The following is a 108,179-nucleotide window of genomic DNA, read 5'->3' as shown; positions in this document are numbered from 1 at the left end:
AGAACCTGCTGATGGGCGCCACGCCGTCGCGCAAGGGGCCGTGGAACCTGCAGCGGCTGTATGCGCTCTTTCCCATCCTCGCCGAGAAGCGCAACCAGCCGGGCACCTCGCTTTCGGGCGGGCAGCAGCAGATGGTCGCGCTCGGCCGTGCGCTCATGAGCAACCCCGAGGTGCTGCTGTGCGACGAGCTCTCGCTGGGGCTCGCGCCCATCGTCATCCGCGAGATCTACGCCGCCATGCCGGCGATCACCGCGGAGGGCATGACGGTTGTCATCGTCGAGCAGGACGTGACCATGGCGCGGCAGGTCTCGCAGCGCGTCTACTGCTTCCAGGAAGGCCGCGTGTCGCTCGAAGGGCGTTCGGCCGAGCTCACGCGCGAGCAGATCTCGCAGGCCTACTTCGGCCTCTCCGAGGACTCGGAGGCGGCCCATGCTTGAGACGCTCGTCCAGGGCCTGCTGCTGGGCGGCCTCTACACGCTCTTCGCGCTGGGCCAGTCGCTGATGTTCGGCGTGATGCGGCTGACCAACACGGCGCAGGGCGACTTCATCGTTCTCGGTGCATTCGCGGTCATCGCGGGCATGTCGCTGACGGGCGGCGAGTCGCCGTGGCTCGTGGCGCTGGCGGTGCTGCCGGTGGCCTTCGGCTTCGGCTACGTGCTGCAGCGCTTCGTGCTCAACGGCACGCTCGGCAAGGACCCGCTGCCCTCGCTGGTCGTCACCTTCGGCCTGTCGATCGTCATCCAGAACCTGCTGCTCGAGCTGTTCTCGGCCGATCCGCGCGCCATCGAGACCGGCGGGCTCAGCACGCAGGGCATCGCGCTGGGCGACGCGATGTCGCTGGGTGTGCTGCCGCTGGTCGTGCTGGCCGTCGCGCTCGCTGCGACGGGCGCTCTGCAGTGGCTCTTCGCACGCACGGCGCTGGGGCGGTCGTTCCGCGCCGTGTCGGACGACCGCGAGATCGCCGAGCTGATGGGGCTGAACGCGAAGAAGGTCTACGCGCTCGCGACGGCCATCGCCTTCGTGCTGATCGCCGTCGCGGGCGCACTGCAGGGCATGCGCACGACGGTGTCGCCTTCGGACGGGCCGCTGCTGCTGCTCTTCGCCTTCGAGGCCGTGATCATCGGCGGCATGGGCTCCTTCTGGGGCACGCTGGCGGGCGCGATGATCCTCGGCGTCACGCAGCAGATCGGCTTCAGGCTGGACCCGGGCTGGGGTATCTGGTTCGGGCACATCGTGTTCCTCGCCGTGCTGGTGCTGCGGCCGCAGGGGCTTTTTCCCAGGACGCGCGGATGACCAACATGCCTCCTTCCATCGTCGCGGTCGAACGCGCAACGGCCGCGAGCCGCGCGGCGCTGTTCGCCGGCATCGCCATCGTTCTCGTCGCGGCCAGCCTGCCGTTGTGGGGCGAATCGAGCTGGATGCGCGAGTTCGTCGAGATCGCCTGCTACTTCATCTTCGCGATGATGTGGAACCTGCTCGCCGGCTACGGCGGCATGGTGAGCATCGGACAGCAGGCCTTCTTCGGCTTCGGCGGCTACGTGATGCTGATGCTCGGCAACTTCGCGGGCGTGAACCCCTTCGTGGCGATACCGCTGGGCGCGTTGGCCGCGGGGCTGGTGGCGGTGCCCGTGTCCTTCGTCGCGTTCCGGCTGTCGGGCGGCTACTTCGCCATCGGCACATGGGTCATCGCGGAGGTGTTCAGGCTGAGCTTCGCCAACGTGTCGGCCGTGGGCGGCGGCTCGGGCACCACGCTGACCGCGCTGCGCGGCATCGACAAGGCGACGCGCGAGAGCACCACCTACTGGATGGCGCTGGCCTGCGTGGTCGCGGCGATCGTGCTGGTGTACCTGTTCCTGCGCAGCAAGCGAGGCCTGGCGCTGCTGGCGATACGCGACAACGAGGTGGCCGCAGAGTCGCAGGGCATTCCGGTGGCGCGCATGAAGCTCGCGGTGTACGTGGTCGCGGCCTTCGGCGCGGGGCTCGCGGGGGCGCTTTACTTCGTGGGCAACCTGCGCATCAGCCCCGACGCGGCCTTCAGCGTCAACTGGACGGCCTTCGCCATCTTCATGGTGGTCATCGGCGGCATCGGGCGCATCGAGGGGCCGCTGGTGGGCGCGCTCATCTTCTGGGCGCTGAACAAGTTCCTGAGCGACTACGGCACCTGGTACCTGCTGGGTCTGGGGCTGCTCGCGATCCTCGTCACGCTGTTCTTCAAGCAGGGGTTGTGGGGATTCGCGCAGCAGCGCTGGGGCTGGTCGCTGTTCCCCACGCAGCGCAAGCTGCTTCGCACCTTGCCACAAGGGAGTGCGCTTGTACGTGATCGACCCTGACTGGAAGCCACTTCGGACTTGCTAAAAACATCGTCGTCCTGTAACGTGTTGTAAACGCCATGTAATCATCCCTTCCAGTCCCCTTCATCCTTCTGGAGTCATCTTGACGATCACCAAACGCCGCCTGCTCGAAGGCGGCGCGGCAGCCATTGCCGCTTCGCTGCTTGCGAAGACTTCGTGGGCTCAACAGCAACGCAACAGCGGCACCGCCGACGCGGCTTGGCCAACCAAGCCCGTGCACATCCTCGTGGGATTTCCTGCAGGCGCATCGCCCGACCTCGCGGCGCGCGCCATCGCCGAGCCGCTGTCGAAGATCCTGCGCCAGCCGGTGGTCGTCGAGAACAAGCCAGGCGCCAGCGGCAACACCGTGGCCGACCAGGTGGCGAAGGCCACCGACGACCACACCATCGGCGCGCTGATCAACGGCAACCTGACGATCGCGAAGCTGCTCAATCCCTCGCTGCCCTTCGATCCCGAGAAGGACTTCGCGCCGGTCGGCCTGATCGGCACCGCGCCGCTGGTGCTGGCCGTCTCGGGCAGCGCAACCGGCAAGACCGCGGCCGAGCAGCTGCTGTGGGTGCGCAACCTCGGCAGCGGCGCCAAGTACGGCACGCCGGGCGTGGGCACCGTGGGCCACCTGGGCATGGAGCTCATCAAGAGCCGCGCGGCCATCACCGCGCAGCACAAGCCCTACACCGGCAATCCGCAGGTCATCGCGGGCCTGCTGGCCAACGAGATCCAGCTGGCGCTGCTGCCGCCGGGCCTCGCGATGCCGCACATCAAGTCGGGAAAGATCAAGGCCATCGGCGTGACCTCGCCCGAGCGCAGCCCGCTGGCGGGCGAGCTGCCCACCATCCGCGACGCGGACGTGCGCGGCGCCGACCTCGAGATCTGGACCGCGCTGGCCGCGCCCGCGAACATGAAGCCCGCGGCCGTCGCCAGGCTCAATGCCGCGCTGGTCGAAGTCATCAGCTCGCCCGACGTGAGCCAGGCGCTGCTGAAGACCGGCTGGCAGGCCCAGCCCGGCTCGCCCGACACGCTGGCCAAGCGCATGCGCGCCGACACCACGCGCCTGGGCGGCGTGATCATCATGAAGGGCATCCACTCGGAAGGCTGATGCCTTCCGGGGTGTCGTTCGCTGCTTCGCTCGCCCGCGCTCAGGTCTTCGATGCGGTGCGCTTGAACAGCGGCTGCTCGAAGCGGATCGTGATGATCTCCGTGTCGTCCGGCTTGCCGGGCACGCGGCTGTCTTCCGTCGGGTAGTTGGTGTCGATCGCGACGGCGAGCGTGTAGTCGTCCACCACCTCGACGCTTTCGATCGAGTCGAAGGGCATGCTGAACTTGCCGTTCGCAACGTTGGCCAGCGGGCCGCCGATGTCGTCCGGGTCGGAGATGTTCAGCAGGTCGACCAGCAGCGTCTTCTTGAGCACGCCGTCGGCGTCCTTCACGTCGAGGTCGACCATGTAGAGGCGCTTGACCACGGCCTTGGAGCCATAGAGGCTGTCGCGCTCGATCAGCACGAACCTGTTGCCGCCGATGTTGGTCATGTCGCCGATGACGATCTGGTTGTCCTTGGCGGGGCCGTCCTTCCTGTAGACCGGATTCTTGCCGGTGTAGAGCATCGAGGCGGGATCGAACTCGAAGAAGTTCAGGTAGCGCTCGTCGTCGGCCACCGGGCGCAGCGAGGCCAGCGAAGGCGCCGCTTCGGGCACCGCGTAGAGGCGGGTCTTGTCGGCGTTGAAGGCGAGGCTCTCGAAGCCGCGGCTGGAGAGCGAAGTCGCGGTGGCGCCCTCGTTCATCACCAGCGGGTTGGACGGGCTGCGCAGGAAGGGATGCGGCACCGGGTCGCTCATCAGCGTGCCGTCCTTGTCGAAGTGCAGGATGTAGGGGCCGAACTCCTCGCCCACGAAGTACGTGCCGTCCTTCGCGCGGGCGATCGACTCGACGTCGAGATCGAAGCCCGTCAGCAGCCGGCCGCTGACGATGCTCGGATCGACCGGCTTGCCGCTGTCGACGAGGTTGTTGCCCGAGACCGTCTGGTAGTTGGCGAAGTCGGCGGTGATCTTCAAATCGACGCCCTTGCCGTCCTTCAGGAAGCCCTTCGCATCGTTGAATGCGACATGGCTGTTGACCTTCACGGTGCCGGGCACCGTCGTGCCGTTGGACGCGGTGCGGAAATCGATGCTCACGTTGTAGAAGCCGACCACGAAGTCGCCGGAGTTGCCCTTGCTGCCGTAGCCGTTGTCGGGCATGGCGGTCCAGGTGCCGTCGTCGTTCTTCAGCAGCGCCGAAAAGCCGGGCAGCGGCTGGCCGTCGACGAAGGGCGGCGTCACGCCGAGCGCGGCGGTGATGAACTGGCCGGTGGTCGGCCCGGGCTGGCGGAACGAGGCGGGCAGCGAGGCCCAGCCGGTGAGCTTGTGCGGCAGGCCCGCGTAAGCATCCTGCGGCGGCTGGGCAGCGGGAGCGGGTGCCGGCGCGGGCGCAGGCGCCGGTGCTGGAGCGGGCGTGCCCGCCACGGGCGGAAGGACGATGCCGTTTCCGTTGCCGCCACCCCCGCATGCGGCGAGGACTGCGGATGCAATGGCCGCAATTGCGATATGGCGCGGCAGGCTGAGCGGGACGAGGCGACTGGACACGATTGGATCCTCCGGTGTTGTTGTGAGGGGAGCAATCTAGGAAGCCGATGTGACCTGTCCGTGAATGTCCTTTCGCCTTTCGTCCTTCGCTGTTTGCCTTTCGCTTTCGTTCAGTGCGGATCGGCCGCGATCAGAGCATCCGAGAGACCCGGTCCGCCGCTTCGCGCAGCGCGGGCAGCATGGTCTCCTGCATCGCCTTCGCGCTGGTGCGGTTCGCCTGGCCGCTGATGTTGAGCGCGGCCACCATGCGGCCCTGCCTGTCGACGACTGGCGCGGCCACCGAGATCAGGCCCTCCTCGAGTTCCTGGTTCACCAGGCACCACTGCTGCTTGCGCGCCTGCGCGACCTTGGCCATGAGCGCGTCGATATCGGTGATCGTGTGCCGGGTCAGCGCCTCGATGTTCGAGGCTTCGAGCCGCGCGCGCACCTCGTCGTCGTCGAGGTCCGCCAGCAGCAGCCGGCCCAGCGAGGTGCAGTAGGCCGGCAGGCGCGAGCCCACGCCCAGGTTGATGTGCATGATCTTCTTGGTCGGCACCCGCAGCACGTAGACGATGTCGGTGGCATCGAGCACGGCGGCGGAGCACGACTCCTGCACCTGCTGCACCAGCGCCTCCATCACCGGCTCGGCGCGGTTCCAGATCGGCATCGATGAGAGATACGCGAAGCCCAGGTCGAGGATGCGCGGCGTGAGCGTGAAGAGCTTGCCGTCGGTCACCACGTAGCCCAGCGTCTGCAGCGTGAGCAGGATGCGCCGTGCGCCCGCGCGCGTCAGCCCGCTGCCGGCGGCCACCTCGCTGAGCGTCTGGTGCGGCGCATTGGCGCTGAACGAGCGAATCACCTGCAGCCCGCGCGCGAAGGACTGCACGTAGCTGTCGCCGGGGGCCGGTGTCTCGGGTTGTGACGCGTGGGTTGCCATGGTTCGCCTTCCTCTCTAGAATTCATTATACGAACAAATGTTCTTTAGACGAACAAATCGGCGGTTTGCAGAATCGGTCGGCGCGTTCAGGCGGATTCGTTTCTTCGTTCCCTTCCCTCACTTCCGGAGACAGGCTTCATGATCAACAAGATCGCGCGCTCGGTCGCCGATGCCCTCGCTGGCATCCCCGACGGCGCCACGGTTCTCATCGGTGGTTTCGGCACCGCCGGCATTCCCAACGAGCTCATCGACGGCCTCGTCGAGCAGGGCGCCAAGGACCTCACGGTCGTCAACAACAACGCGGGCAACGGCGAGACCGGCCTCGCGGCGCTGCTGAAGGCCGGCCGCGTGCGCAAGATCATCTGCAGCTTCCCGCGCCAGGCCGACAGCCAGGTGTTCGACGGGCTCTACCGCAGCGGCAAGATCGAGCTCGAACTCGTGCCCCAGGGCAACCTGGCCGAGCGCATCCGCGCCGCGGGCGCCGGCATCGGCGCCTTCTTCTGCCCCACGGGCTACGGCACGCAGCTGGCCGGCAACCGCGAGACCCGCGAGATCGACGGCAAGCAGTACGTGCTCGAGTACCCCATCCACGGCGACGTGGCGCTCATCAAGGCGGAGCGCGGCGACCGCTGGGGCAACCTGGTCTACCGCAAGGCGGCACGCAACTTCGGCCCGGTGATGGCCATGGCCGCGAAGAAGACCATCGCCACCGTGCACGACATCGCCGAGCTCGGCACCCTCGACCCCGAGACCATCGTCACCCCGGGCATCTTCGTGCACCAGGTGGTGCGCATCGAACGCGTGGCCACCCAGGCCGGCGGCTTCAAGAAGGCAGCATGACCATGAGCACGAACTACACACGCCGCACCAAGGACCAGCTCGCCGCACGCGTGGCGCAGGACATCTTCGACGGCGCCGTCGTCAACCTCGGCATCGGCCAGCCCACGCTGGTGGCCAACCACCTGCCCAAGGGCCGCGAAGTCATCCTGCAGAGCGAGAACGGCATCCTCGGCATGGGCCCCGCACCCGAGGCCGGCGAGGAGGACTACGACCTCATCAACGCAGGCAAGCAGCCCGTCACGCTGCTGCCGGGCGGCTCCTTCTTCCACCACGCCGACAGCTTCGCGATGATGCGCGGCGGCCACCTCGACATCTGCGTGCTCGGCGCCTTCCAGGTGTCGGCCACCGGCGACCTCGCCAACTGGCACACCGGCGAGAAGGACGCGATTCCCGCCGTCGGCGGCGCGATGGACCTCGCCATCGGTGCCAAGCAGACCTGGGTCATGATGGACCTGCTCACCAAGCAGGGCGTGAGCAAGCTGGTGAAGGAGTGCACCTATCCGCTGACCGGCATCGGCTGCGTCAAGCGCGTGTACTCCGACCTCGCCACGCTCGAATGCACGCCGCAGGGCCTGAAGCTCGTCGACCTCGTCGACGGCCTGAGCCGCGAAGAGCTCGAGAAGCTCGTGGGTCTGCCCATCGCCGCCTGAGGCGAACTTCCGGGCGGGGCGCGAAGGAGCTTCGGAAAATGGTCCGGGTTTTCTTTTGCGCCTTTCGCGAGACCTTCGCGTTCTCTGCGTCCGGTATCCGAATTCGATTCACTTCCAAGCGAGACACACCATGACCAACCAAGCCTTCATCTGCGACGCCGTTCGCACCCCCTTCGGCCGCTACGGCGGCTCGCTCAGCAGCGTTCGCACCGACGACCTCGGCGCCGTGCCGCTGAAGGCGCTGATGGAGCGCAACAAGAACGTCGACTGGCAGGCAGTGAGCGACGTGCTCTACGGATGTGCCAACCAGGCCGGCGAGGACAACCGCAACGTCGCGCGCATGTCGGCGCTGCTGGCGGGCCTGCCGATCGAACTCGGCGGCGCCACCATCAACCGCCTGTGCGGCTCGGGCCTCGATGCCGTGGGCACCGCGGCGCGTGCCATCCGTGCCGGTGAAGCCGGCCTCATGATCGCCGGCGGCGTGGAGAGCATGAGCCGCGCGCCCTTCGTCATGCCCAAGGCCGAGAGCGCCTTCAGCCGCAACAACGCGGTGTACGACACCACCATCGGCTGGCGCTTCGTCAACAAGCTCATGAAGGCGCAGTACGGTGTCGACTCGATGCCCGAGACGGCCGAGAACGTGGCCACCGACTACAAGATCGAGCGCGAGGCGCAGGACCTGATGGCGCTGAACTCGCAGCTGCGCGCCGTGGCTTCGCAGAAGTCGGGCTTCTTCGACGCCGAGATCGTGCCCGTGACCGTGCCGCAGAAGAAGGGCGACCCCATCGTCGTCAACAAGGACGAGCATCCGCGCGAGACCAGCCTCGAATCGCTGGCCAAGCTCAAGGGCGTGGTGCGTCCCGACGGCACCGTCACCGCGGGCAATGCCAGCGGCGTGAACGACGGCGCCTGCGCGCTGCTGCTGGCCGACGAAGCCAGCGCCGCCAAGCACGGCCTTACGCCGCGTGCCCGCGTGGTCGGCATGGCCACCGCCGGCGTCGCGCCGCGCGTGATGGGCATCGGCCCCGCGCCCGCCACGCAGAAGGTGCTGGCGCTCACCGGCCTGAAGCTCGACCAGATCGACGTGATCGAACTCAACGAAGCCTTCGCCGCGCAGGGCCTCGCCGTGCTGCGCCTGCTGGGCCTGAAGGACGACGACGCGCGCGTCAACATCAACGGCGGCGCCATTGCGCTGGGCCATCCGCTGGGCGCCAGCGGCGCGCGCCTTGCCACCACCGCCGTGAACCAGCTGCACAAGGGCGGCGGCCGCTATGCGCTCTGCACGATGTGCGTCGGCGTGGGGCAGGGCATCGCGGTGATCCTCGAACGCGTCTGACGACCGGACCGCGGCGAAACGAAAAAACAACCAGAGAAGCAAGAAGACAAGCCATCGGCAGCCGCGGCAACAGCGGCCCGATGGCATTTTTTTAACCAAAGAGGATGAAAGAGAAGGATCAGAGGATGAACCACACGTCGAAGAAGACTACGCGCCGCGGCGCCGGCATTGCCGCGCTCGCGCTGGCCGCCGCAGCCCTGTTGCCCGCGACCGCGTCCGCGCAGCAGGCCTTTCCCACCAAGCCCGTGCGCATCATCACACCGTTCCCCGTGGGCGGCGGCCCCGATGGCGTGGCCCGCCTGGTGGCCGACAAGCTCTCTCGCGCCTGGGGCCAGCCCGTGGTGGTCGAGAACCGCCCCGGCGGCAACGGCTTCATCGCCATCGATGCCTTCAAGCGCGGCGCGAAGGACGGCCACGACATCATCGTGCTCGACAACGTGCACCTTGCGGCATACCCGGCGCTCTTCAAGAAGCTGCCCTACGACACGAGCAAGGACTTCGACGCGCTGCTGCCGCTGTTCAAGACCTACTTCTTCTTCACCGTCGCGACCAACAGCAAGTACAAGACCATCGGCGACCTGATCGCCGACGCCAAGGCCAACCCCGGCAAGCTGGACTACGGCTCGTGGTCAGTGGGCAACCCGGTGCACCTGGGCTCGGAGCTCTTCGAATCGGCCACCGGCACGCAGATGGAGCACATCGTCTACAAGGAAACCACGCAGCTCTACACCTCGGTGGCCACGGGCGAACTGGCCTTCGCGCTGGGCAGCAGCGCCACCGCCGGCCCGCTGCAGCGCGCGAACAAGCTGCGCTTCCTGGCAGCCGCCGCGCCGCAGCGCGTGGCAGCCTTCCCCGACGTGCCGACGGTCGGCGAATCGGGCGGCCCGAAGGGCTTCGAGGTCATCGGCTGGAACGCCATCGCCGTGCCCAAGGGCCTGAGCGCATCGGTCACCGAGAAGATCAAGCGCGACATCGAGAAGGGCCTGGCCGAGCCCGACGTGCTGGAGAAGTTCAAGAGCTTCGGCTACGAGCCCTTCCCGACCACGCGCCCGCAGTTCGACGAGTTCGTGGCGAGCGAGACCAGGCGCTTCACCGACGTGATCCGCAAGGCGAACGTGTCGCTGGACTGACGCGGCGGGCGCAGTCGCCTCATCGCGCCGCCGCGCGCAGCGTGTGTACCTTGGCGGCCGGCCGTTGTTCAGGCAGCGGCCTGCCCCAGCCCTCGGGCAGCTCGTGCAGCACCGCCTTCGCGTCGAGCGAGCGGATCGCCACCGAGTTGTCCGCCGGAATGCGCCCCTGCGCCAGCAGCGCCTCGTAGCGCAGGGCGCTCACCCGAAGGAACGAGGCGAAGTTGCCGACCTCGCCGCGCGCGGCCACCAACTCGTCGTACAGCCGCTCGATGAGCTGCACCACGACCATGCCGTCGCGCCGCGCGATTTCTTCCAGCACCTGCCAGAACAGGTTCTCCAGCCGGATGCTGGTGACCACGCCGTGCAGCCGCACCGAGCGCGTGCGCGCGTCGTAGCTCTGCGGATCGGCGCTGATGAAGACCTCGCACATGGTGGTTGTCTCCTTTGCTCGAAGGAAGGTGGGCGACGCCGCACTGTAGCGCCGTCCGCCCGTCCCGGAGCTCAATGCGCGATGCGCGTACCCAGCACCGCGAGGAACTGCGCGAGCCATGCCGGATGCGCCGGCCATGCGGGCGCGGTGACCAGGTTGCGGTCGGTCACCGCCTGGTCGACCGGGATGCCCATGTATTCGGCACCCGCGAGTTCCACCTCCACCTGGCAGGCCGGGTAGGCCGACACCTTGCGGCCCTTGAGCAGCCCCGTGGCTGCGAGCAGCTGTGCGCCATGGCACACGGCCGCCAGCGGCTTGTCGGTGGCAAGGAAGTGCCGCGCGATCTCGACCACGCGGCTGTTCATGCGCAGGTACTCGGGTGCGCGGCCCCCCGGGATGACGAGCGCGTCATAGGCCTCGGGACGGACGTCGGCGAAGTTGGCGTTGAGCGTGAAGCGGTGCCCTGGCTTCTCGCTGTAGGTCTGCGCACCCTCGAAGTCGTGGACGGCGGTGTGGATCCAGTCGCCGGCCTTCTTGTCCGGCGCCACCGCATGGACCGTGTGGCCCACGGCCAGCAGGGCTTGGAAGGGCACCATGGTTTCGTAGTCTTCGGCGTAGTCGCCGCACAGCATCAGGATCTTGCGCGCCATGTGGTTTGTCTCCTTCGGATGAGGTTGGAATGCGGCCCAGCCCGGCCCGGCCCGGCCCGGCCCGGCCCCGCCCGGCGCGGTGGACCTGGGCGCGGGCCGTTTCCGGATTATTCGAAGGAGCAAGGTGCGGCGGGTAGCAGCCGGCTGTGACCGGTCTGCCGGCCCGGCGTCTTCAGATGAGCGTCACCGCCACGCCACGGCGCGCCGCGCCGTGCTTCACCGCGGGCGCGATGCCGGCGTAGAAGAAGCCCAGGTCGTCTTCCGGGCCGTTGGTGGCGCGCCCGCGCACCTTGCCCATCACGCACACGCCGATCTGCGCGTCGCCCTGGCCGATGACGAGCACGAAGGGGTTGTCCCCGTCGCCGCGTGTGGGAGGGGAGAGTGCGCGGCTGCAGTGGCTAACAGAAGTTCGTAGAAGTTGCAGGGCATGCGCAAGAGCCGTGGGCCGCAGCGGGGGCGTCACCGATCTGCCTTTTGCGCTGAATAGCCTCGCTCAGGGTTTTCCCGCATCCACGGGCAAGCCTCTCACGGACCGACAGACAACCCACAGAAAAGACCAGCCATGAAGACCTCACAGATCACCCTCGCTGCCGCGCTCGCCCTGCTTGCCTTCGCTTCCTTGCCTGCCCAGGCCCAGCAGCGCACCCGCGAAGCCGTCGAAGCCGAAGCCATCGCCGCCGCCCACGCCAAGGATCAGAACGTCACCCGCGGCTCACGCGGTGCCGATCCGTTCACCTCCACGGCCGACCCCGAGGCCGTGTACAAGCAGGCCGTCGACACCGCCCACGCGCCCAACCAGAACGTGACGCGTGGTTCGCGCGGCCCGGACCCGTTCACCTCCAGCCGCGACCCGGAGCAGGTCTACCGCGAAGCCATGGCCACCGCCGCCGCGCCCGACCAGAACGTGACCAGCGGCTCGCGCGTCAACAGCAAGGTCATCTCGACCATGCAGAACCCGGTGCTGCAGTCGGCACAGGGCAAGTAAGCGCTTCGCCGGAAGACGCCGCCGCTACGCGTTGCGTGCGCGGCGCGCGGGTTCGGCCTGATGCAGGAATCCGGTGAAGGTGTCCGGCGGCGACGAGCCGGTCAGTCGGGTCAGGATCCGGCCGACCTCGCCCCGGTGATAGCCCGCGTGCGTCGCCACGTGGGCCAGCATCTCCTCGCGCGACATCCGGCCCGCTGCGCCGTCGGTGAAGCTGAAGTCGATGCGCTCCTCGAGCTCGCGCGGGCCCAGGCGTGCGACGTAGTCGATGTACCAGCGGTCGGTTTCCCGCACCGCCTCGGCCAGCGTCTCCAGTGGCGGCGGCTCGGGTGCGCCCGTCGCGGTGTGGCCGTGCGGCAGCCGCTGCACGTTGGCGACGAAGATCCGGTCGACGATGCAGGCGTGGTTGAACACCCGTGCGGCCGTGCGGTATTCGTCGGCAGGCCCGCTGGCCGCAAGATCGGCCAGGCCCGCCAGCAGGCCTTCGTCGGCCCAGGCCTTGTAGCTGAACAGCGAAGCCAGAAGCGTCTGCGTACTCATCACAATCTCCCCTCGGCAGTTGAACGTTGAACGCACGCCTTTTGCGTGCGCTCCCATTCTTGAGTGGAGCCTCGAACTTGGGTACTCGCATTCCCCCACAGCGCAGGACCATGCGCAAAGCGCCCCGGCAGCAGCGTTCGCGCGTCACGGTGGACGCGATCGTCGAGGCCGCAACTCGCGTTCTGGCGCGCCGCGGATGGGCGCGCTTCACCACCAACGAGATCGCGGCGGTGGCGGGCGTCAGCGTCGGCTCGCTCTACCAGTACTTCCCGGACAAGCTGGCCATCGCCGAAGCGATACGCCAGCGCCACCTCGACGAGGTGCTCGCGGCGCTGGGCCGTTGCGACGAAGAGGGCGATCCCGCGGCCACGTTCCCGCGCCGCGTGGAGCGCTTCGTCGATGGCGTCATCGCGGCCCATTCGGTCGATCAGGCCCTGCATCGCGTGCTCGTCGACGAAGTGCCGCTGGCCGCGCGTTCGAGCTATCCCGAGTTCGAGGCGGAATACCAGCGGCGTTACCGCGCCCTGGTCGCGGAAAGCCGAGAGCCGGCAGAAAGAGAAAGCGCCGACGCCGACATCGCCGCCCGCATGCTCTCGTCGGCGGTCGAGGGGGCCGTCCACTCGGCGGCGCGTCGCGGCGACCTGGATGCTCCCGCGATGCGGTCCGAGCTCGTCAGGCTGGTCCTGGCCTACCTGAGCGACCGCCGGCGCACGGACTGAACTCCATCGGCATTCGGGTTGCCCGCGTGGACACTGCCCCCGCACCCTGACCACAATGCCCCCGCCCCGTGCCTTTGCGGGTGCTGAAAGGTCATCGCAATGAAAAAAATGCTCGTGCCGGCTTGCCTGGCCCTGGCTCAGATGATGGTCGTGCAGGTGGCGTCCGCCCAGTCCTCGGGCGAAGCGGATCCCTCCCAGGGCAAGGCCCGGCCCACCGCGCCCACCACCAAGGCGGAGCGCGCCGAGGCTCGCAAGGAACGCCGCGCCGAAGGCGCCGCCGCGGCGCGCGGACCGCAGATGCAGGAGGGTGAGGTCCGGGCGACGACCGCGCCCCGGATGTCGAGGGAAGAACGCCGCGCCGCGACGGCCAAGCGCCGGGCGGCCAATCGGGAGGCGATGAAGGCAGGCCAGCTGTCGCGCGGCGGCAGCAACGACGCGCCCGAGAAGCAGAAGAAACCCTGAAGCCGAGCGGCGCGCCGTGCCGGCGCTGACCGGGTTGGAACAGGCCTGAGCTTCAGGCCAGGGCCCTGGCCGAGCGCATCTGCAGCAGGGCCAGCATCCGGGCTTCCTCCGCGTCGCGCAGGCTCTTGGCGGCGCGGCTCGCGGCGTACGTCACGTAGAGCGTCTCGATCGCCTTGGCCCAGCACTGGACCGTCTGGTAGGGGCTGCTGGCGCTCCCGGGGACCGCGGGCACGGCGTACCCGGCCTTGCGCAGGATGTTGGCTTTATGTTCAGTGCTCAGCATGGCGTGCTCCCCGGTTCGATGGTGGGAGCGCCTCAAGCCCCCGGGTTCGATGATGGGAGCACATTAACTGCGATGCGCCATGTTCGCTATTAGCTACATGACGTATCCAGATGTAGGAGAAGACAACCTGGGCTAAGCCGTAAGGCTTAGCCGGCGTTGCCTGCCTGCCACACGAGTGTGGCGGCGGTGAGATCCTCGAGTGCGCTGCCGACGGCCTTGAATACGGTTCGTTCGGCGTCGTCCGAGCGGCCCGGGCGCTCCCCGCGGCACAGCGCGGCCAGCGTGCCGCGCACTTCCTCCTTGCGCAGCGTTCCGGCGGTCATCGCGTCCAGCAGGTCGCCGGCCTTCTGCAGCGCCTCGTCGGTGTCGACCCAGGTCAGGGCGCCGTCGAAGCACCTCGCGTCGGCTTCGCGCATCGCGGGGGTGAAGCTGCCGATCAGGTCGAGGTGCGAGCCCGGAGCCAGCCACTCGCCGCGCACGAGGGGCGAGGTGGCCAGGGTCGCGCAGCTCACGATGTCGGCCTGCCGCACCGCGGCTTCGAGGTCTGGTGCCGCGCGCGCGTTCCAGCCTTCGGCGCGCCACTGCGCGGCCAGCGCTTGCGCGCCTTCGGGCCGGTGGTTCCATACCCACAGTTCGTCGATGGGCCGCACGCTCGCATGCGCGGCCGGCAGCATGCGCGCGATGCGGCCTGTGCCCAGCACCAGCAGCCGGCGAGCGTCGGTCCGCGCCAGGAACGACGCACCCAGCGCCGAGGCGGCGGCCGTGCGCCGGGCGGTGATCTCGTTGCCGTCCATCATCGCCAGCGGCACGCCGGTGCGCGCGTCGTAGAGCACATAGGTCGCGTGCAGGCCGGGCAGGCCGTGCTCGCTGTTGGCCGGGAAGATGTTGATCGTCTTGATGCCCAGGAAGCCGGCGTCGTTCCACGCCGGCATGATGAGCACGGTGCCCTTGCGCGTGCCGCCGTTGCCGTTGGCCGCCTCGGTCTCGATGGCGTGCACGTGGCGCGGCGGCACCTGCGCCCCGGCGGCGAAGGCCGCGCGCAGCGCAGGAACCAGCCGGTCGAAGGACAGTGGCGCGCGGGTGGCGGCTTCGTCGAAATGCCTCATGGCCGTCGTCTCATTGCTGCAGCGGATGGAGTGCCGACTCGAAGAACTCGGTCAGCGCCTTGCGGTAGGCCGAGCCGTAGCGCAGGGCCGTCATCGGTTCGAGATGCGCGGCGCTCGGCACCTCGATCAGCCGCTTGGGCTCGCGCGCGTCGGCCAGCAGCCGCCTGGAGTGCGAGATCGGGATCACCTGGTCCGCCGTGCCGTGGATCAGCAGCAGCGGAATCGGCGATATGGCCGCCACGTACTTCGATGCCGCGTAGTCGTCGTTGACCAGCAGGCCTGCGCCGCTGAGTTTCTCGTTGGCGATCGCCGAATAGGAATAGAAGGTCGACTCGATGGCTGCGGCCTTCACGCCCGCGCGGTTGCCCGAGCCCACCACCGCGATCGCGTTGGTGCCGCCCAGGCTCTGGCCGAAGACGAAAAGCCGCTCGGGGTCGACGTCCTTGCGCGAGCGCACGTAGTTCAGCGCCGCGTTGGAGTCCTCGAACACCCCCTTGGGCTCGGGCTTGCCTTCCGACTGGCCGTAGCCGCGGTAGTCGAACACGAACACGTTGTAGTCCCGCTTGGGCAGCCAGGCCACGAAGCGCCAGTGCGTGCTCATGTTCTGCGCGTTGCCGTGGAAATGCACCACCGTGCCCTTGGCTTCCCTCGGGTCCTGGCGGTTCTCCGCGGGCAGGAACCAGCCGCTCAGGCGCGTGCCGTCGGCGCTGGTGAACTGCACGTTCTCGTAGCGCATGCCCAGCGCCTCGGGCGTCTCGTAGCGAACGCTGTCGGGGTAGTAGAACAACGACTGTACGCAGCCGCCCAGCAAGAGCGGCAAGGCGCAAAACGCCAGCCTTCCGAACCAGCGACGCATCGCGCCGCCCTTCATGCGGGCTTCCCGCCGGCGACAGCCGCGCGGCTTTCCGCAAGCATGTTGCAGAACAGCGCCCCCTGCTCGATGGCATCGTCGAGCGCCACGTGCGTGTGCGGCAGCCCGGCGTCGAACCAGCGGCGCGGCATGGCGCGCTTGGTGCTGTCGCGGTAGTCGAGCTTCAGCATCGCCATCGCGAACGACTTCACGTCGAGTGCCGAGTGGCTGAACGGGCTCTCGCCCGCGAAGCGCATCAGGTACCAGTAGACGAAGAGAAAGTCGAAGCCCGCCGGGTACGCGACGAACACCGGCCGCGCATTCAGGCCCTTGAGCCAGCTCACGTAGTTCTTCATGGCGTTGGCCGGGTCCTGCAGGTCGGCGCGGCACGCGGCCCAGGCCTCGGGCTGGGTCTTCCACCATGCGGCGGTCTTGGGGTCGGCCTGAGCGCCGGGCAGCGTGTGCAGGTTGGCGCTGAAGGTGGAGACGAGTTGCTTGTCGGCCGTGTAGGCGGCCGAGCCGAAGCTGAGCATCGAGTTCGGGCCCGGGATGGGGCCGTCGGATTCGACGTCGGTGCTTATGTAGATTTCTGGCATGTGTTGTTCTTATTGGATGGAGGGCAAGAACGAGGCTGCACGCCGCAGATGAAAGACGTGCATGTCGCGCCACTTGCCTGTCGAGTTCTCGATCAGCGCGATCTCGGTGCAGGCCGCATGCACAGCTCCCGATGCGGCCAGGCGCGCTCGGAGTTCGTCCGCCGCCGCATCTGCATCGAGCGCCTTGCCGTGCGCCACAGACAGATGCGGAACGACGCTGTCGTGCTCGCCACCGTACGGCGGAAATTCGGGAAACGCTTCCACGAGCGCCAGCGTCATCTCGATGAATGGTGCCGCCGGCTCAGGTGCGAGATACGCGGTCTCCGGAAAACGCCCGACCTCGTTCAGTGCGAAGGAGAACGATGGTGTTCGGCTCAGGGCCTGTCGGGCACGCTCCAGGACTTCCGGCGTGATGCGCGCCGGGTCCATGAATGGAACGAGCACCGTGATGTGTGCGGGCACGCCAAGGGCCGAGGTGGCGTCGTAGAGCCGGCGCAGGTCGCCCACCATGGGCTCGGCGGCGGGAACCTTCACGGCGAATGCGGAGATGGCCATGGCGGCGGAGGATAGCTCAGGCGTTGGCGATCCGGCCCCATTCCAGGCCGTGCTTGGCGAGGTACTTGCGAAGCCGGTCGGCGTCGTTCACCACGCTGCGCTGCGCGCGCGAAGCCTGGAAGAGCTGGCGGCCCGCGTCCGACAGGCTGCGCGACTGACGGCAGACGCGCACCACCGCCTCGAGCTGCAGGCGGTCGAACAGGTCGAGCGCTGCGCTGCGTTCCTCGCCGAGCAGGGCATCGAGATCCACTCCTTCGGTTGTGGCCGGCGCGGTGCCCGCGTGCTTCCACAGCCAACGCAGCCGCGCGATCTCGGCTTCCACCAGCGCGACCGGGATGCGCCCGCCGTCGGCCAGCGTGGCCAGCCGCGTCACGCTGGCCGAGAGGTCGCGGAAGTTGCCGCTCCAGATCGCCTCGCCGCTTTGCGCGAAGCGCAGGTAGGCGGCGCGCGCCTCGGCGTTGAAGCGCACCACGCGGTTGTTCTCAGCGGCATGGAGGGCCAGCAGATGGTCGACGTTGGGTTCGATGTCCTCCGGCCGTTTCGCGAGGCCGGGCAGGTCGTAGGTCCAGAGGTTGATGCGCGCGAACAGGTCTTCGCGGAAGCGACCCTCGGCGACGTCGCTGCGCAGGTCGCGGTTGGTGCCGGCGATTAGCTGGAAGTCGCTTTCCACCTCCTTGTCGGCGCCCACGGGGAAGAAGCGTTTCTCCTCGATGGCCTTCAGCAGCATCGCCTGCTCGTCGAGGCCGAGCTCGCCGATCTCGTCGAGGAAGAGTGCGCCCTGGTGCGCGGTGCGCAGCAGGCCCGCGCGGTCGGCGGCGGCGCCGGTGAAGGAGCCCTTCTTGTGGCCGAAGAGCGTGGAGGCCGCGCCGTCGCCGCGCAGCGTCGCGCAGTTCACTTCGACGAACGGGCCCGTCATCTGGTGGCGCGACTGCTTCAGCTCGAACATGCGCCGCGCCAGGAACGACTTGCCCGCGCCCGTCGGCCCCACCAGCAGGATGGGAGCGCGCGAGCGCACGGCGACGCGCTCGATCTCGTCGATCAGCGCGTTGAAGCGCGCGTTGCGCGTGGCGATGCCGCTCTTGAGGAAGGCGACCGCGTCGCGCTGCTCCGCGTCGAAGCGCCGCGCGATCACGTCGTAGCGCGAGAGGTCGAGGTCGATCAGCGTGCACTTGCCGGCCTCGCGCTCGCGCTGCTTCTTCGGCGGCGATGTCTGCGCGAGCACGCCGGGCACCACGCGCGATTCGGACAGCAGGAACATGCAGATCTGCGCGACGTGCGTGCCGGTGGTGATGTGGGTCCAGTACTGCTCGCGCTCGGTATCGAAGCTGTAGCCGCGCGCCCAGTCGTAAAGGCGCGTGTAGACCTCGCCGAAGTCCCACGGGTCGGCGAGGTCGAGCGGCACGAGGTTGACCGTGGTCTCGGGCGACACGGTGGCGATGTCGGCCTTCACCACCTCGGCCAGCGCCTTGTGCCGCAGCGTGTAGAGCAGCTCCATGCGCGAGACGACCATGTCTTCGTGCTGCGCGAGCGAGACGGTGGGTCGCCACTTGTTCCAGCGGCCCGCGCCCTGACCGGCGTCGAGCTGGGTGCCGAGGAAGCCGATGACGACGATGGGTTTCTTCTTCATTTGGATAAATGGCTATCCAAAATTATAGGAAATGATCAGTTGAGAAAGATGGGTAAGAGGCGATTGATCGTGTCTGATTAGAAAAAACTCAATCAAATCAATGGCTTGGAAAGATCAATCACCAGGAGGCTGAACGCTGGCACACCCGTTGCAATAAGGATCGCAACTCAAGAAAACAACCGACAAAAAAGAACCGAACAAGGAGAAGTCGCATGGCCAACCTTCAACTCTTCCAGACGCTGCGCGGTGCCCTGCAACCCGCTGCCGATGCCCGCAACGAAGCCGGCGCCGCCGCCTATGCGCTGTCCCCCAAGCATCGTCTGGCGCAGCTCGCTGCCACCGGCTGCCTGAACAACACGTTCCACGCACAGGCCCAGGACCAACTGGACGCCGTGCTGGCCCTCGCCCGCGAGATCGATCCGGTGTTCGTGGCGAAGACCGCCGTGTATGCCCGCCGCGCAGGCCACATGAAGGACATGCCGGCGCTGCTGGCCGCCACGCTGGCGGTGCGCGACGTGTCGCTGCTCGCTAAGGTGTTCGGCCGCGTGGTCGACAACGGCAAGATGCTGCGCAACTTCGTGCAGATGCTGCGATCCGGTGCGGTGGGCCGCAAGTCCCTGGGTACGCGTCCGAAGAAGCTGGTGCAGCAATGGCTGCTCGAGGCGACCGAGGCTCAGCTGCTGAACGCTGCCGTGGGCAACACGCCGTCGCTGGCGGATGTGGTGAAGATGGTTCACCCCAAGCCCGTCGAAGCCTGGCGCGCCGCATGGTTCGCATGGCTGATCGATCGTCCGTATGCGCTGGAGGCGCTGCCTCCGGTGACGCAGGCCTTCGAGCGCTTCAAGCGTGACCGTGCGCAAGAGGTTCCGGATGTGCCGTTCCAGATGCTGACCGCACTGGAGCTGGACACGCAGGCGTGGGCGCAGATTGCGCAGCGCGGTTCGTGGCAGATGGTGCGTCAGAACCTGAACACCTTCGCCCGCCACGGCGTGTTCGCACTGCCCGGCCTTGCCGAAGCAGTGGCTGCCAAGCTGCGCGATCCGCAGGCGGTGGCCAAGGCTCGTGTATTGCCGTACCAGCTGATGGCGGCCTGGAAGGCTGCCGGTGCCGATGTGCCGCATGTGGTGAAGGAAGCGCTGCAGGACGCGATGGAACTCGCGCTGGCCAACGTGCCGGAGTTCGAGGGCCGCGTGGTGGTGTGTCCGGACGTGTCGGGCTCGATGAGCTCGTCGGTGACGGGGCACCGCGGTTCGGCGACCTCGACGGTGCGATGCATCGACGTGGCTGCGCTGGTGGCTGCCGCCATGCTGCGCCGCAATGCCGATGCGCGCGTGCTGCCCTTCGAGACGAAGGTGGTTTCGCTGCAACTGAATCCTCGCGATTCGGTGATGACCAACGCGGCCAAGCTGGCGGCGGTAGGCGGCGGCGGTACCTCGTGCAGCGCGCCGCTGGCATTGCTGAACCGCGAGAAGGCGCAAGCCGACCTGGTGGTGCTGGTATCGGACAACGAGTCGTGGGCAGACCCCGCACGCGGCCGCGGTACCGCCACCATGCAGGAATGGGCGGCGTTCAAGAAGCGCAACCCGAAGGCGCGGATGGTGTGCATCGACATCCAGCCTTATGCGACGACCCAGGCGCAGGAGCGCGACGATGTGCTGAACATCGGCGGCTTCAGCGACGAAGTGTTCAAGCTGCTGGCGGTGTATGCCGCGGGTGGCCTGGGCGCCGACCACTGGGTGGGTGTGATCGAGGAAACCTCGATCTGAAGGACAGGAGAGTGCCGCGGGCTCGGCTCGTGGTACTCCTCCCACGAATTGATAGATGTCGTCGTCCGGCGAATGCAGATGTGAGTACATCCAACCATGTTCTCCTCACATCGAACGTTAGTCGCCGGACGGGGACGCCAAGTTGAAGTGCGAATGCAGGCAGGACTACATCTGGACGCCCGGGGGTCGAGCCCCGACACCAGTTCACTGGTGGGCATGTCTTGCCATCCTTGTCGCACTGTTTTTTTGCAGCGAATGCTGGCGGAACTACAGACTCTTAATCTCGTGGTCGCGGGTTCGACTCCCGTCGGTCGGAAGACCGTAGCTCAGTGGTCAGAGCACGCCGTTTCGTCGATTCTTGTCGCTGCTTTTTTTGTTTTGGGGTGAATGCAGGCGGGTTTACAGGTAAGAGCGTCATGGTCTTGGCCATGAAGGTCCCGGGTCCGAGTCCCGGTCTGCCCAGGCAGATAGCTCAGTTCAGAACCCGTCGCTCCTGGTCACCTCTTTTTTTGTTTTCGGGCACGCAGGCACAGAAGGGAGCGCCACTGCCAAAAATGTTGATGTTGCCGGCAGTCCGGGTAGCACCGGATGCGGCGGGCAAGTCGGTCGACGAGCAAGGTTGAGGATGCAGGTGCTGGCTCCGATGACGGGTCTGTCACTGGCGCGCGTTTCCAATCGTCGACTGGGCCGCTGGATTCAAACACCGCGGTCGCCGTATTGATGCGGGTTCGAATCCCGCCGTGTCCACCAGTCGTTCGTGAAGAATGGACAGACAGGTACAGAGAGAGAAGGAAAGAGAAATATGGAACAGATCGAGAACTACAACCTGCACGAAGTCGCCAACGGCGTTCCCGTGAAGATGTGGACCCGCGGCGTGCCCGTGGAAGACGAGGCGCAGAAGCAGCTCGAGAACGCGGCGCGCCTGCCCATCGTCTTCAAGCACATCGCGGCCATGCCCGACGTGCACTACGGCATCGGTGCGACGGTGGGGTCGGTGATACCGACCTTCAAGGCCATCATCCCGGCCGCGGTGGGCGTGGACATCGGTTGCGGAATGATGGCGTGCAAGACCACGCTGCATGCCAACGACCTGCCCGACAACCTGGGGCCGCTGCGCTCTGCGATCGAGAAGGCCGTGCCGCACGGATCCAACCCCAAGCGCATGGGCCGCGACAAGGGCTCGTGGGAGACGCCTCCCAACGAGACCGACGTGGCCTGGGCCGGGCTGGTGGACGAGTTCGACGCGATCTGCGAAGACTACCCGCGCCTGAAGAACACCAACAACCACAAGCACCTGGGAACGCTGGGTACGGGCAACCACTTCATCGAGGTGTGCCTGGACGAGGCGGGATCGGTGTGGTTCATGCTGCACTCGGGTTCGCGTGGCGTGGGCAACGCCATCGGCACGCACTTCATCGAACTCGCGAAGAAGGATGCCGAACAGCACCAGCGCAACCTGCCCGACCAGGACCTGGCGTACTTCGAGGAGGGCGCCAAGTACTTCGGCGACTACGTGCGTGCGGTGGGCTGGGCTCAGAAGTTCGCGCGAGCGAACCGCGAAGTGATGATGCAGCGCGTGGTCGCGGCCGCGCGCAAGGTCATCACCAAGCCTTTCGAGGCGCACGTGGAAGCGGTGAACTGCCATCACAACTACGTGAGCCGCGAGACGCACTTCGGCGAAGACGTGCTCGTGACCCGCAAGGGTGCGGTGAGCGCCAAGGCCGGCGAGCTGGGGATCATCCCGGGGAGCATGGGGGCCAAGAGCTACATCGTGCGCGGAAAGGGAAACCCCGAGAGCTTCATGAGCTGCAGCCACGGCGCCGGTCGAAAGATGAGCCGTACCAAGGCCAAGAAGCTCTACACGGTGGCCGACCAGATCGCCGCGACCGAAGGCGTGGAATGCCGGAAGGACGCCGACGTGATCGACGAGATCCCGATGGCCTACAAGGACATCGACGCGGTGATGGATGCGCAGAAGGACCTGGTGGAGGTGGTCTACACGCTCAAGCAGGTCGTATGCGTGAAGGGATGAAGGCGAGGCCGGTGCACGGCCTTGTGGCGGGGATGCCGTAGAAGCGAAGGGCTCGGGCCCTCCTTCGCGGCAACTCGCGCATTGGAAAGGTCCGAGAGATGAAGAAGAGCAACAAGCAACGGCGCGCTGAGATCAAGACGCGTCGCCTCGAGCGCGCCGCCGCATCGGCCGCACGTCTGCGAGAGAAAGATGTCCGTCTGCCGCAGACCGACTACGCGTTCGCCCTCGGCTGCGAGCCGGCGGATCGGTCTGTTCTCGAGCGATACAACAACACCTATGGCGTGCTGCCCGCCTTCTACGAGGACCGCCCCTTCACCTGCCGCGATTGCGGCGCTGAGGAAGTGTGGACGGCCAAGCAGCAGAAGTGGTGGTACGAGGTCGTGCACGGGCATATCGATAGCCGCGCCGCACGATGCCTCGAGTGCCGGCGCGCACGCCGCGAGCGACTGCGCAACGCGCCGCCGGGCGCGAACCTGCTGCGCGAGCAGACGGATCGCCTTCGTGCGCTGGGCGATGCAAAACCGACCGCGAGCGCCGTCGCCGAGGTCGAGGCCGCGCTTGAAAGCAAGTGGTGGAGCCTGCGCGTCGTGGCGATCCAGACCATGGCGCGATGGGGCGGCGAAGCGAACCTCGCGAAGCTGCATGAGCTGATGGCGGCCCGCCCAGAAGGCGGTCGCCGATACTTTGCCTGGGAGCGCGTTGCCGCCGATGCGGCGAGGCGTGCGCTGATGAACACGGAGCGATGGCCTTGACGACGATGATGAAACTGACTTTCCTGGGGACCTCTTCCGGCACCCCCACGCGCCATCGCAACGTCTCCGGACTTGCCGTGCAGACGGTGCTCGGCGCCGACTGGTTCCTGGTCGACTGCGGCGAGGGTACGCAGCATCGCGTGCTGCAGACGCCGCTCTCTCTGAACGACCTGGCCGCCGTGTGCATCACGCATGTGCACGGCGACCATTGCTATGGGCTGCCGGGGCTGCTCGCGAGCGCAGGCATGGGCAAGCGGACGAAGCCGCTGAAGCTGATCGCGCCGCTGCCGGTGTGGCAGTGGTTCGAGGCCACGCGCATGCTGACGGACCTGCATCTGCCCTACGAAGTCGAGCATGTGGATGTCGAGGCGCAGCAACTGGTGTACGAGGCGCCCGGCGTGCGCATCGAGCGCCACGCGCTGCTGCATCGCGTGCCCAGCCATGCGTACCGCGTGCAGGCCCAAACGCGGCGCGTGCGGCTGAAGGCGGATGCGCTGCGTGCCGTCGGCCTTCCGCCCGGCCCTGCGTGGCGTGCATTGCAGAGCGGTGAGGACGTGCCCTTCAACGGCGAGTTGCTGCGCAGCGCTGATTTCGTCGACACGCAGGTCGACACTGCCAGCGTGCTTGTCGGCGGCGACAACGCCGAACCTTCGTTGCTGCGAGATGCCTGCCAGGGAGTGCAGTTGCTGGTGCATGAAGCCACCTTCACGCAGGACGCGCTCGACAAGATCGGGCCCGGCCCGATGCACAGCTCGGCACGCCTGCTGGCCGAGTTCGCGCAGTCGGTCGAGGTACCGAACCTGATCCTCACGCACTTCAGCGCGCGCCACCAGAACGAGGAGGGCATGGCGGCGCTGATGGCCGAGACGCAGGCGCACTACCGCGGCCATGCGTTCCTGGCCAGCGACCTGGATGTCTACGAGCTCGACAGTGCCGGCGAGGTGGCCGCCACGCGAGCCCGATGAGAAGAGAGAAAAAAGAAAGAAAAAGAAGGAAGAACCGAAGATGAGTACCGAAGAAGAATTCCTGCGTTCCGCCCATTCGATCGAACCCGCCATGCGCGCGCAGATCATGGAGGCGCTGAGCGACATCGAGGCGAAGCACGACGTGACCGTGCTCTTCGCCTGCGAATCCGGCAGCCGCGGCTGGGGCTTCGCCTCGCCCGACAGCGACTACGACGTGCGCTTCATCTACGTGAACCGCCTGCCGTGGTACCTCACGGTGATGCCGCGCCGGGACGTGATCGAGGTGCCGATCAGCGGCGACCTCGACATCAACGGCTGGGATCTGCGCAAGGCCCTGGGCCTGATGCGCGAGTCGAACCCGACGCTGCTCGAATGGCTGCGCTCGCCCGTCGTGTACCGCGACGACGCGACGGCGATGCCACGCTTTCGCGAACTGTCGGAGGCGGTGTTCTCGAACGCACGCGCCTGGCATCACTACGCCTCGATGGCGAAGAAGAACTTCCGCGAGCACCTGCAGGCCGACGAGGTTCGCTACAAGAAGTACCTCTACGTGCTGCGTCCGCTGCTGGCTGCGCGCTGGATCCGCACGCAGCCCGGCGTGCCTCCGATGCGCTTCGCCGACCTCGCGCAGCGCACGCTCGACCCGGTGCGCGACGCCGCGCTGATCGCCGAGATCAACGCGCTGCTCGAAGTGAAGATGCGCGCCGGCGAGGCCGCGACCAGCCCGCGCTGGAGCGGCATCCATGCGTTCATCGAAGCCGAGCTGGCGGCCAACGCGGTGGAGTCGGTGTCGCCACTGCCGCGTGCCGAGGAGGCAGGACTCGATGATTTCCTGCACGAGACCGTGCTGCGGTTCGAGCAGCAGAAGAAGCAGGAGGAGGCACCGCATGGTTGAACTCGACGGTTCCCAGGGCGAGGGCGGCGGCCAGATCCTGCGCACCAGCCTCGCGCTGTCGATGGTCACGGGCCAGCCGATGGCCATCGAGAAGATCCGCGCCGGTCGCGCCAAGCCGGGCCTGATGCGACAGCACCTCGCCTGCGTGAATGCGGCCGCTGCCATCAGCGGCGCGCAAGTCGATGGCGCCGAGCTTGGTTCGCAGTCGCTGCGTTTCGCGCCCGGCCCGGTGCGCGCTGGCGAGCACCGCTTCGCGATTTCTGGCGCGGGCAGCTGCATGCTTGTGCTGCAGACGGTGCTTCCGCCTCTGCTGCTCGCCGGTTCGCAGAGCCGCGTGCACCTGAGCGGCGGCACGCACAATCCGATGGCGCCGCCGTTCCATTTCCTGGAGCGTGCGTTTGCCCCGCTGGTGCGCCGACTGGGTGCGGACCTGCAACTGACGCTGCGCCGCTGCGGCTTCTATCCGGCCGGCGGTGGGGAGGTCGAGGCGGTCATCGTGCCCGCAGCCGGTGCGCTGCGGCCCTTCGACCTGATGGCGCGTGGTGCGCACCAGTCGAACTACGCCGAATGCCTGGCGCCCGGCATCCCGCGCCACGTGCCGACGCGCGAGCTCGAAACGCTCGGCGGCGCGATGGGCTGGTCGGGCGAGCAACTGCGCTTCGGCTCGGTGCGCCAGAACGAAGGTCCGGGCAATGCGCTGCTTGCCACGCTGGCCTACGAGCACGTGACCGAGGTTTTCACCGCCTTCGGCGAGAAGTCGCTGAGCGCCGAGCAGGTCGCGCACGGGCTGGTGAAGGAGCTGCGCTCGTTCCAGAAGAGCGAGGCGGCCGTGGGCCCGCACCTGGCGGACCAGCTGGCGCTGCTGCTGGCGCTCGCGGCGTGGCAGGGCAAGAAGGAATGCGCCTTCACCTGCAGCGAGGTGACCGAGCACACGCGCACCAACTGCGCGGTGATCGAGCGCTTCCTGCCGATACGCTTCGCGATCGCCGAGAGCCGCCCGGCCTGCACGGTGCAGGTCGCGCCGGCCTGAGGTGGGCGCACGGCCGGTGTCTGCGGCTGGCGGAAAACTCCTTTTCGTTTTCCGCCATTGAACTGCGGGCGAGCCGGCGTATCGTGGTGGCCCGGCACGGGCCGGGGGGCGGACGGATTCGTCCAGGCAGACATTAATCGGAGACACCGGAGACAGGGCACCAGGCCATGACCACACCCTCGTTCATCTACACCAGCGCACCCCAGCGGGTGGTTTTCGGCGCAGGTTCGCTGCAGCACCTGGCCCGCGAGATCGATGCGCTCGGCGCGCGCCGGGCGTTGGTGCTCTCGACGCCCGAGCAGCGCCCGCAGGCCGAGCGCGTGGCCGACATGCTCGGTGCCCATGCGGCGGGGGTGTTCGACCGCGCCGTGATGCACGTGCCCATCGAGACCGCACGCGAGGCGAGGGAGGTGGCCGGCAAGCTCGGCGCCGACTGCGCCGTCGCCATCGGAGGCGGCTCCACCACCGGGCTGGGCAAGGCCATCGCGCTCGATTCGGGCCTGCCGATCCTTGCCATCCCGACCACCTACGCGGGCTCCGAGATGACGCCGATCTACGGCATCACCGAAGCCGGCATGAAGAAGACGGGCAAGGACTTCCGGGTGCTGCCGCGCACCGTGATCTACGACCCCGAGCTCTCGCTCGGACTGCCCGTGGGCATGAGCGTGACCAGCGGCATCAACGCCATCGCGCACGCGGCCGAAGGACTCTATGCGGTCGACTCGAACCCGATCATGGACCTGATGGCGCAGGAGGGCATCGCCGCGCTGGGCCGCGCGCTGCCGGCCATCCGCGCCACGCCCAAGGACCCGGCCGCCCGCAGCGACGCGCTCTACGGCGCATGGCTGTGCGGCACGGTGCTGGGCAATGTCGGCATGGCGCTTCACCACAAGCTGTGCCACACGCTGGGCGGCAGCTTCAACCTGCCGCATGCCGAGACGCACACCATCGTGCTGCCGCATGCGCTGGCCTACAACGACGCGGCGGCGCCCGAAGCCATGGCGAAGATCGTGAAGGCGCTGGCTGGAAGCGGCAGCGCCGCGCAGGCCGTGTACGACCTGGCCCGCGACAACGGCGCGCCGGTCGCGCTGCGCGACATCGGCATGAAGGAGGCCGATCTCGACCTGGCCTGCGAGCACGCGCTCAAGAACCAGTACCCCAACCCGCGCCCGCTGGAGCGCGCGGCGATCCGCGCGCTTCTGCAGAACGCCTGGGAAGGCGTGCGGCCCTGAGCCCGCGCGTCAGGGGCGTGCCGTGCTCGGCAGGCTGGCCTGCCGCGTGAACGAGACGCTGGGCTTCCTGTAGGCCGCGGGCACTTCGTCGCGGTAGAAGGCGCGGCGGTCCAGGCTCTGCAGCGGGTTGTTGGCAGCGGCCACGGCCTGCTCGCGCACGGTGGCGCGGTCGAGCGTGGAACTGAAGGCCACGGCGCCTTCGGCGGCGGCGTCCGAATAGCGGTTGCCTTCGCGCGTCGCGGCCACGGCTTCGGCCTTCACGTCGCTGCGGCTGGCGGAAGAGGTGAGGGGCTGCACGCCTTCATAGGCTTCGGCGTGGGCGCCGGCCGCGCCCAGCATGGTGAAGGCTGCGGCGAGGGCGGATGCGGCGATGCGTGGCTTGTTGTTCATTGCGAGATTCCTTTCGAGTGGTTCGGGCCGATCAGAGCGGCAGTGCGTCGCCACGGGCGGCAGCTCGGGCTGCGGCACGCACGGCGGCGCGGTCGACGGTGCTGGCCACGATCGGGGCCACGCCCGACGAAGCGGCTTCGGCGTAGGGGTTGTCGGCATGCGCTGCGGCGACGGCTTCGGCGCGCACGGCGGCGCGGCTGGTCGACGAGGCGATCACCGGGGCGGGGCCGGCGCTGGCGCCGTCGGCATAGGGGTTGTCGGTGCGCGCGGCGGCCACGGCTTGGACACGCACGTCGGCGCGGCTGGCGGCGGAGGTGATCGGATGCACGCCTTCATAGGTTTCGGCGTGGACCGCGCCCGCTGCGCCGAGCATGGCGAATGCGATGGCGGAGAGAGCGGCGATGCGTTGCTTGGTGTTCATGATGCGAGTCCCTTTGCTGACTGTGTGGGCGGCGGACATTCGTCGTTGCCACGGGATGCAGTGTGAAACCGCATCGTGGTTCGCGATGTGCGTTTGCGCACCGCTTTCGCCAACTGGCAGCTAGAGGGAAGCCGTTGTCGCCGTAGTCGCGGTCGCCGTCACCTGCGGCGCGTACAGCACCGCCAGGGGCTCCGAGCGGCCCCGCACCTTCAGCACTTCGGCCTCGCCCATGGCGTGTGCCATGCCGGCCTGCTCGGCCGCGAAGAGCGACACCACGAGGCGCGAGGCGGCGGTCTTCGAATGGTCCTGCAGCCGGCTCGCGGTGTTGACCACCTCGCCGATGGCGGTGAAGGTGGTGGTCTCCAGGTAGCCCACTTCGCCCACCGCCGCACGGCCCGCGTGCAGGCCCATGCCGAACTCCAGCCGCTGGCCGAACTGCGCCTCGAAGCCTTCGCTCCACGCGTCCATGCGCTGGCCGATCAGCTCGGTCGCGCGCATCGCCTGCCTGCAGGCGGTGGGCAGGTCGCAGTCGAGGCCGAAGATCGCCATCACGCTGTCGCCGATGAACTGGTTGGGCACGCCGCCGCTTTCGCGCACGGCCGCGCCCACGGTGGCGAAGTAGCGGTCGAGCACGTAGGCCAGGTCGAAGGGCCACTGCCGCTCCGACAGGCCCGACCACCGCCGCAGGTCGACGAAGAGGATCGCCACGTCGCGCTCGCGCCCGAAGCTGCCCACCGGCGCGGGTCGGCCCTCGTTGGGCAGCGGCGCGAACAGCGGCGTGACCTCGATGTCGCCGCGCGGGCGCAGCTGGCAGGCCAGCCGCACGTCGGCCGGCGCGCGCACCCTGTCGAGCGTGCGCCGCTCGTCGCGGCCCGGCTCGCCGATGTGTTCGGCTGGGCCGGCCACGCGCACGCGGCAGGTGGAGCAGCGCGCCCGTCCGCCGCAGATCGAGACGTGGTCGATGCCGTGGGAGCGGCTCGCTTCCAGCACGCTCCACCCGCGCGGAACCTGCACCGTGCGGCCGGGGTAGCGCAGCGCCACCTGCGGCTGGCGCGACCAGCGCGAGAAGCTGTTGCGGCCCCAGCGCGCCGCCAGCAGCGCCGCCAGCGCCAGGCCGTAGCCCCACTTGATCGCGTTCTCGGCGGTGCCCAGGGCCTTGGACTGCTCGGCCGTGGGCAGGGCGGCCGGCGGCACGCCGGTCCACTGGAACTCGCGCCCCATCGAAACGAAGCCCATCGCGGCGGACAGCGGCAGCACCACGGCCACCGCCAGCAGCAGGTGCGAGAAGCGCCGCCATGCCGGCTTGGCCCGCAGCGCGAAGTGCAGGCCCAGGCAGCCGTGGGTCCAGGCCGCGAGCAGCATCAGCAGCTGCGCGGCGGCGCCCTGCCAGTCCCACAGCCCCCAGACCACGCGCACGTACGAGCCCTCGATGCCGTAGGCCTGGTAGGCGCCGCGCATGGCCGTGAGGTGCGTGGCCAGCAGCAGCGGAAGCGCGAAACCCAGCGCCACGCGCAGGCCCTCGAGCGGGGGCATGCGCAGGGTGCGCCGCTCCCACAGGGCGACCACGGCCAGCGCGAGGTGCGTGGCGGCCGCGCCATAGAGCAGGGCGGTGCCCGCGATGGTGTGCCAGAAGGCCTGTACGCCGCGCAGCATGGTCTCGGCGGCGGCGAACGAATAGATGCCCAGCGAATGGTTCAGCAGGTGCAGCGTGACGTAGGCCATCAGCACCAGCCCGCTCGCCCAGCGCAGATTGCGCCGCGTGGGCGGTCTCAGCGAAAACGCGGCGGCGGGGGAGGCGTCGGAGGGGGCTTCAGGGGAACGTCTGGCCATGAACGGGTTCGAAGCGGCACCCGAGCATAATCCGCGCGCCCATCCCCGTTGACCACCGACCCCCCCGGCATGGCCAGACCCGAACCTACCCCCCGTTCCAGCCTTGCGCTTCGCCAGATCGCGCTGCTCGAAGGCCTTTCAGACCAGCGGCTGGACCTGCTGGCCCAGCAATGCCTGTGGCACAGCGTGGAGGCCGGCAAGCCCCTGCTGCTGCGCGCCGAGCAGCAGGGCGAGGTGTTCCTGCTGGTCTCCGGCCGGGTGAGGGTGACGACCTACTCGGCCAACGGCCGGCAGGTGACCTTCCGCGATTCCGAAGCCGGCGAGCACTTCGGAGACATCTCCGCCATCGACGGCGGCCCGCGCTCCGCCGACGTGGTCACGCTGGAACCCAGCGTGGTAGCCAGCCTCGACCGGGCCTCCTTCATGGCCCTTCTGCGCGACGAGCCCCTGGTGGCCGGCCGGGTGATGCTGCGGCTGGCGACGCTGGTGCGGCAGCTGTCGGAGCGGGTGATCGACCTGAGCACCCTGGGCGTGCAGAACCGGCTGCATGCCGAGCTGCTGCGCCTGGCCCGCGCCGCCGGCGTCGAGGGCAACCGGGCCCGGCTGGACCCGGCGCCCAAGCACGCGGCGCTGGCCAGCCAGATCAGCACCAACCGCGAGCAGGTGACCCGCGAGCTCAACGCGCTGGCGCGCAGCGGCGTCCTGAGCAAGGACGACAAGGCCCTTCTGGTCGCCGACGTGGCCCGCCTGGAGCAGATGGTCTCCCAGGTACGCGGCGATTGAGGCTTTCCCCGGGCTTCGCGCGCTTCGGGTCGCTGCGCCAAAGCCTCTTTTGGAGACAACACTGCGGGCCGGCAAAGCCGGTTGCGCAGTGTTCCACGAATGATTCGCCGGCTCGCTCAGTTCCAGCGGCCCTTGGTGCCGCCCAGCGAGAAGCGGCCGGCGCCCAGCAGCACCACGGTCAGCGCGCCGAACAGGTACAGGCCCTGCAGTTCCAGCGCCCAGCCGCCCTGCTTGGTCAGCGCGAAGAAGTCGGCCATGTGCACCAGGCCGAAGGCCACAAGCATGTTGATGACCACCACGCCTGCGGCGGCGCGGGTGTAGAGGCCCGCGATCATCAGCAGCGGCGCGACGATCTCGCCGACGTAGACCAGGTAGGCGATGCCGCCCGGCAGGCCGGCCTTGGCCAGCATGCCGGCGATGAAGCCCACGCCGGCCGAGAGCTTGAAGATGCCGTGCAGCAGCACCAGGAAGCCGACCGTCACGCGGATCAGCAGCTTGCCGGAATCGTCCAGCGATGAGGGGGAGAGGGCGGACAGCGGCGACGCGATCGGCGCACGCGGGGTGTTGGCGGCGGTGGCCTGGGTGTTCATGGCAGATCCTTGCAGGGTGGAAACAGACGGTGGGCCCGCCGCGGGATGCGACGGTTGCGGTTCCAGTGTGCGGGGCTGCGAAAGGCGGGGATGTGCGTTTACGCACATGTTTCAAGCATTGGCTGCGGCGCGTTCCCTTTCGTGGAACGCGGCGCAACCGGTTTGCGGGGCCAAAGGTGTCGCCGCGGCCGACGGCGGCACAGCGGCACGAATTGCGCGCAGCCTGGGGGCGAGCCTAGAACCTCCCGGTCCACTTGCGCTCGTATTCCATCTTCTGGAAGTGCGCCGCCATGAAGTCGATGAAGCTGCGCACCTTGGCCGACAGGTGCTTGCGGCTCGGGTAGGCCAGGTTGATGGTCAGGTGCGGCAGGTCCCAGTCGTCCAGCGTGGGCACCAGCCGGCCGGCCACGATGTCGTCGTAGACGATGTAGGTGGGCTGCACCAGGATGCCCATGCCGTCGAGCGCCGCGGCGCGCAGCACCTGCCCGTCGTTCGATTCGAGCAGGCCGGTGACCGACACCGTGTGCGTCTCGTTCCCGCGGCGAAAGCGCAGCTCGTTCGGGTTGTTGGCGTGGGTGTAGATCAGCAGCTTGTGCTGCTTCAGCTCTTCCAGCGTCTTCGGGAAGCCGTGCTGCGCGAAGTAGCGCGGCGAGGCGGCCAGGATGCGCCGCGTCTCGCCGAGCCGGCGGATGGTCACGTTCGAATCGGGCTCGAACTCGCGGGTGCGGATCGCCACGTCGATGTTGTTGTCGATCAGGTCGAAGTAGCGGTTGGCCGCCTCCACGTGCACCGTCACGCCGGGGTAGCGGTTGGTGTACTCGCGCAGCAGCGGCGCGATGTGGTGGATCGAGAACGACAGCGAGGCCGTCACGCGCAGCGTGCCCGTGGGATTGAGCGCGGTGGCGTTCACCGCCGATTCGGCGTCCGACAGGTCGGCCAGGATGGTGCGGGCGCGGCCGCAGAACTCGCGGCCGGTATCGGTGAGGTAGAGCCGGCGCGTGTTGCGCTCGACCAGCCGCGCGCCCAGCCGTTCCTCGAGCGCGCTCAGGTGGCGGCTCGCGGCCGCGTTCGAGAGGCCCAGCGCCTCGGCGGCGCGGCTCAGGCTGCCGGCATCGGCGATCTGCACGAGCAGGGCGATTTCGGTCCAGCGGTCCATGGGCGTTCTTTGTCTCCGGGCTTGCCTGCCGTGCGCGGTTCTCGCCGGACCGATCGCGGGGCTGAACCGGGCCCCGGACGCCTGCGGGCGGGCAGGCTGGGGATTCTATGTGGCGCGCCCTGGGCGGGGCGCGCGCGGGTGCCAGGCGAAAGCCGGCTCCAGTCAGGTCCCGTTAGGCCGGAAGCTTTACAAAGGGAGGCAATGAATTCCTGGCCCTTCCTTCCCGGCGCCCGTCCGGCGCCCGCTCCCGCTCGGCATCTTTCCCTGAACGGCGCCGTCGTCATCGCGCTGCTGGCGCTGGTCGTGCTCTGGACGCTGCCCATGGCCGGCTTCTACGAGACCCCGCCCTGGGACAACGTCGAGGAGCTCTTCTGGGGCGGCAGCATGCAATGGGGCTACTACAAGCACCCGCCGCTGCCGAGCTGGCTGATGGGCCTGCCGGTCCTGCTGGCCGGCCGCCAGCCCTGGCTGACCTATGCAGCGGGCGTGGGCTGCGGCGTGGGCGCGCTCTACATCATGTGGCGCTGGTCGCTGGGCATGATGCCGCCGATGCGGGCGGCGCTGGCGGTGCTGCTTGGCTCGCTCGTGACCTACCACGTGCAGCGCGCCACCATCTTCAACCACAACACGGTGCAGCTGCTGCCGATGGCGGGCTACTGGTGGATGCTGTGGCGGGTGCTGCGCACGCCGTCGGCAGGCGGCCGCTTCGACTGGCTCTGGCTCGGCGCGTTCGCGGCGCTGTCGATGCTCACCAAGTACAGCGCCCTGGTGCAGCTCGCGGTGGGTGCGGGCTTCATCGCCTGGGAGGGCTCGTGGCGCGATGCGCGCGTGCGCCGCGACCTGCTGCGCGCTGCCGGCGTGGCGCTGCTGCTGATGGCGCCGCACCTCGCATGGCTGCTGCAGCACGGCGACCAGACCATCGGCTACGCGCGGCACTCGATGCACCCCTCGGGGCCGCTGCTCAAGCACGTGCATCCGCGGCCGCTTCGCATCCTGCTGGTGCAGGTCGCCCGGCTGTCGCCGATGCTCCTTTTCGTGGCCTGGGCCTGGTTCATGCGGGAAAGAGGCGCCGTGCAGGATCAGAAGACGGCACGCGGCGGCTTCGACCGGCGCTTCCTCGCCTGGGCGACCTTCGGGCCGGTGTGCCTGGTGCTGGCGATGTCGGTGCTCTTCAACATGCGCCTCGTGGCTTCGTGGCTCAGCACCTTCTTCCTGCCGGTCGCCGTATGGGCGGTGATGGTGGTGCCGGGCCTGGAGGCCGAGCGCTGGACGCGCCGCCGATGGATCGGCACGCTCGTCGCGGCCGCCGTCCTGCACGTTGCCGGATCGTTCGGCCAGGCCTGGGTCGACGGCGTCTGGAGCGCGCGCCACGGCTACATCACGCGCGCCAACCTGCCTTCCGGCCGGATCGCCGAGGCCATCGAGGCCGTATGGCGCGAGCGCGCGGGCGACCGCCCGCTGCGGCTCATGGTGGGCGACACCTGGTTCGCCGGCGCGGTGGTGCTGCACATGGACCCGGACGTGCAGCTGCTGATCGACGGCGACCCGCGCACCTCGCCATGGCTGCCGCCCGATGCACTGGCGCGCGAGGGCGGCATGGTGCTGATCCTCGACACGCCCGAATTCCGCTCCGAAGGCGCCCTGCTGGAGCCGCTGCTGGCCACCGCCAGCTGCACCGGCAGCCTGCGCATGCCCTGGGCGGGCGAGGACGACGCGCGCAGCGTGCGGGTGCGCTGGGGCATCCTGCCGGGCAGCGACGTGCGGGAAGAGCTGCGAAGCTGCCTGCCGCCGGCTTCGCCCTGACCCGGGCCCGGCGCCCGGCGACCTTTCCGCTGCACGGAAAAATCATTTGCACCGTGGCGCTTCAAGCGCCGTGTCGCCCGCCCTACAGTTCCTTGCGGTCGATCGACGACCGGACAACACGGAGACAGCCACGATGCGCAACCTCAACCAGGACAACATCACCCAGGCCGTGCTCGCGCGCTTCGCCGACACGCCCGACCCGCGCCTGCGCGAGATCCTGACCAGCCTGGTGCAGCACCTTCACGCCTTCGCGCGCGAGGTGAAGCTCACCGAGGAAGAATGGTTCCAGGGCATCCAGTACCTCACGGCCACCGGGCAGAAGTGCGACGACAAGCGGCAGGAGTTCATCCTGCTGTCGGACGTGCTGGGGCTGTCGATGCTCACCATCGCGATGAACAACGACAAGCCGGCCGGCTGTACCGAGGCCACCGTGTTCGGCCCCTTCTACTTCGAGGGCGCGCCGGAGTACGAGCACGGCGACGACGTGGCCAACGGCGCCGAGGGCGAGCCCTGCGACGTGTTCGCCACGGTGCGCGGCCTCGACGGCGAGCCGGTGGCGAACGCTGTCGTCGACGTGTGGCAGGCCGACGCGGGCGGCCACTACGACGTGCAGCACGCCGGCCTCGACCATGCGGAGAACCGCGGCACGCTGCGCACCGGGCCCGACGGTTCGCTGCACTTCCGCAGCGTAGTGGCGGTGGCGTACCCGATCCCCGTCGACGGGCCGGTGGGCGACCTGCTGCGCGCGACCAGGCGACACCCGTGGCGGCCCGCGCACCTGCACTTCAAGATCGAGGCGCCGGGCTACGAGCGGCTCATCACGCACGTGTTCCGCGACGGCGACGAGTACCTGGATTCGGATGCGGTGTTCGCGGTGCGCCAGTCGCTGGTCGCGCCATGGAAGAAGCAGGACAACGGCCGCTGGCGCCTGGACTTCGACTTCGTGCTCAATCCGCTGAAGCAGACGGCTCGGCGGTAGCCCGCAGCCGGCACGCGCGGTGCCATGCTGCTACGCTCGGAAGGCAAGCCCGCCCCCAGGCGGGTTTTCTCTTGTCTTCCTTCCCCATGGCTTTTCCCCTGATCACCGACCCGTACTTCTACGCGGTCGCCATTCCCGCCGTGCTGCTGCTCGGCATCAGCAAGAGCGGCTTCGGCGCGGGCTTCGGCTCGCTCGCGGTGCCGATGATGGCGCTGGCCGTCACGGTGCCGCAGGCGGCCGCCATCCTGATGCCGCTGCTGCTGCTGATGGACCTGCTGGGCCTCGCGGCGTTCCGGCGCGACTTCGACCGCACGCTGCTGAAGTTCCTGATTCCGTTCGGGCTGCTGGGCACGGCGATCGGCACGCTGCTGTTCCGCGTGCTCTCGGCGCACACGGTGGCGGGCATCGTCGGCGTGTTCACGCTGCTCTTCCTGGCGCAGCGCCTGCTCTTTCCGCCCAAGCCCGACGATCCATTGCCCTCGCGCGGCGTCGGCGCGGTGCTGACGACGGTGTCGGGCTTCACCAGCTTCATCGCGCATGCGGGCGGGCCGCCGATCAACGCCTACGTCATTCCGCTGCGGCTCTCGCCGGTGATCTTCACGGCCACCATGGCCTACTTCTTCTTCGTGGTGAACCTGAGCAAGTGGATTCCCTACGCATGGCTCGGCCTGCTCGACTTCCGCACGCTGGCCACCTCGCTGGTGCTGATGCCGATCGCGCCCTTGGGCGTGTGGGTCGGCATCCGCATCGCGCGGCGCATCGATGCGACGTGGTTCTATCGCTTCGTGTATCTGGGCATGTTCCTGACAGGGCTCAAGCTCGTCTATGACGGCTTTCTGGCCTGAGGCCGGCGAAGCGACACGAAGTGCGCGAAGCCTGGGGGCGAGCCTAGAACTCAACGATGGATTTGAAGCCGCCGAAGATCATCCGCTTGCTGTCGAAGGGCATGGTCTTGGGGTCCATCCCCGTGATGCGAGGGTCGGCCATGACCTTCGCGTTGACGGCGTCGCGGTGCTTGCGCGACTTGTAGACGATCCACGAGAAGGCGACGGTCTCGTCGGGCTTCTGCTTCACGCTCTGCGGAAAGGACGTGAGCTTGCCCGGCTTCACGTCGTCGGCGATGCACTCCACGTATTCGAGTGCGCCGTACTCCATCCACACCTTGCCGGCCTTGCGCGCCAGCTTGCGGTAGGCCTCGACGTTGGCCGAGGGAATGGCGAGGACGAAGCCGTCTACATAGCGAGCCATGGTTGTTCTCCTGAAGAGTCTGTGGAACCGTTGAAGAAAGAAGACCGGCGGTTGCATGGCAGGTTGCCGCTCATTGCGAGGCCGCCGTTTCGTGGGGTGCTGCTGTTTCTTCGTTGTTCTGCGTCTGCCCCGGCATGGCGGAGCGAAGCAGCAAGGCACCGAGCAGACCCGCCACCGCCGCGAACACGGCGCCGACGAGGAACGCGAGGTTGTAGCCGCCGGTGAGTGCCAGCGGCAGCTGCGCACCGGCAGCTTCCATCGATGCGGAGCGCGCGGCGGCGGCGCTGGCCAGCACGGCCAGGCCCAGCGCGCCGCCCATCATGAAGGAGGTGTTGACCACGCCCGAGGCCAGGCCCGAGTCGGAGGGGCTCACCTCGCTCATCGCGGCCAGCAGCACAGGGTTGAAGGCCATGCCCGCGCCCAGGCCCAGCAGCATCATGCCGGGCAGCACGTCGAGCGCGAAGCTGCCGTTGACCGGCGCGCGCGCGAACAGCGCCAGCCCGATGGCCGCGAGCCACAGTCCCGCTGCCAGCGGCTTGCGGATGCCGAAGCGCATCACGATCCTGGCCGACAGGCCCAGCGAGAACACCGCCATGATGATGTTGGCCGGCAGGAAGGCCAGGCCGATCTGCATCGGCGTGTAGTTCAGCACCAACTGCATGTAGAGCGCCGAGATGAAGAACCACGCGAACATGGCCGCCGCCCACAGCACGCCGACCACGTTGGCCACCGACACGCTGCGCAGCTTGAAGAGACCCAGCGGCATCAGCGGATGCTGCACGCGCGCTTCGATGGCGATGAAGATCGCCAGCAGCACCACCGCGGCGCCGAGCAGGCCCAGGGTCTGCGTGGAGCCCCAGCCGGCCTCGTTGCCGTTGACCACGCCGTACACCGCGAGCATGAGCGACAGCGTCACGGTGATGGCGCCCGCCACGTCGAGCTTCTCGCCGTGCGCATGGCCGCGCGCGCTGGGCAGAAGCGCCACGCACAGCGCATACACCGCCACGCCGATCGGCAGGTTCACCAGGAAGATCCAGTGCCAGCTCAGCGTGCTCGTGAGCAGGCCGCCCAGCAGCACGCCGATGCTGCCGCCGCCGGCGCACACGAAGCCGTACACACCCATCGCCTTGGCGCGGTCGGCCGGTTCGGTGAAGAGATTCATGATGAGCGAGAGCGACACGGCCGACACCACCGCGCCGCCCAGGCCCTGCACCGCGCGCGCCGCCACCAGCAGGCCCTGCGAGGTCGAGACCCCGCAGGCCAGCGATGCCAGCGTGAACAGCACCAGGCCCGCGAGGAACACGCGGCGATGGCCGTACAGGTCGCCCAGCCGGCCTCCGAGCAGCAGGAAGCCGCCGAAGGTCAGCATGTAGGCGTTCACCACCCAGACCAGCGAGGTCTCGGTGAAGCCCAGGTCGGTACGGATCGAGGGCAGCGCCACGTTCACGATGGTGGTGTCGAGCACGATCATCAGGACGCCCAGGCACAGCACCATCAATGCGAGCCAGCGCTTGCGGCTGTCGAGTTGGTTGGTCATGGGAAGCGGATTTCTTGGAGTGGAGGGTGAGGGGCTCAGACCAGCGGCTTGCCGCCGTTGATGAGCCACGGGGTGCCGAAGCGGTCGGTCACCATGCCGAAGCCTTCGACCCAGAAGGTCTTCTCGAAGGGCATGCCCACATGGCCGCCCTCGGCGAAGGCGTCGAAGACGCGCCGGGCCTCGGCCACGGTCTCGATGGTCAGCGCGACGCCGAAGCCCTTCATGCCCTGGTACGGCTGGCCGGGCATGGAGTCGGAGGCCATCAGGATGCCGCCGCCGTAGGAGAGCGAGGCATGCATGAGGCGCTTTTTCGCCTCGGGCGGGAACTGCTCGGTGTCGGGCGCGTCGCCGACGGTCATCATCATCTGCATGGTGCCGCCGAGCGTCTTCTCGTAGAAGCGCATGGCCTCGGCTGCGTTGCCGTCGAAGGTGAGGTAGGCGTGGATGTTGGGCATGGTGTTTCCTTTCGCGGTTACTTTTCGGTGGCGGCCTTCAGGTTGGCAAGACCCGTCTCGAAGTCCTTGCCGATCATCTGGTCCATGTTGAAGAAGATGCCCATGAGCCTGGCGATGTAGGGGCTCGGGCCGTACATGGCCCAGGTGACCTGCGTCGCGCCGCCCTGGGGCTGAAGCGTGAATTCGGCGGTGTTGTGGCCCTCGAAGGGCTTGATGAAGTCGAGCTTGATCGCGACCTTCGACGAAGGCGCGGACTCCACGATCTCCATGCGGCCCGCGCCCGCCTTTTCGTTGCCTTCCCACGCATAGGTCGCGCCCTTGCCGCTCGCGCTGCCGCCGAAGCTGCGCTTCATGGCGGGGTCGAGCTTCTCGTAGGGCGACCAGGTGCCCCAGCGGTGGAAGTCGTCGATCAGCGGAAAGATCTTCTCGGCCGGAGCCTCGATGCGCGCGGTGCGTTCGACGCGGAATGTGTCGGGCCGGGTGGCAGCATAGATCAGCAGCGCGGCGATCGCGAGCACGACGACGAGGGCGATTTTCTTGAGCATGGGTGGAGCTTTCTCTGGGATCCTGATGCGAGGGAAAGGCCGGTCAGCCCGGCTGCGCGACCACCAGCAGCCAGCCCACACCGAAGCGGTCGGTCAGCATGCCGAACTTGGAAGTGAAGAAGGTCGGGATCAGCGGCTGCATGACCTGGCCGCCTTCGGCCAGCGCGTCGAACCACTTGACGGCTTCGGCGTCGGTGCTGGCGGTGAGCGCGAGCATGATGCCCTCGAACTTCGGCTGGCCCGAGCAGCGGCCGTCGGAGGCCATCAGCTCGGTCTCGCCGATGCGGAACACCGCGTGCATCACCTTCTCGGCATCGGGCATGCCGCCGGCGCAGCCGGTTTCTTCGGCTTCCGACGGAGCGCCCGCGGGCGCTTCCTTGTAGCGCATGAGCTGCGTGACCTCGGCGCCGAGCGCCTTCCCGTAGAAGCCGAGCGCTTCGTCGCAGCGGCCTTCGAACGAGAGATACGACTGGACTTTCATGACGATTCCTTTGGACTGGTGAGGTGACTCGGAGGCCCGCCGGTGTCATGGGCCGCAAACAATCGGATTACTTTGTGTACACCGTCCACAAAGAATAACAGAGATAATGGACAGTGTCCACATGGAGAAGCGATGAAGCTCAACAACGTCCCCGAAAGCCTGCCGCCCGCGCGCAGCACGTATCGCCACGGCGATCTGCGCCGGGCGCTGCTGGAAGCAGGCATCGAGCTGGCCCGCGACGGCGGTCCCGACGCGGTCGTGTTGCGCGAGGCCACCCGGCGCGTCGGCGTGGTGCCCAACGCGGCCTACCGGCATTTCGGCAGCCGGCAGGAGCTGCTGCTCGCGGTGCGCGAGGCAGCGCTGGCCGCGGCGGCGCAGGCCATGGAAAAGGAACTGGCGGCCCAGCCCTGCGACCAGCCCCCCGCCGACTTCGCGCGCGGCCAGGTGCGCGCCGTCGGCACCGCCTACCTGCGCTTCGCCCAGGCCGAGCCGGGCCTGTTCCGCACCGCCTTCGTGATCTCCGACGAGGGCCGCGGCGAACTCGGCCCTGGCAAGGCCGGCGAGAGCGGGCTCGATCCGTTCCAGCTGCTGGGGAAGGCCATCGACCGGCTGGTGGACGCCGGCGTGCTCGACCCGGCGCGGCGCCCGAACGCGGAGTACTGCGCCTGGAGCGCGGTGCATGGGCTGGCGCTGCTCATCATCGACGGGCCGCTGCGCGAGATACCGCCCGAGGCGGCCTACAAGCTGGGCCAGCAGCTCATCGACATGGTCGAGCGGGGCCTCTGAGGCCGGCGCTTCGACAGACCGTTTCTACAGATAGATCTTCTGCAGCAGCCGTATCAGCGTCTCGCGCTCCCGCGCCGTGAGCTTGGCGCTGGCATCGGCCTCGAGCTGGATCACGGTCTGCTCCGCCTCGCGGATCAATGTTTCTCCGGCGGCGGTGAGATGCAGGCCGACGGCGCGCCCGTCGTGCGGATGAGGGCGGCGCTCGATCAACCCGCGGCTGTCGAGCGTGGCCACCAGGCTCACCAGGTTGGGCGGCAGGATGTCGAGCGCATTGCACAGCTGCCGCGAGGTGGCGCCCGGGTTGTGGGCCAGCAGCGAGAGCACCGAGAAGTCGATCTGCTTGAGCCCGTAGGGCGCCATGCGCTCCGCGAAGAAGGCGCTGACGATCAGCCAGGCCCGGCGGGCGTTGTAGCCGACCAGGGTTTCGAGCATGCGCGCGTCGAGCCGGTCGGGCTTGCTGCCTTGCGGCGCCGCGGCCTGTTCGCCTTTGGCGGAAGCGGATTTCGGGTTGGAGGCCATGGCCCGAGCGTAACCCCGCGCCGACTGCCGCGAATGCCCGGAGTGGCTAGTTGGAGACACCGGCACCGGGCGCGGCCGCCTGGGCCGCATGTGTCAGCGCCACCGTCTCGCAGGAGCGCTTGATGATGCCCATGCGCATCTCGAACTCCGGCAGCACCCAGCGCCGGAAGGCGGCGCCCGCGCGGGCTCTGGCCGCATCCTGCGGCGCCGCAGCCTCGATGCGCGCCCAGGCCCACGCCATCAGCGCGAGCATGGTCACGCGCAGGTAGTCGTCGGCCACCTCGTACGGCAGCACCGGGTTGGCATGCGCCGCCATCGCGATGGTGGTGCCCATGTAGCGCAGCTGCGCCAGCCGGCGCTGCACGTCGGCGTCGGCCTCGCGAGAGGCGTCCAGCGTGTCGCGCAGTTCCAGCAGCACGGCCGACATGGCGGCGCCGGCGTCCGGCAGCACCTTGCGCACGAGCAGGTCGATGGCCTGGATCTCGTTGGTGCCCTCGTAGATCATGGTCACCCGCGAGTCGCGCACGATCTGCTCGATGCCCCACTCGCGCACGTAGCCGTGGCCGCCGAAAACCTGCAGGCACTCGCTCGCGCCGTGGAAGGCCTGGTGCGTGCACGCGGCCTTGAGCACCGGCGTGACCAGCGAGCACCAGCGCTGTGCGCGCTCGCGGGCCTTGGGGTCGGCGTCGTGTTCGGCCACGTCGAGCATCAGCGCGCTGCGATAGGCGATGGCGCGCGCGCCGTCGATCCAGGCGCGCTGCGTGTCGAGGATGCGGCGCACCGCCGGGTGCTCCGCTATCAGGTCGGCGCTCTCGCCGCCGCGGCTGGCGGGCACGGGGCCCGGCGCGCGCATCTGGCGGCGCTCGGCGGCATAGGCGTCGGCCTTCTGCCAGGCCGCGTCGAGCAGGCCGATGCCCTGCAGCGCGACGTGCAGCCGCGCCGAATTCATCATCACGAACATCGCGGCCAGCCCACGGCCCGGTTCGCCGACCAGCCAGCCGGTGGCCTCGTCGAAGCGCATGCTGCAGGTGGGGCTGCCGTGCAGGCCCATCTTTTCCTCGATGCGCTCGCAGTGCACCGCATTGCGCGTGCCGTCGGGCAGCACCTTGGGCACCAGTGCGAGGGACAGCCCCTTGGGCCCGGCCGGCGCATCGGGCAGGCGGCACAGCACGAGGTGGACGATGTTCGGCGTCAGGTCGTGCTCGCCGCCGGAGATGAAGATCTTGCTGCCGCTCACCCGCAGGCTGCCGTCGGCTTGCGGGACCGCGCGCGTGCGCACCTGTCCCAGGTCGCTGCCCGCGTGGGCCTCGGTGAGGCACATGGTCGCGAGCCATTCGCCGGTCGCGATCTTCTGCAGGTAGCGCTGCTTCAGCTCCTCGCTGCCGTGGTGCTTGAGGCAGGCGTACGCGCCATGCAGCAGGCCCGGCGCCATCGTGAGCCCATGGTTGGCCGCGGCCAGCCATTCGTAGAGCACTGCTTCCAGCACCGCCGGCAGGCCCTGGCCGCCGTCTTCCTGCGCGGCCGAGAGAGCGGGCCAACCGCCGTCGACGAAGGCCTGATACGCCTCGCGGAAGCCCGGCGGCGAGACGACTTCGCCGTCCGAGAAGCGACAGCCGATCTCGTCGCCTTCGCGGTTGATCGGCGCGACCACTTCGCCGACGAATCGACCCGCCTCCTCGAGCACCTGCGACTGCAGCGCCTCGTCGACTTCGGCAAAGGGCGCGAGCGCGGCAAGGCGCGCGGGGGCGTCGAGCACCGCGTTCAGCAGGAAGCGGATGTCGTCGGGGCGGGGCTGGTAATCCATCGGAGGCTCGTTAGCTAACTAGATATCAGGGTGTCGGCAGCTTGCACGCGAAGCTGCCCGCGCGCTCGGTGTCGCCGCCGGTGTAGGTGGCGACCTGGGGGTAGGGGCACAGCGGCCGCGTGCGTTGCGCGGCCCAGCCTGCGGGCACTTCGGCGTTGGGCACCGGCGTGCCCGCGCCGCGCGCCGCGGCGGTGACGGACGCGGGCGCCTTGCCCTGCTCGACCCAGTCGACCAGCGCGCTCAGCATGTCGAACTGGTCGGTGGCCGGGCCGCCTGCGCAATGGTTCATGCCGGGCACGGGGAAGTAGCGCGCGAACGAGGAGGCATCGCCGCCGTTCGCCGCCTGCACGCGCTCGTACCAGGCCTGCGTGTCGTCGGAGGAGAACACCGGGTCGCTGGTGCCGTGGTAGACGATCATGCGGCCGCCGCGCTCGCGCAGTGCGCCCAGGTTGGCTGCGTCGGGCGGCGTCATGAACGACAGCGCCGATTCGCGGAACACGCCGTCGGTGGCGGCGATGCGCGGGGCGTCGCGGTCCATGTCGAAGCCCAGCGCGAAGGGCAGGCCCTGCGGCCGGTCGGCCAATGGCGGCGTGCTGAAGATGAAGCCGACCGCGCCCGCGTCGCGCGTCGGCGGGCTCGCGAACTTCCACTCGCGCCAGTTGGCGCCGCTCACGCCCGCATCGAACGGGAAGCTGCTGTAGATCGGCTGGCCCGCGCCGTTGCGCGCGCCCTTGAACACGTTGGCGAGCGCGTTCTTCTGCGGCGCGCTCAGGCACATGCCGTCGCGCGTGCCCGCGGCGCAGGTCGGCACGTCGCGCTGGATGTCGAAGCGCGTGCGGCAGGCGTTGACGTTCGACACGATGCCGTCGGCGATGCCGTCGAGCGCGTCGCAGCGCTGCAGCACCTTGTCGGCCACCAGCTTCAGCTCGGCGGGCGTGAAGGCGCTCTGCAGGTCGGGCTGTCCGGCGGGCGTCTTCGCACTGGCCACCGCCGCGTACTGCTGCGCGCCGTAGAGCTGCGCCACCGCCGCCTTCGGCAGGTTGAAGCCGGGGTCGCCCGCGAGCACGCCGTCGTACTGGCCGGCCGAGCGCACGGCGGCCACCATCGCGTGCCGGCCGCCGTTGGAGCAGCCGCCGATGTACGAGCGGTCGGGGCCGCGGCCGTAGGCCTTGGCGATCAGGTTCTTGGCCATCGGCGTGAGCTGCGCGACGGCGTTGTAGCCGTAGTCCAGCCGCGCCTGCGGATCGAGCCCGAAGCGCGGGCCCATCGAGCCTGCGTGGCCGGCGTCGGAACTGATGACGGCGAAGCCCATCTGCAGCGCGCTGCTGCGCGGTCCGCCGCCGCCGATGCCGCCGAGCGCGGGCACCACCACGCCGTCGAGCCCGCCGTTGGCCTGGTAGAAGAAGCGGCCGTTCCAGGCGACCGGCAGCCGCATCTCGAAGCCGATGGCATAGCGCTGGCCGTCGACGGGGCTTGTGCGCTCGTTCATGCGGCCCTGCACGAGGCAGTGCGCGGGCGCCGCCATCGCGACGCCGCCGACCGTGACGGTGCCGGCCGGCACCTCGGTGGCCGATGTGTAGACGGTGCCGGGCAGCACCGCGCGGGCGGCGAGGTCGGTGCAGGACTGCAGCGTGCCCGGCCGTGCGGCCGCCAGCGGCGCATGCGCGGCCGGCGGCGCGGTGGACCGGCTCGCGCAGGCCGCGAGCAGCGCGGCGGCGCCGAGCGCGGTCGCGCACAGGGCAGGGTGGAAGCGGCGCTGGGGCTTCTTCATGCGGTGGTCTCCTTGCCGCGCCAATCGCGGCGTTGTCGTTCGTTCAGGCGGCCTTCTTCGCGGCGCCCAGGTAGGTGTCGATCACGCGCGAGTCGACGGCCAGCTTCCTGGCCTCGCCTTCGAGGCTGACGCTGCCCATCTCGAGCACGTAGCCGTGGTCCGCCACCTCGAGCGCGGCGCGCGCGTTCTGCTCCACCAGCAGGATGGTCACGCCGGTGGCGCGCAGGGCCTCCACGGTGCGGAAGATCTCCTGCACCACCAGCGGAGCCAGCCCGAGGCTGGGCTCGTCGAGCATCAGCAGCGTGGGACGCGACATCAGCGCGCGGCCCACCGCCAGCATCTGCCGCTCGCCGCCCGAGAGCGTGCCGGCCAGCTGCGCGCGGCGCTCCTTCAGGCGCGGGAACAGCGTGTAGACCTCGTCGATGCGGTCGCGCCACTGGCGGTTGCGCATCCGCACCTGGCGGAAGGCGCCGAGCACGAGGTTGTCTTCCACCGGCATGGTGCCGAACAGCTCGCGCTTCTCTGGCACCAGCGCGATGCCGAGCATCACGCGCTCCTCGAGCGACAGCCCGTTGACCGGCTGGCCCTTGAACTCGATCACGCCCTTGGAAGGCAGAACGCCCATCAGCGCATTGAGCAGCGTGGACTTGCCCGCGCCGTTCGGCCCGATCACCGTGACCACGCTGCCCTGGCCGGCCTGCAGGTCGATGCCGTGCAGCACCTCGGCGCGGCCGTAGCCTACGTGCAGGTCGCGGATGCGAAGCAGGGGTGTCGTCATGTCAATGTTCCGTTCCCAGGTACGCCGCGCGCACCTTGTCGCTCGCCTGCACCTCGGCGGGCGTGCCCTCCATCAGGTGCGTGCCGAATTCCATCACCACGATGTGGTCGCAGATGTCCATCACCAGTCCCATGTCGTGCTCGACCAGCAGGATGCTCATGCCCTCGCCGCGCAGCTGGCGCAGCACCTTGCCGAGCGCTTCCTTCTCCTTGTGGCGCAGGCCGGCGGCGGGCTCGTCGAGCAGCAGCAGGGCCGGGTCGGCGCACAGGGCGCGCGCGATCTCCAGCAGGCGCTGCTGGCCCATCGCGAGATTGCCCGCGAGCTCGTGCAGCAAGGCGCCCATGCCCACGCGCTGCAGCTGGCGCTCGGCCTCGCGGAACAGCGCGCGCTCCTCGGCGCGGTCGATGCGCAGCATGGCGGCGACGGCGCCCCTGCGACCGCGCAGGTGCGCGCCCAGCGCCACGTTCTCCAGCACCGTCATGTCCGCCACCATCTTCACGTGCTGGAAGGTGCGCGACACGCCGCGCTGCGCGATCTGCCGCGCGCCCAGCCCGCCGATGGCCTCGCCGCGGAAGCTCACCGCGCCGCCCGAGAGCCCGAGCACGCCGGTGATCAGGTTGAAGGTGGTCGACTTGCCCGCGCCGTTCGGCCCGATCAGGCCGACGATCTGGCCGGCGCGCGTCTGGAAGCTGATGTCGTTCACGGCCACCAGGCCGCCGAAGGTCTTGCGGATCGCGCGCACGTCGAGCACCACCTCGCCGGCCGCCGGCCTGGCGCGTGCCGGCAGGTCGCCGGCATCGTGCCAGTCGACCGCGCGGCGCGGACGCGGCAGGCGGCGGTCGACGAAGGCCCAGAGCCCGTCGGGCAGGTACTTGAGCACCAGCACGATCATGATGCCGAAGACGATCAGCTCGTAGCTGCCGGCCGTGCCGATCAGCTTGGGCAGCAGCACCTGCAGCTGGTCTTCGAGCTGCTTGACCACGCCCGCGCCGGCGATCGCGCCCCACACGTGCGCCGCTCCGCCGAGCACCGCCATGAACAGGTACTCGATGCCCATCTTCAGTCCGAATGGCGACGGATTCACCGTGCGCTGGAAGTGCGCGAACAGCCAGCCCGAGACCGATGCGAAGAGCGCCGCCAGCACGAAGATGCCGATCTTGAAGCGCAGCGTGTTCACGCCCATGGCCTCGGCCATCTGCGAGCCGCCGGCCAGCGCGCGGATGGCGCGGCCGCTGCGCGAGTCGAGCAGGCGGATCACGGCAAAGGCCGCGAGCAGCGCGAAGATCCAGACCACCGCATAGAACATGCGCTGCTGGCCGATCTCGAAGCCGAACACCGTGAGACCCTTCACGCCGAGGATGCCGTCGTACTTGCCCAGCGCCTCCAGGTTGCCCATGAGGTAGTACAGCGACAGCGCCCAGGCGATGGTGGCCAGCGGCAGGTAGTGGCCCGACATGCGCAGCGTGATCGCGCCGATGATCGCCGCGCTGACGCCCGTGAGCGCCAGCCCGATGAAGAGCGTGACCCAGGGCGACAGCCCGGTGTTCACCGTGAGATAGGCGGTGGTGTAGGCGCCGATGCCCACGAAGGCCGCCTGCCCGAACGAGGTGAGGCCGCCCACGCCGGTGAGCAGCACCAGGCCCAGCACAGGCAGCGTGTAGATGCCGACGTAGTTGAGCTGGATGATCCAGAAGTCGGGCAGCGGCAGCAGCGGCAGCGCGATGAGCACCAGCACCAGCGCCAGCGGGCCCCAGGTGCGCAGCGCGCTCTTGTCGGGTGCACTGGCCGTCGAGGAATTGAGGAGCGCTTCCATGTTCAGATGCCCCTCACGGTGCGCATCGCACACGATCCACTCACGCGGCATGGCCGATGCGGGGAACACCGCGGAACCGGCTTTGCCGGGCCGCAGGTGTCGCCCCCAGCAAGGGGGTTGGCGAAGCGACACGAAGTGCGCGAAGCCTGGGGGAGTTTCATTTCAATGTTCCTCGTCCGAATGGCCGCTCTTCAGCGAGCGCCACAGCAGCACCGGCAGGATGATGGTGAACACGATCACTTCCTTGAACGAACTGGCCCAGAAGGAGCCGAAGGCCTCGATCACTCCCACGGCCAGCGCGCCGACCAGCGCGCCGGGGTAGCTCGCCAGGCCCGCGATCACGCCGGCCACGAAGCCCTTCAGGCCGATGAGGAAACCCGAGTCGTAGAACACCGTGGTGGTCGGCCCGATCAGCAGCCCCGAGAGCGCGCCGATCAGCGCCGCCATCGCGAAGGTGAGCTGTCCGGCCACCTGGGTCGAGATGCCCATGAGCCGCGCGCCCAGCCGGTTCACCGCCGTGGCGCGCAGCGCCTTGCCGTACAGGCTGCGCTCGAAGAACAAATACAGCAGCACGATCAGCGCGGCCGACATGCCGAAGATGATGAGCGCCTGCCCGCTCACGTTGAGCGGCCCGAGCGCCATGCGCTCGTCCCAGAACGGCGGGTTGCGGAAACCCTCCGCGCCGAAGAAGAGCAGGCCCAGGCCGGTCATCGCGAAGTGCACGCCCACCGAGACGATCAGCAGCACCAGCGAGCTCGCGCCCGCCAGCGACTGGTAGGCCACGCGGTACACCAGCGGCCCGAAGGCCGTGACGATGAACACCGTGAGCAGCGCCTGCACGCCGATGGGCAGGTTGCGCGGGCCGGCCCAGGCCGAGATCGCGCAGATGACGGCCGGCGCCGCGAAGGTGCGCAGCGCGGCCTTCAGCCCGGCGGCCGCGCTGCCGGCGTGGCGCCAGGTGACGACCAGGTCCATCAGCGCCGCGACGCCGGCCAGGATGAGCAGCAGCCACACCGTGCCCGGCGTCTTGCCGGTCTGGAAGATCGCCAGCGTCAGCGCGCCGTACGCCACGAATTCGCCCTGCGGGATGAAGATGACACGGGTCACCGTGAAGACGAGCACGATGCCCATGCCCAGCAGGGCATAGATCGCGCCATTGGTGAGGCCGTCCAGCGCCAGGATGCTGGCGATCGAGAAATCCATGGCGTATGCGCGATGTTGGCGGTGCGGATGTGAAGAAGAGGGGATTACTGCTCGACCTTGAACGCGCCGTTCACCACCTTGAGCATCACGCCGGTCTCGGTCGTGTAGCCCCAGTGGTCCTGGGCGGTCCAGTTCAGCACGCCGTGCGCGAGCACGGTGCGGCCCATGCCTTCGAGCGCGTCGCGCAGCGCGGCGCGGAACTCCGGCGTGCCGGGCTTGGCCTTCTTGAGCGCAACCGGCACGGCCTTCTCGAGCACCGTGAGCGCGTCGGCCGCATGGCCGGCGAACTGGTTGCGCGAGCCGGGGCCGTAGGCCTTCTCGTAGCCCTGCACGAAGGCGACGGCGGCGGCCTTCGAGGGATGGCTGTCGGGCAACTGCTCGGCCACGGTGGCGGGGCCCGAGACCACGAAGGTTCCCTCGGCATCCTTGCCGGCGGTGCGCATCAGGTCCTGCGTGGCGGCGGCGTGCGTCTGGTAGACCTTGCCCTTGTAGCCGCGCTCCATCACCGCCTTCTGCGGCATGCCCGCGCCGCTGCCCGAGGCCACGATCAGGATCGCGTCGGGGTTGGCCGAGGTGAGCTTGAGCACCTGCCCGGTCACGCTGGTGTCGGCGCGCGCGAAGCGCTCGGTGGCGACGATCTTGATGCCGTTCTTGGCGGCTTCGGCGGTGAGCGCCTTGAGCCACAGCTCGCCGTAGGCGTCGGTGTAGCCGAGGAAGCCGACCGTCTTCACGTTCTGCTTCTTCATGTGGGCGATCACCGCGTAGGCCATCACGTCGTTCGACTGCGGCAGGCGGAAGAACCACTTGTCCTTGCCCGGCGGCAGCCCGGCCGGCGCAGTCGACAGCTGCGGCGTGCCCGACTCGGCAGTCACGTCGGCCATCGGGATCGCGACGGGCGTGGCGCTGGAGCCGATGATGATGTCGGCCTTGTCCTCGGTGACCAGGCGCTGCGCGTCCTTCACGCCGGTGGTCGGGTCGGTGGCGTCGTCGAGCACCACCACCTTGAGCGTTTCGCCCGCGATGGTCTTCGGCCAGATGGCGATGCCGTTCTTCACTGGAATGCCCAGGCCCGAGGCCGGGCCGGTGAGCGGCTGCACCACGCCCACGGTGATGTCGGCATGGGCGAGGCCCATGGCCATGAGCGCCAGCACGGCGGCGAGGGTGGTCTTCTTGAAGGTCATCGGTGTCTCCTGGGTACGTTGTGAAGCGGGCGGAACGAACGCGAAAAGGGAAAGGGCCTCAGCGCGGCGCCATGCGCAGCGCGCCGTCGAGGCGGATCACCTCGCCGTTGAGGTGGCCGTTGGTGACGATGTGGCAGGCCAGCTCGGCGAACTCCGAGGGCTTGCCCAGCCGCGGCGGGAAGGGGATGGACGCGGCCAGCGAGTGCTGCACCGCCTCGGGAAGCTCCAGCAGCAGCGGGGTGGCGAAGAGGCCCGGCGCCACGGTGCACACGCGGATGGCGTGTTGCGCGAGGTCGCGCGCCATCGGCAGCGTCATGCCCACCAGGCCGCCCTTGGAAGCGCTGTAGGCCTGCTGGCCCACCTGGCCGTCGAAGGCGGCGACCGAGGCGGTGAAGAGCATCACGCCCTTCTCGCCTTTTTCATCGCCGTTGTCGAGCGCCGGCAGCTTCGCGCAGCGCGCGGCGAACAGGCGCGCCATGTTGTAGCCGCCGATCAGGTTGATGTTGACCACGCGCACGAAGTCTTCGAGCGGCGCGGGATTGCCGTCCTTGCCTACGATGCGCTTGGCACTGCCGATGCCGGCCACGTTCATCAGGATGCGGGCGGTGCCGTGGGCGGCCTCGGCCTTGTCGAGCGCGGCGTTCACGCTGTCGGTGTCGGTGATGTCGCAGACGCACGCGACGCCGCCGATCTCGGAGGCCACCTTCGCGGCGAGTTCGGCATTGCGGTCGAGCACGGCGACCTTCGCGCCCAGCCGCGCGAGCTCGCGCGCGGTGGCTTCGCCCAGGCCCGATGCGCCGCCCGTAACCAGTGCTGCTTGTCCTTCGATCTTCATTTGTCTCGTCTCCAGGAATGTCCAGAAAGGTGGGGAAAAGGCTCAGCGGGGCTTCAGGGTGAAGGGCAGGCTGCCGTCGTGCATCGCCTCGGCCAGCGCGGCGCGGTGCTTGAGCACGGAACGCTGGTTGATGGAGCCCTTGTCGGTGACCTCGCCCTTGTCGATGGACGGCGGCTCGGCCATCAGGTGCAGCCGCGCGATGCGGTTGGCGCTGCCGGTGGCGCCGGCGGCCAGCGTGTCGACCACCTGCTGGAAGTGCGCCTGCACGGGCACGCTCTCGAGCACCTCGCGCATGGTGGCGTCGGCCGGCAGGCCGGCGAGCTCGCGCACCTTCTGCGTCGGGAAGATGAGCGCGCCCACTTCCTTCAGGTTGATGCCGGTCAGCACCGCGTCCTGCACATAGGGCGCGCCGGCCGCGATGATCTTCGCGCGCATCGGGCCCACGCTCACGAAGGTGCCGGTCGCGAGCTTGAAGTCTTCGGCGATGCGGCCGTCGAAGCGCAGGCCGCGGTGGATGTTGCCCTCGTCGATCCACTTCACCGCGTCGCCGGTGGAGAAGAAGCCTTCCTCGTCGAAGGCCTCGGCCGTGGCCTCGGGCGCGCGCCAGTAGCCCGGCGTGATGTTGGGGCCGCGGTAGCGCACCTCGGTCTTGCCGTCGACCTCGATCAGCTTGAGCTCGATGCCCGGCGCAGGCAGGCCCACGTCGCCCGACTTCACGTCGGGCCCGGTCACGTACAGCGCGAAGGGGCCCGATTCGGTCATGCCCAGGCCGGTGCCCATGACGATGCGCTCGCCCACTTCGGCCTCCTGCGTGCGGTGCAGGCTGTCCCACACCGGCTGCGAGAGCGCCGCACCCGAATAGAAGAACATCTTCACGCGCGACAGCAGGTTGCCGCGCAGCACCGGGTCGGTCTCCATGGCCTGCGCGATGGCCTCGAAGCCGGTGGGTACGTTGAAGTAGATGGTGGGCGCGATCTCGCGCAGGTTGCGCAGCGTCTCGGCCATGCCGGCGGGCGTGGGCTTGCCGTCGTCGATGTAGAGCGTGCCGCCGTTGTCCAGCACGATGCCCACGTTGTGGTTGCCGCCGAAGGTGTGGTTCCAGGGCAGCCAGTCGACCAGCACGGGCGGCTCGTCGCCCAGTGCGGGGATCGACTGGCGCAGCTGCTGCTGGTTGGCGCACCACATGCGGTGCGTGTTGATCACGGCCTTGGGCATCTTGGTCGAGCCCGAGGTGAAGAGGAACTTGGTGATGGTGTCGGGGCCGGTGGCGCGCATCGCCGCGTCGATGGCGGGCGTGGCAGGCGTCGAGGCGAGGGCGCTGAACGGCGTGACCGGCCGGTCGTCGAGCCGGCCGTCGGCCAGCACGACCTCGGTGCCGGCGGGCACGACCGCCGCGATGGCCTTGGCGAAACGCGCCGCGTCGCTCGCGAACACGAGGCCGGGCGTGAGCGTGTCGAAGACGTGGCGCAGCTTCTCGAAATCCTGGCTCACCAGGGAGTAGGGCGGCGACACGGGGCAGTAGGGCACGCCGGCGTAGAGGCAGCCCAGCGCCATCAGCGCATGCTCGATGCCGTTCTCGCTGAGGATCGCGACCGGGCGGTCGGCGCTCAGGCCGCGGTCCAGCAGGGCCTGTCCGATGCCGCGTGCTTCTTCGAGCGCCTGCGCGTAGCTCACGCGCAGCCATTCGCCGGTGCTGCCGTCGGCCAGCCGTTCGCGGCGGGCGATGAAGGTGCGATCGGGCTCGCGCTCGGCCCAGTAGGCGAGGCGGTCGGTCATGCGCTCGCGATAGGGGGCGAGCGGCGTCTCGGCGCTCAGGTATTGCGTGCCCGGCGCGCCGTCGCGCAGCACCGCGCGGGTGACGCCGAAGACCAGCGGGCGGTAGCGGACGGCGGGGTTGCTCATCCCTTGCTCACTTTCGCGCCGCGTCCTTCGAGGAAGTCGCGCACGCGCTGCTTGGCTTCGGGCGCGGCCTGCGTGATGCCGGAGATCAGCGCCTCGGTGAAGAAGCCGTGATCGGCCGACTGCTCGGCGATGCGCGGCAGGGCGTGCATCAGCGCGTAGTTGGTCAGCGGCGCGTTGGTGGCCACGCGCTTGGCGAGCTCGAAGGCCTTGTCGAAGGCCTGGCCCTCGTCGACGAGGTACTGCGCGAAGTTGGCGCGCTCGCCGTCCTCGGCGTTGTAGACGCGGCCGGTCATCATCATGTCGGTCATGCGGGCCACGCCGATCAGCTTGGGGATGCGCACCGAGCCGCCGCCGCCCACGAAGATGCCGCGCGAGCCTTCGGGCAGCGCGTAGAAGGTGGTGCGGTCGGCCACGCGGATGTGGCAGGCGCTGGCCAGCTCGAGCCCGCCGCCGACCACCGCGCCGTGCAGCGCTGCGATCACCGGCACCGGGCCGTGCTGGATCAGGTCGAGCGCGGCGTGCCACATGCGCGAGTGCTGCATGCCCTGGCCGGCGTCGCGCTCCTTCAGCTCGCTCAGGTCGAGGCCGGCGCAGAAGTGCGGGCCCTCGCCGTCGATCACCGCTGCGCGCACGCTGGACGGCAGCTTCTCGAAGGTGTCGCGCAGCGCGAGGATCAGTCCGTCGGACAGCGCGTTGCGCTTGGAGCCGCGCGTGAGGCGGACGATGGCGACTTCGTCGCGGATGTCGAGTTGGAGGTCTGGATTGGTCATGATGGGGTCCGGGGTTGCGTCGAATTATGGTTATGGGAAATAATCAATTCAAGGAATTTGGAGCCCCAAGGACCTAGGGACTTACCCGTACCGGAGACAAGACATGGACCATCAGAACCTGATCGCGATCGACATCCACACCCACGCAGAAGTCAGCTGCTGGAACCCGTTCGACAACTACGGCGAGGAATACGACCGCGCGGCCGACAAGTACTTCGGCTCCAGCGGCCGGCCCACCATTGCGGAGAGCGTCGCGTACTACCGCGAAAGAAAGATCGGCCTGGTGATGTTCATGGTCGATGCCGAATCGAACATGGGCCGCCGCCGCATCCCGAACGAGGAGATCGCCGAGGCCGCAAGGAACAACAGCGACATCATGATCGCCTTCGGCAGCGTCGATCCGCACAAGGGCAAGATGGGTGCGCGCGAGGCGCGCAGGCTCATCGAGGAGCACGGCGTGAAGGGCTTCAAGTTCCATCCCACGGTGCAGGGCTACCACCCCTACGACCGCATGGCCTGGCCCATCTACGAGGTGATCGCCGAATACGGGCTGCCGGCCATCTTCCACACCGGCCACAGCGGCATCGGCTCGGGCATGCGCTGCGGCGGCGGTCTTCGGCTCGAATACAGCAACCCGATGCACCTGGACGACGTGGCCATCGACTTCCCCGACATGCAGATCGTCATGGCCCACCCCAGCTTCCCCTGGCAGGACGAGGCACTGAGCGTGGCCACGCACAAGCCCAACGTGTGGATCGACCTGTCGGGCTGGAGCCCCAAGTACTTCCCGAAGCAGCTCGTGCAGTACGCCAACACGCTGCTGAAGGACCGCGTGCTCTTCGGCAGCGACTACCCGCTCATCACGCCCGACCGCTGGATGCGCGACTTCGAGAACGCGGGCTTCAAGCCGGAGGTGATGCCCGGCATCCTCAAGGGCAACGCGATGCGGCTCCTGCGGCTGGATGCCGCGCCGGCCGCACCCGCGGCATCAGCCGGCTGATGCCGCCTTGCGCGAACGGCCGGCCTGTGCGGCCGAGTCGTTCCAGTGCTGCTCCCACAAGGCGTCGCCGCGTTCGAGCGCGGCGCCCAGTTCCTTCTTGCGCCGCTGCACGACTGCGGTGACCAGCGCGTTGCACAGCGAGAGCGCCGCCGTGTACGAATCGAAGGGCGACGCGCTCGACGTGCGCACCAGCATCACGTGATCGGCCGCCGAGGCCGCAGCGACCGAGGGGCCGTCGGTGATGACGATGACCTTGGCGCCCTTTTCCCTGAAGTACCTGGCGGCGCGCGCGGTGGCGAGCCCGTGGCGCCTGAACGTCAGGGCCAGCAGCACGTCGTGCTCGCCGATCCACAGCAGCTGGTCTTCCATGAGCAGCGGGCCGCCGCCGTTCATCGGGCGGACGTCTGGCAGGCACATGTTCAGGTGCAGCGTCAGATGGCCGGCCAGCGCAGCGGCATGCCGCTGGCCGGTCACGTGCACGCGCGCCTTGCGCTGCGTGAGCATCCGCACGGCACCCTCGAAGGCCGCGACGTCGAGCGCCGCGAAGGTCGAGGCCAGGTTGTGCTGGTCGTGCAGCAGCGCGTTGGCAAGGCAGGTGCGCACGGACGTGTCGTCGGCGATGACGGCGTCCGCGCGCGTGGCCGGTGACGACAGCCGCGCGGTGACCTCCGAGCGCGCCTCGATCTGCGCATCGGCATAGCTGGGATAGCCCAGCTTGGCCAGCAGCCGCACCACGGTGGAGGCGCTGGTGCCCACCTTCTTTGCAAGACTCGTTGCAGATTCGAGAAGGCCCTGGGGGTAGCGCGTCTGCAGTTCGTCGATCAGGCGCTGCTCGCTCCTGGTGAGCTTCCTGCCGTAGCCCGCGATGCGTTGGTTCAGATTCATGGTCGGGGCATTCTGCATGCGCAGCCGGGTTGCGCCTGATTTTGCAATGGTCATTGCAAAAACTAAATCGTCTTGCAACAATGCGCGCACTTTCTATTGCACGACAGGACGCCCATGGAACCCCTCTTCGCCGCCGCGGCACTGCGCCGCCGCGAGCTCCTCGCTGCCGGCCTCGCGTCGGTGCTGCCGCTGGCGGCGCACGCGCAGGCCTGGCCCTCGCGGCCGGTCACGCTGGTGGTGCCGTTCCCGCCGGGCGGCTCGGTGGACCTGATCGCGCGGCTCTACGCCGATCCGCTCGCGAAGGCGCTGGGCACGCCGGTCGTCATCGACAACCGCGCGGGTGCCGGCGGCTCCATCGCCAGCGCACAGGTGGCGCGCGCCAAGCCCGATGGCTACACGCTGGTCGCGTCGTCGCAGAGCTCGCACCTGGCCAATCCCCTGACCCAGCCCAATCCGGGCTACGACCCGATCAAGGACTTCGCGTCGATCAGCCAGCTCTCGCGCTCGATCAACGTGCTGCTGGTCAACCCGGCGGTGCCTGCGAAGAACTTCAAGGAGTTCGTCGCGCTGGTGAAGTCGCGTCCCGGCGAGCTCAACTTCTGCAGCGCGGGCCCCGGCAGCATGGGGCAGCTCAACGTGGAGCTGATGAAGTCGCAGCTGCAGCTCAACGCGACGCACGTGCCCTATCGGGGCGGCGGCCCGCTGGTCACCGCGCTGATCTCGAACGAAGTGCAGTTCGGCCTCGACAACCTCGCGCCCTTCCTGCCGCTTATCCAGTCCGGCAAGCTGCGCGCGCTGGCCGTGGCCGCGCCCGCGCGCGTGGCGGCGCTGCCCGACATCCCGACCTTCGCGGAGCTGGGCCATCCGGTGCTCAACACCACCTCGTGGATCGGCATCGCCGCGCCTGCCAGGACGCCGCCGGAGATCGTCGCGACGCTGCACAAGGCGGTGCGCTCGGTGGCCGATCAGCCCTCGATGGCCGAGGCGCTGCAGTCGCGCGGCGCATTGCCGCCCGAGGTGCAGTCGCCCGAGCAGTTCACCGCCATGATGTCGGAGCGCCTCGCGGTCTACGGCGACCTGGTCCGGCGAGCCGGTATCCGCGGGGAATGAGCGCCGCATGACCGAGTCATCGTTCGCGCCCGACACCGCCCCGCTGGAGGTGCTGCCGCGCGACCTCTCCGCCTACAGGCAGGGCAACACCGGCATCGACTACGTGCACCGTTTCGAGTCCGGCCGGCCGGGGCCGCACGTGCTCGTCAACGCGCTGACCCACGGCAACGAGATCTGCGGCATGGTGGCCGCCACGCACCTGCTGGACACCGGCGTGCGCCCGCGGATCGGCACGCTCACGGTCAGCTTCGCCAACGTGGAGGCCTACGAGGCCTTCGACATCGACAAGCCCTACGAGAACCGCCAGCTGGTGCACAACCTCAATCGCATCTGGTCGAAGGCCATGCTAGAGGGCACCGGGCAGAGCCCCGAACTGCGCCGCGCGCGCGAGCTGCGCCCGGTGCTGGACGCCGCCGACTACGTGCTCGACATCCATTCGACCCGCGCACCGGTGCAGCCCTTCTGGGTCTATCCGGAGTTCGATCGCAACGCCGGGCTGGCGCTGGCCATCGGCGATCCGCTGGTGCATCTGGTGATGCCGGTGGGCGGCGCGCCGGGTACCGGCTTGACGGCCTACGGCCGCCATGGCGAGGAGGGCGTCGACGGCAGCGCCGTGGTCGTGGAATGCGGCCAGCATTTCAGCCAGTCGGCGGCCGACCTGGCGACCGACGTGACGCTGCGCTTCCTTGCGCACCTGGGGCTGGTCGAGCCGCCGCCAGGCGCCGCGGCGAAGGCGCCGGCGCGGCGCTTCCGGCTGCTCGAAGTGCACATGGTGAAGACCGAGAGCTTCAGCTTCGCGCGGCCGGTGCTGGGCTTCGAAGTCTTCCGCAAGGGCGAGCTGATCGCGACCGACGCGGGCCAGGAGATCCGCTCGCCCTGCGACGACTGCACGATCTTCATGCCCACGCGCGCGCCGCTGGTGGGACGCGAAGGCGTCTATCTGACGGTGCCGCTCTAGCCGGGCTGCCTGCCGCGGCGCAGCCTGTTCAGGGAACCGGCTGCGATTCCCGCCCTGGTTGCGGCGTTTCCGGTTCCGCTTCGGTTTCTTCCTCCAGCGCATCCCAGTCGCGCCCGAGCCGCCGGCGGCGCTCCTCGCGCTCGCGCGCCATCTGCTCCTCGAACTGCTGGCGGCCCGCCTTGTTGGCGGCGATCAGCTTGGCGCGGTCCTTGTAGTGCGGGTAGATCTCGTTGCTGAGCTCGATGTTTCGGCGGCGGAAGCGCATTGCCGATTCGCGCGCCTCGGAGGCCGGCCAGCCCAGCGCCTCGAGCGTGGCTCGCGCGCTGCGCAGCGAAGACTCGAACACCTCGCGCTCGACCTCCGTCACGCCGCGGTCGCGCAGCTGGAACAGGTGCGTCACGTTGCGTGCCCTGGCGATGATGCGGGCCTGCGGGAAGTTCTCCTTCACCAGGTCGACGATCTCCAGCGACTGCTCGATGTCGTCCACCGCCACCACGATCACCTTGGCCGTTCCCGCTCCCGCGGTGCGCAGCAGGTCGAGCCGCGTCGCGTCGCCGTAGAAAACGCGAAAGCCGAACTGCCGCAGGCCTTCGACGGTGTCGGCGTCGTGGTCGAGCACCGTCACGCGCAGGCCCTGCGACATCAGCATGCGACCGACGATCTGGCCGTAGCGGCCGAAGCCGCAGATCAGCACCTTGGCGTCCTGCTGCTCCGAGATCTCTTCGAGCTTCGTGCCCGTGTTGCGGCTGTAGCGCGGCAGCACGAACCTGTCGAGCAGCACCAGAAGGAGCGGCGACAGCAGCATCGACAGCGCCACCGCGCCGATCAGCAGCGAGGTGACCTCGGGCGGCAGCACGTCGGGCCCCGCCGCCTGGAACACCACGAAGGCGAACTCGCCGCCCTGCGCGAGCAGCAGCGTGAACACCGGCCGCTCCTGGTAGGCGATGCCCATCGCCTTGGCAAGCGCATAGATCACCACCAGCTTGATGGCCACGAAGCCGACCACCAGCATCGCCATGATCCAGGGGCTCGCCATCAGCACGCCGAAGTTGATCGACATGCCCACCGCGATGAAGAACAGGCCCAGCAGCAGTCCCTTGAAGGGCTCGATGTCGGTCTCGAGCTCGCGCCGGTATTCGCTCTCGGCCAGCAGCACGCCGGCGAGGAAGGCGCCCAGCGCCATCGACAGGCCCACCAGCTGCATCAGCGCCGCGATGGCCACCACCAGCAGCAAGGCGGCGGCGGTGAAGATCTCGGGCGTGTCGCTGCGCGCGATCCAGCGCAGGATGGGGCGCAGCAGCAGCCGGCCGCCGAGGATGATGCCGCCGATCACGCCGATGATCTTGGCCGCTTCCAGCGCGCGCTCCAGCCCGGTGATCGACTGCTCGGCCGCGGTGGCGCCGGCCAGCAGCGGCAGCAGCGCGAGGATCGGGATGGCCGCCACGTCCTGGAACAGCAGGATCGAGAAGCCGGCCTGCCCGCTGGGCGTCTTCAGCAGGTTGCGCTCGCCGAACACCTGCAGCGCGATCGCGGTGGACGACAGCGCAAGGCCCAGCGCGGCCACCAGCGACACGCGCCAGCTGGCACCAACGGCGCAGCCGACCGCGAACAGCACGGCGGCGCAGCTCAGCACCTGTGCCGTGCCCCAGCCGAAGATGGGGCGGCGCAGGTTCCACAGGCGCTTGGGCTCGAGCTCCAGGCCCACGAGGAAGAGCATCAGCACCACGCCGAACTCGGCGAAGTGCAGCACGTCCTCGACCCTGGAGACCAGCCCCAGGCCCCAGGGCCCGATGGCGATGCCGGCCACGAGGTAGCCGATGATCGAGCCCAGGCCCAGGGCCTTCGACAGCGGCACCACCAGCACGGCGGCGCTCAGGTAGATCAGGCTGTTGGTCAGCCAGGCGGGTGCGTGTTCCATTCAGGCCGCCTTCCCGTTGCCGTCCGCGGATGCGGTGGAGGCAGTGGTGCTGGCCAGCCCGTGGACCATCGCCGCGCGGAATGCGTCGGAGACCACCTTGCCGACCTCGTCGTTGTCGGCCGGCCGGTCGCTCTCGGGCACGGGGCAGGCGATGCAGGCGTCGATCTCCTCGACCTCGGGCCAGTCGGGGTAGCTGCCCAGCCGCTCGGCGAAGGTCTCGACGTGCGCCTTCACCGCCGCCTCGCCGGCGCTGCGCGCGCCGTAGAAGATCATCGGCGGCAGGAAGCGCATGCCGCACAGCGCCGCGGTCTGCTCGTAGGGCGGCAGGAAGGCGTCGAAGAAGTAGCGATGGTAGTTCTGAGGGTGGTAGCTCGCTTCGGGGCTGCCCGTGGTGGCTACCAGCCAGAGGTCCTTGCCCTGCAGGGCGGTGCCGCCTGGGCCGTAGGCCCAGCCGTAGGCGAGCACGTCGTCGACCCAAAGCTTCTGCAGCGCGGGCATCGAGTACCAGTGGATCGGATGCACCAGCACCACCAGGCTGGCCCTGGCGAGCCGGGCCTGCTCGGCCTCGACGTCGATGGCGAAGTCGGGGTAGGTGCCGTAGAGGTCGTTGACGTCGACCCCCGGCACGCCGCGCGCGGCGGCGAGCATGCGGCGGTTGACGCGCGAGTCGCGCCAGTGGGGGTGGGCGGCCAGCACGTAGATGCCGCCGGAGCCGCCTGCGGGGCTCCCGGCTGCGGTTCCCATGGATGTTGTTGTCGTCATCCCGCGAACATAGCTCAAGAGTGCGCCGGGGTGGGTTTCGCCGGGCATAAACGTCCTGCGACTACCATTCGCGCTGTTGCCGTTCTGGAGGAGTGCTTTTATGCCGGTGGTTCTGGTCGCCAATCCCAAGGGTGGCGTGGGCAAATCGACGATCGCGACGAACGTCGCGGGCTACTTCGCAAGCCGGGGCCACGCCGTGATGCTTGGCGACGTGGACCGGCAGCAGTCCTCGCGCCTCTGGCTGGGCCTGCGCCCGCCGGTGGCCCGGCAGATATCCACCTGGGAAGCCACCGGCGAAGGCGCCGTGGTGCGCCCGCCGCGCGGCACCACGCACGCCGTGCTCGACACCCCCGCCGGCCTGCACGGCTGGCGCTTCAAGGAAGTGCTGGCGCTGGCCGACCGCGTGATCGTGCCGCTGCAGCCCAGCATCTTCGACATCTACGCGACCCGAGATTTCCTCGACCGGCTGCAGGAGAACCGCCGCGCCGAGAAGACGAAGATCGGCCTCGTCGGCATGCGCGTGAACGCCCGCACGCTGGCGGCCGACCGGCTGCACGAGTTCATCGCGGGGCTGGGCGTGCCGGTGATCGGCGAGCTGCGCGACACGCAGAACTACGTGCAGCTCGCCGCGCGCGGGCTCACGCTGTTCGACATCGCGCCCGGCCGCGTGCAGCGCGACCTGGAGCAGTGGCAGCCGATCTGCGAATGGCTCGACGCCTGAGCCGCGCGACGGCTCCCGGTTTACCCTGACCCCGGTTGTCGCGAGGCCGACAGCCTCGCGGCGACCCCAGACGCCAGAATGCCCCGCATGACCAAGAAGACATTCCAGACCCTTCAGGATCTTGCCGCCTGCGTCGGCCAGGAAGTCGCCGTGAGCGACTGGATCGCCATCACGCAGGAGCAGGTCAACCAGTTCGCCGAGGCGACGGGCGACCACCAGTGGATCCACGTCGACATCGAGCGGGCCAAGGCCGGCCCCTTCGGCGGGCCGATCGCGCACGGCTTCCTCACGCTGTCGCTGCTGCCGCGCTTCTACGAGACGGCGCTGGACGTGGTCGAGTCGCGCATGGGCGTGAACTACGGCCTGAACAAGGTGCGCTTCATGTCGCCGGTGCCGGTGGGCAAGCGCCTGCGCGCGCGCATGAAGCTGCTGACGGCGGACCCCATTGCCGATGACGGCTTCCAGATGACCTGGGAAACCACCATCGAGCTCGAAGGCGCCGCCAAGCCGGCCTGCGTGGCCGAGTCGGTGGTGCGCCGCTACCGCTGAAGCGGCCGCGGCGTTCTTGCTTCTTTTTCTTTCTTCTTACATCCGGCGGTCGGTCACTTCGCCGTAGGTGGCCGCGCCCTGGCGCGTGATGCTGAGGGCGCTGGCGCGCACTGCGTCGCGGTCGGTTTCGCCGCTCCTGGCCTGCGTCACGCCGGTGCCGCCATTGCTGATACGAAGCGGCTGGCGCGCGTCGGCCTGCACTTGCGCGCGGGACAGCGTCGACTGGAAGGGGGCGGGCGGCAGCGGGTTCTGCTCTCCCTGGAAGGCCTGCGCGCTGCCGGCGAAGGCGAGCGTTGCGAGTGCGGCGAGAGCGATCGGCTTGGCGTTCATGGCGGGACTCCTTGGTACAGGGTGGATGGGATGAATGCCGGGCCGCCTTGCGGCCGGCATGTCTTCCATACGACGCGATTCGCCGAATGGATGTGTCCTGTCCCTGCTGCCGGAAGGGGCAGCCGCCGCCTCAGGCGAAGCCGTTCTGCCGCCAGGCCTCGAACACCGTCACCGCCACCGCGTTCGAGAGATTCAGGCTGCGCTGGCCATCGCGCATCGGCAGCCGCAGCCGCTGCGACTCGGGAAAGCCGTCGCGCAGCGCGGGTGGCAGCCCGCTGGTTTCCGATCCGAACACCAGCCAGTCGCCGGGCTGGAAGCGCACTTCGTGCACCGGGCGAGAACCGCGCGTGGTGAGTGCGAACATGCGGTCGGCGGCGGGCTGCTCGGCCGCGAGCAGGGCCGGCCAGTCGGCATGGCGCCTGACTTCGGCGTACTCGTGGTAGTCGAGGCCGGCGCGGCGCAGAAGGCGGTCGTCCATCGAGAAACCCAGCGGCTCAACGAGGTGCAGCTTGCAGCCGGTGTTGGCTGCGAGCCTGATCACGTTGCCGGTGTTCGGCGGTATTTCGGGGTGGACCAGGACGATATTGAACATCCGGCGATTGTCGGCGGGCCGGGGCGCCGGCATCTCAGCGCGGCGGATCGGTGCGGGCCAGCACGATCCCGGTGATGTGTGCCGCGCCGGCCTCGCGCAGCACACCCGCTGCAGCGAACAGCGAGGCGCCGCTGGTCATGACGTCGTCCACCAGCACGATGCGGCGGCCGCGCAGTTCGCGGGCGCGCAGCGGCTCCACCGCGAAGGCGCCGCGCAGGTTGAGCAGCCGGTCGGCGCGCGACAGGCCGCTCTGGGCGGTCGTTTCTCGAGTGCGAAGGAGCAGGCCGGCGTCTGCCTTCGAGGGCGCCAGGCGGCGTACCAGTTCGTGCGACTGGTTGAAGCCCCGCTCGCGCAGCCGGCCGGGCGCCAGCGGCATCGGCAGCACGATGTCGCTGGCCTCCAGTGCAGGCTCCACCCAGGGCGCACTGCGCAGCAGCGTGGCGAAGGGCCCGGCCCAGCCGGCCTCGCCGCGGAACTTGAATGCCGCGATGGCGTCCGGCCAGGGCCATGCATAGGTGCAGGCGGCCAGGCAGGCATCCAGCGGCGGCGGGCTCTTCACGCATTCGCCGCAGCGGCCGACACACTCGGGCAGGCGCAGCGCGCAGCCGCTGCAGCGCGAAACGGGCGGGGCGAAGCGGGCCACGCAGGCGTCGCACACCGGGCGCGACGGCCAGGCGCGGCAGACCGCGCACTGGCTGGGCAGCCGCGCGAGCAGCGAGGTGAAGAGGCCGGTCGGGCCGGAAGACGGGAAAGGCCACATGGCCCGGTGGCTGAGCATCGCCTCAATATACTCACGGCCCCATGGCCACCGACCCCGCAAGACGACCGCCGACCATCGATGCCACGGCGGCCGCCCGCTGGCGCCGGCTCGCGCCCGCCGACGGCGCCTCTCCCTGGCTGCACGAGGAAATCGGCCGCCGCATGGAAGACCGGCTGCAATGGATCAAGGCGCAGCCCCGCAGCTGGGCCGACTGGGCCCCGCTGCGCGGCGGCCTCGAGGCCCACGAACTCGTCGCCCGCCGCTACAAGGATGCGGCTTCCTACGTGATCGAACCCGAGGGCGCGCTGGCCCCGGCCACCGGCCAGGCGCTGGCCGCGCCGTGGTGGAGCGCGCGGCGCTGGCAGGCCGGCAAGCCGCGCTTCGAGGCACCGCCCGAAGACGGCGTCGACCTGCTCTGGGCCAACATGTCGCTGCACATGGCGGCCGACCCCGAGGCGCTGATCGCGCATTGGCATAAGCTGGTGGCGACCGACGGCTTCCTCATGTTCTCGTGCCTCGGCCCGGACACCGTGCGCGAGCTGCGTGCGCTGCATGCCCGCATGGGCTGGCCGGCCGCAGGCCACGAGTACACCGACATGCACGACTGGGGCGACATGCTGGTGCATGCCGGTTTCGCCGAGCCGGTGATGGACATGGAGCGCATCGTGCTGACCTGGGCCACGCCCGAGGCGGCGCTGGCCGAGCTGCGCACGCTGGGCCGCAACCTGCATCCGGCGCGCTTTCCTGCGTTGCGCGGCAAGGGCTGGCTGCAATCGCTGAAGAAGGCGCTGCCCGAATTCGCACCGGCGGAGGGCGGCGATGGACGCATCGCGCTGACCTTCGAGGTCGTCTACGGCCACGCCTTCAAGCCGGTGCCGCGCGTGTCGCTCTCGGCCGAGAGCGCGGTGTCGCTGCGCGAGATGCGATCGATGCTTCAGCGAGGCCGTCCGGGCGCCTGAACGATCGCGGTCGGCGCACCCGAAAAACGTGCCTCGAAAACGCCTGTCTCAGAGGGCGTTTCTTGCCTACTAGTAGTGACCCGTAGGCGTCTCACAGGGCACCCGGGCGCAGGTATCTACCCGCTACAATCCGCCGTTGCGTGAAACTCGCGGGTATTGTCCCGCGATCGAAGGGTGTCGGATCCTGTTCGTACGAGAGGGTTTGGCGACCGTCGACGCACCGATTTGCTGAACTCGCCCGTGTCGAATTCCGTGTTTCGATTTGCCACCGTTTCAGGTCAGAGCATCCACTGGTTCCTGAAGCGCAACTGCTCGGTGACGCCGAGCCAGCTGGGCTGGCTCTACGCATCGCTGTGCGTGGTATCTCTCGGCATCGGCACTCTGTTCTGGCTGCACGGTGCGCCCATGGTGCTGCCTTTTGCCTGGCTCGAACTGGCTGCTGTCGGGTTTGCCTTCATGGTCTACGCAAGGCATGCGACGGACGGCGAGAAGATCGCATTGCAGGAGGGACGTCTCGTCGTCGAGCTCGAGAACGGCGGGCACTACGAGCGCACGGAATTTCTTCCGCACCAGGTGCGGATCGAACCCCAGGCCGGCGATCGCTCGCTGATCGAGGTCTCGGGGCAGGGTCGATCGGTCAGGGTGGGGCGCTATGTACGCCCGGAGTTGCGTGCGGCCTTGGCCCGCGAGATTCGAATGGCGTTGCGTGGCGCCTGAGGAGACTTGCGCAGTGCTGCACGGTTGGGTTTGTCGAAAAAATTGAAGAAACGTGAACACGATGAAGAGCATTTGGCGCAATAAGTACAGGCCGGCGAATCTGTTGCTGGCGGCCGGCGCGGCTTTCAGCAGCGCGGCGCACGCAGTCAACGATCTGCCCGGCGGCCCTTCGGTGCGCCAGTTGAATCTTCCGGTCGGCGTGACCAAGATCGCTCAGGAGCAGCATCTGCTCCACACGATCATGATGATCCTGTGCACGGTCATCTTCGTCGGCGTGTTCGCGGTGATGTTCTATTCCATCTGGAAGCACCGCAAGTCGGTGGGCCACAAGGCCGCCAACTTCCATGAATCGGTGGTGGTCGAGGTCATCTGGACCATCGTGCCCTTCCTCATCGTCATCGTCATGGCGCTGCCCGCCACCAAGGTGCTGGTGGCCCAGAAGGACACCACCAACGCCGACCTCACGATCAAGACCACGGGCTACCAGTGGAAGTGGGGCTACGACTACCTCAACGGTGAAGGCGAGGGCCTCGCTTTCATCTCCACGCTCGACAGCTCGCAACGCGCCATGTCCGATGCGGGCGCCAAGGGCCAGATGCCCGACGACTACCTGCTCAAGGTCGACAACCCGCTGGTCGTGCCGGTGCAGAAGAAGATCCGCATCATCACCACCGCGAACGACGTGATCCACGCCTTCGCCGTGCCGCAGCTGGGCCTCAAGCAGGACGCCATTCCCGGCTTCGTGCGCGACACCTGGTTCCGCGCCGAAACCGTGGGCGACTACTACGGCCAGTGCCAGGAGCTGTGCGGCAAGGAACACGCCTACATGCCGATCCACGTGAAGGTGCTCTCGGCCGCCGACTACACGGCCTGGGTCGCCGCCAAGCGCAAGGAAGCCGCCGCCAAGCTCGACGACCCGACCAAGGTCTGGACCCTGCCCGACATGCTGGCGCGCGGCGAGAAGGTCTATGCCGCCAACTGCGCGGCCTGCCACCAGGCCAACGGCAAGGGTGCCGGTCCGATCAAGCCGCTCGATGGTTCGCCGAAGGTGACCGACGCCGACCACAAGGTTCAGCTGACGGTGCTGCTCAACGGCCAGAACAACGGCGCGATGCCTTCCTGGAAGCAACTGAGCGATACCGACCTCGCGGCCGTGGCCACCTACACCAAGAACAGCTGGTCGAACAAGACGGGCCAGCTGGTGCAGCCGGCCGAAGTGCTGGCCCTGCGCGCCAAGTGATGCGCGATCGCCCCGCGACGAAGAAATTGCAAGGAACCACGAAATGAGCGCAGTTCTCGACCCCCACGGTCACGCAGCAGGCCACGGCGACCACGCACACGACGATCACCACGATCACCATGCGCCCACCGGCTGGCGCCGCTGGGTGTTCGCCACCAACCACAAGGACATCGGCACGCTCTACCTGCTGTTCAGCTTCACGATGCTGATGGTGGGCGGCGTGCTTGCGCTCCTGATCCGTGCCGAGCTGTTCCAGCCCGGACTGCAACTGGTGAACCCCGAACTCTTCAACCAGTTCACCACCATGCACGGCCTGATCATGGTGTTCGGCGCGATCATGCCGGCCTTCGTGGGCTTCGCGAACTGGATGATCCCGCTGCAGGTGGGCGCATCCGACATGGCGTTCGCGCGCATGAACAACTTCAGCTTCTGGCTGCTGATCCCTGCGGCGCTGATGCTGGTGGGCTCGTTCTTCATGCCCGGCGGCGCGCCCGCCGCGGGCTGGACGCTGTACGCGCCGCTCACGCTGCAGATGGGCCCCTCGATGGACGCCGGCATCTTCGCGATGCACATCATGGGCGCGTCGTCGATCATGGGCTCGATCAACATCATCGTGACCATCCTCAACATGCGCGCCCCCGGCATGACGCTGATGAAGATGCCGATGTTCTGCTGGACCTGGCTCATCACCGCCTACCTGCTGATCGCCGTGATGCCCGTGCTCGCAGGCGCCATCACGATGACGCTGACCGACCGCCACTTCGGCACCAGCTTCTTCAACCCTGCCGGCGGCGGCGACCCGGTGATGTACCAGCACATCTTCTGGTTCTTCGGCCACCCCGAGGTCTACATCATGATCCTGCCGGCGTTTGGCATCATCAGCCAGGTGGTGCCGGCCTTCGCCCGCAAGAAGCTCTTCGGCTACGCCTCGATGGTGTACGCCACCTCGTCGATCGCCATCCTGTCGTTCATCGTGTGGGCTCACCACATGTTCACGACCGGCATGCCGCTGACCGGCCAGCTGTTCTTCATGTACGCGACCATGCTGATCGCGGTGCCCACGGCCGTGAAGATCTTCAACTGGATCGCGACCATGTGGCAGGGCTCGATGACCTTCGAGACGCCGATGCTGTTCGCCGTCGGCTTCATCTTCGTGTTCACCATGGGCGGTTTCACCGGCCTGATCCTGGCCGTCGCCCCCATCGACACGCAGCTGCAGGACACCTACTACGTCGTGGCGCACTTCCACTACGTGCTGGTGGCCGGCTCGCTGTTCGCCATGTTCTCGGGCTTCTACTACTGGGCTCCGAAGTGGACCGGCGTGATGTACAACGAGACGCGCGGCAAGGTGCACTTCTGGTGGTCGCTGATCTCGTTCAACGTGACCTTCTTCCCGATGCACTTCCTGGGTCTGGCCGGCATGCCGCGTCGCTATGCCGACTACCCGATGCAGTTCGCCGACTTCAATGCCGTCGCCTCGGTGGGCGCCTTCTTCTTCGGCTTCGCGCAGGTCTACTTCTTCCTGTTCATCGTGCTGCCCACGATGCGCGGCAAGGGCGAGAAGGCTCCGCAGAAGCCCTGGGAAGCGGCCGAGGGCCTCGAATGGGAAGTGCCTTCGCCGGCGCCTTTCCACACCTTCGAGAACCCGCCCAAGCTCGACGCGACCGCCACCAGGGTGATCGGTTGAGCGGATTCCCCGCACTTCGCACCGCACGATGACACCCGAACAGAAAAGGAACAACCGCCGCATGGGGCTCACGCTGGCCTCCATCGCGGTGGTGTTCTTCATCGGTTTCATCGTCCGCATGGTCTGGTTCAGCGGCCGCTGAACCGGCGCGCCGATCACGCGAAGCCAGCTTCAAGCAAGCAACGAACGGGAGCACAGCGCATGAGCCTCGGTCCACGCATCCGCCGCGCCAACGTCCGCATGGTCGGCAAGCTGGCCGTCGTGGCCTGCGGCATGTTCGCATTCGGCTACGCGCTGGTGCCGATGTACCGCGCGATCTGCGAGATGACGGGCATCAACATCCTCGCGCTCTCCGAGCTCGAGGTGCCGGGCGGCGCGAGCGGCGGCAAGAACGTGCGCGTGCCCGACAACACGCAGGTCGACAAGAGCCGCACCATCACGGTCGAGTTCGATTCCAACGTGCGCGGCGGCCTGTGGGACTTCAAGCCCGCGGAGCGGACCATCCAGGTGCACCCGGGCGAGCTCAACACGGTGATGTACGAGTTCCAGAACGTGCAGAACCGCCGCATGGCCGCGCAGGCCATCCCGAGCTACGCGCCGCAGCAGGCCGCGCCGTACTTCAACAAGCTCGAGTGCTTCTGCTTCAACCAGTACACGCTCGATCCGGGCGAGAAGAAGCAGTGGCCGGTCGCGTTCGTGATCGACCCGAAGATTTCCAAGGACGTGAAGACCATCACGCTGTCGTACACCTTCTTCGAGGTGGGCGGCAAGACGCCCGCGGCCCCGGTGGCCGCAGTTTCCGGCACCGCGAATGAGCCGCGCTCGTGACCGATCCGTCGAACCGGCCGAGGGCTTCGCTGTGGGACACGGTGAAGGCTGTGGGCTGGTCGTTCTTCGGCGTGCGCAAGAACAGCGCCTACCAGGAAGACCTGCGCAAGCTGAATCCGCTGCACATCATCGCGGTGGCGTTCGTGGCGGTGGTGGTCTTCGTGGTCGTGCTCGTGCTGGTGGTGCGCCATGTGGTCGCATCGGCCGGTGCCTGACGCAGAAGAAGCCTTCCACGGCAAGCAGAATCCATTGAACCGAGAGAAGAAAGAGAGCCAGGAGCTGATATGAGTTCAACCACCCACGGCACCACGCCCTACTATTTCGTGCCGGGCCCCTCGGCCTATCCGGTCTCGGCCGCGATCGGTTTGTTCTTCGTGATCCTGGGCGCCGCGCAATGGATCAACGGCCACGAGTGGGGCGCATGGTCCCTGCTGGTCGGCATGGTGATCTGGCTCGGCACCCTCTTCGCGTGGTTCCGCGCCGCCATCGGCGAGAGCGAGAGCGGCCAGTACGGCCACAAGATCGACCTCTCGTTCCGCTGGAGCATGAGCTGGTTCATCTTCTCCGAAGTGATGTTCTTCGGCGCGTTCTTCACCGCGCTGTGGTGGGCCCGCACCCATGCGCTGCCTACGCTCGGCAGCCTCGACAATGCGCTGCTGTGGCCCGACTTCAAGGCCGTGTGGCCCAGCGTCGCGCCCGGCGCCACCGCTTCGCCGGCGGGCATCGTCGAGCCCTTCCAGACCGTCGGCCCGTTCTGGCTGCCCACGATCAACACCGCGCTGCTGCTGAGCTCGGGCGTCACGCTCACGATCGCCCACCACGCGCTGCGCGCCGGCCATCGCGCGCAGACCATCCGCTTCATGTGGCTCACCGTGCTGCTGGGCGTGATCTTCCTGGGCGTGCAGGGCTACGAGTACCACCACCTGTACACCGAGCTGAACCTCAAGCTCAGCTCGGGCACCTACGGCTCCACCTTCTTCATGCTGACCGGCTTCCACGGCCTGCACGTGTTCATCGGCATGCTGATGCTGCTGTTCATCACGCTGCGCCTGCGCAAGGGCCACTTCACGCCCGAGCGCCACTTCGGCTTCGAGGGCGCGGCCTGGTACTGGCACTTCGTGGACGTCGTCTGGCTCGGCCTGTACCTGCTGGTCTACTGGCTTTGAGCCGGGAAGCCAAGCCCTGTCACCCTTGCTTCATCGTGCGGCAGCGCTTCGCGATGGCATTTCATTGGTGACAGACGCTGGCGGCATTCCAGAAAAAAGGCGCCGGAAGGCGCCTTTTTCTTGGTTCTCCTGGCACGAGCATCATCTACTTGCCGAGCGGGAGCCCGGTTGGCTGGATGTATCCGAACTTCCAGGCGAGCAGCATGCAGAGGAACAAAAACACCGAGAGGCCGATCCGAAAGGTGAGCGCGCGCGCCATGCCGCCGCTCTTGGCGCGCCCGTTGCGCCCGTCCTTCAGCATGAAGTACAGGGCAAACGCGAGGCTCGCGAAGATGCCCACGAACACCAGGGCGACGAAGTATTTCATGACCCGCATTATCGGCCGCACCCCCCGTCCCCTCCAGTGAATCCCGTACCCCTGTATCCCGAAGAACGCCCACGCCGGGGCCGCTTCCTTGTCATCACCATTGCCGCCGCGATGACCGTGTCGGCCACCATTTCGCTCGGCCGCTGGCAGCTTTCGCGCGCCGCTCAGAAGGAGGCGCTGCAAGCCAGCATCGACGCCGAGAAGCAGAAGCCGCCGCTGACGCAGGCCGAGTTCCTCGCGCTCGACAAGGGCTCCGATGCGCTGCACCGTGCGGTGCGCCTTCGCGGCCTCTGGCTGACGCCGCAGACCGTGTACCTCGACAACCGCCAGATGCACGGCACGCCCGGCTTCTACGTGCTGACGCCCTTCGCCCTCGAGGGCACCGAGCAGACGGTGATGGTGCAGCGCGGCTGGATCCAGCGCAATTTCGTCGACCGCACGAAGCTGGAGCCGGTCGAGACGCCGGCGGGCATCGTGGAAGTGACCGGCCTCATCGAGCCGCCGCCGAGCCATCTGCTGGAACTGGGCTCCTCCGCTGCGGCGCCCACGGCCGCCGCTTCTGCTGCCGCTCCTTCGCCTGCCGCCGCCGCTTCGGCCCCCGAGGCCCAGGCCGCCGCTGCGGCACCGGTCGCCGAAGGGTATTCGCCCATCCGGCAGAATCTCGACCTGGAGGCCTTCCGTGCCGAGACCAAGCTGCCGCTGCGCACCGACGTGTCGCTTCAGCAGAGCGGCCCGGCTTCCGAGGGCCTGCAGCGCGACTGGCCGGCCCCGGCGCTGGGCCTCGAGAGGCACTACGGTTACGCATTCCAGTGGTTCGGCCTGTCGGCCCTCGTCGTCATTCTCTATGTCTGGTTCCAATTCATCACGCCCCTCCGCCGCGCAAGGCGCCGCGCACGCGATGGCCGCTTCTGACGAGCCGCTGGGCCTGACGGTGCATTCGATGCCGTCGCCCAACCAGGCGCTCGACGGTGCGGAGGGCCGGCGCACGGCCATGGGGCGCTGGAAGATGATCGCGGTGATGCTGATGTGCGCCTCGCCGGTCATCGCCTCCTACTTCACCTACTACGTGATCCGGCCCGAGGGGCGCAGCGTCTACGGCGAGTTGATCGACCCGCAGCGCGAGCTGCCGAAGCTCACCGCCACCGACCGCAGCGGCGCGCCGGTGGAACTGAGCACGCTCAAGGGACAGTGGCTGCTGGTGACGGTGGCCGATGCCGCATGCGACACGCTTTGCGAGCAGCAGCTCTACCTGGCGCGGCAGCTGCGCGAGAGCCTGGGGCGCGAGAAGGACCGCATGGACCGCGTCTGGCTGGTGAGCGATGCCGCTCCCGTGCCCGAGCGCCTGGACAACGGCCTGCACGGCGCGACCGTACTGCGCGTGCCGGCCGACCAGCTGGCGAAGTGGCTTGCACCCGCGCAAGGCCACTCCCTGGCCGAACACCTGTACGTGGTCGACCCCATGGGCAACTGGATGATGCGCTTTCCCGCCCGCATGGACGTCGCCGGCGCCGGCCGCGCCAAGCGCGACCTCGACCGCCTGCTGCGCGCTTCGGCGTCGTGGGACGAGCCCGGCCGCTGACGAAAGAAACGACGGACGCCGCATGGACAGTACGAGCTCGCTCTACGACCTGACGCCCATCGCCTGGCTCATGGCGGTCGGCGTCCTGATCGCGCTCGGGCCGCTGGTGTGGGTGTGGCGCCGCAATGCCGGCAGCGGCCCCGCGCGGCGGCTGCATGCGCTGACGGTGCTCACGCTCTTTCTCACCTTCGACCTCACGCTGTTCGGCGCCTTCACGCGGCTCACCGATTCGGGCCTGGGCTGTCCCGACTGGCCCGGCTGCTACGGCAACGCCAGCCCGCACGGCGCGCGCCACGAGATCGCGATGGCGCAGTCGGCGCAGCCGACCGGACCGGTGACGCACAGCAAGGCGTGGGTCGAGATGGTCCATCGCTACCTGGCCACCGGCGTTGGCGTGCTGATCCTCACGCTCGCCGTGGCCACCTGGATCGTCCGCCGCCGGCAGCGCTTCGCTCCGCCTTCCCCGACGGACGGAAGCGGGCACCATGCCACGCTGAGCGCCTGGTGGCCGGCCTTCACGCTGGTCTGGGTGTGCCTGCAGGGAGCCTTCGGCGCTCTCACGGTGACGTGGAAGCTGTTCCCGGCCATCGTCACGCTGCACCTGCTGGGCGCGGTGGTGCTGCTGGCGCTGTTGTGCATCCAGGCCGTCCACTACAGGCAGGCCGCGGCCGACCGGCTGCCCACCCCCGTGTCGCCCGCGCTGCGCAACGGCCTCATCGCGACCACCGTGCTGCTCGTGCTGCAGATCGCGCTGGGCGGCTGGGTCAGCACCAACTATGCAGTGCTGGCCTGCACGCAGTTCCCGACCTGCCAAGACAGCTGGTGGCCGCCCATGAACTTCGCCCAGGGCTTCGAGATCTGGCGCCACCTGGGCGTGACCGGTGACGGCCAACCGCTCGATTTTTCCGCGCTCACCGCCATCCACTACGCGCATCGGCTGATGGCCTATGCGGTGTTCGTCGCGCTCGGCGTGCTGGCCTGGCGCATGCGCCGCATCGGCGCGCTGCGGCCGCAGGCGCGATGGCTCGCCGGCCTCGCGCTGCTGCAGCTGGCCACCGGACTGGGCAACGTGCTGCTGGGCTGGCCGCTGGCCGCGGCCGTGCTCCATACCGGCGGCGCGGCGGCGCTCGCCGTGGTGCTCACCTGGGCGCTGCGCGAGAGCCGGCGCGCCCCGGCAGCGCGGTCTGCGCATGCCGGCGAAAATACGGCAGGTCACAACAACAGTCAGCGTCAGAGGAAGGCCGCCGCGTGAGCACCCCGATTTCCGTTCAGCAAACCGCCAGCACCAACGTGCTGCGCCAGTACTACGCGCTGACCAAGCCGCGCGTGGTGCAGCTGATCGTGTTCTGCGCGCTGATCGGCATGGTGCTGGCCATTCCCGGGCTGCCCTCATGGGCGGAACTGAAGCGCGCGGCCGTGGCCTGCATCGGGATCTGGCTGGTGGCCGGCGCCGCCGCGGCGTTCAACTGCCTGGTCGAGAAGGGCATCGACGCGAAGATGAAGCGCACCGCCTGGCGCCCCACGGCGCGCGGCGAGCTCAGCGACAGGCAGGCGCTGGTGTTCTCGGCGCTGCTGTGCGCGGCGGGTTCGGCGCTGCTGTGGGTCCTGGTCAATCCGCTGACCATGTGGCTGACTTTCGCCACCTTCGTGGGCTATGCGGTGATCTACACCGTGATCCTCAAGCCGCTCACGCCGCAGAACATCGTGATCGGCGGCGCCTCGGGCGCGATGCCGCCGGTGCTGGGCTGGGCCGCGATGACGGGCAGCCTCGATCCGGGGGCGTGGATTCTCTTTCTCATCATCTTCCTGTGGACGCCGCCGCACTTCTGGGCGCTGGCCCTCTACCGCGTGGAGGACTACCGCAAGGCAGGCCTTCCGATGCTGCCCGTGACGCACGGCAACGAGTTCACGCGGCTGCAGGTGCTGCTCTACACCTTCATCCTTTTCGCGGCCTGCCTGATGCCCTTCATCCACGGCATGAGCGGCTGGCTGTACCTGGCGGTGGCGGTCGCGGTGAGCATCGGGTTCACCGGCTACGCGTTCGCGCTGTGGCGCAACTACTCCGACACGCTGGCGCGCAAGACCTTCCGTTTCTCGCTGATCCACCTGAGCGTGCTGTTCCTGGCGCTGCTCGTGGATCACTACATCCAGTGAGTGAGCATCAAGTTTCAATGAACAAGCGCAACGCTCTTCGGCTGATGGCTGCAGGCGCAGGCTGGGCAGGCATCAGCGCCGCGCTCGGCCTGGGCCTTGCGGCGTGCAGCGAAGAAACCAGACAGAGCTTCAATGCCGTCGACATCACCGGCGCCGACTACGCCAAGAACTTCTCGCTGAAGGATGCCGACGGCAAGGTCCGCACCCTGGCCGACTTCAAGGGCAAGCTGGTCGTGCTGTTCTTCGGCTACGCGCAGTGCCCGGACGTCTGCCCGACCACCATGACCGAGATGGCGCAGGTCAAGCAGCAGCTCGGCAAGGACGGCGACAAGCTGCAGGTGCTGTTCATCACCGTCGACCCGGCGCGCGACACGCCCGAGGTGCTCAAGGCCTACATGGGCGCGTTCGACCCGAGCTTCGTCGCGCTGATTCCCACGGCCGACGAACTCGCAGCCGTCGCGAAGGACTACAAGGTCTACTACAAGAAGGTCGACGGCAAGACGCCGACCAGCTACTCGATGGACCACTCCGCCGCCAGCTACGTCTACGACACGCAGGGCCGGCTGCGGCTCTACGCGCGCTACGGCGCGGGCGTGGCGCCGATGGTGTCCGACCTGAAGACGCTGCTGGCTTCCTGAGAGGGGCCGCCGCCTGATGTCCGCCACCGATCCGCTCGGGCACCTGAAGGGGCGCAAGGGCGCCTTCCGCATCGCGCTCATCCCGCCCGAGGTGCTCGATGCCCTCAACGACGGGCTGATCGAAACCGTCAACCTCAACGAGTTCCTCGCGCTCGAACTGCCGCGGCTGGCGCGCAGCGTTGCGGGCCACATCGGCCTCGATGCGCAGAGCGAGCGGCTGGCCGACACGATCGCGATGCTGGGCGCCTTCAAGCCGATGCAGCGGCATGGGCACATCGCCCGCGCCCTCTACGACCTGGCCGCGCTGCACGACGAGCGTGATGCCGTCGCGCACCGGCTGGCCACCCATGCGAGCGACGTGGCGCGCTGCTGGGCGGCGCAGTGGGTCACGCTTTCGGGCCTGCCGCTGGCGGCGCAGCTGGAGTCGGTGCGCCGATTCGCGGCCGACCCGCATTTCGGCGTACGCGAGATCGCGTGGATGGCGGTGCGCGACGCGGTGAATGCATCGCTCGACGAAGCGCTGTTGCTGCTGCAGCCGTGGGTGCTCGATGCGGACCCCAACATCCGCCGCTTCGCCAGCGAACTCACGCGGCCGCGCGGCGTGTGGTGCGCGCAGATCGAGGCGCTCAAGGCCGAGCCCTGGCGCGCCCTGCCGCTGATCGAACCGCTGCGCGCCGACACCAACCGCTATGTGCAGAACTCGGTGGCGAACTGGCTCAACGATGCGAGCAAGAGCCAGCCCGAGTGGGTCGACAAGCTCTGCGCACGATGGCTGGCGGAGTCGGATGCCGCCGAGACCCGCTACATCGCGAAGCGGGCGCTGCGGACGCTCTCGAAATGAAAAAAGCCCGGCAGGGCCGGGCTTCGTTCGTGAAGGGCAGGAGGGAAGAAGGAAAGGCTTACGCGTATTCCGCGAGCGCCTTCTTCATCTTCTTCATGGCCGCCACCTCGATCTGGCGGATGCGCTCGGCGCTCACGCCGTACACGGCAGCCAGGTCGTGCAGCGTCATGCCGCCCGAACCGTCGTCGTTGACCTTGAGCCAGCGCTCTTCAACGATGCGGCGGCTGCGGTCGTCCAGCGCTTCGAGCGCGGTCGCGATGCCGTCGCTCGACAGGCGGTCGCGCTGCTGCGACTCGAGCAGGGCGGTGGGTTCCTGCGAGGCATCGGCCAGGTAGGCGATCGGGCCGAAGGCTTCGTCGCCGTCGTCGGTCGGGCCCGGATCGAGCATCACGTCGCCGCCGGAGAGGCGGGTTTCCATCTCGAGCACTTCCTCGGGCTTCACGTTCAGGCGGGTCGCCATCTGCGAGACCTCATCGGGGCTCAGGGTGTCGCGGTGCGTGCCGGTGTCGGCAAGGGCCGAGTCGGCCTTGAAGCCCTGCTTCATCGAGCGCAGGTTGAAGAACAGCTTGCGCTGCGCCTTGGTCGTCGCGACCTTGACCATGCGCCAGTTCTTCAGGATGTACTCGTGGATCTCGGCCTTGATCCAGTGCATCGCGTAGCTCACGAGCCGCACGCCCTGGTCGGGGTCGAAGCGCTTCACGGCCTTCATGAGGCCGACGTTGCCTTCCTGGATCAGGTCGCCGTGCGGCAGCCCGTAGCCCAGGTACTGGCGGGAGATGGAAACCACGAGGCGCAGGTGCGAAAGAACCAGCGCGCCGGCGGCTTCGAGATCGTTGTGGTCGCGCAGCTTGCGTGCGTAGCCCTGCTCTTCCTCGAGCGTGAGCATCGGCAGGCGGTTGGCGGCCGAAATGTAGGCGTCCAGGTTGCCCAGCGGGGGAACCATCGACCAGGGGTTGGCGACGGCCAGCTGGTTTGCAGAGACTCCAGACAGGGTTGTCATCAGGGGAAACTCCTTTGTGTTGGCCATATTAGCACTCGGTTAGAGGGAGTGCTAATCCAAGGGTTCCCTTGAATTTCTATCGCCGGAATAGCCAAAGCCTACCAGCGGATGCCAAGTCTTAGGAACAGCTTGGACAACACGAAAAGGGGACCGACCCAGAGATATTGGATGTCTTCGAAGAACGATGGCTTCTTGCCTTCGATCTTGTGGCCCACGAACTGGAAGACCCAGGCCACTACAAAGATAGCGGCTGAAACCGGCAATACAAGTCCCCCGAGCGCATGAACCACCACCAGCGCCAGGGCGGTCAGGACGAGCATGGCCGCCAGGAAGGCCGGGGCCTTCAGCAGCACGTAGTAGACGAGGCTGGCGGCCACGAAGAGATAGGCCACCCAGGGGTGGATCGAGAACAGCAGCCCGACGATGCTCAGCATGATGGCCGGGATGGCCACGAAGTGAATCAGCTCATTGGTCGGATTGCGGTGGCTTTCCTCGTAATGGGCGAGCAGGCGATCGACCTTGCGGTCGCTGGCTTCGAGGGGAGCGGCGGCTGTGTGCGTCATGGCGAGTCTCCGTGGGCGCCGTGCGATGCGGCGGGACTTTCCATGGTGCCCACAGAGAAGCCCGATGGCAAGCGCGCATGCCATGTGAAAATGCTATCAAATAAGTAGCATAAAGAACTACAGCCACGCCGGTTGCCATTACTTTTTGCACTGTCACCAGAAGGTTGCACGGCTAAGATCGGCAGGTGCCTCCCTTCGACTCTCCTCCCGCCTCCCGATCGCCGGCCGCGGAGTCCGGTACGGCCGCCCGCACGCCTCGGGCGATCCTGGTCGTTGACGACCACGACCTGCTGCGCCTGGGCGTCTGCGCCCTGGTACAGGCCCAGTCCGGTCCCTCCGACGCGCGCATCGAAGTCTTCGAGGCCAGCAACGTCGCCGACGCGCTGCGGCTCTACGAAGCCAACCAGTCTTCCATCGGGCTGGTGCTGCTCGACCTGGCGCTTCCCGACACCCATGGCCTCAGCGGCCTGGCCGAGTTCCGGATGCGCTTTCCCGAGGCGCGCATCGTGGTGCTCTCGGGTACCGGCAACAGCACCCTGGCCCAGGGCGTGCTCGCGCTGGGCGCGGCCGCCTTCCTGCCGAAATCGGCGGACCTGAAGGAGGTCGTGAGCTTCATCCGCGCCTGCGGCCTGCTCGATGGCGGTCCCGACACCACGCAACAGCAGCAACCGGCGGCAGGCTCGGCCATGCCCGGCAAGGCGCTCAGCGGCTACGCCGAGTTCGCCCACGCCAGCGCCTGGCAGGAACTCACGCCGCGGCAGATGCAGGTGCTGCAATGGGTGCTGGAAGGCAAGGCCAACAAGGAGATCGCCCAGCTCGCGAACCTGAGCGAAGGCACGGTGAAGAACCATGTCTCGACCATCCTGCTGCTCTTCGGCATGCGTTCTCGCGCCCAGCTGATCAGCACCCTGCATTGAGCGTGCAGCCCGCCGCGCCGACCGCCCCGACCGCCGACCACGCGCTCGGCCTGCGGGTGCTGCGCGAGCACGTCGCCTCGGTCTACAGCACCTACAGCGCCTCGACGCTCACGCACATGGCCTTCGTGGTCGTGTTCGGCAGCATCATCTATTCGCAGCTGAAGGACCCGAGCCTTCTGTTCTGGCTTGCAGGCCTGCTGATGGCCGACGTCTACGTCTTCTTCACGCCGCGCTGGACGCCGTCGCGGCCGGTGCGCGAGAGCGCCTACTGGGCGCGCAAGATCTCGCGCGTGGTCACGCTGGTGAGCATGGTCACGGCGGTGGTGCCGTGGCTCATCGTGCCGCACAACAACCTGCCGATGACCTCGCTTCTGATGGCGGTGATCGTCGGCAGCTGCGCGCGGGCGGCGCAGTCGCTGTGGCCGCTGAAGCCGGCGCTCTTCGGCTACACCATGCCGATGTCGCTGGGGATGATCACCGCGCTGGCCTGGCAGGGCGACGGGCTGCACCTGTTCCTGGCGGCGGCCGGGGCGGCCTACCTGCTGCTGACGCTCCATGCCGGTATCGGCCAGCACAGGCTGCTGACCGAGTCGCTGATGCTGCGTTTTGAGAACGAGGCGCTGGCCGCGCGGCTCGGCGAGCAGATTGCCGCCACCGAGCGCGCGAGCGAAGAGAAGACCCGCTTCCTCGGCACCGCCAGCCACGACCTGCGCCAGCCGCTGCACGCCATCGCGCTCTTCGGCGCCGCCCTCGAGAACGAGCTGCGCGACCGCCCCGAAGGCCGCAACGCCGAGCGCCTGATGCGCGCGGTGAACGCGCTGGGCGCCTCGCTCGACACCATGCTCGACGTCTCGCGCCTGGACGCCGGCGTGATCACGCCAGCGCCCCAGCCGGTGCAGCTCGATGCGCTGTTCCTGCCGCTCAACCACACCTTCGCGGCACGCGCCGAGCAGAAGGAGCTTCAGCTGCGCGTGCGCGCCAGCGGCCTGTGGGTGTACAGCGACCCGCAGCTGCTGCACCGCATGCTGTCGAACCTGATGGACAACGCGCTGAAGTACACGATGCGCGGCGGCGTGACCGTCACGGCGCGGGAGCGCGGCGAGTCGGTGTGGATCGAGGTGCGCGACACCGGCATCGGCATCGCGCCCGAGCAGTCGGGCCGGATCTTCGAGGAGTTCTACCAGATCAACAATCCGGGCCGCGACCGCTCGCGGGGGCTGGGCATCGGGCTGTCGATCGTGCAGCGGCTGTCGCGGCTGCTGGGCCATCCGGTCCAGATGCATTCGCGCCCGGGGCGGGGCACGCATTTCCGGGTGGTGGTGCCCGTCGCGAGCGCCCCCGAGCGGGCACCGGCCGGGCTGCTGCCGGCCTCCCTGTCCGGGGCGAGTGCCGGTGAGCGCAGGGCGCCGACGCTGGCGCTGCCCGGCCGCGTGCTGCTGCTCGACGACGAACTGGAGATCCGCGAGGCCATGATGGGCCTGCTGCGCTCCCATTCCATCGACGCCCAGGCCGTGGCGAACGAGGCTGCCGCCGATGCCGCCCTGCGCCATGCTGCACGCGAAGGGCGGCCCTTCGACCTGCTGATGTGCGACTACCGCCTGGCCGACGGCGTCGATGGCCTCGATGCAGGTCTGCGCCTGAGCCAGTCCGACGGCGCGGCGATGCCGCTGCTGCTCATCACCGGCGAGACCTCGCCAGACCGGCTGCAGCGCGTGCGCGAGTCGCAGGTACCGGTGCTCTTCAAGCCGGTGGTGGCCGACCAGCTGTTGCAGGTGATGGCCGAGCTCAAGGTTGCCGGACAGCTCGGGCCGGCCTCGGCCGGTTAGCCTGCAATTGAATTCTTTTCTATTATTTTTGACGCCAGAAGCGGTACATAGGCGTTGTCTTCTGCGCTCCCCATGACTTTCGACACTGGTGGATGGGGGCACGGTGACCTATCTTCACTGCATCGCGTTTCCGCGACAGGAGTAGGTAGGGGAGAGAGAAAAAGTGATCGGCCCCGGCGCAAGCCGGGGCCGTTTTTTTCTTGTCGGCCTGTCCGGCCGGCTTATCCCAGCAGGGCCTGCGCGAATTCGCGGGCGTTGAAGGTTTCGAGGTCTTCCAGCTTCTCGCCCACACCGATGAAGTAGACCGGAATCGGCTTTTCCCGCGCGATGGCGCACAGCACGCCGCCCTTGGCTGTGCCATCGAGCTTGGTCACGATCAGCCCGGTGAGGCCCAGCGTCTCGTCGAAGGCCTTGACCTGCGCCAGCGCGTTCTGGCCGGTGTTGCCGTCGATCACCAGCAGCACCTCGTGCGGCGCCGTGCCGTCGGCCTTGGTGACGACGCGCTTGATCTTCTTGAGCTCGTCCATCAGGTGCAGCTGCGTCGGCAGGCGGCCGGCCGTGTCGACCAGCACCACGTCCTTGCCGCGGGCCTTGCCGGCGTTCACCGCGTCGAAGCTCACGGCCGACGGGTCGCCGCCTTCCTGGCTCACGATCTCGACGGTGTTGCGGTCGGCCCAGACCAGCAGCTGCTCGCGCGCCGCCGCCCGGAAGGTGTCGGCCGCCGCCAGCAGCACCGAGGCGCCTTCGTCGGCCAGGTGCTTGGTGAGCTTGCCGATGGAGGTGGTCTTGCCCGCGCCGTTGACGCCGGCCACCATGATCACGGTGGGCGTGAACTGGCCGATGACCAGCGGCTTCTCGAGCGGCTTCAGCAGGTCGGCCACGGTCTCGGCCAGCAATGCCTTGACCTGCGAGGCGTCGGTGGCCATCTGGCGCTTGACGCGGCCGCGCAGGTCGTCGAGCAGGAACTCGGTCGCCTTCACGCCGGTGTCGGCCATCAGCAGGGCGGATTCGAGTTCCTCGTACAGATCCTCATCGATCTTCGCGTTGACGAACACGGCCTGGATGCCGGTGCCGGTCTTGCGCAGGCCGGTCTTGAGCTTGTCGAACCAGCCCTTGCGCTCGGTGGCGATGGCGGCGGGTTCGGCAACCGGCGCGGCGGCGACTGGAGCCGGCGCGGGTACGGGTACGGGGGCGGGGGCGGGTGCCGCGGGCGCAGGGGGTGGGGAGGGCGGCACGACCGGGGCTGCGGCCGGTGACGGTGACGGTGCCACCGTGGGGGCAGGGCCTTGCGCGGGCGCCGATGGGGCGACGGGCGCTGGCGCCGGCTTTTCTTCCGCCGCCGGCTTCGAGCCGAACCAGCTCGAAGGCGAGAACACCGAGCGCGATGGCGCGGGTTCAGGTGCAGGCGCAGCCGGGGCCGGCGGGGTGGCTGCCGGCGCTTCGGTCGCCTCGGGAGGCGGTTTTTTCTTGAAGAAACTGAACATCGGGAGCTTTTTACAATCCGAGCCATTCTATGAAACACCTCCCGCCACGCCGTGCTGCGTCTGGTGCGGTGCTGGCGATGGCGCTCCTGGCGCCGTGGGCCGTGCCTGCCCAGGCCCAATCCGCCCCGCCTTCCGCCGCCGCAGCAGCAGCGGCTCCCGGTCCCCAGCAATTCACGCTCGCCAACGGCATGACGCTGATCGTCCAGCCCGACCGGCGCTCGCCCACGGCGGTGCAGATGGTCTGGGTCCGCGTCGGCTCCATCGACGAGGTCGACGGCACCTCCGGCGTGGCCCATGCGCTCGAACACATGATGTTCAAGGGCACCAAGGACATCAAGCCCGGCGAGTTCTCCCGCCGCGTCGCCGCCCTCGGCGGCCAGGAGAACGCCTTCACCACCCGCGACTACACCGGCTACTACCAGCAGATTCCGGTCGGCAGCCTCGAGCAGGTGATGAAGCTCGAATCGGACCGCTTCGCCAACAACCAGTGGCCCGACGACGAGTTCAAGCGCGAGATCGAGGTGGTCAAGGAAGAGCGCCGCCTGCGCACCGAAGACCAGCCGCGCGCCCTGCTCGGCGAGCAGCAGAACGCCGCTGTCTTCACCGCTTCTCCCTATCACCGCCCCGTGGTCGGCTGGATGAGCGACCTCGACGCCATGACGCCCGATGACGCGCGCGCGTTCTTCAGGCAGTGGTACGTGCCCGCCAACGCCGTCGTCGTGGTGGCCGGTGACGTCGACGTGGCGCAGGTGCGCGCCATGGCCGAGAAGTACTACGGCCGGATCCCCGCGCGCGCCGTGCCCGCACGCAAGCCGCGCATCGAGCCGGCGCAGCGCGGCATCCGCCGCATCGAGCTGAAGGCGCCGGCCGAGCAGGCCTACGTGTCGCTCGCCTTCCGCGTGCCGCAGCTCGCCAGCATCGACGACGTGAACAGCGACGCCTGGGCGCTGGTGGTGCTCTCGGCAGTGCTCGACGGCTATTCCGGCGCCCGGCTCGACCGCGCGCTGACCCAGGGGCCCGACCGCGTCGCCGATTCGGCCGGTGCGTACTCGGGCTTCATCGGACGCGGCCCGCAGCTCTTCGTGCTCGACGGCGTTCCGGCCGCCGGCAAGAGTGCGGAGGTGGTCGAGGCCGCGCTGCGCGCCCAGGTCGCGCGCATCGCCAAGGAAGGCGTGGGCGAGGCCGAACTGGCCCGCGTCAAGACCCAGTGGGTGGCGAGCGAGACCTACAAGCGCGACTCCGTGATGGCGCAGGCGCGCGAACTCGGCAGCAACTGGATCCAGGGCCTTCCGCTGGACGCCAGCGAGCGCATCGTCGCGCGGCTGCAATCCGTCACGGCCGCCCAGGTGCAGGCCGTGGCCGCCAAGTACTTCGGCGACGACCAGCTCACCGTCGCCACGCTGCGTCCCCTGCCGCCCGAGTCCAAGCCGCGCGGCCGCGGTTTCGCCGCCCCCGCGGGCGAGATGCGCTGAAAGGTCACCATTCCCATGCAGAACACTCTCATGAAGACCGCGCGCCGCGCCTTGCTCGCCGGCGTCGTCGCCGTGGCGGGCATCTCGGGCGCGCAGGCCGCGCTGCCTATCCAGCACTGGACGCTGGCCAACGGCGCCAAAATCTACCTGGTGTCGACCAACGCGCTGCCGATCGTGGATGCGCAACTCGACTTCGATGCCGGCAGCCGCCGCGACCCTGCCGCGCAGGCCGGCCTGGCCAGCGTGACTGCGACCATGGTCGAGAAGGGCGTGCGCGCCGGCAGGAACGGCGAGCCCGCGCTCGACCAGAACGCCCTGGGCGAGGCCTGGGCCGATCTGGGCGCGAGCTTCGACGTGAGCGCGGGCACCGACCGCACCAGCTATTCGCTGCGCTCGCTGTCCGATCCGGCGCTGCTGAACAAGGCGGTGGCGCTCGCAGCACGCGAGATCGGCGAGCCCTCCTTCCCCGACGACGTATGGCAGCGCGAGCGCGAGCGCATCAACGCCGCCATCAAGGAGGCCAACACCAAGCCCGCCACAGTGGCCGGCCGCGCTTTCGCGGCCGATGTCTACGGCGTGCATCCCTACGGCCAGGAAGTGAAGGAGGAGACGCTCGCGCGCATCGACACCGCCGCCATGCGCCAGCGCTACCAGCAGCTCATCGTGCCGTGCCGCGCGAAGCTCAGCATCGTCGGCGCCGTCACGCGCGCGGAGGCCGAAACCATCGCCACCACGCTGCTGTCGCGCCTGCCCGGCCCGGAAGCCTGCACGCCGCTGCCGGCTATCGCACCGGTGGCTGCCCTGACCGCGCCGAAGGACGAGCGCATCGCCTTCGATTCGGCGCAGGCCCACGTGCTCATCGGCCAGCCCGGCTATCCGCGCAAGGACCCGGACCACTTCGCACTCACGCTGGGCAACTACGTGCTGGGCGGCGGCGGTTTCGTCTCGCGCCTGATGAACGAGGTGCGGGAGAAGCGCGGCCTCACCTACAGCATCTACAGCGGCTTCGCGCCTGGGCTCGAGGCGGGCGCGTTCCGCGTCGGCTTCCAGACCCGGCCCGACCAGGCCGAGGAGGCCGTCAAGGTGTCGCGCGAGGTGCTCGCGAAGTTCGTGGCCGAGGGCCCGACCGCTGCCGAGCTGAAGGCCGCCAAGGACAACCTGATCGGCGGCTTCCCGCTGCTCCTGGACAGCAACCGCAAGCTGATCGGCAACATCGCCAACATCGCCTGGCACGACCTGCCGCTGGACTACCTCGACACCTGGACCGCGCGCATGAACGCGGTCACCGCCGCCGACGTGAAGGCCGCCTTCCAGCGCAAGCTGCAGCCCGAGCGGATGGTGACGGTGGTGGTGGGCGGCAAGGAAGCCAAGACCGCCAAGGCGCAGCCGCAGACGGCTTCGCAGTGATCTCCTTCCCCTCCTGCGGGGCACCGCGGAGCCGGCCTTGCCGGGCTGCCGCTGTCGCCGCGGCGAGGGGACGGCGCAGACTGGGGGCGCGCTACTCCAGGGCGTGCGGACCGCTCGTAGCGGCCGCGCGCACCGCGGCGCCGAGACGCTGCAGCAGCTTCGGCGCAGCGCGCGCGTGCTGCCAGTAGAGCGGCACCGGCAGCATCGAATCGGGCACCAGCTCGACCAGTCTTCCCTCCTTCAGCGCCCCGGCCACCATGCTGACCGGGTGCATGCCCCAGCCCATGCCCGAGCAGGCCGCCTCGACGAAGGCAGTGGGCGAGGGAATCCAGTGCCTGGGCGTCTCGACGTTGCGGTGGCAGATGCGCCGCACCCAGCGCGCCTGCAATCTGTCCTTGCGGTCGAACACGAGGCTGGGCGCGCTCGCCAGCGTGCGCGCGCCCACGCCCTTGGCGAAATGCTCACGCACGAAACCGGGGCTGGCGGCAGCGACGTAGCGCATGGTGCCCAGCGCCTCGCTGTTGCAGCCGGCCACCGGCTGCGCCAGCGCGGTGACTGCCGCGAGCACCGCGCCGCTGCGAAGCCGCTCGGCGGTGTGGTCCTGGTCGTCCACCGTGAGGTCGAGCAGCGCGCCCGGCTCCTGCGCAGTGAAGGCCGCCGCGGCGGCGATGAACCATGTCGCGAGCGTGTCGGCGTTGACCGCCACGCGGATCGTGACGCGCTCGCCGCCGGCCTCGTCGCCGCCCATGCCCAGGGCGGGCAGGGCATCGCGCAGCTCGTGCTCCAGCATGCCCACGCGCTCGATATGCCGGCACAGCTGCTGGCCGGCCTCGGTCGCCACGCAGGGCTGGCCGCGCACCAGCAGCGCGCCGCCGGTGCGTTCCTCCAGCTGCCTGATGCGCTGCGACACCGCGGAAGGCGTGACGTGCAACGCGCGCGCCGCGCGTTCGAAGCTGCCTTCGCGCACCACGGCGGCGAGGGCGTTCAGGGCGGCGTAGTCGAGCATGGGCGGTCCTCAAGAAATGAAGAAAAACTGAATCTGCTTAAGAAAGTTTAGTTTGAATTAATGTGCAGCGGCCGGCATCCTCCGACGGATGCAAGCCGTACACGCCACCACCGCCCTCGCCAACGGGTTCTTCATGAGCCTGGTCCTCATCGTCGCCATCGGCGCACAGAACGCCTACGTGCTGCGCCAGGGTCTGCGACGCGAGCACGTCGGCGCGGTGGTGCTGTTCTGCGCAGCCAGCGACGCGGTGCTGATCGGCGCCGGCGTGGCGGGCATGGCGCAGGCGCTGAACGGGCGGCCGATGCTGGCCACGGTGCTCGCGGCGTTGGGGGCAGCCTTTTTGTGCGCCTACGGACTCAGGGCGCTGTGGCGCTCGCGGCAGCCGGCTGCGCTGCAGGCCTCGGCGCAGGGCGCTTCGTCGCTCTCTCGCGCGGCGGTGGTGGCGCAGGCGGCGGGCTTCACGCTGCTGAACCCGCACGTGTACCTCGACACGGTGCTGCTGGTGGGCAGCGCCGGCGCGCAGTATGCGGGCCTGCTCAAGGTCTGGTTCGTGGCGGGCGCTGCCATGGCGAGCGTGCTGTGGTTCACCTCGCTGGGCTTCGGCGCGCGGCTGCTCGCGCCGGTGTTCGCGAAGCCCCGCGCCTGGCAGATGCTCGACGCGCTCATCGGCGGCACCATGCTCGTGCTGTCGGCGATGCTGCTGCGGCGCGCGTGGGCGGGGGCTTGAGAGGCCGGCGGATTTGGCGGCGTTAAGCTCGCCGCATGCCCCAGCACCAGAAGAAAGCAGCCTCACCCTCCCGATCCGCACCTGCCGGCAACAAGCCCAAGCCGGCGGTGAAGCGCCCCTCCAAACCCAGCGAGGTGCGCATCATCGGCGGCGAATGGAAGCGCACCCGCCTGGCCGTGGCCGACAAGCCCGGCCTGCGTCCCACGCCCGACCGCGTGCGCGAGACCCTCTTCAACTGGCTTGCGAGCCTGGCCGGCGCCGGTGGCGGCGAGCTTCCCGGCTGGCGGTGCGTCGATGCCTTCGCGGGCACCGGTGCGCTGGGTTTCGAGGCCGCCTCGCGCGGCGCGGCCAACGTGCTGCTGTGCGAGCAGGACCCCGCGCTCGTCGCGCAGATGCAGGCGATCAAGACCAAGCTCGAAGCCGAGGCCGTTCGCGTCGAGCGCGGCAACGGCGTCACCGCGCTCGAGCGCGTGCCCGCGGGCAGCCTCGACGTCGTCTTCCTCGATCCGCCCTTCGACAACCTCGCGCTCTACGAGCCCGCGCTTCGTGCCGCGGCGCGTGCGCTGCGCCCCGAGGGTTCCGTGTATCTCGAGGCCCCGCGCCGCTGGAGCGGCGAGGAGCTCGCGGCCCTGGGCCTCGCCGAGTTCCGCTACCTGAAGGCCGGCGCCGTGCATGCCCATCTGCTGCGGCCCGCCGCGCAGGGGACTGCATAATCCGCCGGACAAGCCGCACCGGCAGCATGAGGAAGAAGCAACCATGGCCAGCAACGTCATCGCGGTTTATCCCGGCACTTTCGATCCCATCACCCTCGGTCACGAGGACGTGGTGCGCCGTGCCACCCAGCTCTTTTCGAAGGTGATCGTCGCCGTCGCGGCGGGCCATCACAAGAAGGCGCTTTTCACTCTTTCCGAACGCATCGACATGGCCCGCGAGGCCGTGAAGCCCTACAGCGACCAGGTGTCCGTCGAGAGCTTCTCGGGCCTGCTGCGCGACTTCGTCGTCGCGCGCGGCGGCAAGGCCATGGTGCGCGGCCTGCGCGCCGTGACCGACTTCGACTACGAGTTCCAGCTCGCCGGCATGAACCGCTCGCTGATGCCCGACGTGGAAACCGTCTTCCTGACGCCGAGCGACAAGTACCAGTTCATCTCCAGCACCTTCGTGCGAGAGATCGCGATGCTCGGCGGCGAGGTCCACAAGTTCGTCTCTCCCAACGTGGAGCAGCAGCTGGCGGCGAAGGTCCGCAGCCTTGGGCGTGAGTAAGTTCTCCCCCAGGCTGCGCGCACTTCGTGTCGCTTCGCCAACCCCCTCGCCGGGGGCGACACCGGTGGCCCTGCAAAGCCGGTTCCACGGTGTCCCACGAATGGTTCACGCCGAACTGCGAGCGGGTGTGAGGTGAGCGGCACGCCCTCGCCCCGCCTGCATCTGCTGGGCGACGCAGCACTGCTGTGCGACCTGCCCGCGCCCGCCACGCTTGCGCAGCAGCAGCGCATCTGGGCGCTGGCCGAGCATGCGCGGGAGTGGCCCGGCATCGGGGAGACGCTGCCGGGCATGAACAACCTGACGCTCACCTTCGATCCGACCGTGATCGATCTGGACACGCTCACTGCCTACGTGCTCGAGGCCTGGCCGAAGCTGTCCGCCGGCGTTGTCAGCGGCCGGCTGGTCGAGATCCCGGTGGCCTATGGCGGCGAGCACGGGCCCGACCTGGGCGACGTCGCGGCGCACACCGGCCTCACGCCGGCCGAGGTGGTGCGGCGCCACACCGGAGCCGAGTACGTCGTCTATCTGCTGGGCTTCCTGCCCGGCTTCAGTTTCATGGGCGGACTGCCGCCCGAACTCGCCACGCCGCGGCGTGCCGAGCCGCGTCTTGCGGTGCCGGCGCGATCGGTCGGCATCGGCGGCGAGCAGACCGGCATCTATCCGCTGGTGTCGCCGGGCGGCTGGCAGCTGATCGGCCGCACGCCGCTGGAGCTGTTCGATCCCGCGGCCGAGCCGCCGACGCTGCTGCGTCCCGGCGACCGCGTGCGCTTCGTGGCCGAGAGCGTGCAGACATGATCGCCATCCGCAAACCCGGCGTGCTCGCCTCGGTGCAGGACCTGGGCCGCCACGGCCATCGCCAGCTCGGCATCTGCCCGGGCGGCGCGCTCGACGTGCTCGCGCTCACGCTGGCCAACCGGCTGGTGGGCAATGCCGATCGCGCGGCGGGGCTGGAGCTCACCATGGGCGGCTGCGAGCTGCAGTTCGAGGCCGACACGCGCATTGCCTTCACCGGGGACGACTTCGGTGCCACCCTCGACGGCGTGCCACTGTGGCCCTGCTGGAGCGTGCCGGTCGCGGCCGGCCAGACGCTCAGGCTCGCGGGCGCCAATGCGTCCGGCACGAGGAAGTCCGGCGTGCGAAGCTGGCTGGCGGTGGCGGGTGGTATCGACGTGCCGCCGGTCCTCGGCTCGCGCAGCACCGATCTCAAGGCAGGCTTCGGCGGCCTCCAGGGCCGCGCACTGCGCAAGGGCGACCGGCTGCCGACCGGCGTTTCGGCGCTCGATGCCGCGCAGCGCGAACGCCGGCCCTTCGGCATCCGCGGCCCCGACTGGGGCCCGGCCGAGGACGATGGCGCCATTGCGCTGCGCGTGCTGCCCGGCCCCGAGTTCGAACTGTTCACGCTGGCCGCGCGCGAGCAGCTCTGGGGCGAGCGCTGGCGCATCACGCCGCAGAGCAACCGCATGGGCAGCCGGCTCGAAGGCGCCGAGCTCAAGCGCAAGCGCAGCGGCGACATGCTTTCCTCCGGCGTGATCCCCGGCACGATCCAGGTGCCGCCTTCGGGCCAGCCGATCATCCTGATGGGCGACGCGCAGACCACCGGCGGCTATCCGCGCATCGGCGTGGTCATCCGCGCCGACCTCTGGAAGCTCGCGCAGGCGCCGCTCAACGGCAGGCTGCGCCTCGTGCAGGTCGACCAGCCGCAGGCGCTGGCCGCATGGGCCGACCAGCAACGCTACCTCTCGCAGGTGGCGCAAGGGCTTGCGGCTGCGGGCTGGCCGGCGGCGTCATAGACTGGGCTGAAACCGAGAGAGAAAGAAAGGACCCCTCGCCATGCAGATCGACCTCAACGCGGACCTCGGCGAAGGCGCCGGCAACGACGAAGCGCTGCTCGCGCTGGTGAGCTCCGCCAACATCGCCTGCGGCTGGCACGCCGGCGATGCGAAGACCATGCAGCAATGCGTGCGCTGGGCGATGCGCAACGGCGTGGCCATCGGCGCGCACCCCAGCTTTCCCGACCGCGAGAACTTCGGCCGCAGCACCATGCACCTGCCGCCCGAGGAGATCGTCGCCAACGTGCTCTACCAGGTGGGCGCGCTCGCGGCCATCGTGAAGGCCGAAGGCGGCAGGCTCTCGCACGTGAAGGCCCACGGCCAGCTCTACAACCAGGCCGTGAAGGAGCCAGAACTCGCCGATGCGCTGTGCGAGGCCGTGCGCCGCTTCGACCCCTCGCTCAGGTTCTTCGGCCTCGCGGGCAGCAACATGATCGACGCGGCCCGCCGCGCCGGCCTCGAACCCGTGGAAGAGGTGTTCGCCGACCGCGGCTACATGCCCGACGGCAGCCTCGTGCCGCGCAGCCAGCCCGGCGCGCTGATCGAGAGCGAGGAGCAGTCCCTCGCGCAGACCCTCTCGCTGGTGCGCGACCGCCGCGTGACCGCCATCGACGGCAGCGTGGTGCCGGTCAATGCGCAGACCGTCTGCCTGCACGGCGACGGCGCCCATGCGCTGGCCTTCGCGCGTCGCATCCGCGAGCGGCTGGAGGCCGAGGGCATCGCGGTGCGCGCCTGAAGGCATTTGGCGCCCCTCGCCACGACGGGCATCAGCCAGCCAGGTTGACGACCCAGCTTTCCCCCGCTTCGACGCAGTACTCGCCCACCACGGCGCGCGTCAGCCTGGCGACCGCCTGAGCTGCCGGCGCGGTGTCTCGCAGGTGGGCCACGGTGATCGTCATGGGCGGCAGTGCAGGGCCGCCGCGCTCTTCGAGGTAGCCTGCGCCGAGCTCGTCGCGCACGAAGATCGGCGGTATCGCCGCCACGCCGAAGCCGCCCTTGGTCAACTGGATGATCGACTGCACCGAGGGGAAGCTGCACACGCGCGGCTCCGTTGAGCGGCCGGCGAACAGGGCGCGCACGTGGGCGCGCGGCCCCGAGGTGCGAGAGAAGGTGAGCAGCGGAACGCGTTCCAGGTCCTCAATTTCCAGGTCGCGGTCCTTCGGCAGCATCGCGGGGCGCGCGATCCACCGCATCGGGAAGCGGCACAGCGGCGCGATCGCGGTCTCGCCGTCGCCGGCGGCCTCGGGCATGTCGTCGTTCTGGATCAGCAGGTCGAACCTGCGCTGGCGGAACTGCTCGCGCAGGTTGTGGGCCGTGTCGACCGTGATGTCGGGCTCGATGGCCGGCAGCCGCTCGCTCAGCGCCTGGATCAGCTGCGTGAGCCAGGTGTGGACCACCGTCTCGATGACGCCGATGCGCACCCGTCCCGAGGGCGGCGCGTCGGGGCGGACCGAGAGCTTGAGCTGGCGCTCCAGCGTGAGCATCTGCTCGGCCTGGCTGACCACCTGCTCTCCGATCATGGTGAGCTTGAAAGCGCGCTGCGACCGATCGACGAGCGAGACGCCCAGCTCCTCTTCCAGCGCCTCGATCCGCTTGGACACCGCCGCCTGGGTGGTGCAGAGGACCTGGGCCGTCTGGCGAAAGCTCCTGAGCCGGTCGAGCATGACCAGCGTTTCGAGAAAACGCGTGTTCATTGGTGAATCTTCTCCCTGAGTGACCGGCTTGTTGAGTTTTTGTTATCAATTTGTTCAACAAAAACTCGTTCGACAGCTGTCGGGGGCGCATGTTTTCATAAAGCCGTCATCCAGACAAAGAGGTGGAACCCTCCCCGGAACGGCCGCATGAGCCGTGCCAGGAGGCCGCTGATTTCGTGTCACACATCACAGGGAAGGGCGAAGAATGAAACGGACGACGGCATTCCGGCGGCTGGCGGGGCGCGCCACGCTCGGGGCTTGCGCAGTGGCGCTGGCCAGTTGTGGGGGCGGGGGCGGCGGCGGGGCCGACCCGGCGACGGCGGCGGCCGTCGCAGCGGCGATCGCGGCGGCCGGATCGGGCAGCGCGGTGGCGCCCGCGTCCTCCTCTCCCGTGCCGGCACCAGCGCCTGCGCCTGCGCCGGCGACGGACCAACCGGCGGGGAACTTGCCGCCCTCGCCGCCGGCTCCGGCGCTCATCCAGGCCAAGTGCGCCATGGACACCAGCGTGCAGCCGTCCTACGAGGAGCAAAGGCTGCCCAACAAGCTATCGAGCAGCGATGCCCTGAGCTTCTCGGCTCAAGTCCTGCAGGCCAGCGGCTTCGACAAGTTCGGCCCGGATTTCGCCAGCACCTTGTGCAGCAACGGCATGGCAGGCGCTTCCAGCTACGACCAGGCCGTGGCTCTGCTCAGGACCGAGGGGGCGAAGCTCTGGCAGGCCGCGCTCGACCGGGTGCAGGGCCGCAAGGTGCAAGGCACGCTGCCCAAGAGCGACGACCGCATGCTGTACTGGGCCCGTCTCATGATGACGCTGGCGCTGCGCCAGTGGAAGCCCGACTTTCCGCTGACCGACGACCAGCGCGCGGCGCTGCAGAACGAATTCGAGCGCGCCTCGCGCGGCCAGTACGCCATCGATTTCCCCGAGGGGCCGAAGTACAAGCGCATCCTGGTGAGCGGCTTCGACCCTTTCACGCTGGGTACGCCGGGTGTGGACGGCAATCCCAACATCCGTATCGGCAACCCCTCGGGTGCGACCATTCTTTCGCTGGACGGCAACACCGTGACCCTGGCAGACGGCAGCACCGCCGTCATCCGCACCTTCATCCTGCCCGTCAACTACGGCCCTTTCATCCAGGGCATGCAGGAAGACACGCTGGGGCCCTGGTTCAAGCCGGGCACGAAGCGCGTCGACGCATCGATCAGCATGAGCCAGGGCAGCGGCGAGTTCGACCTGGAGCATTTCAACGGCCGCTACCACCTTGCGGGTATCGCGGGCAACGACAACGTCTGGCCGGACTGTACGGACGGCGGCTCCTTTCCCGCCTCGCTCGACTGCGACATCCATCCGCCCGAGCGCTGGCTGGGCTATGCGTCCAAGCCCTGGGTGACCAATTCGCCGCCGCAGTTCATCCAATCCACGCTGCCGTTCCAGCAGATGATCGATGCCAAAACGGGCGCGGGAATCATCAACTGGGACGACTCTTCCAAGCCGACGACTGGTTGGCCCGTCGTGCGCCACGACACCTACACGACGCGCATCTGCTTCAAGAACGCGGTGGGTCCCTTCGACCAGAGCTGTGCGAACAAGGGCGGCGGCGGCAACTACCTGTCCAACGCCAGCGCCTATCGCAACACGCTGTTGCGTGACGTCTTCAAGCTGCAGATACCGGCCGGTCATATCCACACACCCGTCATGACCGTATTCGGCGACGACAGTGACGGCATGATCAGCGATGCAACCTTCGAGGGCTACCGCGACGCCATCGTGGCGCAGGCCCGTAATCTGGTGTTCGCTGTCGCGAACAGCCTGGCCACCCCGTCCCCGATGTAGTCCAATGACGCCGGAAACCATGATCATGAGACACCAAGTCTTCGCATTCACCGCCGTTGCCATGCTGCTGTGTGGCACGGTACTGGCCCAGCCCAGTGACGGCTTCCACCTCTACAAGAACAAGCAAAGCGGCAAGACGGTCTGTTCGCAGAACCCGATCAGCCCCGACTGGGTGCGGATGACCGGCCCCTACAAGGACCAGGACTGCAAGATCGAGCAGAAGCCCGAACCCGTGCGCACCGACCTGCCGGCCAACCCGCTCGACCTGGCACCGAAAAAGTAGCGCGGACAGGAGAAGCGGCGGCCGGCGCCTTGCGGTACCTTCCGGAAACTGCCGGACCCCAGCCATGACCAGGAAACCGAAGGCACCTCCGTCACCTTCCCCCTCACGGAAGCCTCCGCTGCGCGTGCTGCTCACCGGCTTCGAACCCTTCGAGCAGGAAGCGCGCAATCCCTCCTGGGACGCCGTGCGCGAGCTCGATGGCTGGAAGGTCGGCCGCGCGACCGTGCATGCGCGCCTGGTGCCCTGCGTCTTCGGCGATGCCATCGACGCCTTGCTGGCGGCCATGGACGAGCTCGAGCCGCAGCTGGTGCTTTGCATCGGCCAGGCGGGCGGTCGCGCGGAGTTCACGCCGGAGCGCATCGCCATCAACATCGACGACGCGCGCACGGCCGACAACAAGGGCCGGGAGCCGATCGACGTGCCGGTGGTGCCGGGCGGGCCCGCGGCGTACTTCTCGACGCTGCCGATCAAGGCGATGGTGCGCGAGCTGCGCGCGGCGGGGGTGCCGGCCTCGGTGTCCAACAGCGCGGGCACCTTCGTGTGCAACCACATCTTCTACGGGCTGATGCACCGCATCGCGACGCAGCCGGTGGCGGGGCCGGGGCTGCGGGGCGGCTTCATCCACATTCCCTACCTGCCGGAACAGGCGGCGCGCTTTCCAGGGGCGCCGAGCATGTCGCTGGAGACGATGGTCAAGGCGCTGCGCATCGCGGTGACCACTTCGCTGGCCGTGGAGCACGACGTGGCGGAGACCGGCGGCCAGCTGCACTGAGCGGCCGCGGGCGGGCGGGGCCCAGTCAGGCGGGGAAGTTCTTCGCGAGCCAGCGGTTGAGCGCAGCGTTGACGATGTCGGGCTTCTCCATCGTCAGCATGTGGCCGCAGTCGCGTACCCACACCACCTCGGCCTGCGGCAGAAGCGCGGCCATCTCGGTGGTGCATTCGGGGGGTGCGAGCTTGTCCTCGTTGCCGCACATCAGCAGCACCGGCGCGCGCACCGATGCGAGGTGCAGGCGCGCGTCGGGCCGGCGCATCACGGCGCGGTTCTGGCTGATGAGCTGCTGCGCGCCCGCGCCCAGCACGATGTCGAGGTAGCGCTGCACCAGCGCCTCGTCGGCGGCCTGCGCTGGGTGGAAGGCGAAGTAGACGTTGGGCTCGATCACGTCGCGAAGCTCGCCGCGCTCGAAGTACTCGATCGCGCCTTCGCGCAGCGTGAACATCTCGGGTGTCTCGGGCCGCGCGCTGGTGCCGAGCAGCGCGAGGCCGGCGATGCGCTGCGGCGCCTGGCGGGCGGCTTCCATGGCGACCATGCCGCCCATCGAGGCGCCGCACAGCACCAGCGGGCCCTCGTTGTCGCGCAGCACGGCCGCGGCCATGCCTTCGATGGTGTCGTTGTGCCGCTGGACGTCGCTCACGCGGGCGCCGAAGGCGGAGGGAAGGGCGGGCAGCTGGGCTTCCCAGATGCGCTCGTCGCAGGCGAGGCCGGGCAGCAGGATCAGATTGGGCATGGGCAGGGATTCTGCGCGATTGCGGCCCGCGGCGCAGCGGCATAGGTCGCGGCATAGGCCTCATGGCCAGCAGTCATTTCGCGCATGCCTCGGCACACTCGCAGGCAATGCAGAGGAACCCCGCAATGAATCTTGTCGAACGCGTCCAAGCCATCCTGCTCAAGCCGAAGGCCACCTGGCCCGAGATCGACGCCGAGCCGGCCGATGCCGCATCGCTCTACAAGAACTACGTGATGATCCTCGCGCTGATCCCGGCGCTGGCCAGCTTCATCGGCCTGTCGCTGATCGGCGTCGGCGCCTTCGGCGTGAGCTTTCGCGTGCCGCTGGCCTCGGGGCTCGCGAACATGATCGTGGGCTACGTGCTGTCGCTGGTGATGGTGTTCGTGCTCGCGCTCATCATCGACGCGATGGCGCCCACCTTCGAGGGCAGCAGGAGCCAGATCGGCGCGCTCAAGCTGTCGGCCTATGCGAGCACCGCCGCGTTCGTCGGGGGCGTCTTCAGCCTGCTGCCTTCGCTGTCGGTGCTGGGTGCGCTGGCGGCGCTGTACGGCATCTACCTGCTCTACACCGGCCTGCCGGTGCTCATGAAATGCCCGCCCGACAAGGCCATCGCGTACACCGCCGTGGTGGTGGTCTGCGCCATCGTCGGCGGCGTGGTGATCGCCTGGGTGCTGGCGCTGCTCACGCCGTCGCCAATGCGACTGGGGGCGGCCCCTGCTGCCGACGCCGTGGTGGCGGTGCTGCAACAGGCGGCGCGGACGAATACCTGAGCGTCGTGCGCACGGTGGAAAATGGGCGGCAATGTCAACGCCCAAGCCCGACACCACCACCGACCTGATCCTGATCCGCCACGGCGAGACCGCCTGGAACCGCGAGCTTCGCTTCCAGGGGCATGCCGACGTTCCGCTCAACGACATGGGCCACGAGCAGGCCCGCCGCCTCGGCCTGCGGCTGGCCAGCGAGACGGCGGTGCGGCACATCTTCAGCAGCGACCTCATGCGCGCGCAGCAGACCGCGGCGCCCGGCGCGCAGCAGCTGGCGCTGCCGGTGGTCACTTCGGCGGCCCTGCGCGAGCAGTTCTTCGGCGTGGTCGAGGGCATGCGCTCCGACGAGATCCAGAGCCTGCATCCCCGCGCCTGGGAAGAGTGGCTGGAGTTCCGCGAGGACCACGCCATGCCCGAGGGCGAGACGGCGCGCGAGTTCCACGCGCGCATCATCGCGGCGCTGGGCAGCATCGCCGCTGCGCACCGGGGGCAGCACCTGATCGTCGTCACCCACGGCGGCGTGCTCGACATGGTGTGGCGCACCGCCAGGGGCCTGAGCCTGAGCGGGCCGCGCCGAAGCGAGATTCCCAACGCGGGCTTCAACCGCATCCGCATCGCCGACCCCTCGCGGCCCGACGACATCGAGATCGTCGAGTGGGCCGACGCCCGCCACCTGGCCGACCTGCCGCCGCAGCCGACCTACGACCAGACGCGGCACCTGAAGAGCAAGGACTGAGGCGGCAGCCTCAGCCGCAGCTGCCGGCCTTCGGCGTGCGCAGCAGCGGCTGGCCGGCGCCCACGCCCGTGGGCTTGCCGCCGTCGACCGCGAGCTGGCCGTTCACCAGCACCGTGCTCACGCCTTCCGACAGCAGCGCCGGCTGCGTGTAGGTGGCCCTGGCCGCATAGCGGGCCGGATCGAACACCACCACGTCCGCGTAGTAGCCCGGGCGCAGGTGGCCGCGCTGCTTCAGTCCCAGCGTGTCGGCCGTCAGCGACGAGCTGCTGCGGATGAACTGCGCCAGCGAGATCGTGTGCTCCTTGACCACGTACTGGTCGTACTTGCGCGCGAAGGTGCCGTAGGCGCGCGGATGGCCCAGCGACGAATCCGACGAGGTCATGACCCACGGCCGCTTCATGAAGGCGCGCACGTCGTCGTCGCTCTGGTTGAAGGAGGCGATCATCAGGTCGCCGTCTCGCAGCACCGCGATGGCGGCGTCCACCGGATCGGCGTTCGATGCCTTGGCCACGTCGGCCAGCGTCTTGCCCACGTATTTCGTGCTTCCGGCCGAGAACAGGATGGCCTCGGGGCCGCCGCGCAGCCGCAGGTTCTCGCGCATGTCCTTGCGCAGGCGCTCCTGCTGCGAGGCGTCGTCGAAGCGCTGCAGCGTTGCCGCACGGCCGCCTTCGTTGGCCCAGGGCGGCAGCAGCGCGGCCGAGAAGCGGGTGCTCGACGCGGTCCACGGATAGTGGTCTGCCGTGATGTCCAGGCCGTGCGCGCGCTCCTTCTCGATGCGCCTGATGATGTCGCCGCTCTGGCTCTGCACGTCGACGCCCAGCGCCTTGATGTGCGCCACGTGCACCGGCAGCTTCGCCTCGTGGCCGATGCGGATCACCTCGTCGATGGAGCCCTTCAGCCCGATGTTGTACATGGACTCGTCGCGGATGTGGCTGTCGTAGAGGCCGCCGTGCCGCGCCGCCACCTTCGCGAGCTCGATGACCTCCTCGGTCTTCGAGAAGTTCTGCGGCGTGTAGAAGAGGCCGGTCGAGAGGCCCAGCGCGCCCTCGCACATGCCCTGGCTCACACGCTTCTTCATCGCCTCCAGCTGTTCGGGCGTCGGCGCGCGGTTGGCCTCGCCCAGCTCGCTCATGCGCACCGGGCCGAAGCCCACGTACATGGCCACGTTGGTGCCCACCGGCGCCGCGCGCAGCTTCTGCGCCTGCGCAGCGATGTCGAAGCCACCGAAGCCGTCGTTGCCGATCACCGCGGTGGTCACACCCTGCGTGATGAAGGGGAGGTTCAGCCGCTTCTTCGGGTCGCCGGAATGCAGGTCGGCGTCGGCATGCGTGTGCGCGTCGATGAAGCCCGGCGCCACCACCATGCCGGTGGCGTCGATGACGCGCTTCGCGGTGAACTGCGTCGGCGCAGCCTTGCCCGCGAACACGATGCGATCTCCCGCGATGCCCACGTCGCCCACCACCGGGGTGTCCGAATCGCCGGTGTAGACGGTGCCGCCGCGCAGCAGCAGGTCGAGCGCGACCGGGGCGCCGTCTGCGGCATGGAGGACGGGTGCGAAAGGCGCGAGGGCCGAGAGAACGGCCAGCGTGGCGAAGGACTTGTGCATGGAAGGCCCGGCCCGCGAAGGGCGTGTTGTCTGCATGGATGGAGCGGCCAGTCTAGGAGCCGTCCGCACGCTGTCGCCAATTCCTTTTGCACCATGTCCCATGACCTGAAGGCATGGGCCGCCGGCGCTTGCGCCGTCTTGTTCAGGCGAGGCCGGTGGTGCCTCCGGCCAGCTGCCCGAGTCCGAGCCGGGCATACACACCTGCCGTCTGCCGGCGCAGGCGCAGCGACTCGGGCTGTCCGTTGAGCTGCTGCTGCAGGATGCCCTGTGCCGCGGACAGCGAAGCCTGCGTGCCGCTGCGCACCAGCGCGTCGAGATACACCTGCTCGAACAGGTCGCGCTGCGCGTGGCTGCCGCCGATCTCGATCATGCGCGGCAGGGCCGTGCCCAGCCCTTCGATCGCCGCCGCGAGATCGCCGCGCGCATGCGCCACCAGTCCGTGCGCCGCCGGCACGCATACGCGCTGCCATGCCGCGCGCGTCGATGCCGGCGCGTTGGGCGCGAAGGCCACGATGTTGCGCAGCAGGACCTCGGCCTCGGGACGGCCGGCGCGCGCCAGGCCGTAGAGGTACTGAAGGTCGAGGAAGGGTAGTACGTGGTCGGCCTGCCGCTGGCGCAGGTGGTCGGCGACGTCTTCCCAGCGGCGGCCCACGTCGATGCCCGCGAGCTCCAGCCGCGCGAGCAGCGAGACGGCGCCGATCTGGTCCTGCGAGTAGTCCTTCACCACGCCCCAGGCATGCTCGTCGTACACCGCGAGCGCCTCGGCATCGCGGCCCAGGTCGATGAGGAACAGCGCCATGTGCCACCAGTTGTGCGTGACCATGAACGAGTTGAGGCCGATCCAGGTGTCGCTCACGCTTTCCATGAACGCCAGCCCTTCGGAGAGCCGGCCCTCGGTGAGCATCACGTGCGCCAGCGCATGGTGCGCCCACGGCTCCTTGCGGCACATGGCGATGGCGCCGCGCGCGCTCGCCTCGGCCTCGCGCATCAGGTGGCACTGCTCGTAGCCGAAGGCCGCCATGCCGTGCACGTAGGGCACCTCGGCGGCATGGGGCAGCACCGCGAGCGCGAGCTTCAGCATGCCGGGGCAGTCGCCGGTGTTGAAGCAGTGGTACTGGCCGAGCTTGACCGACACCAGGTCGCGCGGATGCTCGCGGGCCTGCTCGGCGTGCAGCGCGATGGCGCGGGCGATGTCGCCCTCGGCCCAGGCTTCGATGGCTGCGATGTAGCGCTGCTCGCGCGGCGTTGCGCGCGCCGCGCCGGCGCGTGCCTTCGCAAGGAAAGGGCGCGCGTTGGCCGCGGCTTCCCGCGATTCGGCGAACAGGTGCAGCGTGGCGCAGTAGGCCTGCACGATGGGGCTCGCGTCGGCATCGGCTACCGCGAGCAGGTTGACCGCGCGGGCCTCGCTGGAGATGAAGCCCATGACGCAGTCGTCGACCAGCGGCAGGCTGGCGGCATCGTCGAGCGTGAGCGGGTTGCCGAGGCTGTCGGAGAGGGAATTTGCGGATGGCATGACGGCATGGTGCCATGCCCCGGAATGCTTCGGCGTCGCACTGTTTTCCACCGCGCCATTGCCGTGCCCGCAACGCAGGAAGTTGCGACTGCCAAGGCCAGGAACACCGCGGAACCGGCTTTGCCGGGCCGCTGGTGTTGCACCCGGCGAGGGGGCGGCAGAAGCGACACGAAGTGCGCGGAGCCTGGGGGTGAATCTATACGCCGGCCTGCTGGTGGCGGTACTCCTGTGTCCTGCCGCCGTAGCCGTAGGCCGCGCCGCGTGCGTCGATCACGTGGATGTACGACACCTCGTGCAGGTCGGGCCTGATCTTCGCCATGGCGGCGTGCACTTCGCGCAGGTAGCGTGCCTTCTCGGCCTTGGTGTTGGTCTCGTCGGTGATGCTGATGTCGAGGTGGAAGGCCGACTTGCCCAGCGAGGCCAGCGACTGCCCGCCGATGAACCATGCGTCGGCGGCGATGTACTGCACGGTGATGGCGATCACCGGCAGCTGCTTGCCGAGCACGCTCTGCGTGAGCTCGGCGACGGCATCGACGGTCTTGCGGGTGAGCTCGGCATCGGGTTGGCCGGAGAGGTGGACGACGATGTGGGGCATGGCGGACTCCTTGGATGAATGGGTTGTCGATGGGGTGATTGTGGGAACCGCCAGGCAATCGGAAAAGCGGGAAGATATGATGCGTTCCATCGGATAAACGGATGGATCAACGATGCAGGGATTCGACCTGGAGCAATTGCGCACCCTGGCCGCGGTCGTCGACGCGGGCAGCCTCACGGCGGCCGCGCCGCGCGTCTTCCTCTCGCAGTCGTCGGTGAGCGAGCAGATCCGCAAGCTGGAAGAGCGCGCGGGGCAGTCGCTGCTCACGCGCAGCAAGGCGGGCGTGGCGCCCACCGAGGCGGGCGTGCGGCTGCTGGGCTATGCGCGGCGCATCCTGGCGCTGAGCGACGAGGCTTTCCGCGACCTACATGGCGAGACGCTGGAGGGCGAACTGCGGCTGGCCGTCACCGACTACTTCCGGCCCGGCGACCTCACGCGGCTGCTGGGACGGCTCGGCGAGAGCTATCCCCGGGTGCGGCTGCACGTCACCATCCTCAAGAGCGACGCGCTGCGCTCGGCCTATGCGCACGGCGATTTCGACGTGGGCATCGCGATGAACATCGCCGGAGCCTCCGTGCCAGAGGCGCGGGGCGCGGTGCTCAGGCGCGAATCGCTGGTGTGGCTCGGTGCGGAGGGCATGCGGCTGGTGCGCGGGGAGCCGCTGCGGCTGCTGGCCCTGCCCGACACCTGCTCGCTGCACCAGTTCACCGTGTCGCTGCTGCGGCGCCGGCGCGTGCCCTATGCGCTGGCGCATGTCGCCTCGGGCGTCGCGGGGCTTCAGTCGGCACTGGCGGCGGGGCTGGGCGTGGCCTGCCTGAACGAGTCCGCCATCAGCGACGGCGTGACGCGGCTGGCGACTCCGCACGGCCTGCCGGCGCTGCCGCGCGTCGCGTTCCAGTTCCTGGCTGGGCGCAAGGGCGAGACCGCCTTCGTGACCCGGGCGAGGGAAATGCTGGCCACTCACCTGATGTGACGAGCCGCGCCAGGGGTGGCGCGGGATTTGCGTCACCCCCGCCATGGATGCGCCACCTCCCACGACCTCCCCGCCGAACCTGCTGCGGCATACCCGCTTCGACGACGCGCAGGCCATCTTCTCGGGCACGCTCTTCGTCGCCATCGCGATGATGCTTTTCGGGCAGGCCGGCCTGCTCACCGGCGGCACGGCCGGCGTTGCGTTCCTGCTGCACTACGCCACCGGCGCGAGCTTCGGCAAGCTGTTCTTCCTGGTCAACCTGCCGTTCTACTGGTTCGCCTGGCGCCACATGGGCCGGGCGTTCACGCTCAAGACCTTCTCTGCCATCGCGCTGCTCTCGGTGATGACCGACCTGGCGCCGCGCTACCTGTCCATCTATTCGCTGCACCCGGCCTTCGCGGCCGTGCTCGGCGGCCTGATGCTGGGCACCGGCTGCCTGTTCCTCGCCCGCCACCGCGCCAGCCTGGGCGGCGCGACGGTGCTCACGCTCTATCTGCAGGAAAAGCGCGGCTGGCCGGCCGGCAAGGTGCAGATCGGCATCGACTGCACGGTGGTACTGCTCGCCCTGTGCGTGATCCCGCCGCAGCGGGTGGGCTGGTCGGTGCTGGCCGCGGTGGTGATGGGGCTCTTTCTCTGGATCAACCACAAGCCCGGGCGCTATGCGGCGACCTGAGGTGCTCCGCTAGCGGCCGGGCGGCAGGGGCCAGGGCCGCTGCGGTTCGCGGATCTGCTCGAAGGCGCGTGCCACGCGCAGCACGCCGAGGTCGTCGAAGCGCTGGCCGGCGATCTGCAGCCCGATCGGCAGGCCCGAAGCCGAGTACCCGCAGTTCACCGAGGCGGCCGGCTGCTCCGACATGTTGAACGGCACGGTGAAGCCGATGTGCTCCAGCGGCCGCAGCGGGTCGTTGGTGGGCGAGGGCGCCTCGGCCGCGGCCGGCATGTTGGGCGACACGGGCGAGATCACGTAGTCGAAGCGCGCGCAGGCGCTCACGGCGGCCACGCGCGTCGCATGGAACTGGCTGAAGCCGCGGAACACGTGTTCGCCGCTGAACTCCGCCGCGCTCTCGGCCCATTCGCGGATGTAGGGCAGCACCTTCGCGCGCTGGTCGGCGCGCAGGCTCTTCATGTCCACCAGCGAGCGCATGCGCCAGAAGTGGTCCATGCCGTCGAGCATGGCCTGCGACATGAAGGGCTGCATCGGCTCGATGACGGCGCCCGCCTTCTCCAGCAGGCGCGCAGCCTGCTCGACCGCTGCCTGGATCTCGGGCTCCACCGCCAGCCCGCAGCCCGCGTCGAGCAGCAGGCCGAAGCGCAGGCCGCGCAGATGGTCGGGCGCGACGTCGAAGCTCGCCCAGGCGATGTCCTGCGGCGGCAGGCCCATGCTGTCGCGCGCATCGGGCTTCGACAGCGCCTGCATCAGCAGTGCCGCGTCGCCCACGGTGCGCGTCATCGGCCCTGCCGCGCGGCCCATGTAGGGCGGATCGATGGGAACGCGTCCCAGGCTGGGCTTGAGCGTGAAGACGCCGCACCAACTCGCGGGCAGGCGCAGCGAGCCGCCGATGTCGGTGCCCAGGTGCAGCGGACCGTAACCGGCCGCTGCAGCCGCACCGGCACCCGCGCTCGAGCCGCCGGGCGTCAGGCGCAGGTCCCACGGATTGCGCGCCAGCGTGTGGAAGCTGGAGAGACCCGACGACAGCATGCCGTAGTCCGGCATCGTGGTCTTGCTCACGATCACCGCGCCGGCTTCCTTGAGGCGCGCCGCGGGCGGTGCATCCGCGGTCGCGGGCTTCAGGTCGACGGCGGCGGTGCCTGCCGGCATCGGGTCGCCGCGCGTCGCGATGTTTTCCTTGATGGTGGCCGGCACCCCGTCCAGCGGCCCGCGCGCATCGCCGCGCAGCCAGCGCGCCTCCGAGGCCCGCGCCTGTTCGAGCGCAGCCTCGGGCCTGAACAGCCAGGTGGCCTGCAGATGCGGCTCCCAGCGCTCCACCTGCGCGATCACGTCCTGAGTGACCTCGACCGGCGAGAGCTTGCGGTCGCGGTAGGCGGCGGAAAGCTCCTGCGCGGAAAGACTGCTCAGCAAGGCGGCATCGGACATTGCTTCACTCACTCAAGCTCTGCATTCCGAGCGATTCACAGCGCACGACATGCCCATGGCTCCTTCGTGGAACACCGTGGAACCGGCTTTGCCGGGCCACCGGTGTTGCCCCCGGCAGGGGGTGGCGAAGCGACACGAAGTGCGCGAAGCCTGGGGGGCGAGCCTCATCAACTCCACGACAGTGCGGAGAGGTCGTTCACGAAGATGGGGTTCTCTTTCCAGATGCCCTTCACGTTCTTCTTCGCGACGGTCGGGAACTGCGGCTGGTACAGGAACCCGTTGGCCGCATCGGTGGCCAGCATCTTCTGTGCGTCGCCCAGCAGCTTGTTGCGCTCGGTGGCGTTGGCGGTGGTCTTGATCTTGTCGAACAGCGTGTCGAAGGCCTTCGACTGGTAGCCCCAGTAGTAGTCGGGCTTGGCGTAGTTGCCGAGGTCGAAGGGCTCCACGTGCGACACGATCGACAGGTCGTAGTCCTTGTTGCCGTAGGTGCCGCTGAGCCACTGGGCCCACTCGACGTTCTGCACCTTCACCACGATGCCGATCTTGGCCAGTTGCGCCACGATCACCTCGCCGCCCTGGCGTGCGTATGGCGGCGGCGGCAGCGTCATCTTCAGTTCGAGCGGCGTCTTCACGCCGGCCTCGGCCAGCAGCTTCTTGGCCTTCTCGATGTCGAAGGGGTTGATGCCGGTGGTGTCGACATAGCCCGCCGCGCCCGGCACGTAGTGGCTGCCGATAGGCACGCCGAAGCCGTCGGCTGCGCCTTCGATGAAGGCCTTGCGGTCGATGGCCGCGAGGATGGCGCGGCGCACGCGAACATCGTCCAGCGGCTTCCTCTTGTTGTTGATCGACAGGATGGTCTTGGCGCGCGAACCGGCCAGGATCACCTGGAACTGCGGGTTCATCTTGAACTGCTGCACCACGCGCGTGCCGATGCGCGGGAACACGTCGATGTCGCCCGAGAGCATGGCGGCGGCCTGCGCGGCCGTGTCGGAGATGAAGCGGAAGGTGACCTTGTTGATCTTCGCGGTGGCCGGGCTGCGGAAGCCTTCCCACTTGCTCAGCGTGATAGACGAGCCCTTGGCCCAGTTGTCGAGCTTGTAGGGGCCGGTGCCGACCGGCTTGGTGGCGTTGCCGTCGGCGCTCTTGGGCTCGACGATGACGGCTGTGGCCTGGCCCAGCACGAAGGGCAGGTCGGGGTCGATCTCCTTGTTGATGATGACCACCGTGTAGTCGTCGACCACCTGCGTGCTGAGGTTGGCGAAGGTGCGCTTGTCCTTGTTGGTGCTCTTCTCGCTGCCGGCGCGGTCGAACGAGAACTTGACCGCGGCCGCGTTGAAGGGCTCGCCGTTCTGGTACTTCACGCCGCGCTTCAGCTTGAAGGTGTAGGTCTTGAGGTCGGGGGAGATCTCCCAGCTCTCGGCCAACAGCGGCGTGACGCTGCCGTCGGAATTGATCTTGGTGAGCGTCTCGAGGATGTTGTACTGCACCACCTCGGCGATGGCGGCCGCGGCGCCGGTGGTCGGGTCCAGCCCCGGCGGTTCGAGCGCCATGCCGATCACGATGGCGTCCTTCCTGCCCTGCGCCATGGCGGCGAGCGGGCTGGCCAGCGCAACGGTGGCGCCGGCGGAGGCAAGGAGGGTGCGACGGTTCAGCATACGTGTGATCTCCGGAAAAACATGCCAGGTTCGAATGGCGGACGACTGCTGCGGCGCGCGCCGTGCCCCGAAGGGATGCGCGGTACCGCGAAAGACACGACACGCAGCACGAAAGATGCCACCTGCGCGATCGGCCATTTTCATGCAGAGGGCGCGCCGCCGCGCGGCCCGCGGGCCGGTTTTTACTCGGGAGCTTCCCGTAGTGCCCTGCAGCGGCTGCGGCAGAGGCGCGCCGGGCTCAGGCCCAGGACAGGGACGCGATGTCGTTCACGAAGATCGGCGTGTCCTTCCACAGCCCGCGCAGGTTGCGTCCGGCCACGGTGATGAACTGCGGCTGGTACAGGAACACGTTGGCCGCGTCTTCCGCCAGCAGCCGCTGGGCGTCGCCCAGGTAGCGCAGGCGGTCGGCCGGGCGCGCCGCGTTGCGCGCCTTCTCGAAGACCTCGTTGAACTTCGCCGACTGGTAGCCCCAGTAGTAGTCGGGCTTGGTGTAGTTGACGAGGTCGAAAGGCTCGACGTGCAGGATCAGCGAGAGGTCGTAGTTCTTGTTGCCATAGGTGCCGCTGATCCACTGCGCCCATTCGACGTTCTGGATCTTCGCGACGATGCCGACCTTGGCGAGCTGCGCGGCGATGAGCTCGCCGCCCTGGCGCGCGTAGGGCGGAGGCGGCAGCACCAATTCGAGCTCGAGCGGCGTCTTCACGCCGGCCTCGGCCAGCAGCCTCTTCGCCTTCTCGACGTCGTAGGCGTTGATGCCCGTGGTGTCGACGTAGCCAGGCGCGCCCGGCACGTAGTGGCTGCCGATGGGTATGCCCCGGCCGTCGGCTGCGGCTTCGATCACTGCCTTGCGGTCGATGGCCGCGGAGATCGCGCGGCGCACGCGCACGTCGTCCAGCGGCTTGCGCCTGTTGTTGATGGCGAGGATGGTCTTGCCGCGCGAGGCGTTGAACACCACCTGGAAGCGCTTGTCGTTCTGGAACTGCGGCAGGCTGCGCGAGACCGATGCGTGCGGGAACAGGTCAACGTCGCCCGAGAGCAGCGCGGTGGTCTGCGCCGCCGGTTCGGAGATGAAGCGGAAGCTGGCCTTGCGGATCTGCACCGAGTCGGCGTTGCGCCAGCCGTCCCACTTGGCGAGCACGATGCTCGAGCCCTTGGCCCAGTTGTCGAGCCGGTAGGGGCCGGTGCCGACGGGCCTGGTGGCGTTGGTCTCCACTGTCCTGGGCTCGACGATGATGGCCGAGGCCTGCCCGAGCAGGAACAGCAGGTCGGGCTCGATCTCCTTGGTGATCAGCACCACCGTGTGCTCGTCGACCACCTGCGTGGCGATGTTGGTGAAGGTTCGCTTGTCCTTGTTGGTGCTGTTGGAGGCCGCCGCGCGGTCGAACGAGAACTTCACGCTCTGCGCGTTGAAGGGCTCGCCGTTCTGGAACTTCACGCCGCGCCGCAGCTTGAAGGTGAGCGTCTTCAGGTCGGGCGAGACTTCCCAGCCTTCGGCCAAGAGCGGCGTGACGCTGCCGTCGGAGTTGATCTTGGTGAGGGTCTCGAAGACGGTGTAGAGCACCACCTCTGCGATCTCCGCGCCGGCCTTGGCCGTGGGGTCCAGCCCAGTGGGTTCCAGCGTGAGGCCGATGACCAGCGCATCCTTTCTCTTCTGCGCCAGCGCGAGCGTCGGCAGGGCCAGCGGTGTCAGGGCTGCGGCGCCGGTGGCGAGCAGGGTGCGTCGTTTGAGCATGAAGCGGAGTCCTCGAAACAGGGGGCAGGCATCATCCGCGACGGCGCGCAGGTGCGCAACCAGATGCTTATGACCCACTCATCCTAAGCAGGATGAGCGACGCTTCGATGTCAGCTCAGCTCAGCCCGGCAGCAGCGTGCCGCGTGCGGGCGTGCGCGGCACCGCGTCGAGCAGCGTGCGCGTGTACTCGTGCTGCGCGTGCTGGAAGAGATCGGCAGGCGCTCCCTGTTCCACGATGCGTCCCTTGAAGACCACGCACACGTTGTCGCAGAGGTGGTTGACCACCGCGAGATCGTGGCTGATGAGCAGGTAGCTGATGCCGAACTGCTGCTGCAGGTCCTGCATGAGGTTGAGCACCTGGGCCTGCACCGACACGTCGAGCGCGCTCACGGGCTCGTCGGCGACGATGAGCTTGGGGCGCGTGATGAGTGCGCGCGCGATGGCGATGCGCTGGCGCTGCCCGCCCGAGAACTCGTGCGGGTACTTGTCCATGTCGGTGGTGCGAAGGCCCACGGCGGCCAGCGTCTCGGCGGCGCGCTCGCGCTGCTCTGCCCGGGTGGTGGCGGCGAGGGCCTCGAGCGGCTCGGCGACGATGCGTGCGACCGTCTGGCGTGGATCGAGCGAGCCGTACGGGTCCTGGAACACCATCTGGAAGTCGCGGCGCGCCACGCGCAGTTCTTCCTTCGAGAGCGCGTGCAGGTTGCGTCCTTCGAGCGAGACGGTGCCGGAGGTCGGCGTGTCGAGCGCCATCACGAGCCGCGCGATGGTCGACTTGCCCGAGCCCGATTCGCCGACGATGCCGACGCTCTGTCCGGCCTTCACGTCGAAGCTCACGCCGTTGAGCGCCTTCACGGTGGGTGGCGGGCCGAAGAGCTTCTCGCGCGGCAGCGCGTAGTGGCGTACGAGATCGGTGACCCGCAGCAGCGGCGAAGAAGCGTTGACGGTCGCGCTCATGGTGCGATGGCTCCTTCAGCGGCGATCTCTTCGAGACGGATGCAGCGCACCGCATGGTCCTGCGGCAGCATCGTGGCCGGCGGACGCGTGGTCATGCAGGCGTCGACGGTGTAGCTGCACCGGCCCGCGAAGGGACACCCCTTCGGCAGGTCCCCCAGTTCGGGCACGCTGCCCTTGATGGTGGCCAGCCGCACGCCGCGCGGCGCGCCGATGACCGGTCGCGCGGCGAAAAGGCCTTGCGTGTACGGATGCGCGCGCCGCGCGAACACCGCTTCGGTCGGCCCGCTCTCGACCACGCTGCCGCCGTACATCACGAGCATCTTCGACACCGTCTGCGCGATCACGCCGAGGTCGTGCGAGATCAGGATCAGCGCCATGCCGCGTTCGGCCACCAGGCCCTTGATCAGATCGAGGATCTGCTTCTGGATGGTCACGTCGAGCGCGGTGGTCGGCTCGTCGGCGATGAGCAGGTCGGGCCCGCATGCGAGCGCCATCGCGATGCCGATGCGCTGGCGCTGGCCGCCGGAGAACTGGTGCGGATAGGCATCGAGGCGCGAGGCCGCGTCCGGTATGCCCACGCGCTCCAGCAGCGCGAGCACTTCCTTGCGCGCGTCGGCCTTCGAGAGCCCACGGTGCAGCCGCAGCGGCTCGCCGACCTGGCGCGCGATGGTGTGCACCGGGTTCAGTGCCGTCATCGGCTCCTGGAAGATCATGCCGATGCGGTTGCCGCGGATCTCGCACATCTGCTTCTCGGGCAGGCCGACGAGCTCGGTGCCGTCGAAGCGTATGCTCCCCGAGACCTTCGCGGTCGCAGGCAGCAGGCCCATGAGCGACATCACCGTGATCGACTTGCCGCAGCCCGATTCGCCGACGATGCCCAGCGTCTCGCCGCGCTCCAGCGAGAACGAAATGCCGCGCACCGCCTCCGCCGGCCCGCGCTGCGTCTGCAGGCCGATGTGGAGGTTGTTGACTTCGAGGAGGGGCATGGTCAGGGGGGCAGGATTGGGCAGCCGAACGAGGAAGGAAGACAAGAACTACGCAGAAGCCGCAGTAGGAAACCGGGAAGGCTTTTCATGGTTTTCCTTCGCGCCCTCTGCGTCCTTGGCCCAGTATTCGAAATGCTCGTTCATCAGCAGTCCTCATCGAGCACGCGCGAGCCGCGGGTCGAGCAGGTCACGCAGGCCGTCGCCCAGAAGGTTCAGCCCCAGCACTGCGAACGCGATCGCCATGCCGGGAAACACCGCGAGCAGCGGCGCCTGGAACATCATCGTCTGGGCCTCGCTGAGCATGCGGCCCCACGAAGGCTGCGGCGGCTGCGTGCCCAGGCCCAGGTAGGAGAGGGCGGCCTCGGCCAGGATCGCGATGGCGAAGCGGATGGTGATCTGCACGATCAACACGGCGGAGATGTTCGGCAGCACGTGCTGCATCGTGATGGAGAACGATCCCTTGCCGCAGGCGCGTGCCGCGGCCACGTACTCGCGCGACCAGATGGCGTTGGCCGACGCGCGCGTGATGCGCGCGAAGGTCGGAATGTTGTAGATGCCGATCGCGATGATCGCGTTGACGATGCCTGCGCCGAACACGGCCGTCATCATGATGGCCGACAGGATCGCAGGAAAGGCCAGCGAGAAGTCGGTGAGCCGCATGATGGCTTCCTCGACCCAGCCGCGCTTCGCAGCGGCGAGCAAGCCCAGCGCCGTGCCGACCACGAGCCCGATGCCGACCGCGATCACGCCCACCAGGATGGACGCGCGCGCACCCACGAGCAGCAGCGAAGCGACGTCGCGTCCATAGGTGTCGGTGCCCAGCCAGTGTGAGCCCGTCGGCGGCTTCAGCTTGTTGGCCATGTCCATCTCGTAGGGCGACCATGGCGTCCACACCAGCGACACGGCGGCGGCCAGCAACAGGAGCAGCGTGAGCGTGCCGCCGATGACGAAGCTGCGGTGATGCAGCGCGCGGCGCCAGAAACCCGGGACCTTGAGCGCCGCGGCGCTCGGGACTGCGGCGGTGCTCATATGTCGCTGGCCTTGATGCGCGGGTCGATGACGGCGTAGAGCACGTCGACCACGAAGTTCACGATGACCACCATGGCCGCCAGCAGCAT

The 108,179-nt window shown here is 68.6% G+C and carries 113 protein-coding genes and 1 tRNA gene (1 of these 114 running past the window's edge); 60 read left to right on the top strand and 54 right to left on the bottom strand.

What is annotated here, in order from left to right:
- From FHY06_RS33630 to FHY06_RS33615, 4 genes are all read left to right on the top strand, one after another.
- On the top strand, nt 1-437 hold the 3' portion of the coding sequence (locus FHY06_RS33630; RefSeq protein WP_184607589.1) for an ABC transporter ATP-binding protein. 292 nt of this gene lie to the left of the window's left edge; the window shows 437 of its 729 coding nt (coding positions 293-729); the start codon falls outside the window, past its left edge; the stop codon is at nt 435-437.
- Entirely contained in the window at nt 430-1,293 is an 864-nt protein-coding gene (locus FHY06_RS33625; protein ID WP_126184610.1) for a branched-chain amino acid ABC transporter permease, read from the top strand. Before FHY06_RS33630 ends, FHY06_RS33625 begins: the two co-directional genes overlap by 8 nt.
- Nucleotides 1,290-2,330: a branched-chain amino acid ABC transporter permease gene (locus FHY06_RS33620; protein WP_184607588.1), complete on the top strand. Its 1,041-nt coding sequence runs from the start codon at nt 1,290-1,292 to the stop codon at nt 2,328-2,330. Before FHY06_RS33625 ends, FHY06_RS33620 begins: the two co-directional genes overlap by 4 nt.
- A gap of 103 nt (nt 2,331-2,433) precedes the next feature.
- Complete coding sequence (locus tag FHY06_RS33615) at nt 2,434-3,447, top strand: Bug family tripartite tricarboxylate transporter substrate binding protein (protein ID WP_019656178.1); 1,014 nt, start codon at nt 2,434-2,436, stop codon at nt 3,445-3,447.
- 40 nt (nt 3,448-3,487) lie between these two features.
- Here FHY06_RS33615 and FHY06_RS33610 read toward each other — a convergent pair whose 3' ends face one another.
- On the bottom strand, nt 3,488-4,966 hold the full coding sequence (locus FHY06_RS33610) for an esterase-like activity of phytase family protein (protein ID WP_184607587.1): 1,479 nt from the start codon (nt 4,964-4,966) through the stop codon (nt 3,488-3,490).
- Nucleotides 4,967-5,096: 130 nt separating this feature from the next.
- Nucleotides 5,097-5,882 carry an IclR family transcriptional regulator domain-containing protein gene (locus FHY06_RS33605; RefSeq protein WP_019656176.1) on the bottom strand — a complete coding sequence of 262 codons (786 nt, stop codon included), beginning with the start codon at nt 5,880-5,882 and terminating at the stop codon, nt 5,097-5,099.
- Between the two features lie 138 nt (nt 5,883-6,020).
- On the opposite strand from FHY06_RS33605, the gene FHY06_RS33600 reads away from it, so the two are divergent.
- The 4 genes from FHY06_RS33600 (at nt 6,021) to FHY06_RS33585 (ending at nt 9,838) form a co-directional block, all read left to right on the top strand.
- On the top strand, nt 6,021-6,722 hold the full coding sequence (locus FHY06_RS33600; protein WP_019656175.1) for a 3-oxoacid CoA-transferase subunit A: 702 nt from the start codon (nt 6,021-6,023) through the stop codon (nt 6,720-6,722).
- Nucleotides 6,719-7,372 carry a 3-oxoacid CoA-transferase subunit B gene (locus FHY06_RS33595; protein WP_019656174.1) on the top strand — a complete coding sequence of 218 codons (654 nt, stop codon included), beginning with the start codon at nt 6,719-6,721 and terminating at the stop codon, nt 7,370-7,372. The genes FHY06_RS33600 and FHY06_RS33595 overlap by 4 nt, the downstream gene beginning before the upstream one ends.
- 130 nt (nt 7,373-7,502) lie before the next feature.
- Nucleotides 7,503-8,708 (top strand): 3-oxoadipyl-CoA thiolase, encoded by a 1,206-nt coding sequence (pcaF, locus tag FHY06_RS33590; protein WP_184607586.1) that lies wholly within the window; start codon nt 7,503-7,505, stop codon nt 8,706-8,708.
- A gap of 125 nt (nt 8,709-8,833) precedes the next feature.
- Nucleotides 8,834-9,838, top strand: coding sequence for a Bug family tripartite tricarboxylate transporter substrate binding protein (locus FHY06_RS33585; RefSeq protein WP_184607585.1), 1,005 nt, complete (start codon nt 8,834-8,836; stop codon nt 9,836-9,838).
- Between the two features lie 19 nt (nt 9,839-9,857).
- Here the strand turns inward: FHY06_RS33585 and FHY06_RS33580 are convergent, their stop codons facing one another.
- The 3 genes from FHY06_RS33580 to FHY06_RS33570 form a co-directional block, all read right to left on the bottom strand.
- On the bottom strand, nt 9,858-10,268 hold the full coding sequence (locus FHY06_RS33580) for a ribbon-helix-helix domain-containing protein (protein WP_126184607.1): 411 nt from the start codon (nt 10,266-10,268) through the stop codon (nt 9,858-9,860).
- Between the two features lie 71 nt (nt 10,269-10,339).
- Nucleotides 10,340-10,918, bottom strand: coding sequence for a DJ-1/PfpI family protein (locus tag FHY06_RS33575; RefSeq protein ID WP_126184606.1), 579 nt, complete (start codon nt 10,916-10,918; stop codon nt 10,340-10,342).
- A gap of 172 nt (nt 10,919-11,090) precedes the next feature.
- Complete coding sequence (locus FHY06_RS33570; protein ID WP_019656169.1) at nt 11,091-11,261, bottom strand: hypothetical protein; 171 nt, start codon at nt 11,259-11,261, stop codon at nt 11,091-11,093.
- A 219-nt stretch (nt 11,262-11,480) separates the two neighbouring features.
- On the opposite strand from FHY06_RS33570, the gene FHY06_RS33565 reads away from it, so the two are divergent.
- On the top strand, nt 11,481-11,903 hold the full coding sequence (locus tag FHY06_RS33565) for a hypothetical protein (protein ID WP_019656168.1): 423 nt from the start codon (nt 11,481-11,483) through the stop codon (nt 11,901-11,903).
- Nucleotides 11,904-11,927: 24 nt separating this feature from the next.
- On the opposite strand, the gene FHY06_RS33560 is transcribed toward FHY06_RS33565, so the two are convergent.
- Nucleotides 11,928-12,440: a DinB family protein gene (locus tag FHY06_RS33560; protein ID WP_184607584.1), complete on the bottom strand. Its 513-nt coding sequence runs from the start codon at nt 12,438-12,440 to the stop codon at nt 11,928-11,930.
- Between the two features lie 110 nt (nt 12,441-12,550).
- On the opposite strand from FHY06_RS33560, the gene FHY06_RS33555 reads away from it, so the two are divergent.
- The gene (locus FHY06_RS33555; protein ID WP_019656166.1) at nt 12,551-13,159 is read left to right on the top strand and encodes a TetR/AcrR family transcriptional regulator; all 609 of its coding nucleotides are present in this window, start codon (nt 12,551-12,553) and stop codon (nt 13,157-13,159) included.
- A gap of 99 nt (nt 13,160-13,258) precedes the next feature.
- On the top strand, nt 13,259-13,621 hold the full coding sequence (locus FHY06_RS33550) for a hypothetical protein (protein ID WP_038115491.1): 363 nt from the start codon (nt 13,259-13,261) through the stop codon (nt 13,619-13,621).
- Nucleotides 13,622-13,673: 52 nt separating this feature from the next.
- Here the strand turns inward: FHY06_RS33550 and FHY06_RS33545 are convergent, their stop codons facing one another.
- From FHY06_RS33545 to rtcR, 6 genes are all read right to left on the bottom strand, one after another.
- Complete coding sequence (locus FHY06_RS33545) at nt 13,674-13,904, bottom strand: hypothetical protein (RefSeq protein WP_184607583.1); 231 nt, start codon at nt 13,902-13,904, stop codon at nt 13,674-13,676.
- Between the two features lie 146 nt (nt 13,905-14,050).
- The gene (gene lhpI, locus FHY06_RS33540; RefSeq protein ID WP_184607582.1) at nt 14,051-15,010 is read right to left on the bottom strand and encodes a bifunctional Delta(1)-pyrroline-2-carboxylate/Delta(1)-piperideine-2-carboxylate reductase; all 960 of its coding nucleotides are present in this window, start codon (nt 15,008-15,010) and stop codon (nt 14,051-14,053) included.
- Between the two features lie 10 nt (nt 15,011-15,020).
- Nucleotides 15,021-15,830 (bottom strand): alpha/beta hydrolase, encoded by an 810-nt coding sequence (locus FHY06_RS33535; RefSeq protein WP_260310857.1) that lies wholly within the window; start codon nt 15,828-15,830, stop codon nt 15,021-15,023.
- Nucleotides 15,831-15,877: 47 nt separating this feature from the next.
- A complete protein-coding gene (locus tag FHY06_RS33530; RefSeq protein WP_184607580.1) occupies nt 15,878-16,456 on the bottom strand; it encodes a 3'-5' exonuclease family protein in 579 nt (192 codons plus the stop codon).
- A 9-nt stretch (nt 16,457-16,465) separates the two neighbouring features.
- Nucleotides 16,466-17,011: a 2'-5' RNA ligase family protein gene (locus FHY06_RS33525; RefSeq protein WP_184607579.1), complete on the bottom strand. Its 546-nt coding sequence runs from the start codon at nt 17,009-17,011 to the stop codon at nt 16,466-16,468.
- A 16-nt stretch (nt 17,012-17,027) separates the two neighbouring features.
- On the bottom strand, nt 17,028-18,638 hold the full coding sequence (gene rtcR / locus FHY06_RS33520; protein WP_184607578.1) for an RNA repair transcriptional activator RtcR: 1,611 nt from the start codon (nt 18,636-18,638) through the stop codon (nt 17,028-17,030).
- A 212-nt stretch (nt 18,639-18,850) separates the two neighbouring features.
- On the opposite strand from rtcR, the gene FHY06_RS33515 reads away from it, so the two are divergent.
- The 8 genes from FHY06_RS33515 (at nt 18,851) to FHY06_RS33480 (ending at nt 27,310) form a co-directional block, all read left to right on the top strand.
- Nucleotides 18,851-20,404, top strand: a complete 1,554-nt coding sequence (locus FHY06_RS33515) for a vWA domain-containing protein (RefSeq protein ID WP_184607577.1) — start codon at nt 18,851-18,853, stop codon at nt 20,402-20,404.
- Between the two features lie 321 nt (nt 20,405-20,725).
- Nucleotides 20,726-20,866: transfer RNA gene (locus tag FHY06_RS33510), tRNA-OTHER, on the top strand.
- 340 nt (nt 20,867-21,206) lie between these two features.
- The gene (locus FHY06_RS33505; RefSeq protein WP_126184596.1) at nt 21,207-22,436 is read left to right on the top strand and encodes an RtcB family protein; all 1,230 of its coding nucleotides are present in this window, start codon (nt 21,207-21,209) and stop codon (nt 22,434-22,436) included.
- Nucleotides 22,437-22,534: 98 nt separating this feature from the next.
- Nucleotides 22,535-23,188 carry a zinc-ribbon domain containing protein gene (locus tag FHY06_RS33500; RefSeq protein WP_184607576.1) on the top strand — a complete coding sequence of 218 codons (654 nt, stop codon included), beginning with the start codon at nt 22,535-22,537 and terminating at the stop codon, nt 23,186-23,188.
- Between the two features lie 8 nt (nt 23,189-23,196).
- The gene (locus FHY06_RS33495; RefSeq protein ID WP_260310856.1) at nt 23,197-24,153 is read left to right on the top strand and encodes a ribonuclease Z; all 957 of its coding nucleotides are present in this window, start codon (nt 23,197-23,199) and stop codon (nt 24,151-24,153) included.
- Between the two features lie 40 nt (nt 24,154-24,193).
- Entirely contained in the window at nt 24,194-25,048 is an 855-nt protein-coding gene (locus FHY06_RS33490; protein WP_184607574.1) for a nucleotidyltransferase domain-containing protein, read from the top strand.
- A complete protein-coding gene (gene rtcA, locus FHY06_RS33485) occupies nt 25,041-26,078 on the top strand; it encodes an RNA 3'-terminal phosphate cyclase (RefSeq protein WP_184607573.1) in 1,038 nt (345 codons plus the stop codon). Before FHY06_RS33490 ends, rtcA begins: the two co-directional genes overlap by 8 nt.
- 167 nt (nt 26,079-26,245) lie before the next feature.
- Complete coding sequence (locus FHY06_RS33480) at nt 26,246-27,310, top strand: maleylacetate reductase (protein WP_019656152.1); 1,065 nt, start codon at nt 26,246-26,248, stop codon at nt 27,308-27,310.
- Between the two features lie 9 nt (nt 27,311-27,319).
- Here the strand turns inward: FHY06_RS33480 and FHY06_RS33475 are convergent, their stop codons facing one another.
- The 3 genes from FHY06_RS33475 to FHY06_RS33465 all read right to left on the bottom strand — a co-directional run bounded on the left by FHY06_RS33475 (nt 27,320) and on the right by FHY06_RS33465 (nt 29,951).
- The gene (locus FHY06_RS33475) at nt 27,320-27,700 is read right to left on the bottom strand and encodes an alpha/beta hydrolase (protein ID WP_184607572.1); all 381 of its coding nucleotides are present in this window, start codon (nt 27,698-27,700) and stop codon (nt 27,320-27,322) included.
- A gap of 31 nt (nt 27,701-27,731) precedes the next feature.
- On the bottom strand, nt 27,732-28,121 hold the full coding sequence (locus FHY06_RS33470) for a helicase SNF2 (protein ID WP_184607571.1): 390 nt from the start codon (nt 28,119-28,121) through the stop codon (nt 27,732-27,734).
- A 120-nt stretch (nt 28,122-28,241) separates the two neighbouring features.
- The gene (locus FHY06_RS33465) at nt 28,242-29,951 is read right to left on the bottom strand and encodes an adenylate/guanylate cyclase domain-containing protein (protein WP_184607570.1); all 1,710 of its coding nucleotides are present in this window, start codon (nt 29,949-29,951) and stop codon (nt 28,242-28,244) included.
- Nucleotides 29,952-30,020: 69 nt separating this feature from the next.
- Between FHY06_RS33465 and FHY06_RS33460 the strand changes: the two genes are divergently transcribed.
- Nucleotides 30,021-30,734 (top strand): Crp/Fnr family transcriptional regulator, encoded by a 714-nt coding sequence (locus tag FHY06_RS33460; RefSeq protein WP_184607569.1) that lies wholly within the window; start codon nt 30,021-30,023, stop codon nt 30,732-30,734.
- A gap of 116 nt (nt 30,735-30,850) precedes the next feature.
- Here FHY06_RS33460 and FHY06_RS33455 read toward each other — a convergent pair whose 3' ends face one another.
- Together FHY06_RS33455 and FHY06_RS33450 are read right to left on the bottom strand one after the other, a co-directional pair.
- Nucleotides 30,851-31,324: a DoxX family protein gene (locus tag FHY06_RS33455; protein WP_019656147.1), complete on the bottom strand. Its 474-nt coding sequence runs from the start codon at nt 31,322-31,324 to the stop codon at nt 30,851-30,853.
- A 235-nt stretch (nt 31,325-31,559) separates the two neighbouring features.
- On the bottom strand, nt 31,560-32,480 hold the full coding sequence (locus tag FHY06_RS33450; RefSeq protein ID WP_019656146.1) for a LysR family transcriptional regulator: 921 nt from the start codon (nt 32,478-32,480) through the stop codon (nt 31,560-31,562).
- Nucleotides 32,481-32,681: 201 nt separating this feature from the next.
- Between FHY06_RS33450 and FHY06_RS33445 the strand changes: the two genes are divergently transcribed.
- From FHY06_RS33445 to FHY06_RS33435, 3 genes are all read left to right on the top strand, one after another.
- A complete protein-coding gene (locus FHY06_RS33445; protein WP_184607568.1) occupies nt 32,682-34,283 on the top strand; it encodes a glycosyltransferase family 39 protein in 1,602 nt (533 codons plus the stop codon).
- Nucleotides 34,284-34,416: 133 nt separating this feature from the next.
- Nucleotides 34,417-35,262: an intradiol ring-cleavage dioxygenase gene (locus FHY06_RS33440; protein WP_132753630.1), complete on the top strand. Its 846-nt coding sequence runs from the start codon at nt 34,417-34,419 to the stop codon at nt 35,260-35,262.
- A gap of 86 nt (nt 35,263-35,348) precedes the next feature.
- Nucleotides 35,349-36,107 carry a sulfite exporter TauE/SafE family protein gene (locus tag FHY06_RS33435; protein ID WP_019656143.1) on the top strand — a complete coding sequence of 253 codons (759 nt, stop codon included), beginning with the start codon at nt 35,349-35,351 and terminating at the stop codon, nt 36,105-36,107.
- Between the two features lie 43 nt (nt 36,108-36,150).
- Here FHY06_RS33435 and FHY06_RS33430 read toward each other — a convergent pair whose 3' ends face one another.
- From FHY06_RS33430 to FHY06_RS33410, 5 genes are all read right to left on the bottom strand, one after another.
- Complete coding sequence (locus FHY06_RS33430) at nt 36,151-36,510, bottom strand: DUF1428 domain-containing protein (RefSeq protein ID WP_019656142.1); 360 nt, start codon at nt 36,508-36,510, stop codon at nt 36,151-36,153.
- Between the two features lie 70 nt (nt 36,511-36,580).
- Nucleotides 36,581-38,047: a DHA2 family efflux MFS transporter permease subunit gene (locus tag FHY06_RS33425; protein WP_184607567.1), complete on the bottom strand. Its 1,467-nt coding sequence runs from the start codon at nt 38,045-38,047 to the stop codon at nt 36,581-36,583.
- 35 nt (nt 38,048-38,082) lie between these two features.
- Nucleotides 38,083-38,502, bottom strand: coding sequence for a VOC family protein (locus tag FHY06_RS33420; RefSeq protein ID WP_126184585.1), 420 nt, complete (start codon nt 38,500-38,502; stop codon nt 38,083-38,085).
- A 17-nt stretch (nt 38,503-38,519) separates the two neighbouring features.
- Nucleotides 38,520-39,047 carry an SRPBCC family protein gene (locus tag FHY06_RS33415; protein WP_184607566.1) on the bottom strand — a complete coding sequence of 176 codons (528 nt, stop codon included), beginning with the start codon at nt 39,045-39,047 and terminating at the stop codon, nt 38,520-38,522.
- A gap of 43 nt (nt 39,048-39,090) precedes the next feature.
- A complete protein-coding gene (locus FHY06_RS33410) occupies nt 39,091-39,528 on the bottom strand; it encodes a VOC family protein (RefSeq protein ID WP_126184583.1) in 438 nt (145 codons plus the stop codon).
- Nucleotides 39,529-39,660: 132 nt separating this feature from the next.
- On the opposite strand from FHY06_RS33410, the gene FHY06_RS33405 reads away from it, so the two are divergent.
- Nucleotides 39,661-40,314: a TetR/AcrR family transcriptional regulator gene (locus FHY06_RS33405; protein ID WP_019656137.1), complete on the top strand. Its 654-nt coding sequence runs from the start codon at nt 39,661-39,663 to the stop codon at nt 40,312-40,314.
- A 24-nt stretch (nt 40,315-40,338) separates the two neighbouring features.
- On the opposite strand, the gene FHY06_RS33400 is transcribed toward FHY06_RS33405, so the two are convergent.
- The 10 genes from FHY06_RS33400 to FHY06_RS33355 all read right to left on the bottom strand — a co-directional run bounded on the left by FHY06_RS33400 (nt 40,339) and on the right by FHY06_RS33355 (nt 52,890).
- Complete coding sequence (locus tag FHY06_RS33400) at nt 40,339-40,833, bottom strand: MarR family winged helix-turn-helix transcriptional regulator (protein WP_126184581.1); 495 nt, start codon at nt 40,831-40,833, stop codon at nt 40,339-40,341.
- A gap of 46 nt (nt 40,834-40,879) precedes the next feature.
- Nucleotides 40,880-42,637, bottom strand: coding sequence for an acyl-CoA dehydrogenase family protein (locus FHY06_RS33395; RefSeq protein ID WP_184607565.1), 1,758 nt, complete (start codon nt 42,635-42,637; stop codon nt 40,880-40,882).
- 25 nt (nt 42,638-42,662) lie between these two features.
- The gene (locus FHY06_RS33390; RefSeq protein ID WP_019656134.1) at nt 42,663-44,408 is read right to left on the bottom strand and encodes a tannase/feruloyl esterase family alpha/beta hydrolase; all 1,746 of its coding nucleotides are present in this window, start codon (nt 44,406-44,408) and stop codon (nt 42,663-42,665) included.
- A gap of 43 nt (nt 44,409-44,451) precedes the next feature.
- Nucleotides 44,452-45,186: an ABC transporter ATP-binding protein gene (locus FHY06_RS33385; protein ID WP_184607564.1), complete on the bottom strand. Its 735-nt coding sequence runs from the start codon at nt 45,184-45,186 to the stop codon at nt 44,452-44,454.
- A gap of 1 nt (nt 45,187) precedes the next feature.
- On the bottom strand, nt 45,188-46,999 hold the full coding sequence (locus FHY06_RS33380) for a branched-chain amino acid ABC transporter ATP-binding protein/permease (protein WP_019656132.1): 1,812 nt from the start codon (nt 46,997-46,999) through the stop codon (nt 45,188-45,190).
- 162 nt (nt 47,000-47,161) lie between these two features.
- A complete protein-coding gene (locus tag FHY06_RS33375) occupies nt 47,162-48,202 on the bottom strand; it encodes a branched-chain amino acid ABC transporter permease (protein WP_184607563.1) in 1,041 nt (346 codons plus the stop codon).
- 44 nt (nt 48,203-48,246) lie between these two features.
- The gene (locus FHY06_RS33370; RefSeq protein WP_184607562.1) at nt 48,247-49,383 is read right to left on the bottom strand and encodes an ABC transporter substrate-binding protein; all 1,137 of its coding nucleotides are present in this window, start codon (nt 49,381-49,383) and stop codon (nt 48,247-48,249) included.
- Nucleotides 49,384-49,441: 58 nt separating this feature from the next.
- The gene (locus tag FHY06_RS33365) at nt 49,442-50,218 is read right to left on the bottom strand and encodes an SDR family NAD(P)-dependent oxidoreductase (protein WP_126184577.1); all 777 of its coding nucleotides are present in this window, start codon (nt 50,216-50,218) and stop codon (nt 49,442-49,444) included.
- A 42-nt stretch (nt 50,219-50,260) separates the two neighbouring features.
- Nucleotides 50,261-52,120: a feruloyl-CoA synthase gene (locus FHY06_RS33360; protein ID WP_184607561.1), complete on the bottom strand. Its 1,860-nt coding sequence runs from the start codon at nt 52,118-52,120 to the stop codon at nt 50,261-50,263.
- Nucleotides 52,117-52,890 carry a crotonase/enoyl-CoA hydratase family protein gene (locus FHY06_RS33355; RefSeq protein WP_019656127.1) on the bottom strand — a complete coding sequence of 258 codons (774 nt, stop codon included), beginning with the start codon at nt 52,888-52,890 and terminating at the stop codon, nt 52,117-52,119. Before FHY06_RS33355 ends, FHY06_RS33360 begins: the two co-directional genes overlap by 4 nt.
- 103 nt (nt 52,891-52,993) lie before the next feature.
- Between FHY06_RS33355 and FHY06_RS33350 the strand changes: the two genes are divergently transcribed.
- Nucleotides 52,994-53,890: a 4-hydroxyphenyl-beta-ketoacyl-CoA hydrolase gene (locus FHY06_RS33350; RefSeq protein ID WP_019656126.1), complete on the top strand. Its 897-nt coding sequence runs from the start codon at nt 52,994-52,996 to the stop codon at nt 53,888-53,890.
- Here FHY06_RS33350 and FHY06_RS33345 read toward each other — a convergent pair.
- Complete coding sequence (locus FHY06_RS33345; protein WP_260310855.1) at nt 53,879-54,775, bottom strand: MurR/RpiR family transcriptional regulator; 897 nt, start codon at nt 54,773-54,775, stop codon at nt 53,879-53,881. The genes FHY06_RS33350 and FHY06_RS33345 overlap by 12 nt on opposite strands.
- A gap of 114 nt (nt 54,776-54,889) precedes the next feature.
- Between FHY06_RS33345 and FHY06_RS33340 the strand changes: the two genes are divergently transcribed.
- Both FHY06_RS33340 and FHY06_RS33335 read left to right on the top strand, forming a co-directional pair.
- Nucleotides 54,890-55,885, top strand: coding sequence for a Bug family tripartite tricarboxylate transporter substrate binding protein (locus tag FHY06_RS33340; RefSeq protein WP_184607560.1), 996 nt, complete (start codon nt 54,890-54,892; stop codon nt 55,883-55,885).
- Nucleotides 55,886-55,892: 7 nt separating this feature from the next.
- Nucleotides 55,893-56,843, top strand: a complete 951-nt coding sequence (locus FHY06_RS33335) for a M14 family metallopeptidase (RefSeq protein ID WP_126184574.1) — start codon at nt 55,893-55,895, stop codon at nt 56,841-56,843.
- Nucleotides 56,844-56,871: 28 nt separating this feature from the next.
- Here the strand turns inward: FHY06_RS33335 and kefC are convergent, their stop codons facing one another.
- Both kefC and kefF read right to left on the bottom strand, forming a co-directional pair.
- A complete protein-coding gene (kefC, locus tag FHY06_RS33330) occupies nt 56,872-58,761 on the bottom strand; it encodes a glutathione-regulated potassium-efflux system protein KefC (RefSeq protein ID WP_184607559.1) in 1,890 nt (629 codons plus the stop codon).
- Nucleotides 58,762-59,523, bottom strand: coding sequence for a glutathione-regulated potassium-efflux system oxidoreductase KefF (gene kefF / locus FHY06_RS33325; RefSeq protein WP_184607558.1), 762 nt, complete (start codon nt 59,521-59,523; stop codon nt 58,762-58,764). It lies immediately after the preceding gene.
- A gap of 100 nt (nt 59,524-59,623) precedes the next feature.
- Here kefF and FHY06_RS33320 point away from each other — a divergent pair, with 100 nt between their 5' ends.
- The gene (locus tag FHY06_RS33320; protein ID WP_184607557.1) at nt 59,624-60,244 is read left to right on the top strand and encodes a ParA family protein; all 621 of its coding nucleotides are present in this window, start codon (nt 59,624-59,626) and stop codon (nt 60,242-60,244) included.
- A gap of 78 nt (nt 60,245-60,322) precedes the next feature.
- The gene (locus FHY06_RS33315; RefSeq protein WP_019656119.1) at nt 60,323-60,793 is read left to right on the top strand and encodes a MaoC family dehydratase; all 471 of its coding nucleotides are present in this window, start codon (nt 60,323-60,325) and stop codon (nt 60,791-60,793) included.
- A 36-nt stretch (nt 60,794-60,829) separates the two neighbouring features.
- On the opposite strand, the gene FHY06_RS33310 is transcribed toward FHY06_RS33315, so the two are convergent.
- The 3 genes from FHY06_RS33310 to FHY06_RS33300 form a co-directional block, all read right to left on the bottom strand.
- Complete coding sequence (locus FHY06_RS33310) at nt 60,830-61,123, bottom strand: DUF4148 domain-containing protein (protein WP_019656118.1); 294 nt, start codon at nt 61,121-61,123, stop codon at nt 60,830-60,832.
- Between the two features lie 130 nt (nt 61,124-61,253).
- On the bottom strand, nt 61,254-61,715 hold the full coding sequence (gene trmL / locus FHY06_RS33305) for a tRNA (uridine(34)/cytosine(34)/5-carboxymethylaminomethyluridine(34)-2'-O)-methyltransferase TrmL (RefSeq protein WP_184607556.1): 462 nt from the start codon (nt 61,713-61,715) through the stop codon (nt 61,254-61,256).
- A gap of 34 nt (nt 61,716-61,749) precedes the next feature.
- Complete coding sequence (locus tag FHY06_RS33300) at nt 61,750-62,475, bottom strand: ComF family protein (RefSeq protein WP_184607593.1); 726 nt, start codon at nt 62,473-62,475, stop codon at nt 61,750-61,752.
- Nucleotides 62,476-62,516: 41 nt separating this feature from the next.
- Here FHY06_RS33300 and FHY06_RS33295 point away from each other — a divergent pair, with 41 nt between their 5' ends.
- From FHY06_RS33295 to FHY06_RS33265, 8 genes are all read left to right on the top strand, one after another.
- Nucleotides 62,517-63,434, top strand: coding sequence for a class I SAM-dependent methyltransferase (locus tag FHY06_RS33295; protein ID WP_184607555.1), 918 nt, complete (start codon nt 62,517-62,519; stop codon nt 63,432-63,434).
- Nucleotides 63,435-63,674: 240 nt separating this feature from the next.
- Nucleotides 63,675-64,151 (top strand): DUF2244 domain-containing protein, encoded by a 477-nt coding sequence (locus tag FHY06_RS33290; RefSeq protein ID WP_020723207.1) that lies wholly within the window; start codon nt 63,675-63,677, stop codon nt 64,149-64,151.
- A gap of 61 nt (nt 64,152-64,212) precedes the next feature.
- Nucleotides 64,213-65,391 (top strand): cytochrome c oxidase subunit II, encoded by a 1,179-nt coding sequence (gene coxB / locus FHY06_RS33285; protein WP_019656113.1) that lies wholly within the window; start codon nt 64,213-64,215, stop codon nt 65,389-65,391.
- A gap of 43 nt (nt 65,392-65,434) precedes the next feature.
- The gene (ctaD, locus tag FHY06_RS33280) at nt 65,435-67,078 is read left to right on the top strand and encodes a cytochrome c oxidase subunit I (protein ID WP_019656112.1); all 1,644 of its coding nucleotides are present in this window, start codon (nt 65,435-65,437) and stop codon (nt 67,076-67,078) included.
- 28 nt (nt 67,079-67,106) lie between these two features.
- The gene (locus FHY06_RS34775) at nt 67,107-67,220 is read left to right on the top strand and encodes a cytochrome oxidase small assembly protein (protein ID WP_019656111.1); all 114 of its coding nucleotides are present in this window, start codon (nt 67,107-67,109) and stop codon (nt 67,218-67,220) included.
- Between the two features lie 59 nt (nt 67,221-67,279).
- Nucleotides 67,280-67,906: a cytochrome c oxidase assembly protein gene (locus tag FHY06_RS33275; protein ID WP_019656110.1), complete on the top strand. Its 627-nt coding sequence runs from the start codon at nt 67,280-67,282 to the stop codon at nt 67,904-67,906.
- Nucleotides 67,903-68,121, top strand: coding sequence for a DUF2970 domain-containing protein (locus FHY06_RS33270; RefSeq protein ID WP_019656109.1), 219 nt, complete (start codon nt 67,903-67,905; stop codon nt 68,119-68,121). Before FHY06_RS33275 ends, FHY06_RS33270 begins: the two co-directional genes overlap by 4 nt.
- A gap of 69 nt (nt 68,122-68,190) precedes the next feature.
- Entirely contained in the window at nt 68,191-69,072 is an 882-nt protein-coding gene (locus FHY06_RS33265; protein WP_019656108.1) for a cytochrome c oxidase subunit 3, read from the top strand.
- Nucleotides 69,073-69,217: 145 nt separating this feature from the next.
- On the opposite strand, the gene FHY06_RS33260 is transcribed toward FHY06_RS33265, so the two are convergent.
- Entirely contained in the window at nt 69,218-69,448 is a 231-nt protein-coding gene (locus tag FHY06_RS33260) for a twin transmembrane helix small protein (RefSeq protein WP_019656107.1), read from the bottom strand.
- 27 nt (nt 69,449-69,475) lie between these two features.
- Between FHY06_RS33260 and FHY06_RS33255 the strand changes: the two genes are divergently transcribed.
- From FHY06_RS33255 to FHY06_RS33230, 6 genes are read left to right on the top strand one after another with little or no spacing between them, the layout of a single operon-like run.
- On the top strand, nt 69,476-70,351 hold the full coding sequence (locus tag FHY06_RS33255) for an SURF1 family protein (RefSeq protein WP_126184570.1): 876 nt from the start codon (nt 69,476-69,478) through the stop codon (nt 70,349-70,351).
- The gene (locus FHY06_RS33250; RefSeq protein WP_019656105.1) at nt 70,338-71,018 is read left to right on the top strand and encodes an SCO family protein; all 681 of its coding nucleotides are present in this window, start codon (nt 70,338-70,340) and stop codon (nt 71,016-71,018) included. Before FHY06_RS33255 ends, FHY06_RS33250 begins: the two co-directional genes overlap by 14 nt.
- A gap of 22 nt (nt 71,019-71,040) precedes the next feature.
- The gene (locus FHY06_RS33245) at nt 71,041-72,270 is read left to right on the top strand and encodes a COX15/CtaA family protein (RefSeq protein ID WP_184607554.1); all 1,230 of its coding nucleotides are present in this window, start codon (nt 71,041-71,043) and stop codon (nt 72,268-72,270) included.
- Nucleotides 72,267-73,172 (top strand): heme o synthase, encoded by a 906-nt coding sequence (cyoE, locus tag FHY06_RS33240; RefSeq protein WP_184607553.1) that lies wholly within the window; start codon nt 72,267-72,269, stop codon nt 73,170-73,172. Before FHY06_RS33245 ends, cyoE begins: the two co-directional genes overlap by 4 nt.
- Before the next feature lie 17 nt (nt 73,173-73,189).
- Nucleotides 73,190-73,810, top strand: coding sequence for an SCO family protein (locus FHY06_RS33235; RefSeq protein ID WP_019656102.1), 621 nt, complete (start codon nt 73,190-73,192; stop codon nt 73,808-73,810).
- A 16-nt stretch (nt 73,811-73,826) separates the two neighbouring features.
- Nucleotides 73,827-74,651 carry a DNA alkylation repair protein gene (locus FHY06_RS33230; RefSeq protein WP_184607552.1) on the top strand — a complete coding sequence of 275 codons (825 nt, stop codon included), beginning with the start codon at nt 73,827-73,829 and terminating at the stop codon, nt 74,649-74,651.
- 58 nt (nt 74,652-74,709) lie between these two features.
- Here FHY06_RS33230 and rpoH read toward each other — a convergent pair whose 3' ends face one another.
- Both rpoH and FHY06_RS33220 read right to left on the bottom strand, forming a co-directional pair.
- Nucleotides 74,710-75,651 carry an RNA polymerase sigma factor RpoH gene (rpoH, locus tag FHY06_RS33225; protein WP_019656100.1) on the bottom strand — a complete coding sequence of 314 codons (942 nt, stop codon included), beginning with the start codon at nt 75,649-75,651 and terminating at the stop codon, nt 74,710-74,712.
- A 98-nt stretch (nt 75,652-75,749) separates the two neighbouring features.
- A complete protein-coding gene (locus tag FHY06_RS33220; RefSeq protein ID WP_184607551.1) occupies nt 75,750-76,214 on the bottom strand; it encodes an Mpo1 family 2-hydroxy fatty acid dioxygenase in 465 nt (154 codons plus the stop codon).
- 185 nt (nt 76,215-76,399) lie between these two features.
- Between FHY06_RS33220 and FHY06_RS33215 the strand changes: the two genes are divergently transcribed.
- Nucleotides 76,400-77,131 (top strand): response regulator transcription factor, encoded by a 732-nt coding sequence (locus tag FHY06_RS33215; RefSeq protein ID WP_019658586.1) that lies wholly within the window; start codon nt 76,400-76,402, stop codon nt 77,129-77,131.
- Nucleotides 77,128-78,957, top strand: a complete 1,830-nt coding sequence (locus tag FHY06_RS33210) for an ATP-binding response regulator (protein ID WP_184607550.1) — start codon at nt 77,128-77,130, stop codon at nt 78,955-78,957. The genes FHY06_RS33215 and FHY06_RS33210 overlap by 4 nt, the downstream gene beginning before the upstream one ends.
- 221 nt (nt 78,958-79,178) lie before the next feature.
- On the opposite strand, the gene ftsY is transcribed toward FHY06_RS33210, so the two are convergent.
- Nucleotides 79,179-80,441, bottom strand: a complete 1,263-nt coding sequence (gene ftsY / locus FHY06_RS33205; protein ID WP_184607549.1) for a signal recognition particle-docking protein FtsY — start codon at nt 80,439-80,441, stop codon at nt 79,179-79,181.
- Between the two features lie 77 nt (nt 80,442-80,518).
- Here ftsY and FHY06_RS33200 point away from each other — a divergent pair, with 77 nt between their 5' ends.
- Complete coding sequence (locus FHY06_RS33200) at nt 80,519-81,913, top strand: M16 family metallopeptidase (protein WP_409327483.1); 1,395 nt, start codon at nt 80,519-80,521, stop codon at nt 81,911-81,913.
- Nucleotides 81,914-81,928: 15 nt separating this feature from the next.
- Nucleotides 81,929-83,320, top strand: coding sequence for a M16 family metallopeptidase (locus FHY06_RS33195; RefSeq protein WP_409327482.1), 1,392 nt, complete (start codon nt 81,929-81,931; stop codon nt 83,318-83,320).
- 91 nt (nt 83,321-83,411) lie between these two features.
- Here the strand turns inward: FHY06_RS33195 and FHY06_RS33190 are convergent, their stop codons facing one another.
- Nucleotides 83,412-84,326: a LysR family transcriptional regulator ArgP gene (locus FHY06_RS33190; protein ID WP_184607548.1), complete on the bottom strand. Its 915-nt coding sequence runs from the start codon at nt 84,324-84,326 to the stop codon at nt 83,412-83,414.
- Between the two features lie 88 nt (nt 84,327-84,414).
- Here FHY06_RS33190 and FHY06_RS33185 point away from each other — a divergent pair, with 88 nt between their 5' ends.
- From FHY06_RS33185 to pxpA, 6 genes are all read left to right on the top strand, one after another.
- Entirely contained in the window at nt 84,415-85,053 is a 639-nt protein-coding gene (locus FHY06_RS33185; RefSeq protein WP_184607547.1) for a LysE/ArgO family amino acid transporter, read from the top strand.
- A gap of 35 nt (nt 85,054-85,088) precedes the next feature.
- Nucleotides 85,089-85,766 carry an RsmD family RNA methyltransferase gene (locus FHY06_RS33180; protein WP_184607546.1) on the top strand — a complete coding sequence of 226 codons (678 nt, stop codon included), beginning with the start codon at nt 85,089-85,091 and terminating at the stop codon, nt 85,764-85,766.
- Between the two features lie 43 nt (nt 85,767-85,809).
- Nucleotides 85,810-86,313, top strand: coding sequence for a pantetheine-phosphate adenylyltransferase (gene coaD, locus FHY06_RS33175; RefSeq protein WP_019658578.1), 504 nt, complete (start codon nt 85,810-85,812; stop codon nt 86,311-86,313).
- Between the two features lie 132 nt (nt 86,314-86,445).
- Nucleotides 86,446-87,108: a 5-oxoprolinase subunit PxpB gene (gene pxpB / locus FHY06_RS33170; RefSeq protein ID WP_184607545.1), complete on the top strand. Its 663-nt coding sequence runs from the start codon at nt 86,446-86,448 to the stop codon at nt 87,106-87,108.
- On the top strand, nt 87,105-88,103 hold the full coding sequence (locus tag FHY06_RS33165) for a 5-oxoprolinase subunit C family protein (RefSeq protein WP_132753683.1): 999 nt from the start codon (nt 87,105-87,107) through the stop codon (nt 88,101-88,103). Before pxpB ends, FHY06_RS33165 begins: the two co-directional genes overlap by 4 nt.
- Nucleotides 88,104-88,143: 40 nt before the next feature.
- Nucleotides 88,144-88,878, top strand: coding sequence for a 5-oxoprolinase subunit PxpA (gene pxpA, locus FHY06_RS33160; RefSeq protein WP_184607544.1), 735 nt, complete (start codon nt 88,144-88,146; stop codon nt 88,876-88,878).
- 31 nt (nt 88,879-88,909) lie between these two features.
- On the opposite strand, the gene FHY06_RS33155 is transcribed toward pxpA, so the two are convergent.
- Nucleotides 88,910-89,836, bottom strand: coding sequence for a LysR family transcriptional regulator (locus FHY06_RS33155; RefSeq protein ID WP_019658574.1), 927 nt, complete (start codon nt 89,834-89,836; stop codon nt 88,910-88,912).
- 205 nt (nt 89,837-90,041) lie between these two features.
- Between FHY06_RS33155 and FHY06_RS33150 the strand changes: the two genes are divergently transcribed.
- From FHY06_RS33150 to pcp, 3 genes are all read left to right on the top strand, one after another.
- On the top strand, nt 90,042-91,664 hold the full coding sequence (locus FHY06_RS33150; protein WP_260310850.1) for a PA0049 C-terminal domain-containing protein: 1,623 nt from the start codon (nt 90,042-90,044) through the stop codon (nt 91,662-91,664).
- A 25-nt stretch (nt 91,665-91,689) separates the two neighbouring features.
- Nucleotides 91,690-91,947, top strand: coding sequence for a hypothetical protein (locus FHY06_RS33145; RefSeq protein WP_260310848.1), 258 nt, complete (start codon nt 91,690-91,692; stop codon nt 91,945-91,947).
- A gap of 64 nt (nt 91,948-92,011) precedes the next feature.
- Nucleotides 92,012-92,719, top strand: coding sequence for a pyroglutamyl-peptidase I (gene pcp, locus FHY06_RS33140; RefSeq protein WP_184607542.1), 708 nt, complete (start codon nt 92,012-92,014; stop codon nt 92,717-92,719).
- 25 nt (nt 92,720-92,744) lie between these two features.
- Here the strand turns inward: pcp and FHY06_RS33135 are convergent, their stop codons facing one another.
- Nucleotides 92,745-93,452, bottom strand: coding sequence for an alpha/beta fold hydrolase (locus tag FHY06_RS33135; RefSeq protein WP_184607541.1), 708 nt, complete (start codon nt 93,450-93,452; stop codon nt 92,745-92,747).
- A gap of 125 nt (nt 93,453-93,577) precedes the next feature.
- Between FHY06_RS33135 and FHY06_RS33130 the strand changes: the two genes are divergently transcribed.
- Together FHY06_RS33130 and FHY06_RS33125 are read left to right on the top strand one after the other, a co-directional pair.
- Complete coding sequence (locus FHY06_RS33130; protein WP_184607540.1) at nt 93,578-94,222, top strand: Yip1 family protein; 645 nt, start codon at nt 93,578-93,580, stop codon at nt 94,220-94,222.
- A gap of 31 nt (nt 94,223-94,253) precedes the next feature.
- Nucleotides 94,254-94,952: a histidine phosphatase family protein gene (locus tag FHY06_RS33125; protein ID WP_184607539.1), complete on the top strand. Its 699-nt coding sequence runs from the start codon at nt 94,254-94,256 to the stop codon at nt 94,950-94,952.
- A gap of 10 nt (nt 94,953-94,962) precedes the next feature.
- Here the strand turns inward: FHY06_RS33125 and FHY06_RS33120 are convergent, their stop codons facing one another.
- The 3 genes from FHY06_RS33120 to FHY06_RS33110 all read right to left on the bottom strand — a co-directional run bounded on the left by FHY06_RS33120 (nt 94,963) and on the right by FHY06_RS33110 (nt 98,666).
- A complete protein-coding gene (locus FHY06_RS33120) occupies nt 94,963-96,558 on the bottom strand; it encodes an N-acyl-D-amino-acid deacylase family protein (RefSeq protein WP_184607538.1) in 1,596 nt (531 codons plus the stop codon).
- Nucleotides 96,559-96,700: 142 nt separating this feature from the next.
- The gene (locus FHY06_RS33115; protein WP_184607537.1) at nt 96,701-98,071 is read right to left on the bottom strand and encodes a tetratricopeptide repeat protein; all 1,371 of its coding nucleotides are present in this window, start codon (nt 98,069-98,071) and stop codon (nt 96,701-96,703) included.
- Between the two features lie 196 nt (nt 98,072-98,267).
- Entirely contained in the window at nt 98,268-98,666 is a 399-nt protein-coding gene (locus FHY06_RS33110) for a tautomerase family protein (protein ID WP_019658564.1), read from the bottom strand.
- 112 nt (nt 98,667-98,778) lie between these two features.
- On the opposite strand from FHY06_RS33110, the gene FHY06_RS33105 reads away from it, so the two are divergent.
- Both FHY06_RS33105 and FHY06_RS33100 read left to right on the top strand, forming a co-directional pair.
- Nucleotides 98,779-99,639 carry a LysR family transcriptional regulator gene (locus FHY06_RS33105; protein WP_019658563.1) on the top strand — a complete coding sequence of 287 codons (861 nt, stop codon included), beginning with the start codon at nt 98,779-98,781 and terminating at the stop codon, nt 99,637-99,639.
- A 43-nt stretch (nt 99,640-99,682) separates the two neighbouring features.
- A complete protein-coding gene (locus tag FHY06_RS33100) occupies nt 99,683-100,312 on the top strand; it encodes a YitT family protein (RefSeq protein WP_019658562.1) in 630 nt (209 codons plus the stop codon).
- Nucleotides 100,313-100,321: 9 nt separating this feature from the next.
- Here the strand turns inward: FHY06_RS33100 and FHY06_RS33095 are convergent, their stop codons facing one another.
- From FHY06_RS33095 to FHY06_RS33070, 6 genes are all read right to left on the bottom strand, one after another.
- Nucleotides 100,322-101,734 carry an amidase gene (locus FHY06_RS33095; protein ID WP_145761463.1) on the bottom strand — a complete coding sequence of 471 codons (1,413 nt, stop codon included), beginning with the start codon at nt 101,732-101,734 and terminating at the stop codon, nt 100,322-100,324.
- A 167-nt stretch (nt 101,735-101,901) separates the two neighbouring features.
- Nucleotides 101,902-103,389 (bottom strand): ABC transporter substrate-binding protein, encoded by a 1,488-nt coding sequence (locus tag FHY06_RS33090; RefSeq protein WP_145761462.1) that lies wholly within the window; start codon nt 103,387-103,389, stop codon nt 101,902-101,904.
- Nucleotides 103,390-103,627: 238 nt separating this feature from the next.
- On the bottom strand, nt 103,628-105,121 hold the full coding sequence (locus tag FHY06_RS33085; protein ID WP_184607536.1) for an ABC transporter substrate-binding protein: 1,494 nt from the start codon (nt 105,119-105,121) through the stop codon (nt 103,628-103,630).
- A 120-nt stretch (nt 105,122-105,241) separates the two neighbouring features.
- Nucleotides 105,242-106,075, bottom strand: coding sequence for an ATP-binding cassette domain-containing protein (locus tag FHY06_RS33080; RefSeq protein WP_184607535.1), 834 nt, complete (start codon nt 106,073-106,075; stop codon nt 105,242-105,244).
- Nucleotides 106,072-107,061, bottom strand: coding sequence for an ABC transporter ATP-binding protein (locus FHY06_RS33075; protein WP_184607534.1), 990 nt, complete (start codon nt 107,059-107,061; stop codon nt 106,072-106,074). The genes FHY06_RS33080 and FHY06_RS33075 overlap by 4 nt, the downstream gene beginning before the upstream one ends.
- A gap of 153 nt (nt 107,062-107,214) precedes the next feature.
- Nucleotides 107,215-108,090 (bottom strand): ABC transporter permease, encoded by an 876-nt coding sequence (locus FHY06_RS33070; protein WP_145761458.1) that lies wholly within the window; start codon nt 108,088-108,090, stop codon nt 107,215-107,217.
- Nucleotides 108,091-108,179 lie beyond the last annotated feature (89 nt).

Origin of the sequence: Variovorax atrisoli, from assembly GCF_014195185.1 — a bacterium.
Classification (GTDB): Bacteria; Pseudomonadota; Gammaproteobacteria; order Burkholderiales; family Burkholderiaceae_C; genus Variovorax; species Variovorax atrisoli.
This window is presented reverse-complemented; position numbering and strand designations above follow the sequence as displayed.

Excerpts from the sequence above, each read along its gene's own strand:
- FHY06_RS33315 (WP_019656119.1), top strand. The coding sequence starts at position 60,323 with ATGCCCCGCATGACCAAGAAGACATTCCAGACCCTTCAGGATCTTGCC.
- FHY06_RS33375 (WP_184607563.1), bottom strand. The coding sequence starts at position 48,202 with ATGGATTTCTCGATCGCCAGCATCCTGGCGCTGGACGGCCTCACCAAT.
- FHY06_RS33450 (WP_019656146.1), bottom strand. The coding sequence starts at position 32,480 with ATGGACCGCTGGACCGAAATCGCCCTGCTCGTGCAGATCGCCGATGCC.
- FHY06_RS33440 (WP_132753630.1), top strand. The coding sequence starts at position 34,417 with ATGCGCAACCTCAACCAGGACAACATCACCCAGGCCGTGCTCGCGCGC.
- FHY06_RS33135 (WP_184607541.1), bottom strand. The coding sequence starts at position 93,452 with ATGCCCAATCTGATCCTGCTGCCCGGCCTCGCCTGCGACGAGCGCATC.
- FHY06_RS33350 (WP_019656126.1), top strand. The coding sequence starts at position 52,994 with ATGGACCATCAGAACCTGATCGCGATCGACATCCACACCCACGCAGAA.
- FHY06_RS33480 (WP_019656152.1), top strand. The coding sequence starts at position 26,246 with ATGACCACACCCTCGTTCATCTACACCAGCGCACCCCAGCGGGTGGTT.
- FHY06_RS33435 (WP_019656143.1), top strand. The coding sequence starts at position 35,349 with ATGGCTTTTCCCCTGATCACCGACCCGTACTTCTACGCGGTCGCCATT.
- FHY06_RS33095 (WP_145761463.1), bottom strand. The coding sequence starts at position 101,734 with ATGTCCGATGCCGCCTTGCTGAGCAGTCTTTCCGCGCAGGAGCTTTCC.
- FHY06_RS33295 (WP_184607555.1), top strand. The coding sequence starts at position 62,517 with ATGGCCACCGACCCCGCAAGACGACCGCCGACCATCGATGCCACGGCG.
- FHY06_RS33490 (WP_184607574.1), top strand. The coding sequence starts at position 24,194 with ATGAGTACCGAAGAAGAATTCCTGCGTTCCGCCCATTCGATCGAACCC.
- FHY06_RS33220 (WP_184607551.1), bottom strand. The coding sequence starts at position 76,214 with ATGACGCACACAGCCGCCGCTCCCCTCGAAGCCAGCGACCGCAAGGTC.
- pcaF (WP_184607586.1), top strand. The coding sequence starts at position 7,503 with ATGACCAACCAAGCCTTCATCTGCGACGCCGTTCGCACCCCCTTCGGC.
- FHY06_RS33130 (WP_184607540.1), top strand. The coding sequence starts at position 93,578 with ATGAATCTTGTCGAACGCGTCCAAGCCATCCTGCTCAAGCCGAAGGCC.
- FHY06_RS33180 (WP_184607546.1), top strand. The coding sequence starts at position 85,089 with ATGCCCCAGCACCAGAAGAAAGCAGCCTCACCCTCCCGATCCGCACCT.
- FHY06_RS33165 (WP_132753683.1), top strand. The coding sequence starts at position 87,105 with ATGATCGCCATCCGCAAACCCGGCGTGCTCGCCTCGGTGCAGGACCTG.
- FHY06_RS33380 (WP_019656132.1), bottom strand. The coding sequence starts at position 46,999 with ATGGAAGCGCTCCTCAATTCCTCGACGGCCAGTGCACCCGACAAGAGC.
- pcp (WP_184607542.1), top strand. The coding sequence starts at position 92,012 with ATGACCAGGAAACCGAAGGCACCTCCGTCACCTTCCCCCTCACGGAAG.
- FHY06_RS33545 (WP_184607583.1), bottom strand. The coding sequence starts at position 13,904 with ATGCTGAGCACTGAACATAAAGCCAACATCCTGCGCAAGGCCGGGTAC.
- FHY06_RS33200 (WP_409327483.1), top strand. The coding sequence starts at position 80,519 with ATGGCGCTCCTGGCGCCGTGGGCCGTGCCTGCCCAGGCCCAATCCGCC.
- ftsY (WP_184607549.1), bottom strand. The coding sequence starts at position 80,441 with ATGTTCAGTTTCTTCAAGAAAAAACCGCCTCCCGAGGCGACCGAAGCG.
- kefC (WP_184607559.1), bottom strand. The coding sequence starts at position 58,761 with ATGGAACACGCACCCGCCTGGCTGACCAACAGCCTGATCTACCTGAGC.
- FHY06_RS33475 (WP_184607572.1), bottom strand. The coding sequence starts at position 27,700 with ATGAACAACAAGCCACGCATCGCCGCATCCGCCCTCGCCGCAGCCTTC.
- FHY06_RS33515 (WP_184607577.1), top strand. The coding sequence starts at position 18,851 with ATGGCCAACCTTCAACTCTTCCAGACGCTGCGCGGTGCCCTGCAACCC.
- FHY06_RS33420 (WP_126184585.1), bottom strand. The coding sequence starts at position 38,502 with ATGCCCAACATCCACGCCTACCTCACCTTCGACGGCAACGCAGCCGAG.
- FHY06_RS33500 (WP_184607576.1), top strand. The coding sequence starts at position 22,535 with ATGAAGAAGAGCAACAAGCAACGGCGCGCTGAGATCAAGACGCGTCGC.
- FHY06_RS33365 (WP_126184577.1), bottom strand. The coding sequence starts at position 50,218 with ATGAAGATCGAAGGACAAGCAGCACTGGTTACGGGCGGCGCATCGGGC.
- FHY06_RS33355 (WP_019656127.1), bottom strand. The coding sequence starts at position 52,890 with ATGACCAATCCAGACCTCCAACTCGACATCCGCGACGAAGTCGCCATC.
- FHY06_RS33105 (WP_019658563.1), top strand. The coding sequence starts at position 98,779 with ATGCAGGGATTCGACCTGGAGCAATTGCGCACCCTGGCCGCGGTCGTC.
- FHY06_RS33415 (WP_184607566.1), bottom strand. The coding sequence starts at position 39,047 with ATGCTCAAGAAAATCGCCCTCGTCGTCGTGCTCGCGATCGCCGCGCTG.
- FHY06_RS33110 (WP_019658564.1), bottom strand. The coding sequence starts at position 98,666 with ATGCCCCACATCGTCGTCCACCTCTCCGGCCAACCCGATGCCGAGCTC.
- FHY06_RS33230 (WP_184607552.1), top strand. The coding sequence starts at position 73,827 with ATGTCCGCCACCGATCCGCTCGGGCACCTGAAGGGGCGCAAGGGCGCC.
- FHY06_RS33085 (WP_184607536.1), bottom strand. The coding sequence starts at position 105,121 with ATGCTCAAACGACGCACCCTGCTCGCCACCGGCGCCGCAGCCCTGACA.
- FHY06_RS33495 (WP_260310856.1), top strand. The coding sequence starts at position 23,197 with ATGAAACTGACTTTCCTGGGGACCTCTTCCGGCACCCCCACGCGCCAT.
- FHY06_RS33360 (WP_184607561.1), bottom strand. The coding sequence starts at position 52,120 with ATGAGCAACCCCGCCGTCCGCTACCGCCCGCTGGTCTTCGGCGTCACC.
- FHY06_RS33455 (WP_019656147.1), bottom strand. The coding sequence starts at position 31,324 with ATGAACACCCAGGCCACCGCCGCCAACACCCCGCGTGCGCCGATCGCG.
- FHY06_RS33115 (WP_184607537.1), bottom strand. The coding sequence starts at position 98,071 with ATGCCATCCGCAAATTCCCTCTCCGACAGCCTCGGCAACCCGCTCACG.
- FHY06_RS33560 (WP_184607584.1), bottom strand. The coding sequence starts at position 12,440 with ATGAGTACGCAGACGCTTCTGGCTTCGCTGTTCAGCTACAAGGCCTGG.
- FHY06_RS33530 (WP_184607580.1), bottom strand. The coding sequence starts at position 16,456 with ATGCCAGAAATCTACATAAGCACCGACGTCGAATCCGACGGCCCCATC.
- FHY06_RS33555 (WP_019656166.1), top strand. The coding sequence starts at position 12,551 with ATGCGCAAAGCGCCCCGGCAGCAGCGTTCGCGCGTCACGGTGGACGCG.
- FHY06_RS33370 (WP_184607562.1), bottom strand. The coding sequence starts at position 49,383 with ATGACCTTCAAGAAGACCACCCTCGCCGCCGTGCTGGCGCTCATGGCC.
- FHY06_RS33575 (WP_126184606.1), bottom strand. The coding sequence starts at position 10,918 with ATGGCGCGCAAGATCCTGATGCTGTGCGGCGACTACGCCGAAGACTAC.
- FHY06_RS33605 (WP_019656176.1), bottom strand. The coding sequence starts at position 5,882 with ATGGCAACCCACGCGTCACAACCCGAGACACCGGCCCCCGGCGACAGC.
- FHY06_RS33235 (WP_019656102.1), top strand. The coding sequence starts at position 73,190 with ATGAACAAGCGCAACGCTCTTCGGCTGATGGCTGCAGGCGCAGGCTGG.
- FHY06_RS33150 (WP_260310850.1), top strand. The coding sequence starts at position 90,042 with ATGAAACGGACGACGGCATTCCGGCGGCTGGCGGGGCGCGCCACGCTC.
- FHY06_RS33410 (WP_126184583.1), bottom strand. The coding sequence starts at position 39,528 with ATGAAAGTCCAGTCGTATCTCTCGTTCGAAGGCCGCTGCGACGAAGCG.
- rtcR (WP_184607578.1), bottom strand. The coding sequence starts at position 18,638 with ATGAAGAAGAAACCCATCGTCGTCATCGGCTTCCTCGGCACCCAGCTC.
- FHY06_RS33580 (WP_126184607.1), bottom strand. The coding sequence starts at position 10,268 with ATGTGCGAGGTCTTCATCAGCGCCGATCCGCAGAGCTACGACGCGCGC.
- FHY06_RS33090 (WP_145761462.1), bottom strand. The coding sequence starts at position 103,389 with ATGCTGAACCGTCGCACCCTCCTTGCCTCCGCCGGCGCCACCGTTGCG.
- kefF (WP_184607558.1), bottom strand. The coding sequence starts at position 59,523 with ATGACGACAACAACATCCATGGGAACCGCAGCCGGGAGCCCCGCAGGC.
- FHY06_RS33245 (WP_184607554.1), top strand. The coding sequence starts at position 71,041 with ATGGACAGTACGAGCTCGCTCTACGACCTGACGCCCATCGCCTGGCTC.
- FHY06_RS33460 (WP_184607569.1), top strand. The coding sequence starts at position 30,021 with ATGGCCAGACCCGAACCTACCCCCCGTTCCAGCCTTGCGCTTCGCCAG.
- FHY06_RS33345 (WP_260310855.1), bottom strand. The coding sequence starts at position 54,775 with ATGAATCTGAACCAACGCATCGCGGGCTACGGCAGGAAGCTCACCAGG.
- lhpI (WP_184607582.1), bottom strand. The coding sequence starts at position 15,010 with ATGAGGCATTTCGACGAAGCCGCCACCCGCGCGCCACTGTCCTTCGAC.
- FHY06_RS33470 (WP_184607571.1), bottom strand. The coding sequence starts at position 28,121 with ATGAACACCAAGCAACGCATCGCCGCTCTCTCCGCCATCGCATTCGCC.
- FHY06_RS33275 (WP_019656110.1), top strand. The coding sequence starts at position 67,280 with ATGAGCCTCGGTCCACGCATCCGCCGCGCCAACGTCCGCATGGTCGGC.
- FHY06_RS33100 (WP_019658562.1), top strand. The coding sequence starts at position 99,683 with ATGGATGCGCCACCTCCCACGACCTCCCCGCCGAACCTGCTGCGGCAT.
- FHY06_RS33190 (WP_184607548.1), bottom strand. The coding sequence starts at position 84,326 with ATGCTCGACTACGCCGCCCTGAACGCCCTCGCCGCCGTGGTGCGCGAA.
- FHY06_RS33625 (WP_126184610.1), top strand. The coding sequence starts at position 430 with ATGCTTGAGACGCTCGTCCAGGGCCTGCTGCTGGGCGGCCTCTACACG.
- FHY06_RS34775 (WP_019656111.1), top strand. The coding sequence starts at position 67,107 with ATGACACCCGAACAGAAAAGGAACAACCGCCGCATGGGGCTCACGCTG.
- FHY06_RS33075 (WP_184607534.1), bottom strand. The coding sequence starts at position 107,061 with ATGCCCCTCCTCGAAGTCAACAACCTCCACATCGGCCTGCAGACGCAG.
- FHY06_RS33300 (WP_184607593.1), bottom strand. The coding sequence starts at position 62,475 with ATGTGGCCTTTCCCGTCTTCCGGCCCGACCGGCCTCTTCACCTCGCTG.
- FHY06_RS33445 (WP_184607568.1), top strand. The coding sequence starts at position 32,682 with ATGAATTCCTGGCCCTTCCTTCCCGGCGCCCGTCCGGCGCCCGCTCCC.
- FHY06_RS33400 (WP_126184581.1), bottom strand. The coding sequence starts at position 40,833 with ATGGCCTCCAACCCGAAATCCGCTTCCGCCAAAGGCGAACAGGCCGCG.
- FHY06_RS33585 (WP_184607585.1), top strand. The coding sequence starts at position 8,834 with ATGAACCACACGTCGAAGAAGACTACGCGCCGCGGCGCCGGCATTGCC.
- FHY06_RS33260 (WP_019656107.1), bottom strand. The coding sequence starts at position 69,448 with ATGCGGGTCATGAAATACTTCGTCGCCCTGGTGTTCGTGGGCATCTTC.
- FHY06_RS33310 (WP_019656118.1), bottom strand. The coding sequence starts at position 61,123 with ATGAACGCCAAGCCGATCGCTCTCGCCGCACTCGCAACGCTCGCCTTC.
- FHY06_RS33320 (WP_184607557.1), top strand. The coding sequence starts at position 59,624 with ATGCCGGTGGTTCTGGTCGCCAATCCCAAGGGTGGCGTGGGCAAATCG.
- FHY06_RS33550 (WP_038115491.1), top strand. The coding sequence starts at position 13,259 with ATGAAAAAAATGCTCGTGCCGGCTTGCCTGGCCCTGGCTCAGATGATG.
- FHY06_RS33335 (WP_126184574.1), top strand. The coding sequence starts at position 55,893 with ATGACCGAGTCATCGTTCGCGCCCGACACCGCCCCGCTGGAGGTGCTG.
- FHY06_RS33070 (WP_145761458.1), bottom strand. The coding sequence starts at position 108,090 with ATGAGCACCGCCGCAGTCCCGAGCGCCGCGGCGCTCAAGGTCCCGGGT.
- FHY06_RS33425 (WP_184607567.1), bottom strand. The coding sequence starts at position 38,047 with ATGACCAACCAACTCGACAGCCGCAAGCGCTGGCTCGCATTGATGGTG.
- FHY06_RS33080 (WP_184607535.1), bottom strand. The coding sequence starts at position 106,075 with ATGAGCGCGACCGTCAACGCTTCTTCGCCGCTGCTGCGGGTCACCGAT.
- FHY06_RS33265 (WP_019656108.1), top strand. The coding sequence starts at position 68,191 with ATGAGTTCAACCACCCACGGCACCACGCCCTACTATTTCGTGCCGGGC.
- FHY06_RS33385 (WP_184607564.1), bottom strand. The coding sequence starts at position 45,186 with ATGACGACACCCCTGCTTCGCATCCGCGACCTGCACGTAGGCTACGGC.
- FHY06_RS33465 (WP_184607570.1), bottom strand. The coding sequence starts at position 29,951 with ATGGCCAGACGTTCCCCTGAAGCCCCCTCCGACGCCTCCCCCGCCGCC.
- FHY06_RS33395 (WP_184607565.1), bottom strand. The coding sequence starts at position 42,637 with ATGGATTACCAGCCCCGCCCCGACGACATCCGCTTCCTGCTGAACGCG.
- FHY06_RS33600 (WP_019656175.1), top strand. The coding sequence starts at position 6,021 with ATGATCAACAAGATCGCGCGCTCGGTCGCCGATGCCCTCGCTGGCATC.
- FHY06_RS33250 (WP_019656105.1), top strand. The coding sequence starts at position 70,338 with ATGGCCGCTTCTGACGAGCCGCTGGGCCTGACGGTGCATTCGATGCCG.
- FHY06_RS33620 (WP_184607588.1), top strand. The coding sequence starts at position 1,290 with ATGACCAACATGCCTCCTTCCATCGTCGCGGTCGAACGCGCAACGGCC.
- FHY06_RS33390 (WP_019656134.1), bottom strand. The coding sequence starts at position 44,408 with ATGAAGAAGCCCCAGCGCCGCTTCCACCCTGCCCTGTGCGCGACCGCG.
- FHY06_RS33405 (WP_019656137.1), top strand. The coding sequence starts at position 39,661 with ATGAAGCTCAACAACGTCCCCGAAAGCCTGCCGCCCGCGCGCAGCACG.
- coxB (WP_019656113.1), top strand. The coding sequence starts at position 64,213 with ATGAAGAGCATTTGGCGCAATAAGTACAGGCCGGCGAATCTGTTGCTG.
- ctaD (WP_019656112.1), top strand. The coding sequence starts at position 65,435 with ATGAGCGCAGTTCTCGACCCCCACGGTCACGCAGCAGGCCACGGCGAC.
- FHY06_RS33125 (WP_184607539.1), top strand. The coding sequence starts at position 94,254 with ATGTCAACGCCCAAGCCCGACACCACCACCGACCTGATCCTGATCCGC.
- FHY06_RS33525 (WP_184607579.1), bottom strand. The coding sequence starts at position 17,011 with ATGGCCATCTCCGCATTCGCCGTGAAGGTTCCCGCCGCCGAGCCCATG.
- FHY06_RS33595 (WP_019656174.1), top strand. The coding sequence starts at position 6,719 with ATGACCATGAGCACGAACTACACACGCCGCACCAAGGACCAGCTCGCC.
- rtcA (WP_184607573.1), top strand. The coding sequence starts at position 25,041 with ATGGTTGAACTCGACGGTTCCCAGGGCGAGGGCGGCGGCCAGATCCTG.
- FHY06_RS33565 (WP_019656168.1), top strand. The coding sequence starts at position 11,481 with ATGAAGACCTCACAGATCACCCTCGCTGCCGCGCTCGCCCTGCTTGCC.
- coaD (WP_019658578.1), top strand. The coding sequence starts at position 85,810 with ATGGCCAGCAACGTCATCGCGGTTTATCCCGGCACTTTCGATCCCATC.
- FHY06_RS33185 (WP_184607547.1), top strand. The coding sequence starts at position 84,415 with ATGCAAGCCGTACACGCCACCACCGCCCTCGCCAACGGGTTCTTCATG.
- FHY06_RS33155 (WP_019658574.1), bottom strand. The coding sequence starts at position 89,836 with ATGAACACGCGTTTTCTCGAAACGCTGGTCATGCTCGACCGGCTCAGG.
- FHY06_RS33120 (WP_184607538.1), bottom strand. The coding sequence starts at position 96,558 with ATGCACAAGTCCTTCGCCACGCTGGCCGTTCTCTCGGCCCTCGCGCCT.
- FHY06_RS33145 (WP_260310848.1), top strand. The coding sequence starts at position 91,690 with ATGAGACACCAAGTCTTCGCATTCACCGCCGTTGCCATGCTGCTGTGT.
- FHY06_RS33340 (WP_184607560.1), top strand. The coding sequence starts at position 54,890 with ATGGAACCCCTCTTCGCCGCCGCGGCACTGCGCCGCCGCGAGCTCCTC.
- FHY06_RS33430 (WP_019656142.1), bottom strand. The coding sequence starts at position 36,510 with ATGGCTCGCTATGTAGACGGCTTCGTCCTCGCCATTCCCTCGGCCAAC.
- pxpA (WP_184607544.1), top strand. The coding sequence starts at position 88,144 with ATGCAGATCGACCTCAACGCGGACCTCGGCGAAGGCGCCGGCAACGAC.
- rpoH (WP_019656100.1), bottom strand. The coding sequence starts at position 75,651 with ATGACAACCCTGTCTGGAGTCTCTGCAAACCAGCTGGCCGTCGCCAAC.
- FHY06_RS33195 (WP_409327482.1), top strand. The coding sequence starts at position 81,929 with ATGCAGAACACTCTCATGAAGACCGCGCGCCGCGCCTTGCTCGCCGGC.
- trmL (WP_184607556.1), bottom strand. The coding sequence starts at position 61,715 with ATGTTCAATATCGTCCTGGTCCACCCCGAAATACCGCCGAACACCGGC.
- FHY06_RS33505 (WP_126184596.1), top strand. The coding sequence starts at position 21,207 with ATGGAACAGATCGAGAACTACAACCTGCACGAAGTCGCCAACGGCGTT.